Origin of the sequence: Agrococcus sp. BE272 (assembly GCF_031457935.1) — a bacterium.
Lineage (GTDB): Bacteria > Actinomycetota > Actinomycetes > Actinomycetales > Microbacteriaceae > Agrococcus > Agrococcus sediminis.
The window spans coordinates 1-109,603 of record NZ_JAVDXL010000004.1; the positions used below are offsets into that span (position 1 = coordinate 1).

Sequence of the window (109,603 nt, forward strand, 5' to 3'; positions counted from 1 at the left end):
CCATCCTCCGCCCTGTGATGACGCGGGACATCGAGCACGGATGTCCCGCGTCGTCGCGTTCCGCCTCCGTGTAGGTTTGAGCCACGGCAGTCAGACTCGTCACGTTGGAGCTCGCCATGTGCCCAAGCAGTCCTGCGCCGCTGATGCGCCGCGCTGGAGCGGTGCGGTGAGCGGCCGCATCCTCGTCGTCGACGACGACCGCGACATCCGCGACCTCGTCGCGATCAAGCTCGAGTCGGCGGGCCACGAGATCGTGACTCGCGAGGACGGCTCGCAGGCGCTCGAGGCGGCCGTCGAGGGCGGCTGGGACGTCATCGTGCTCGACGTGATGATGCCGGGCATGTCGGGCATCGACGTGCTGCGCGCGCTGCGCGACCGCGGCGACGAGACCCCGGTCATCCTGCTGACCGCCCGCGGCCAGGAGAAGGACATCGAGGCGGGCTTCGCCGCCGGAGCCGACCAGTACGTCACGAAGCCGTTCAGCCCGCGGGCGCTGCTCGCGCGCGTCACCGCCGTCATCGGATGAGCCCGCTGCCCGCCCCAGCGGTGCTGCAGGCGGTGCTGCTCGCCACATCCGCGGTGGTGGTCCTGATGCTGATCGCCCTCATCGCGCAGCGCACGCTGCGCCGACGCCACGACCGGCGCGACGCTCGGCTCGACGCGCGCCTGCGCCCCCTGGTGCTCGAGGCGACCATCGCCGAGGACGACGAGATCGACGCGCTGCTCGACCGCGTGCGGGCCCTCAGCGCCCCGGAGCGCGCGCACGTGGGCCGATCTGCGTCGCTCATGCTGCGCGACGTCACCGGCGAGGCGGCCGATCGCCTGCGGGCCGTGGCCGACGCATCCGGCCTCGTCCCCAGGGTCATCGCGGCCGTCGCCGACCGCGATCCGGTGCGCCGCGCCGACGCCGCGGAGGCGCTCGGGCTGCTCGCGCCGGCCGGGGCGCTCGAGCTGCTGCAGGCGCTCGCCGGCGACCGCTCCCCCGAGGTGCGCACCGTCGCCGTGCGGGCGCTCGGTGCGTTCGACGACCCCGCGGCCGTCGACCGCGTCATCGCCGCGCTCGCGCTCGACAGCGGCATCCCCATCAGCGTCGCCGCCTCCGCCCTCGTGCAGCAGGGCGCCGCCGCGGGCGAGCGCGTGCGCGACGCGCTCGACCACCCCGACGCCGGCGTGCGCCGCGGCGCCGCGCGCGTCGCAGGACTCATCCAGGCGCCGGGCGCCGGCGCGCCGCTCGCTCGGCTCATCGACGACGAGCACGAGGCGGTCGGCGCCGCCGCCATGCGGTCGCTCGAGCGGCTCCCGGTGCGCGAGGCGGTGCCGTCGCTGCTCGCGACAGCGCTCGGGGGCGGCACGGCCGGCGAGGCGGCCGCCCGCACGCTGGCCGCGATGCCGGCGGCGTGGAGCGCGGATGCGCTGGCCGCGATCGGCGCGGAGGGCGAGCCCGGCGTGCGGCGAGCCTCGGGCCTGCCGAGGAGGGCTGCCGCATGACGTGGCTCCACGACGCGCTCGAGGCGGTCTTCGCCGTCCTCGCGTGGCCGTCGGCGATCTACTTCCTGCTGTCGAACACGGCGCTGCTGGTGCTGATCCTGATCGCCGCCCGCCACTTCGCCCGCTACCTGCGCCGCAGCGAGCACCGCGGCGACGACGCGATGGCCGCCTCGCCGCTCAGCCTCGGCGTCAGCGTGATCGTGCCCGCCTACAACGAGGCGGCCGTCATCCGCACGAGCGTGCGCTCGGTGCTCGACCTGCGCTACCCCGACCACGAGGTGATCGTCGTCAACGACGGCAGCGCCGACGACACGATGCGCGTGCTGCTCGAGGAGTTCGACCTCGTCGAGGACGACCGCGACATCCCCGGCCGCGTGCCGGTGCGCGGCACGATCCGCCGCGTCTGGCGCTCCCGCGGCGGCGCGGTGCCGCTCACGGTCGTCGACAAGGAGAACTCCGGCCGCTCCGACTCGGTCAACGTCGGCCTCGACCTCGCCGCGAAGGAGCTCGTGGTGATGGTCGACGCCGACTCGATCCTCGAGCCCGACGCCCTGCTGTCGGTGTCCAAGCCCTTCGCCGACGACCCCGAGCGCGTCGTCGCGACCGGCGGCGTCGTGCGGATCGTCAACAACAGCCGCGTGCAGGGCGGCCGCATCACCGAGATCCGCATGCCGCGGCAGCTCATCGCGCGCATCCAGGTCGTCGAGTACCTGCGCGCGTTCCTGCTCGGCCGCACCGCGTGGTCCGACCTGCAGGCGCTCATCCTCATCTCCGGCGCGTTCGGCATGTTCCGCCGCGACGTGCTCATCGAGGTCGGCGGCCTCGACCCCGACTCGATCGGCGAGGACTTCGAGCTCGTGATGCGCATCCAGCGCTGGATCCACGAGGGGCGCCGCGACGCGCGGGTCGAGTTCGTCGCCGAGCCGGTCAGCTGGACCGAGGCGCCGTCGACCCTCCGCGTGCTCGCCCGCCAGCGCCGCCGCTGGCACCGGGGCCTGTGGGAGGTGCTGTGGGGCTACCGCCGGGCGCTCCTCAATCCCCGATACGGCCGCGTCGGCATGCTCGCGCTCCCCTACTACTGGCTGTTCGAGCTGCTCGCGCCGCTCATCGAGGTGGTCGGCATCGTGCTCGTGGTGCTCGGCCTCGCCGTGGGCGCCGTCGACCCCGGCATGGCGCTGCTGCTGCTGCTCGTCTCCTACGGCTACGGCGCGCTCGTGACGCTCGCCGCGGTGATCGTCGAGGAGGCGAGCTTCCACCGCTACGAGCGCTGGCGCGACCTCGGCGCGACGCTGTGGGCCATCGTCGCCGAGAACCTCGGCTACCGCCAGCTCACGGCGATCTGGCGCCTGCAGGGCTGGTGGGCGGGCATCGCCGGCACGCAGCAGGTGTGGGGCGAGATGACCCGCACGGGCTTCGCCGAGGCGGATGCGTCAGGACAGCGGCAGGCGGACGGTCGCGGCTGAGCCCGTGCCGGGCTCGCTCTCGAAGGCGATCGAGCCGCCGTGCGCGTGCACGATCGAGCGGCAGATCCACAGCCCGAGCCCTGCGCCGGGGACGGCGGATGCGCGGGCGGACGACGCGCGGTAGAAGCGCTCGAAGACGCGGTCGGCCTCGGCCGCCTCGATCCCGGGCCCGTCGTCGACGACCCGCACGACCGCATCCGGCCCGTCGACCTCGACGACGACGTCGACGCTCCCGTCGTCGCGCGTGTACTTGATGCCGTTCGAGATGAGGTTCTCGAGCACCTGGGCGAGCCGGCGCTCGTCGGCCTGCACAGGCGCGGCGGGGCCGTCGGCGAGCCGGAGCACGACGCCGCGGCGGCGAGCGCGGTGCTCGAGCGTGGCGACGGCCTGCTCGGCGACCTGGCGCACGTCGACGTCGTGCGGGTGCAGGTGCAGCTCGCCGCGGCTCATCTCGCCGACGATCAGGAGGTCCTCGACGAGCGCGCGCAGGCGGTCGGTGTTGCGGCGCACGATCTCGAGCCAGGAGCGCAGGTCGGCGGGCAGCTCCTCGTCGAGGGCGAGCTCGAGGTAGCCGGAGATCGAGGTGAGCGGCGTGCGCAGCTCGTGCGAGACGAGGGCGACGAAGTCGTCGCGATCCTCGAGCATGCGCATGTACCGGGTGATGTCGTCGATCGACGCGATCGAGCCGCGGAACTCGCCCTCGACGATCAGCGGCCGCGAGGACATCGTGACCGCGATGAGATCCTCCCCCGGTCGCTCCACCCAGAACGCGAGGTTGTCGAACGACTCGCCTCGCGCGGCACGGACGAACGGGCTCTCGAGCTTGGGGATCGTCTGCCGCGACTCGAGCTCGAGGAAGCTCGCGCCGGCGAGCGCTGCGGGGGCGCTCGTGCTCGCGAGCGCCGGGTGGCCCGCGAGCGTGCCGTTCATCCTCTGGATCTCGCCATGGGGGCCGAGCAGGAGCAGGCCGACGCGCGCGGTCTCGAAGACGGTCTCGAGGAGCGCGCCGTCCGCGACCAGCTGGCGGGCCATCGCGGTCTTGTCGCGCTCGCGCTCGAGGATCGCGAGCTGCTGGTGGTCGATCCTGCCGGTGTAGCTGTCGGCGAAGGACGCGGCGGCGATGAGCGCGAGCGGCACGAGCACCGCGCCGACGGCGTTCGCCGTCAAGGTCGTGCCCGTCGAGCCGCCGATGTGGAGCGCCATCGCGGCGCTCATCGCGGCGCCGCCGAGCGCCACGATGACGACGCCCCGACGGCGCCCGACGAAGCCCAGCCAGAACGCCGGCACGACGGCGAGCATCGCGACGATCCGCGGCACCGCGGAGTCGCCGAGGAGCAGCATGATCGTGAGCAGGTCCAGCGCCGGCACGAGCACCGGCAGCCAGTTCGCGTCGTAGAGCGGGCCCTGCCCGAGCGCCGCCAGCCCGGTCGCCGCCACGACCACGGCGACGGCCGCCCACAGCCATGGCCCGTCCCAGACGCCCGGCGCGACGACCGTCAGCACGATCAGCACGAGCGAGAGCACCGCGACGGACAGGAGCTGACCGCGGAGCGTCTCCGTCAGGGCGGCGATGCCGTGCGGCCGCTCGCCGGTCTCGGGGGTCTCGGTCGCGCTCACCGGCGACGGTTGCCGAAGACGCCGCGCACGATCTCGCGGATGATCGACTGCCCGGTGCGCGACCCGATGAAGTCGGTGACGACGTTGCCGCCGCTGTCACGGGAGCGCGAGCCGGAGCGCGAGCCCGAGCCGTTGCGCCGGGCCTCGCGCTCGAGCCGCTCGGCCTCCTCCTGCGCGGCCCGGCGAGCCTCGGCATCCTGCTCCGCCCGCTGCGCGGCCTCGAGCTTCGCCTGCAGGATCTCGTACGCCGACTCCCGGTCGACGGCGGTGCCGTAGCGCTCGAGCAGCGGCGAGGCCTGCACGGTGCGCTGCATCGCGGCCTCGGGCGTGGGGTCCATCGAGCCCTGCGGCGCGCGCAGGCGCGTCCAGGCGACCGGGGTGGGCGCGCCGCGCTCGTCCATGACGGTCACAATCGCCTCGCCGATGCCGAGGCTGGTGAGCACCTGCTCGAGGTCGTAGCCGCTGCGCGGGTAGGTGCGCACGGTGGCCCGCAGCGCGGTCGCGTCGTCGGGCGTGTGCGCGCGCAGCTGGTGCTGCACGCGCGAGCCGAGCTGCGCGAGCACGTCGGCGGGCACGTCCTTCGGCGTCTGCGTGACGAAGACGATGCCGACGCCCTTCGAGCGGATGAGCCGCACGGTCTGGGTGATGGCGGCCAGGAAGTCCTTGGAGGCGTCCTTGAACAGCAGGTGCGCCTCGTCGAAGAAGAACACGAGCTTCGGCCGGTCGATGTCGCCGACCTCCGGAAGGTCCTCGAACAGGTCGGCGAGCAGCCACATGAGGAACGTCGAGAACAGCGCGGGCTGGCTGGCGACGCCCGGCACCTCGAGCAGGCTGATGACGCCCCGGCCGTCCTCGGCGACGCGCATGAGCTCGCGCGTGTCGATCTCGGGCTCGCCGAAGAAGACGTCGGCGCCCTGCTCGCTGAACGCGGTGATCTCGCGGAGGATGACGCCCGCGGTCTGCGTCGAGATGCCGCCGAGGCGCTTGAGCTCCGCCTTGCCCTCGTCGCCGGTGAGCCACAGCAGCAGCTCGCGCAGGTCCTTGAGGTCGACGAGCGGCAGCCGCTGCTCGTCGGCGTAGGCGAAGACGATGCCGAGGCTCGACTCCTGCGTGTCGTTGAGGCCGAGCACCTTGGCGAGCAGCGTCGGGCCGAACGACAGCACGGTCGCGCGGATCGGCACGCCCACGCCCTCGCCGCCGAGCGCGAAGTACTCCACGGGCGACGCGGCGCCCTGCCATGCCTGCCCGATGCCCGCGGTGCGGGCGAGCAGCTTGTCGCTCGACTCGCCCGGGGTGGCGACGCCGGAGAGGTCGCCCTTGATGTCGGCGGCGAAGACGGGCACGCCGGCGGCCGAGAGCTGCTCGGCGAGCACCTGCAGGGTCTTCGTCTTGCCGGTGCCGGTGGCGCCGGCGATGAGGCCGTGCCGGTTCATCATGGCGAGCGGGATGCGGATGGGCGTCTGCGGGTCGGGGTCGCCGTTGACGAGCGCTCCCATCTCGAGCACGGGGCCCTCGAAGGCGTAGCCCTCGCGCACCGCGGCGACCTCGTCGTCGGAGAGCGGGCCGTCGTGCTCGACGGGCTCCACCGTCTCGCCGACCTCGACAGGCTGCTCGGGATCGGCCGGAGCCGGCGCCGACTCGGGCGCCTCGGCGAACGTCTCCGCGACGGGCGGCGCCTCGTCCGGGGTCGCGTCGTCCGCGGGCAGCGGCGGCGCATCCGACCGCGCGCGCTGCTCGCCGGCCTGCAGCTCGGCGAGCCGCGCCTCAGCCTGCGCCTGCGCCCGCCGCGCCGCCTCGAGTTCCGCCTGCACCTTGGCCAGCTCGTCGCTCATGCGGTCATCCTTGCATGCGTCCCGGCAGGATCACTCGATCGCGGGCACCTGCCGCGGCCGCACCACGAGCCACAGCGACGCGGTCGCGAGGATGCCGCAGATGAGCATGATGACGCCCATCGGGATCGCGTTCTCGATGCGGAACAGGCCGACGATGGGGCTCACGAGCCCCGCGATCGACATGTTGAGCGCGCCCAGCAGCGACGCCGCTGTGCCCGCCTCGCCGCGATGCCCCGCGAGCGCGAGCGTCTGCACGCACGGCATCGACAGCCCGAACGCGAACGCGAAGAGCGCCAGCGGCGGCACGAGCCCGAGGATCCCGAGCCCCGCGAGGTCGAGCACCACGATGAGCGAGGCGCCCACGATGAGCAGCGACGTCGAGACGGCGAGCACCCATTGGGCCCCCCACCGGTTGGCGGCCCGCCCGGCCGACTGCGTGCCGATGAGCACCGCCACCGAGCAGAGCGCGAAGATGAGCCCGAACCCGCTCGGCGAGAAGCCGTACACCTCCTGCAGCAGCAGCGATGAGGTGGCGAGGTAGGCGAACATGCCGCCGAAGATGCTCGCGCCGATGATGGCGACGCCGACGAAGACGCGGTCGGTGAGCACGGAGCGGTAGCGCTGCCGCAGCGTCGAGTGCCCGGGCACGTGTCGCAGGTGCGGCGGCAGCGTCTCGCGCAGGAAGAGCAGCTGCAGCACGATGACGAGCACCGCGTAGGCGGCGAGCACCCAGAACAGGCCGCGCCAGTGCAGGATGCCCAGCAGCCACGACCCGACGACGGGCGCGGCGATCGGCGCGATGCCGATCACGAGCGCCAGCCGCGACAGCGCGGTGGTGAGCTTCTTGCCGCTGAAGAGGTCGCGCACCATCGCCATCGCGACGACGGTGCCTGCGGCCGCGCCGAAGCCCTGCACGATCCGCAGCAGCGACAGCGAGACGATGTCGGGCGCGAGCGCCACGCCGACGCTCGCGAGCACGTGCACGCTCGTGGCGATGAGCAGCGGCGCGCGACGGCCGATGCGGTCGGAGAGCGGGCCGACCACGAGCTGCCCGAAGGCGAAGCCGAGGGTCGTGGCCGACAGCGTCAGCTGCACGGCCGCATCCGTCGTGGCGAACTCGCCCTTCACCTCCGGGAAGGCCGGCAGGTAGAGGTCGATCGTGAAGGGGCCGAGGCCCGCGAGGAGCCCGAGCACGAGCAGCGTGGTGACGCGGCGCCGCCGCGTGAGCGCGTCGCCGGGCGACGTGAGCGTGGCGGCGGTCACGCCCGGGGCAGGGCGAGCGGCACCTCGTCGCGCGGCGCGACGCGCTCGGCGCCGGTCGCGGCGTCGTGCTCGAAGACGATGCGGCCGTCGATCAGCACCGTGCGCGGGCGCGCCATCGGGTCCATCCAGTCGCCGCCCCAGACCACGAGGTCGGCGCGCTTGCCGACCTCGATCGAGCCGATCTCGGCGTCGACGCCGAGCGCCTTCGCCGGGTTGACCGTGATCGCCCGCAGCGCCGTCTCGCGGTCGAGCCCCTCGCGGACGGCGAGGGATGCCTGGTGCACGAGGAAGGAGATGGGGATCACCGGGTGGTCGGTGATGATCGAGAGCTCGACGCCCGCCTTCGCGAGCTTGCCGGGGTTCGCGATGGAGCGCTTGCGCAGCTCCATCTTCGACTTCGTCGTGAAGAGGGGGCCGATGAGCACGGGCACGCCGCGCTCGGCGAGCAGGTCGGCGACGACGTGCGCCTCGGTGCCGTGGTCGATGATGAGGTCGTAGCCGAACTCGGCCTGGAGGCGCAGCGCGGTGACGATGTCGTCGGCGCGGTGCGCGTGCTGGCGCCACGGGATCTCGCGGCGCAGCACCTTGCCGAGCGCCTCCATCGTCAGGTCGACGTCGTGGTGGCGGTCGTTCTCGGGGTCGGCCATCCGGGCCTGGTAGTTCTGGGCGGCGACGAACGCGTCGCGCAGGATCTTGGCCGTGCCCATGCGGGTCGACGGCGTCACCTTCTTCTCGCCGTAGACGCGCTTCGGGTTCTCGCCGAGGGCGCTCTTCAGGCCCGCCGGCTCGCGCAGCACCATGTGGTCGACGATGCGGCCGTGGGTGTGGAGCGTCGTCGCCTGGCCGCCGATCGGGTTGCCCGAGCCGGGGTTGACGTTCACGGTCGTCACGCCGCCGGCGAGCGCGAGGTCGAAGCCCTCGTCGAACGGGTCGATCGCGTCGATCGTGCGCACCCCCGCGGTGTTGGGGTTCGTCATCTCGTTCGTGTCGTTGGCGGTGTGCCCGTCGCCCTCCGGGTTGACGCCCAGGTGCACGTGCGCGTCGACGAGCCCCGGGGTCAGCTGCGCGCCGCCGGCGTCGAGCACCTCGGCGCCCTCCGGCACCGCGACGTCGGCGCCGAGCTCGGCGATCCGGCCGTCCCTCACGAGGATCGTGCCCTCGAACTCCTCGCCCTCGACGGGCACGACCTTGGCGTTGACGATGGCGAGCAGCATGCGGTTCCTCTTCGTATCAGATTGCGTCCGTCCAGCCTACCTCCTTAGCCGGACGAACGACTTGGTCGTCCCCGCTGCCGCCCCGGAGCATCCGCACCTTCCGCCGATTGGTCACGAATTGCTGCCACACGTCGCGAATGATCGCCGAACGTGACCAATCGACGCGGCGGGAGCGGCGGGAGCGAGCATCCGCCCGGGGCCGTCGTGAGGCTGCGCGTCAGCCGAGCGAGCGCGAGCGCCGCTTGTTGTAGACGTCGAAGGCGACGGCCAGCAGCAGCACCATGCCCTTGATGAACTGCTGGTAGTCGGTCGAGACGCCCATGAGCGACATGCCGTTGTTCAGCACGCCCATGATGAGGCCGCCCGTGATCGCGCCGACCACCGTGCCGATGCCGCCCTGCACGGCTGCGCCGCCGATGAACGCCGCCGCGATCGCGTCGAGCTCGAACAGGTTGCCCGCGCCGGGGCCGGCCGAGTTCAGGCGCCCCGTGAACACGATGCCGGCGAGCGCGGCGAGGATGCCCATGTTGACGAACAGCATGAAGTCGATGCGCTTCGAGCGGATGCCCGACAGGTCGGCCGCGTGCCGGTTGCCGCCGACCGCGTAGATGTGGCGTCCGAAGCGGGTGCGCTGCATGACCACCGTGTAGATCACGATGAGGGCGCCCAGCACGATGAGCACGACCGGGGTGCCGCGCGAGCCCTCGGCGATGCCGAGCAGGAACGTGACGAGCACGATGAGCAGCGCGCCGAAGCCCGTGCGGGTCCAGAACCACCAGGCCGGCTCCGCCTCGACGCCGAGCTTCACGCGCTTCGCGCGGCCGCGCAGCTGCGAGCCGACGAAGAGCACGAGCGTCAGGACGCCGAGGCCCACCGTGATCCACTCCGCGGGGCTCGTCGACGCCGGGAAGAGCTCCGGGAAGAGGTAGCCGCCGCCCAGTTGCCGGTACTCGGTCGGGAACGGCGTGATCTGGGTGTTCGAGAGCGTGATCTGCGTCAGGCCGCGGAAGATGAGCATGCCCGCGAGCGTCACGATGAACGCCGGGATGCCGACCACCGCCACCCAGAAGCCCTGCCAGGCCCCGACGACGGCGCCGAGCACGATGCCGACGACGATGCCGAGCCACCACGGCCAGCCCCACTGCACGACCATCACGCCGGTGGCGGCGCCGACGAAGGCCGCGACCGAGCCGACCGAGAGGTCGATGTGGCCGGCGATGATGATCATCACCATGCCGATGGCGAGGATGAGGATGTAGCTGTTCTGGACGATGATGTTCGCCACGTTGCCGGCGGTGAGCAGCCGGCCGCCGGTGAGGCCCTGGAACAGCAGGATGATCACCACCAGCGCGATGAAGATGCCGATCTGCTGCACGCGCGAGAGCAGGAACGAGCCCGCGGTGCGCAGCGGCGACGGGGCGAGGTCGCGGGTGGACGAGTCACGGGGCGAGGACATGGTCCGCCTCCTTCTCCTGGGTCATGCGCTGCATGAGCGCTTCGGGCGTGGCCTCGGCGATCGGGAACTCGCCCGTCACCCTGCCCTCCGAGATCGTGTAGATGCGGTCGCAGATGCCGAGCAGCTCCGGCAGCTCCGACGAGATGACGATGACGGCCTTGCCGTCGGCGACGAGCGTGTTGATGATCGTGTAGATCTCGTACTTCGCGCCGACGTCGATGCCGCGGGTGGGCTCGTCGAGGATGAGCACCTCGGGGTCGGTGAAGAGCCACTTCGACAGCACGACCTTCTGCTGGTTGCCGCCGGAGAGCTTGCCGACGACCGCGTTGACGCTCGGCGTCTTGATGCGCATGCTGCGGCGGTACTCCTCGGCGACGAGGATCTCCCGCTCGCCGTCGACGAGCACGCGCCCGACGAGCTTGTCGAGCGCCGCGGCCGAGATGTTGCGCTTGATGTCCTCGATGAGGTTGAGGCCGTAGCGCTTGCGGTCCTCGGTCGCGTACGCGAGCCCCGCGCTGATGGCCGCGGGCACGGTGCGCACGTCGACGGGCTTGCCGTGGAGGTATGCGGTGCCGGTGATGTGCGAGCCGTAGGAGCGGCCGAAGATGCTCATCGCGAGCTCGGTGCGGCCCGCGCCCATGAGGCCGGCGATGCCGACCACCTCGCCCGCGCGCACCGACAGGTTGGCGCCGTCGATCACGACGCGGCCCGACTCGGTCGGGTGGTGCACGCGCCAGTCCTCGATGCGGAAGACCTCCTCGCCGACGCGCACCTGCCGCTCCGGGTAGCGGGACTCGAGGTCGCGGCCGACCATGCCCTTGATGATGCGGTCCTCGGAGACCTCGTCGGTGACGAGCGTCTCGATCGTGCGGCCGTCGCGGATGACCGTCACCTTGTCGGCGATCGCCTTGATCTCGTTGAGCTTGTGGCTGATGATGATCGACGTGATCCCCTGCCCCTTGAGGTGGCGGATCAGGTCGAGCAGGTGCGCGGAGTCCTCGTCGTTGAGGGCGGCCGTCGGCTCGTCGAGGATGAGCAGCTTGACGTCCTTCGAGAGCGCCTTCGCGATCTCGACGAGCTGCTGCTTGCCGACGCCCACCTCGTTCGCGCGCACGGCGGGGTTGTCGCCGAGCCCGACGCGGGCGAGCAGGCGCTGCGCCTCGGTGTTCGTGGCGTGCCAGTCGATGAGGCCGCCGCGGCCGACGATCTCGTTGCCGAGGAAGATGTTCTCGGCCAGCGACAGGTGCGGGCTGAGCGCCAGCTCCTGGTGGATGATCACGATCCCCTTGTGCTCGGAGTCGGTGATCGAGCGGAACTCGACCGGCTCGGCCTCGAAGACGATCTCGCCGTCGTACGTGCCGTGCGGGTAGACGCCCGAGAGCACCTTCATGAGCGTGGACTTGCCTGCGCCGTTCTCGCCGCAGATGGCGTGCACCTCGCCGCGCTCGACGGTGAGGTTCACGTCGGCGAGCGCCTTCACGCCGGGGAACTCCTTGGTGATGCCGCGCATCTCGAGGATCGCCGTCACGGTCGTCCCTCCTTCCGTTTCTCGCCGCCGGAGCGGCGGTGCGGGGCGGGGGCTCGTGCCCCCGCCCCAGACCGTTCCTAGAGGTCGCCCTCGTCGTAGTAGCCCGACTCGATGAGCACCTCTTCGTAGTTGTCGACCGTCACGATGGTCGACTCGAGGAGGTACGACGGCACGATGAGCTCGCCGTTGTCGTAGGTCTCCGTGTCGTTGACCTCAGGCTCCTCGCCGCTCAGCAGCGCGTCAACCATGGCCACGGCCTGCTCGGCGAGCAGTCGCGTGTCCTTGAAGATCGTCGAGTACTGCTCGCCGGCGATGATCGACTGCACCGAGCCGACCTCCGCGTCCTGGCCGGTGATGACCGGCAGGGCGTCGGTCGAGTAGCCGCCCGACGTGAGCGCCGAGATGATGCCGATCGACAGGCCGTCGTAGGGCGAGAGCACGCCGTCGAGGCGGGTGTCGCCGATGACGGTGAGGATGTTCTCCATGCGCTCCTGCGCAGTCTCGGGCAGCCAGCGGAGGATCGCCGCCTGCTCGAACTCGACCTGGCCGCTGGGCACCTCGAGCACGCCCTCGTCGATGAGCGGCTGCAGCGTGTCCATCGCGCCGTTCCAGAAGAACGTCGCGTTGTTGTCGTCGGGGCTGCCCGCGAAGAGCTCGATGTTGAACGGGCCCGCCTCGTCGGTGCGCTCGCCGCTCTCGTCGAGCACGCCGAGGCCGGTCAAGAGGCTCGTCGCCTGCTGCACGCCCACCTGGTAGTTGTCGAACGTCGTGTAGTAGTCGACGTTCGGGCTGCCGTTGATGAGGCGGTCGTAGGCGATGACGGGGATGCCGGCGTCGCCCGCCTGCGCGAGGACATCGGTCAGGGTCGTGCCGTCGATCGAGGCGATGATCAGGGCCTCGGCGCCCGAGGAGATCATGTTCTCGATCTGCGAGACCTGGGTCGGGATGTCGTCGTTCGCGTACTGCAGGTCGACCGTGTAGCCGAGCTCCTCGAGCTGCGACTGCACGTTCGCGCCGTCGGCGATCCAGCGCTCCGACTGCTGCGTCGGCATGGCGACGCCCACGATCTGGCCCTGGCCGCCGGTGTCGGCGCCGTCGCTCGCGGCGGGCTCTGCCGTGCCGCCACGGCCGCAGCCGGTGGCGAGGAGCGCGATGACTCCCGCTGCAGCGACAGCGCCGAGGATGCGGTGCTTCTTCACTGTGTTTCCTTTCCTGGGGTGCCGCGATGCGGCGGGGGTTGGTGCGGCCGGGAGGGCCGCGGCGAGGGGTCGGGCGTCAGCCCAGCCCCTGTGCGAGTCGGTGGTAGGCGGCGTTCCAGCGCACCTCGCGCTCGAAGCCCTCGGTCGTGGTGGCGTCGTCGATGGCGAGGAACTCGATGCCCGACTGGCGGGCGAGCTCGCGGAAGGCGTCGATGCCGACCTGGGTCGACATGACCGTGTGGTGGGCTGCGCCCGCGGTGAGCCAGGCGGTCGCCGACGTGGCGAGGTCGGGCGCAGGCCGCCAGACGGCGTGCCCGACGGGGAGCTTCGGCATCGGCTCGGGCAGCGCCACGTTCTCGACGGCGTTCGCGGTCATGCGGAAGCGCTCGCGCATGTCGCTGAGCGCCACCACGACCGCGGGGCCCGGGTCGGCCGTGAAGACCAGGCGGACGGGGTCATCCTTGCCGCCGATGCCGAGCGGGTGCACCTCGAGCCGGGGGCGGGAGGTCGTGAGCGACGGGCTCACCTCGAGCATGTGCGCGCCGAGGATGACCTCCTCGCCCTCGACCAGGTGGTACGTGTAGTCCTCCATGAGGCTCGCGCCGCCGGGCAGCCCGGCGCCCATGTGGGCGGCGGCGTGCACGAGGATCGCGGTCTTCCAGTCGCCCTCGGCGCCGAAGCCGTAGCCGTCGGCCATGAGCCGCTGCACCGCGAGGCCCGGCAGCTGCGGCAGCGACCCGAGATCCTCGAAGCTCGTGGTGAAGGCGCCGAAGCCTCCCTCCTCGAGGAAGCCGCGCAGGCCCGCCTCGATGCGCGCGCCGTCGACGAGCGACGCGTGGCGGTCGCCGCCGGGGAGCAGCTCGGGGGCGATGTCGTAGCTCGCGACGTACTCGTCGACGAGCGCGGCGACCGCCGCCTCGTCGGCCGCCGCCACCGCATCCGCCAGCTCGGTCACGCCCCACGTGTTGATCTGGGTGCCGAGGCGGATCTCGGCCTCGGTCTTGTCGCCCTCGGTGACGGCCACGAAGCGCATGTTGTCGCCGAACCGCGCGACCTTGAGCGACCGCAGCGCCGCGGTGCCGAGCGCGGCGCGCGACCACGTGCCGACCTGCGCGCGGACGCGCGGGGCGGATGCGTGACCGACGACGATCGTGCGGGGCACGCCGAGGCGCGCGGCGAGGTAGCCGAACTCGCGGTCGCCGTGCGCGGCCTGGTTGAGGTTCATGAAGTCGAAGTCGATCTCGCTCCACGGCAGGGCGACGTTGTGCTGCGTGTGCAGGTGCAGCATCGGCTTCGCGAGCGCCTCGAGACCCGCGATCCACATCTTGGCGGGGCTGAAGGTGTGCATCCACGCGATCACGCCGACCACGTCGTCGTCGGCGTTGGCCTCGAGCGCGGCGCGGCGGATGGCGTCGGCCGAGGTGAGCACGGGGCGCCACTCGATCGTGACGGGGATGTCTGCCGCCGCCGACAGCAGCGCGGCGACCTCGCGCGACTGCGACGCCACCTGCGCGAGCGTCTCCTCGCCGTAGAGGCCCTGGCTGCCGGTGAGGAACCAGACGACCTTCGACGCGGGATCGGGGATGATGCTCGTCACTGGTGGTCCTCCTGCGTGGCCTGCTGGCCGTAGACGTGCTGGTAGCGGTCGAAGAGCGCATCGATCGCGGCGGGGTCGATGGGGATCGTGGCGCCGCCGGCGCGGGCGATGTGCATGGTGCGCGCGACGTCCTCGCACATGACGGCCGCCTTGACGGCGTCGCGCGCGTCGCGGCCGATGGTGAAGGGGCCGTGGTTCTGCATGAGCACGGCGCGCGAGCGGTGCCCGGCGAGCGTCTCGACGATGCCGCGGCCGATCGAGTCGTCGCCGATGATCGCGAACGGGCCGATCGGGATCTCGCCGCCGAACTCGTCGGCCATCGCGGTGATGTGGCACGGGATCGCCTCGCCGCGCGCCGCCCATGCGGTCGCGTAGGTCGAGTGCGTGTGCACGACGCCGCCCACCTCGGGCATGTGGCGGTAGACGTGCGCGTGGGCGGCGGTGTCGCTCGACGGCGAGCGCTCGGAGCCCTGGGAGCCGGGCACGACGCGGCCGTCGAGGTCGCACAGGATCATCGACTCGGGGGTGAGGTCGTCGTAGGAGACGCCGGAGGGCTTGATGACGAAGAGCTCCTCGCCGGGCACGCGGCCCGAGACGTTGCCGCCCGTCCAGACCACGAGGCCGTAGCGGACGAGCTCGCCGTGGAGCGCCGCGACCTCCTCGCGGACGGCGCGGATCGCGGCGTCGCGGCTCATGCGGGCACCTCGGCGGCCGGCTGCTGGGCACCCGCGAGCGCCTGGCGGCGGATGGCCTTGAGGCGCCGCATGACGTCGCTGCCGCCGCGGCCGAAGAGGTCGTGCAGCTCTCGGTACTCGCGGTAGAGGGCGTCGTACGGCTCGGCGTCGGGACCGGGCACGTACGCGTCGTGCACGACGTTGCCCATCGCCTCACCGGCCGCGACGGTGTCGGGGTAGGCGCCGGCCGCGACCGCGGCGTGGATCGCCGAGCCGAGCGCCGGGCCCTGCTCGCTGCCGATCACCGAGATCGGCATGCCGAGCACGTCGGCGTAGGTCTGCATCAGGTGGCGGTTGCGCAGCAGCCCGCCGGCGGCGAAGAAGCGCTGCACGGGCACGCCGGCCCCCGCGAACGCCTCGACGATCACGCGCGTGCCGAAGGCGGTGGCCTCCACGAGCGCGCGGTAGACCTGCTCGGCGCGGGTCGCGATCGTGGTGCCCACGAGCAGCCCGGAGAGGTTGGCGTCGACGAGCACCGAGCGGTTGCCGTTGTGCCAGTCGAGCGCGATGAGCCCGTGCGCGCCGACCGGCTCGGCCCACGCGAGCTCGGTGAGGTGCTCGTGCACGCTCCGCCCCGCTGCGCGTGCGGCGTCGTGGATCGCGGGCGGCACCTGGTTGGCGACGTACCAGGCGAGGATGTCGCCGACGCCCGACTGGCCCGCCTCGTAGCCCCACTGGCCGGCGACGATGCCGCCGTCGACGACGCCGCACATGCCGGGCACCTCGGTGAGCGTCTCGCTCGACATGACGTGGCACGTGCTCGTGCCCATGATCGCGAGCATGTCGCCGGGTGCCGTCGCCTTCGCGGCGGGCGCGGTGACGTGCGCGTCGACGTTGCCCACCGCGACGGCGATGCCGGCGGGCAGGCCCATGAGCGCGGCGGCGGCGTCGGTGAGCGTGCCCGCGCGCTCGCCGAGCTGCCCGATGTGCGCATCGAGCTTGCGCTCGAAGTCGGCGAAGCCGGGGTTGAGCGCGGCGAGGTAGTCGCGGCTCGGGTAGGCGCCGTCCTGCAGGATGCCCTTGTAGCCCGCGGTGCACGCGTTGCGCACGTAGTCGCCGGTGAGCTGCCAGACGATCCAGTCGGCCGCCTCGACCCAGTGGTCGATGCGGGCGTAGACCTCCGGGTCCTCCTCCAGGATCTGCAGCGCCTTGGCGAACTCCCACTCGCTCGAGATGGCGCCGCCGTAGCGCGCGAGCCACGGCTCCCCGCGCTCCTCGGCGAGGGCGTTGATGCGGTCGGCCTGGGCCTGCGCGGCGTGGTGCTTCCAGAGCTTCGGGTAGGCGTGCGGCCGGCCGGCGAGGCCGTCGACGCGGCACAGCGGCGTGCCGTCGGCCGTGACGGGCATGGGAGTGGATGCGGTGAAGTCGGTGCCGACGCCGATCACGGTCGCGGGGTCGATGCCGGATGCGTGGAGCGCGGCCGGGACGGCGCGGCGCAGCACCTCGAGCCAGTCGTTGGGCTCCTGCAGCGCCCACTCCGGCGGCAGGCGGTCGCCGGTCGCCGGGAGCCGGTCGTCGATGACGGCGTTGGCGTACTCGTGCACCGCGGTGCCGAGCTCGGCGCCGTCGGCGACGCGGACGACGATCGCCCGCCCGCTCAGCGTGCCGAAGTCGATGCCGATGACGTGCTGATCGCCTGCGGCGGCGGCCGCGGGGATGCCCGCCGGGCTGCTCGAGGTCTCGCTCGCTGCGCTCATTCGCTGACTCCGTCGTCGTGGCTTCGGGCTGCGCTCGCGACGGCTGCCACGGTGCAGTGACGCCACTGTATGCGAAACGGTCACAATTCGCTACGTCGTGATCGAATCGTGACCTTTCGGGCACGGGGATGCCGCCGGCGCGACGGCACGCGGCAGCAGCGGCGTGCGGTCAGGCCGCGGGCGCGGCGGTCGAGCCGCGCTCGATGAGCACCGGCGGGATGCGCAGGTGCACGAGGCCGGCGCGGCCGGCGAGGTCGTCGAGCAGCACCCGCATCGCGGCCGTGCCGACCTGCTCGAACTCCTGCCGCACGGTCGTGAGCGCCGTCGGGTAGTGCGCCGCCTCCGGCACGTCGTCGAAGCCGACGATCGACACGTCGCCCGGCACCGAGAGCCCCGCGTCGCGGCACGCGTGCATGAGGCCGAGGGCCATCTGGTCGTTCGCGACGACAACCGCCCGCGCGCCGTCGGCGAGCATCCGCCGCCCGATCGCGTAGCCCGAGTCGGCGCTCCAGTCGCCCACCATGGTGCCCTCGCTCGCGAGCCCCAGCTCGCCCGTGCGCTCCGCGAAGCCGCGGGCGCGCGCGCCGGCGTCGATCGAGCCGTCGGGGCCGCGCAGGTGCCACAGCCGGCGGTGCCCGAGTCCGGCGAGGTGCTCGACCGCGAGCCGCGCCCCGACCCGCTGGTCGATGGCGACGCTGTGCCCGAACGCGAGCCCGGTCGGCTCGAGCGTGACGTACGGCACGCCCACCGACAGCTGCGCGAGCGCCTCGAGCATCGACGTCTCAGCGACGCTCACCACGAGCGCGTCGACGCTCGTCTCGCGCAGGAAGCGCAGGCCCGCCGCGAGGTCGTCGACGCTCGTCGACGCCGCGTTCGTCAGCACGATGCGGTAGCCGGCGTCCCGGGCGGCGGTCTCGATGGCGATCGCCTGCGTCTGCGGGCCGTAGTCGGTGGTCGGGAGCGTCAGCAGGCCGATGGTGCGCGAGCTGCGCCGCACGAGCGCGCGCGCCGCGGCGTTCGGGCGGAAGCCGAGCTCGACGATGGCCGCCTCGACCTTCGCGAGCGTCTCCGGCCGCACGTTCGGGTGGCCGTTGAGGGCTCGCGAGACGGTCTGGTAGCTCACGCCCGCGCGCGCCGCGACGTCGCGGATGTTCGGCCGCCGCACTGCGCCCTCCGCCATCTCGCCTCCGCCCCTCGGGCTGCCCTGTCATCACAGCATCCCACGGCGTGACCGTTTCGCGGGGTCAGTCGAGCAGCTCCTCCAGGCGCGTGAGCGTGTCCTGCCAGCCGTCGCGCAGGTCGTCGACCTCGTCGAGCGCCGCGGTCTGCGTGACGCGGATGTGCGTGCCGTCGCCGGTCTCGGCGAAGTCGACCACCACGAGCTGCTCGAAGCGCTCCCCCTGCTCGGCGCCGCCGAGCCAGTCCCAGCTCTGCACGATCCGCTTGCCCTCGTCGAGCTGCAGGTAGCGGCCCTGCACGCCGAAGCCGCCGGTCGACGTGCGGATGCGGTACCAGCCGCCCTCCTGCGCGTCGACCTCGTAGCGGGTGTCGTCGAACATCGGCCACCACCACTGCTCGAGGCCGGCGGCCGTCGTGAAGAGCTCCCACACCGCATCCGTCGACGCCGTCACGAAGGCGTCGACCTCGACCGTCTCGGCATCGGCGGGGATCTCGGGGGTGTCGGTCATGCGCCCACGGTATCCGCGCGGGATGCGCCCCGCACTATCGTGGACGCGTTCGGCGCCGCCGCTGCGCCACCGACGAGAGGCCCCGCATGACCGCCCTCCCGCCAGCCGACGGCGCCACCCGCTCCGAGCGGCTCGACCGCCTGCCCTTCACCCGCCGGCACGGACGCCTGCTCGGCACCTCCGGCATCGGCTGGGCGCTCGACGCCATGGACGTCGGCCTCGTCTCGTTCGTCATCGCCGCGCTCGCGCAGCAGTGGAGCCTCGACCGCACCGAGACGAGCTGGATCGCGTCGATCGGGTTCGTCGGCATGGCGATCGGCGCGACCGTCGGCGGCCTGCTCGCCGACCGCATCGGCCGCCGCAGCGTCTTCGCGCTCACGCTCCTCGTCTACGGGCTCGCGACCGGCGCCTCGGCGCTCGTCGGCTCGCTCGCGGCGCTGCTGGCGCTGCGCTTCGTGGTGGGGCTCGGGCTCGGCGGCGAGCTGCCCGTCGCGTCGACGCTCGTGAGCGAGTTCGCGCCCCGGCGCATCCGCGGCCGCGTGGTCGTGTGGCTCGAGGCGTTCTGGGCGGTCGGCTGGATCGCGGCCGCCGTGATCGGCACCTTCGTCATCGGCGCCTCCGACGACGGCTGGCGCTGGGGCCTCGCGATCGGCATGGCGCCGGCGCTCTTCTCGGCCGTGGTGCGCTTCGGCATGCCCGAGTCGGTGCGCTACCTCGAGTCGAAGGGCCGCGTCGCGGAGGCCGAGCGCACCGTGCGTCGCTTCGAGGAGGCCGCGGGCGTGCCCGCGCCGGCGTCGCCGGCAGCCGAGCCGGTGGCGGATGCGCCCGCGGGCGCGGTGGCCGAGTCCTCGGTGTCGATCTGGTCGTCGGCGCTCCGCCGCCGCACGATCGCCCTCTGGATCGTCTGGTTCGGCATCAACTTCTCGTACTACGGGGCGTTCATCTGGATCCCGTCGCTGCTCGTCGAGCAGGGCTTCTCGCTCGTGCGCTCCTTCGAGTTCACGCTCATCATCACGGTGGCGCAGCTGCCGGGCTACGCGGCCGCCGCGTTCCTCATCGAGAAGTGGGGCCGCCGCCCGACGCTCACCGTCTTCCTCATCGGCTCGGCGCTCGCCGCCGCCTGGTACGGCACGGCGTCGACCGAGGCGATGATCATCGCGGCGGGCTGCACGCTCTCGTTCTTCAACCTGGGCGCGTGGGGCGCGCTCTACGCGATCGGGCCGGAGCTGTACCCGACGAACGTGCGGGGCACGGGCACGGGCGCGGCCGCCGGCTTCGGGCGCATAGCGTCGATCCTCGCGCCGCTCGCGGTGCCGCTGCTGCTGGGCGCCGGCGGCTCGATGCTGCTGTTCGGCGTCTTCGCCGCGGCGTTCGCGATCGCCGCGGTCGCCGCGTGGACGCTGCCCGAGCAGCGCGGCAAGGCGCTCGAGTAGCCACGGGGCGCCTCCCGCCCCCGTCTGCCCCTCGGTCCGCCACCCGGCCCCGGCACAACGCAAGCCCGCGCGGCGAATGCAGCGGCGGACCCGCCACTCCCGCCCGATCGGCCGCGGAAGCGCGCGCCGCGGCTTGCGTTGTGCCAGCGACCCGGGCGAGCTGAGAGGGGCGGGGCGGGTGCTGCGGCTCAGCCCGAGCGGGCCGACCGCACGGCCGACGCCACCATCGCGTCGAGCGAGTGCCGCATGCGCCAGTCGAGGTCGCGCGCCGCGAGCGCGCCGTCAGCGACGATGCGCGCGGGGTCGCCGGGCCGTCGCGCGGTGACGCGGGGCTCGACGTCGACGCCGGCGGCTCGGCCGATCGCGGCGAGCACCTCGCGCACCGAGGCGCCGTCGCCGCTGCCGAGGTTGTAGACCGGCTCGAGCGGCTCGCCGCGCTCCATGCGCTCGGCGGCGGCGACGTGCGCGAGGGCGACGTCGCCGACGTGCACCCAGTCGCGCACGCACGTGCCGTCGGGCGTCGGGTAGTCGTCGCCGTTGATCTGCGGCGCCTCGCCGCGCGCGAGCGCGTCGAGCACCTTCGGCACGAGGTTGTGCGGGCTCGTGTCGCGGATGCGGTCGGTCGCCGAGCCGATGACGTTGAAGTAGCGCAGGGCCACGGCCTGCATCGTCGAGCCCTCGAGCTCGGCGCGGCGGCGCTCGTCGGCGAGCAGCAGCTCGCCCGCGAGCTTCGTCTCGCCGTACGGCGACTCGGGCGCGGGCGGCGTGACCTCGGTGACGCGGTCGACGTCGGGCGTGCCGTAGACGCCGGCGCTCGAGGAGAAGACGATGCGGTGCACGCCGTGCGCGCGCATCGCCTCGAGCAGCTCGATCGTGCCGCTGACGTTCTGCCGCCAGGTGTGGAGCGGCCGGCGCACCGACTCGCCCGCGTACTTGTAGCCGGCGAGGTGCACGACGCCGTCGACGCCCGCGAGCGCCGCGTCGAGGTCGCCGCGGTCGAGGATCGAGCCGACGACGAGCCGCGCGCCGGCCGGCGCGAAGCCGCGCCGGCCGCTCGAGAGGTCGTCGAGCACCGTCACCTCGCGACCGCTCGCGAGCAGCGCCTCGGCGACGTGGGCGCCGATGTACCCGGCGCCGCCGGTGACGAGCCAGTGCGTCATGCGTCCCTCCTCGCCCCGTCGGAGGGGTGCACGGTGAAGACGATGGGCCGGGCGTGGCCCGCGGCCTCGACGGCGTCCGCCGTGCTCGCGGCGATGCGCGCCGTCTCGGCGCGGTCGACGAGCGCGATCGCGGCGCCGCCGAAGCCGCCGCCGGTGAGCCTCGCGCCGAGAGCGCCGGCGGCGACGGCCGCGTCGACGGCCGCGTCGATCGCGGGCACGGAGTCCTCGAAGTCGTCGCGCTGGGAGGCGTGCCCCTCGGTGAGCACGGGGCCGATCTCGCGCGGCCGCCCGGCGCGCACGAGGTCGGCGACGCGGCGGGCGCGATCGGTGTCGGTGACGATGTGCTTGAGCCGCCGGTGCACGTGCGCGGGCATGCGGCCGGCCCACCGCTCGATGTCGTCGACGGCGATCTCGCGCAGCGTCGGCACGCCGGCGATGCGGGCGGCCTCCTCGCACTCGCGGCGGCGCTCGCCGTAGCCGCCGGTGGCGTGGTCGTGGCGCACGAGGGAGTCGATCACGAGGATCTCGAGCCCGGCCGCCTCGAAGCCGAGCGGCACCTGCTCGGCGGTGCCGTCGCGGAAGTCGAGCAGCACCGCGTGGTCGCGCTGCGCGAGCAGCACGGCCGACTGGTCGAGCGTGCCCGTGGGAGCTCCGACCACCTCGTTCTCGACCAGCTGCCCGAGCCGCACCATCTCGCGGCGGTCGAGGCCGAGGCCCCACAGCTCGTCGAGCGCGACGATCGTCGCCGACTCGAGCGCGGCCGACGACGAGACCCCGACGCCCACCGGCACGGTGCTCGACACGAGCGCCTCGAAGCCGCGGCCCGGCACGCCGAGCTCTCGGCGCAGCACGTGCGCCGCGCCGAGCACGTAGCGGCTCCAGCCGGTCGAGGCGTGCGCGGTCTCGAGCGTCGACTCGATCACGCCCGGCACGACGCCGCGGTCGACGAAGTCGGTCGCGACGCGGATGCGGTCGTCGTCGCGCAGCCGCACGGCCACGCTCGTGCGGCGGTCGATCGCGAACGGCAGCGCGAGCCCGCCGTTGTAGTCGGTGTGCTCGCCGATGAGGTTGACGCGGCCCGGCGCCGACCAGATGCCGTCGGGGCCCGCGGTGCCGCCGAAGACCGCCTGCAGCTCGTCACGCATCCGTCGTCTCCTCCTGCGTGCGCGCGAGCGGCTCCACCGGGTGCTGCTCGTCGGCACGCGCGATCGCGTCGCGCAGCCGAGCCGCGCCGTCCTCCGGGCTGATGTCGCCCACCCACGCGCCCATCGCCGCCTCGCTGCCGGCGAGGAACTTGAGCTTGTCGGCCGCCCGGCGCGGGCTCGTCACGTGCCAGTGCAGCCGCACGTCGTCGCGGTGCTCGTGGACCGGCGCCTGCACCCAGGCGGCGATGTAGGGCAGCGGGGCGTCGTAGAGCGCGTCGAGGCCGCGCGCGATGCGCAGCGTGAGCGTCGCGAGCTCGTCGCGCTCCGCGTCGGTGGTGGCGGCGAGGTCGGGCACGTGGCGGTGCGCCATGAGCTGCACCTCGACCGGCCAGCGTGCCGCGAAGGGCACGAAGGCGGTGAAGCGCTCGCCGGCGATGAGCACGCGCGGCCCCTCGCGCTCGGCGTCGAGCAGCTCGGCGAAGAGGTCGGGCCCGTGCGCGTCGACGGCGGCGCAGATGCGGCGGATGCGCGGGGGCACGAAGGGGTAGGCGTAGACCTGGCCGTGCGGGTGCGGCAGCGTCACCCCGATCTCGACGCCGCGGTTCTCGAACGGGAAGACGTGCTCGACGCCCGGCACGGCGCTGAGCGCGGCGGTGCGCGACGCCCACGCCTCGACGACCGTGCGGGCGCGGAGCGTCGGCTGGGTGCCGAACGAGCCCGCGTGGTCGGGGCTGAAGCTCACGACCTCGCAGCGGCCGACGGCGGGGCGGGTCGCGCCGATCGCGATGTGCGCCCCCCGCTCGCCCGCCGCGGGCGCGGAGGCGCCGGGGAGGTCGGATGCGGTGCCGGGCCCGAACGAGGGCGACCGGTTCTCGAAGACGGCGACGTCGTAGTCGTCGGGGATCTCGCTCGGGTTGCCGGGCGACTGCGGCGCGAGCGGGTCGGCGTCGGCGGGCGGCAGGTGCACGCGTCCCTGCCGGGCGGTGGCGACGGTGATCCAGTCGCCGGCGAGCGCGTCGTACCGCATCGTCGGCGTCACGGGGCGGGGGTCGAGCGCGCGCACGTCGAGCCGGCGCTCGCGGGTCGGCGTGCCGGGGTCGTCGAAGTAGACGATCTCGCGCCCGTCGGCGAGGCGCGCGCTGGTCTGTCGGATGCCGGTCACGCCTCGATCATGCCCGAACGCGTGCGCTCATGCGCGCTCCTGTGCGAAAGTGTTCGCATGGTCGAAGAACGCACACCCCGGCGGGTGCACGGAGAGCGGCCCGAGTCCGGACCGCTCGAGGCCGGACTGCTCGACGTCGAGCGGCGCGAGCGCATCCTCGCCCACCTGGCCGGCGCCGGCACCGCCCGCGTCGCCGACCTCGCCTCGGCGCTCGGCGTCTCGCCCATGACCGTGCGGCGCGACGCCGACCGCCTCGAGGCCGACGGCCGCATCGAGCGCGTGCGCGGCGGCGTGCGGCTGCGCAGGCCGCCGGTGACCGACGAGCCCGCGCCGCTCGCCAAGGCGGCGCTCCACCGCGACGAGAAGCAGCGCATCGCTCAGGCGGCGCTCGCGCTCGTGCGGCCCGGCACCGCGATCGGCATCGGCGGCGGCACGACCGCGCTCGCCCTCGCGCGGCTCGCCGCCGCGGTGCCCGGCGTCACGATCGTCACCAACTCGCTGCCCGTCGCGCTCGCGCTGCCCGACCGCGACGGCGTCGTGCTCACCGGCGGCGAGCGCACCCGCTCCGACGCGCTCGTCGGCCCGGTCGCCAACCGCGCCGCGGCGATGATCGGGCTCGACGCGCTCTTCCTCGGCGCGCACGGCATCGACGCCGAGCGGGGCTGCACCTCCCCCACCCTCGCCGAGGCCGAGACCAACCGCGCCCTCATGGCCGCCGCCCGCACGACGGTCGCGCTCGTCGACGCCTCGAAGTGGGGCGTGCAGGCGCTCGCGTCGTTCGCGGCCCTCGACGAGCTCGACGTGCTCGTCACCGACCGTGCCGTGCCCGAGGCATCCGCCCGCGCCGCCCGCCGCGCGGTCGGCCGCCTGATCGTCGCCTAGAGGCGCCCGAGCGCCTGCTGCAGGTCGGCGATCAGGTCGTCGGCCTCCTCGAGGCCCACCGAGAGCCGCAGGAGGTCGGCCGGCACCTCGAGCTCGGTGCCCCGCACCGACGCGTGCGTCATCTCGGAGGGGTAGCAGACGAGCGACTCGACGCCGCCGAGCGACTCCGCGAGCTGGAACAGCCGCGTGTGCCGCACGAGCTCGAGCGCCGCTTGCGCGCCGCCTGCGAGCTGCAGCGACACCATGCCGCCGAAGCCGCGCATCTGCCGCGCCGCGAGCGCGTGCTGCGGGTGGTCGGGCAGGCCCGGGTAGTGCACGGCCGAGACCGCCGGGTGGCCGACGAGCGACTCGGCGACGGCCTGCGCGTTGGTGCAGTGCCGCTCGACGCGCACCGCGAGCGTCTTGAGCGACCGCGAGGTGAGCCACGCGTCGAAGGGGCTGTTGACCGCGCCGACCGCGAACTGCTGGAAGCCGATGCGCTCGGCCAGCTCGGCGTCGCCTGTGATCGCGGCGCCGCCGACGAGGTCGGAGTGGCCGCCGATGTACTTCGTCGTCGAGTGCACGACGACGTCGGCGCCGAGCCCGAGCGGCTGCTGCAGGTAGGGCGTGGCGAACGTGTTGTCGGCGACGACGAGCGCGCCCGCGTCGTGGCCGAGCTCGGCGAGCGCCGGGAGGTCGGCCACCTTCATGAGTGGGTTCGACGGCGTCTCGACCCACAGCATCCGCGTGCTGGGCCGCATCGCGGCGCGCACCGCGTCGAGGTCGGAGGCGTCGGCGGTCGACAGCTCGATGCCCCAGCGCTCCCAGATCTTCGACACGAGCCGGTGGGTGCCGCCGTAGACGTCGTTGCCCATGAGCACGTGGTCGCCGGGCTGCAGGGCGGCGCGCAGCACCGCGTCCTCGGCGGCGAGGCCGGAGCCGAACGCGAAGGCGTGCGTGCCGCCCTCGAGGCTCGCGAGCTGCAGCTGCAGCGCGTCGCGGCTGGGGTTGCCGCCGCGCGAGTACTCGTAGCCGTCGCGGAACCCGCCCACGCCGTCCTGCACGAACGTCGAGGTCATGAAGATGGGCGGGATGACCGCGCCGGTGCGCGGGTCGAAGTCCTGCCCGTCGTGGATGGCCCGGGTCGAGAACCCGTCGGACGTCGATGCGGTCATCGTCATGCCTCCTTCGCGAGGTGGGTCAGCAGGTCGGTGCGCGTGACGACGCCCACCGGCTTCGCCCGGTCGAGCACGAGCAGCGCGTCGGCCTCCCGCAGGGCCGAGCGCAGCGCATCCACCGACTCCGTGATGCCGATGTGCGGCAGGCGAGGGCCGAGGTGCTGCGCGACGGTGTCGGCGAGCTCGGCGCGGTCGGCGAAGACGGCGTCGAGCAGCGAGCGCTCGTCGACCGAGCCCGCGACCTCGCCGACCACGACGGGCGGCTCGGCGGTGAGCACCGGCAGCTGGCTCACGCCGTACTCGCGCATGATCTCGATCGCGTCGTGCACGGTGTCGGCGGGGTGCGCGTGCACGAGGTCGGGCACGCCGCCCGCCTTGCCGGTGAGCACGTCGCCCACCGTCGTGCCGGCCTCGGGCGCCGCGAAGCCGTAGGAGCGCATCCAGGCATCGGAGTAGACCTTCTGCAGGTAGCCGCGGCCGGAGTCGGGCAGCAGCACGACGACGACGGCGTCGGCGGGCAGCTCGCGGGCGACGCGCAGCGCGGCGACGACCGCCATGCCGCTCGAGCCGCCGACGAGCAGGCCCTCCTCGCGGGCGAGCCTGCGGGTCATCGCGAACGACTCGGCGTCGTTCACCGCGAGCACCCGGTCGACGACGCTCGGGTCGTAGTTGCCGGGCCACATGTCCTCGCCGACGCCCTCGACGAGGTACGGCCGGCCGGTGCCGCCGGAGTAGATCGAGCCCTCCGGGTCGGCCCCGATGACCTCGACGCGGCCCTCGGAGGCCCGCTTGAGGTACCGGGCGGTGCCGGTGATCGTGCCGCCGGTGCCGACGCCCGCGACGAAGTGCGTGATGCGGCCGTCGGTGTCGCGCCAGATCTCGGGCCCGGTCGACGCCTCGTGGGCGGCGGGCGCCGCCGGGTTGAAGAACTGGTTGGGCTGGTAGGCGCCCTCGATCTCGTCGGTCAGGCGGTTCGCGACGCCGTAGTAGGACTCCGGGCTGTCGGGCGCGACGGCGGTGGGCGTCACGACGACCTCGGCGCCGTAGGCGCGCAGCGTCGCGCGCTTGTCCTCGGAGACCTTGTCGGGGCAGACGAAGACGCAGCGGTAGCCCTTCTGCTGCGCGACGAGCGCGAGCCCCACGCCGGTGTTGCCGCTCGTCGGCTCGACGATCGTGCCGCCGGGGCCGATGAGCCCCCGGCGCTCGGCGTCCTCGATCATCGCGAGCGCGATGCGGTCCTTCACCGACCCGCCCGGGTTGAGGAACTCGACCTTCGCGAGCACCGTCGCCGCGACGCCCTCGGTGACCTTCGAGAGCCTCACGAGCGGCGTGTCGCCGATCGTCTCGAGGATCGACTCCGCGTAGCGCATGCTGCCTCCTGCCTGACGCTCGAGCCTACCGTCGAGCGGGCGGGCGCCCGGTGGGCGAGGATGGGTCGGTGGACGCCAGACGGGAGCTCGTGATCGAGCGCGTGCTGCGCTGCGTCGAGCTCGTGCCGCCCGGCCGCGTCGCCTCGTACGGCGCCGTCGCCCGCATCTGCGGCATCGGTCCGCGGCAGGTCGGCTCGATCCTCCGCCACTACAGCGACGGCCTGCCGTGGTGGCGCATCACGAGCCACGCCGGTGACTTCGGCGGCGACCTGCTGCAGCGCGCGCTCCCCCACTGGCGCGAGGAGGGCATCCGCGTGAAGCCGAACGGGCTCGGCTGCCGCTACAGCGACTACGCGGCCGACATGGAGGAGCTCGAGCGGCGGTGGCGCGAGGCGACCGCCGACCTGCCGGGCCTCGACGAGGTCGACGGCGACGCATCCGCCTGACGTCGCCGGCACCGCCGGCGCGGCGCGTCAGACCCGCGAGGCCTGCTGCGCGAAGAGCGTCGCGTAGGTGCCGCCGAGCGCGAGCAGCTCGTCGTGCGCGCCCTGCTCGACGATGCGGCCGGCGTCGATGACGAAGATGACGTCGGCGTGCCGGATGGTCGAGAGCCGGTGCGCGATGGCGAGGGTCGTGCGGCCGCGCGCCGCCTCGTCGAGCGCGCCCTGCACGACGCGCTCCGAGACGGTGTCGAGCGCGCTCGTGGCCTCGTCGAGCACGAGCACCGCCGGGTCCTTCAGCAGCACCCGCGCGATCGCGATGCGCTGCTTCTCGCCGCCCGAGAGCCGGTAGCCGCGCTCTCCCACGATCGTGTCGTAGCCGTCGGGGAACCGGTGGATCGTGTCGTAGATGCTCGCGGCGCGCGTCGCGGCGTCGAGCTCGGCGTCGGTCGCGTCCGGCTTGGCGTAGCGCAGGTTCTCGGCGATGGATGCGTGGAACAGGTACGGCTCCTGGCTCACGATGCCGATGTGGTCGGTGAGGGCCGCCGGGTCGAGCTCGCGCACGTCGGTGCCCGCGAAGCGCACCGCTCCGCCGCTCGCCTCGTGCAGGCGCGGCAGCAGGTAGCCGATCGTCGTCTTGCCCGCGCCCGAGGGGCCGACGAAGGCCGCGAAGGTGCCCGGCTCGAGCCGGAACGAGACGCCGTCGAGCGTCGCCCGCTCGCCCTCGCGCGCATCCGGGTAGTGGAAGCGCACGTCGTCGAACTCCACCTCGCCGAGGCGCGAGCGGTCGAGCGGGCGCGGCGACGTCGGCGGCTCGATCGCCGGCTGCAGGTCGAGGTACTCGAAGATGCGGGCGAAGAGCGCGCCGGAGGTCTGCAGGTCGAGCCCCACGCGCAGCAGGCCCATGAGCGGCATGAGCAGCCGCGCCTGCACGGTCGTGAACGCGACGAGCGTGCCGGCCGTGACGCCGGTGTCGCCGCCGGCGATCAGGTAGCCGGCGAGCACGTAGACGACGGCGGGCAGGATCGAGATGAAGATCGACACGAGCGCGAAGAAGGTCTGGCCGCTCATCGTCAGCCGCACCTGCAGGTCGACCTGGCGCTCGTTCTCGGCGGCGTAGCGGCGCGACTCGTCGGCCTGCCGGCCGAACGCCTTCGCGAGCAGGATGCCCGACACCGACAGCGACTCCTGCGTGATCGCCGTCATCTCGCTCAGCGACTCCTGCGTCTGCGTCGCGATGCGGGCGCGCACCTGGCCGACGCGGCGCTGCAGCAGCACGAGCACGGGCGTGAGCAGCACCGCCATGACCGTCAGCTGCCACGAGAGGATGAGCATCGTCACGAGGCTCGCGATCACCGTGACGGTGTTGCCGACGACCGACGAGACGGTGTTGGAGAGCACGTTCGCGACGCCGCCGACGTCGTTCTGCAGCCGCGACTGGATGACGCCCGTCTTCGTGCGGGTGAAGAACGCGAGCTCCATGCTCTGCAGCCGGTCGAACAGCGAGTCGCGCAGCTGCCCCATGACGCGGTTGCCGACCTTCGACGTGATGAGCGTCTGCCAGATGCCGAGCAGGCTCGACGAGATCCACAGCGCCACCATCGTGCCGACGAGCATCCAGAGCAGCCGCAGGTCGGGGCCGCCCTCGGGCGGGAACAGCGCCTCGTCGAAGACGCGCTGCGTCAGCAGCGGCGGGAACACCGCGATCGTCGCGACGATGAGCACGAGCACGATCGTCAGCACGATCTGCGGCCGGTGGGGGCGGAAGAGGCCCAGGATGCGCTTGCCGAGGTCGGGCACGCGGGGAGCGCTCGCGTTGGCGGCGCGCTGCGCCGACTCGTCGCGCATGCCGACCCCGCCCCGGCGACCGCCGCCCATGCCCATGCTCACGTGGCCACGGTATCCGGTCGCGCCTGCGCGGCAGCGTGCCGCGGGCGCATGACGAAGGGCCGCCCCCTCACGGGAGCGGCCCTTCGCGATGGTGCGGGGAACGCTACTTGAGCGTGACCGTCGCGCCGGCCTCCTCGAGGTCGGCCTTGGCCTTCTCGGCGTCCTCCTTCTTGGCGCCCTCGAGCACGGGGGCGGGAGCGCCGTCGACGAGCGCCTTGGCCTCGCCGAGGCCGAGGGACGTCAGCGAACGGACGACCTTGATGACCTGGATCTTCGCCGAGCCGGCGGACTCGAGGATGACGTCGAAGTCCGTCTTCTCCTCGACCTCCTCCGCAGCAGCAGCGGCAGCGGGGGCTGCAGCGGCGGCGACGGGAGCGGCGGCGGTGACCTCGAAGGTCTCCTCGAACTTCTTCACGAACTCGCTGAGCTCGATGAGGGTGAGCTCCTTGAACTGCTCGAGCAGCTCGTCAGTCGACAGCTTTGCCATCGTCTTCTCCTTGTTTCTGGTACCGACCGCTGCCTACTCGGCCGCGGACTCCTGCTTGACCCGCAGCGCGTCGACCGCGCGAGCGGCCTGGGCGAGCGGGGCGTTGAACATGTATGCAGCGCCGAACAGCGAGGCCTTGAAGGCACCTGCCAGCTTGGCCAGCAGCACCTCCCGCGACTCGAGGTCGGCGAGCTTGTTGACGTCGTCGGCCGTGAGCGGGTTCCCGTCGAAGAAACCGTTCTTGACCACGAGCGCCGGGTTCGCCTTGGCGAAGGCACGCAGCTCCTTCGCGACGGCGACAGGGTCGCCGTGCACGAATGCGATCGCGGACGGGCCGGCAAGCGACTCGTCGAACGCCGTGATGCCGGCGTTGTTGGCTGCGATCTTGGTGAGCGTGTTCTTCACCACGGCGTACGTCGCGTGCTCACTGATCGATCGGCGCAGCGTCTTCAGCTGGCCGACGGTGAGACCGCGGTACTCGGTCAGCAGAACGGCGTTCGAGGTCTCGAAGAGGTTCGAGAGCTCGGCGACCGCAGCTTCCTTGTTCGCCATGGTGCTCCTTGCGTCGTTGCCGGCTTCCCTGGCCCACTCATGCAAAAGAGCTCCGGCGCACGCGCACGGAGCTCTGGGATCTCGACGGATCTTTCAGCACCTGCGCGGGACGACGCTCCTCGAGCGAGCCTTCGGTCGACACGTCCCCTTGCGGGCACACGCCGACGACCAGCGGTCTTTGGTATGCGGCAAGACTACGGCACGACGGATGCGCGGCGCAAGCCGGTCCCGTCGGTCACGACGGCTGCCGGAGCTCCGCGCCCTCGGCGCCCGGGGCATCCGACCCCGCCGCCTGCCGCCACAGCGGCAGGCGCACGGTGAACGCGGTGCGCCCCGGCTCGCTCTCGAGCGCGATGGTGCCGCCGTGCGCGTCGACGAGCGCCTCGACGATCGCGAGCCCGAGCCCCGAGGAGCCCGTCGCGCGCGAGCGCGACGTGTCGCCGCGCGCGAAGCGCTGGAAGACCGTCTGCTGCAGCTCGTCGGGGATGCCGGGGCCCGCGTCGACGATCTCGACCACGGCCTCCTCCCCCTCGGTGCGCAGCGACACGTCCACGGGCGTGCCCTCGGGCGTGTGCACGCGGGCGTTCGCGAGCAGGTTCGCCACGACCTGCTGCAGCCGCAGCGGGTCGCCGGCGACCACCACGGGCTCCTCGGGCAGCTCGAGCGCGATCGGGTGGGAGCGGCCCGCGGCCTGCGCGTCGGCGACCGCCTCGATGACGAGCAGCGACAGGTCGACCTCGCCCCGCTCGAGCTCGCGGCCCTCGTCGAGCCTCGCCAGCAGCAGCAGGTCGTCGACGAGCGCCTGCATGCGCTGCGCGGCCGCCTCGATGCGCTCGAGCGACTCTCGGGTGTCGGGGCGCAGGTCGCCGTCGTGCTTGCGCGTGATCTCGGCGTAGCCGCGCACCGCGGCGAGCGGCGTGCGCAGCTCGTGCGAGGCGTCGGCGACGAACTGGCGCACGCGACGCTCGCTCGCCGAGCGCGCCTCGAACGCCTGCTCGATGTGGTTGAGCATGCGGTTCATGCTCTCCTGCACGCGGCCGACCTCCGAGGCGGGCTCCTCGATGCGCACCCGGTTGGTCAGCTGCGCGGTGCCCGAGGCGAGCGGCAGCTGCGAGATGCGCTCGGTCGTGGCGATGACGGAGGTGAGCGGCCGCAGCGCGCGCCGGATGATCATGTCGCCGAGCAGCAGCACGATCGTGACCGCGGCGAACGCCGCGACCGCGATCACGAAGGCGAGCGCCGCGAGCGTCTGGTTGGTCTCGGACATCGACAGCCCGACGATCACCCGCGCCCCGCCGCCCACGTCGTGCGCGATGACGCGGTAGGAGCCGTAGGTCGGCAGCGACTCGTTGACGATGCCGTCGGAGCCGGTGCCGAGCACGACCCGCTCGTCGGCGGCCGAGAGCGCGAGCTGCTGCCCGATGCTCGTGAGGATGAACGCCTGGCGCAGGTCGCCGCCCTGCTCGATGGCGATGAGCGTGGCGGTCGGCGCCGTGCGCGGGTCGAGCGGCGCCTGCGTGCCGGTCGCGAGCGCGCGCTCGACGTCGGTCGCGGTGCGGCTCGCGATCTCGGTGAGCTGCTCGTCGACGCGCGTCTCGAGCACCACGCGCATGGTCATGACGCTCGCGATCGCCACCGCCGCGGTGAGCAGGGCGAACAGCGCCACGACCACCACGAGCAGCCGTCGGCGCAGCGACCACGACGACGGGTTCTGGATGCGTCGGGTCTGGGGCGTCGCGGCGGCGGGCTGGGTCACGGGTGCAGGAGGCGGGTGCGCTGCGGGCGCCGGCTCACTCAGCCGCGCGCAGCTGGTAGCCGACGCCGCGCACGGTGTGGATCATGGGCGGGCCCAGCGTGTCGATCTTCTTGCGCAGGTAGGAGATGTACAGCTCGACGACGCTCGCGCGACCGCCGAAGTCGTACGACCAGACGCGGTCGAGGATCTGCGCCTTCGAGAGCACGCGGCGCGGGTTGCGCATGAGGTAGCGCAGCAGCTCGAACTCGGTGGCGGTGAGGTCGACCTGCTGGCCGCCGCGGCGCACCTCGTAGGAGTCCTCGTCCATCATGAGGTCGCCGACCCAGAGCACGCTCGACTCCTCGGCGGTCTGGGCGGTGCGGCGGATCAGGCCGCGGAGGCGCGCGACGACCTCCTCGAGCCCGAAGGGCTTCGTGACGTAGTCGTCGCCGCCGGCGGTGAGCCCGGCGACGCGGTCGTCGAGCGAGTCCTTGGCGGTGAGGAAGAGCACCGGCACGTCGAAGCCGGCCGAGCGCAGGCGCTGCAGCACGGTGAGGCCGTCGATGTCGGGGAGCATGATGTCGAGCACCACCGCGTCGGGGCGGAACTCGCGCACCGCCTGGAGCGCCTGCTGGCCGTTGGCGGCGGTCTTCACGTCCCAGCCCTCGTACTTGAGGCCCATGGCGACGAGGTCGGCGAGGCTCTGCTCGTCGTCGACGACGACGACGCGGATGGGCGAGCCATCCGGGCGGGTGAGGCGGGGCTGTGCCCGCAGCTGCTGCTGAGCGGTGTCGGTCATGCCATCCATTCCGCCAGAGTCTCCTGTGGGTCGATCCGACCTTATCCTTTGCGCTTCCTGTGCGCTTGCCCTCACGCGATCACGCCGCGTCGGGCAGCGCTCTCGTGAACACCCCGGTCTCGAGCCAGTGCCGGAGCCTCGCGACGGAGACGCGGGTGTACTCGCCCGACTGCGCGCGGAGGTCCGCGGTCGTGGTGACGAGCTGGCTGTTGGCGAGCAGCAGCTGGCGCGCGGCGACGAGCGCCTCGAAGTCGGCCCGCAGGATGTCCGGCAGCGGCGCCACCTCGGCGTAGCCCTCGAGCATCGCCTCCTCCTGCACCGGCTCGTCGGCGCGCAGGTAGAAGGCCGAGATCGCGAGGTCGAGCACGGGCAGCCCGAGGCCGGCATCGTCGAAGTCGAACACGGCGAGCCGCCCGCGATGCCACTTGAGGTTGCCGCCATGGAGGTCGGCGTGCAGCGGTCGCAGCTCGGCGCCCCGGTGCAGGCGCTCGAACACCTCCTCCGCGCGAGCGCGGGCATCGGCGAGCACGGCGCGGTCGACCGCAGAGAGCCCCGGCGCACGATCCAGCGCGTCCTCATCGCCGAAGAGCGGCCGGTCGAAGCGTGGCAGCTCGCCGCGGGGCGGCAGCGTCCATCCTCCGGCGTGCGCATGGAGCGCCGCCATCGTCCGCCCGAGCGCACGAGCGGCGTCCGCGGTGAGCGCGTCGGCGTCGTCGCCCTCGAGCCAGCTCGCGATCGTGACGAGCACCGGGCGGCCCAGCACCTGCGCATCCGACTCGACGAACCATGCGCCGTCCCGGGTGCGCAGCGGCACCGGCACCACGACGTCGGTCTGCTCGGCGATCGCGCGCACCCACGCCTGCTGCGCGATGGCGTTCGCCGGCGTGCTGCCGGAGTTCGTGCCGACCCGCACGGCGAACCGGCGCCCGCCGGCGTCGTCGACCGCGAAGGTGGTGTTGTAGGCGTGCAGCACCACCTCCATGCGCGCCACGTCGAGCCCGAACGCCTCCGCGGCCCGCAGCGCGATCGGCCGCAGCGCCTCGACCTGCTCGGCCTCGTCGCGCTCGTCGTAGCGGTCTGCCATGGGGTCATCCCACCACGTCGGGAGCCGGGCGCGCGGACGCGGCATGGCGGCGAGCCGGGTGGGCCCCGCGTGGGACGATGGAGCCATGCAGCTCCAGCTCGACATCTTCGGCGACGAGCCGTCGGTGCTGGGGCACACGAGCCGCATCGTCGCCCGCTCGAGCGACCGCATCGCATGGCTGCGCGCCCGCTCGCGCGGCGTCACCGCGACCGACGCGGCGAGGCTCAGCACCTCGGCCGCCGTCGCCGCCGTCGCGCGCGAGAAGCTGGGACTCCGCGGCTTCTCGGGCAACGCCTTCACCGACCACGGCCGCGCCCGCGAGCCGCACATCGCCCGCTGGGTGCACGACCACTTCTCGCTCGTGCCGTCGGATGCGCTCTTCCACTCCGTGCCCCACCGCGACCACCTCGCGACGCCCGACTGCGTGAGCGACGACGGCACGGTGCTCGCCGAGATCAAGACGACCTCGAAGGCGTTCGACCGGGTGCCGAAGCAGTACCTGCGCCAGATCTGGTGGCAGCAGTACGTGCTCGGCGCCGAGCGCACCCTCTTCGTCTGGGAGCAGCACAGCCACTTCGTGCCCGTCGGTCCGCCCAGGCACGTGTGGGTCGAGCGCGACGAGGACGAGATCGCGATGCTCGTCGACCGCGCGGATCGGCTGCTCGAGCTCCTGCGCGGCTGATGCTGCTCGCGATCCACGGCCTCGGCTCCGACGCCGGCGCGATGCGCGCCTACCTCGAGGGAGCCGTGCCCGCGGGCGTGCGCGTGCTCGCGCCCGACCTGCGCGCGCACGGCGCGAGCACGCTGATCGGCGAGCCGGATCGCTTCGCGCTCGAGGCGCTCGCCGCGGAGGTGGCCGACGAGCTCGTGCGCGTCGGCGACGGCTCCCCCGTGACGATCGTCGGCGTCTCGCTCGGCGCGGCGCTCGCGGCGAGCATCGCGCGCTCCGGGCGGTTCCCGCTCGACCGCGTCGCGCTCATCCGCCCCGCCTTCACGACCGAGCCGCTGCCGCCGAACCTCGCGATCTTCCCGCTGCTCGGGCGGCTGCTCGAGGAGCACCGGCCGCAGCGGGCGCTCGACGAGCTGCACCGCTCGGGCGCCTGGCGCGCGATCGCGCACGAGTCGCTCGCGCACGCGCGCGGCCTCGAGGCGCAGCTGACGCAGCCGCTCGCGGCCGAGCGGCGCATCCGCCTGCTCGAGATCCCGCGGAACATCGCCTACCGCCCGGGCGAGCTGCGCATCCCCGCGCCGACGGTCGTGCTCGCGAGCCCCCGCGACCCCGTGCATCCGCTGCACGTCGCCGAGGCGTGGCGCGACGAGCTGGGATGCCGGATGCTCGTCTCGCCCGCGCGGGACGACGGCGAGGCCGCGATGTACGCGTGGTTCCGGCAGCAGCTGGCGAGCTTCCTGGTGGGGATCGCCTAATCCTCGAGGCGCGCGGCCGCGCCCACCGGCACCGCGTCGCCGCGGGACCGCGCGCGCGCCGGCTCCGACGCATCCGCCGCCGCGTGCGGCAGCGTGTGCACGACCGTCACCGCGATCATCCACAGCACCCCGAGCCCCGCCGCGACGAACTCCATGGCCGAGCCGATGTCGGTGTTGCCGCGCGCGAGCGAGATGATGCCGCCGGTCGCGGCGATCACGCCGACCGCGAGCCCGCCCGCCGTCGAGAGCCGGGCGACCCAGCGGTCGCGCGCGGTCGCGAACTGCAGCATCGCGAGGCAGCCCGCGACGAACCCGAGCACCGCCGCGACGATGTGCACCCAGTCGCGCAGCTCGGCCTCGGTGCCGAGCAGCGACGGGCAGCCGGGCGAGCACGGCACGGCAGCGGCGACGAGGAACAGCGTCGCCGCGACCACGAGCGCCGCCGATGGCGCCCACAGCCGCAGCACCGGCAGGCGGGTGCGCACGTCGCGCACCGACACGGCCACGAGCAGGATGCCGGCGATGACGATCACGAACCCGGCCTGGAACTGCGCGGCCGAGCGCATGTGCTCGGCGCCGAGCTCGGAGATGTAGAGGTGGCGCTCGTAGATCGCGCGCGCGTCGCCGATGACGACCGCGCCCGCGACGAGGCTCGCGACGGCGAGGGCGGCGACGGCGACGTCGGCGGTCCGGGGGCGCTGGAGCACACGTGCACTGTAGCCGCGGCGGCCCTGCGGTCACATGTCGTCATCTCGACATCTGGGCGTCACACGCGTGCGCTAGCGTCGAGGCGACGTGGAGGGAAGTGCGATGCGCGCAGTGCTGGTGCGGGAGTTCGGGCCGACGGACCAGGTGGAGATCGGCGACATCGACGCTCCGCTCAAGCTCGGGACCGAGGTGCTCGTCGACGTCCACGCGGCCGGCATGAACCCGATCGACTACAAGACGGTCATCGGCAAGGGCGCCGCGAAGGCCGTCGAGCCGCTGCTGCCGTGGGTGCCGGGCGGCGACGTCGCCGGCATCGTCGCCGAGTCGCCCTACGAGGCGCACGACGTGCAGCCCGGCGACGCCGTGTACGGCATCGTCAACCACTGGCGCACCCGCGGGTCGTACGCCGAGCAGGCGATCGTGCCGAGCCTCGCGCTCGCGCCGAAGCCCGAGTCGCTCACCTTCGAGGAGGCGGCGGCGGTGCCGTGCGCCGCCCTCACCGCGTGGGACGCGGTCGTGCGCGTCGCGAAGGCGCGCGCCGGCCAGCGCATCCTCATCCACGCCGGCGCCGGCGGCGTCGGCCACTTCGCCGTGCAGTTCGCGAAGTACTTCGGCGCCCACGTCGCCACCACCGTCTCGACCCGCAACGTCGACTTCGCCAGGTCGCTCGGCGCCGACGAGGTCATCGACTACACGGCCGAGCGCTTCGAGGACGCGCTGCAGAAGGTCGACGTGGTCGTCGACCTCGTCGGCAACGTAGCCGACGAGACGGGCACGCGCTCGCTCGACGCGCTGAAGCACGGCGGGCTCTACCTCAACGTGCCGACCGGCTCCTGGCCCGACTACGCATCCGCCGCCGCCGAGCGCGGGATGCGCGCGTCGTCGGTGAAGGTCGAGGCCGACGGCTCGAACCTCGGCATCATCGGCCGCCTCATCGACGCCGGCGACGTGCGCGTCGAGGTGCAGCGCGTCTACCCGCTCGACCGCGTGCACGAGGCCTTCGGCGTGCTGCAGGGCGGGCACGTGCGGGGCAAGCTCGTGCTGCGGGTGCGCTGATCCAGCGAAGTTCCCGGCGGCAGTGCAAGATGGTCGGATGAGCGACGCGAAGAAGCCGCTGCTGGAGGTCTCCGGACTCAAGGTGGAGTTCACGACCCAGGACGGCACGGTCACGGCAGTGCACGAGGCGAGCCTCTCGCTCGCCGCGGGCGAGACGCTCGCGATCGTGGGCGAGTCGGGCTCGGGCAAGTCGACCACCGCGATGGCCGTCATCGGCCTGCTGTCGGGCAACGGCCGCGTCACGGCCGGCAGCATCCGGCTCGACGGCGAGGAGCTCGTCGGCGCGAGCGAGAACGCAATGCGCAAGGTGCGCGGCCGCCGCATCGGGCTCGTGCCGCAGGACCCGATGTCGAACCTCAACCCGGTCGCGCGCATCGGCACCCAGGTCGCCGAGACGCTGCTCGCGCACGGGCTCGCCGACCGCCGCACCGTCGACCAGAAGGTCGTCGAGACGCTCGAGGCGGCCGGGCTGCCCGATGCCGCCGAGCGGGCGAAGTCGTACCCGCACGAGTTCTCGGGCGGCATGCGCCAGCGCGCCCTCATCGCGATCGGCCTCGCGTGCCGCCCGCAGCTGCTCATCGCCGACGAGCCCACGAGCGCGCTCGACGTGACCGTGCAGCGCACGATCCTCGATCAGCTGCAGCAGATGACCGAGGAGCTCGGCACCGCCGTGCTCCTCATCACGCACGACCTGGGGCTCGCCGCCGAGCGCGCCCAGCGGGTCGTCGTCATGCACCGCGGCCGCGTCGTCGAGCAGGGTCCGGCGAAGCAGATCCTCGAGGCGCCGCAGCACCCGTACACGCAGTCGCTCGTGAAGGCGGCGCCGTCGGTCGCGATGGCGCGGCTGCGGCCCGAGGACTTCGCGAGCCACGGCGGGGCGGATGCCTCGGAGGCCCCCGACACGATCGTCGAGTTCGAGCACGTCACCAAGGAGTTCCACGTGCGCGGCCGGCGCGAGCCCTTCAAGGCCGTCGACGACGTGTCGCTCTCGGTGCCGCGCGGCAAGACCGTCTCCATCGTGGGCGAGTCCGGCTCCGGCAAGACGACGACGGCGCGGATGCTGCTGAAGGCGTTCGAGCCGACGAGCGGCACGGTGCGCTTCGAGGGCAAGGACGTCTTCGCGCTCTCCCGCGAGGAGCAGAAGGAGTTCCGCCAGCGCGTGCAGCCGGTGTTCCAGGACCCGTACTCGTCGCTCAACCCGATGTTCACGATCGAGCGCATCGTCGAGGAGCCGCTGTCGTTCTACGGCAAGGGGTCGAAGCTCGAGCGCCAGCGCCGCGTGCGCGAGCTGCTCGACCAGGTCGCGCTGCCGTCCGACATGGCGCGCCGCTACCCGTCGGAGCTCTCCGGCGGCCAGCGCCAGCGCGTGGCGATCGCCCGCGCGCTCGCCCTCTCCCCCGACGTGATCGTCTGCGACGAGCCGGTGTCGGCGCTCGACGTGCTCGTGCAGGACCAGATCCTGCGGCTGCTCGGCGACCTGCAGCGCGACCTCGGGCTCAGCTACCTCTTCATCTCGCACGACCTCGCCGTCGTGCGCCTCATCAGCGACTACGTCGCGGTGATGCAGAACGGGAGGCTCGTCGAGGCGGCGACGAGCGAGGAGATCTTCACGAACCCGCGCGACCCGTACACGCGGAGGCTCCTCGCCTCGATCCCCGGCAACGAGCTGCAGATCGCGAGCTGAGCGGCCTCAGCGGGCGCCGGGCAGACCGGGGGCCGGGACGGCCCCCGGAGCTGGGGTCGCGGCAGAGGCCCGAAAGGGCCTCTGCCTCCAGCTCCACCGCTCAGCGCTTGCGGGTGCGGGGGTCCATCGCCTCGCGCAGCGCCTCGCCGAGGAGCGTGAAGCCGAGCGCCGCGATCATGATGCAGATGCCGGGCAGGAACGCGAGCCACGGCGCGATCGCGAGCTCCGCCTGCGCGTAGGTGAGCATGCGGCCCCACTCGGCCGTCTCGGGCCGCCCGCCGCCGAGGCCGAGGAACGACAGCGCCGCCGCGTCGATGACGGCGGTGGCGAGCGTGAGCGTCGCCTGCACGATCACCGGGCCCACCGAGTTCGGCAGCAGGTGCGTCATCGTGATGCGACCGGTGCCGAGGCCCAGGGTGCGGGCGGCGAGCACGTAGTCGGACTCGCGCTGCTGCAGCATCGACGAGCGCAGCAGGCGGGCGAAGATCGGCACCTGCGCGACGCCGATGGCGATCATCACCGCGAGCGGCGTGCGGCCGAGCACCGCGGCGATCGAGACCGCGAGCAGCAGGTGCGGCACCGACAGCAGGATGTCGACCACCCGCATGATGAGGGTGTCGACCCATCCGCCGAACGCGCCCGCCAGGGCGCCCAGCACCATGCCGCCGAGCAGACCGAAGAAGGTGGAGGCGACGCCGATGAGCAGCGACGCCTGCGCGCCCCAGATGAGCTTCGAGAGCACGTCGCCGCCGAAGCGGTCGATGCCGAGCGGGAAGTCGGGCACCTCGCCCGGGCCGGGCAGGTAGGTCGGCAGCCGCAGGCCCGCGCCGGGGGTGGCGAGCTCGGGGTAGGGCGCGAGCACCGGCGCGAGCAGCGCGACGAGCACGAACAGGCTGACGACGACCGCGCCGATCCAGGCGGCGGGGTTGCGGCGCAGCCGCCGCAGCACGTCGCCCCAGAAGCTCCCGGAGCGGCGGGGCTGCCCGGCGTCGCCCTCGGGGACGGGGACGGTCGGGATCGCTTCGGCGGCGCTCACTGGATCCTCACTCTCGGGTCGATGAACGAGTAGGAGATGTCGACGAGCAGGTTGATGAGCGCGTACGACACGGCGATGAAGAGCACGAAGCCCTGCAGCACCGGGAAGTCCCGGGCGAAGATCGCGTCGGCGAGGAAGGCGCCGATGCCGGGGAAGGCGAAGACGGTCTCGGTGAGCACCGCGCCCGAGATGAGCAGGCCGGCCTGCAGGCCGATCGTCGTGACGACGGGGAGCATCGCGTTCCGCAGCACGAAGCGGTTGCGGATCACCTGCTTCGAGACGCCCTTCGCGCGGCCGGTGCGCACGTAGTCGGCGTTCACGACCTCGAGCACGGATGCGCGGGTGATGCGCACGATGATCGCGAGCGGGATCGTGGCGAGCGCGATCGCCGGCAGCAGCAGGTGCACTATCGCGTTGAGCGCCGCGTCGAGCTCGCCGGTGAGGATGCCGTCGAGCACGTAGAAGTTCGTGGCATGCGTCGCATCGACGCCTCTGCTCTGCCTGCCGGTGGAGGGCAGCCAGCCCAGCTGCACGGCGAAGACCCACTTGAGCATGAACGCGAGGAAGAAGACCGGGATCGTGATGCCGATGAGGCTGCCCGTCACCGACAGGTGGTCGAGGAGCCTGCCGTGGTTGCGCGCGGCCCAGTAGCCGAGCGGGATGCCGATGCCGACGGCGAGGATGAGCGCCATCACCGCGAGCTCGACCGTCGCGGGGAAGCGGTTGGCGAACTCCTCGAGCACGGGCCTGCGCGTCTCGATCGAGTTGCCGAAGTCGCCCTGCAGCAGGCGGCCGAGCCAGGTGATGTACTGCTCGGGCAGCGGCCGGTTGAAGCCGTACGCCTCGTTGATGCGCTCGATCGCCTCGGGCGTCGCGCGCTCGCCGAGCAGCGCCGCGGCGGGCCCGCCGGGCAGCGCCCGCACCCAGAAGAACAGCAGCACGGTCAGGCCGAACAGGGTCGGGATCAGCAGCAGCAGGCGTCTGCCGATGGTTCTCAGCACGTGGGTCTCTCCGGGTGGGCGGTCAGGGGTCTGGCGTGCGGCGCGGATGCGCGCCGTGCGTGGCGGATGCCGCGGGCCGAGACCGGCCCGCGGCATCCGGGTGATCGATGCAGGCTACTCGCTCAGCTCGATCATGTTGAACACCTCGTCGTTGACGGGGCTCGCCGGGTAGGAGGTGACCCGCGGGTCGAACGCCAGCGACGGCGCCGGGTGCGCGAGCGGCACGCCGGGCACGAACTGGGCGATCTGCTCGTTGATCTCCTCGTAGGCGGCACCCGCCTCCTCGGGGTCGGGCAGCTGGCGGGCCTCGCTCAGCGCCGAGAACAGCTCCTCGTTCTCGAAGCCCCACTCGTTGGAGTAGCCGTTGAAGAAGACGCCGACGAAGTTGTCGGTGTCGTTGTAGTCACCGGTCCAGCCGAGCAGGTGGATGCCGTGGTCGTCGGTGCCGCGCATGCGGTCGAGGTAGTCGGTCCACTCGTCCGAGACGGGCTCGACGGTGATGCCGACCTCCTGCAGCTGCGAGGAGAGCGTCGTGAAGATGTCCTCCGGGTTCGGCATGTACGGCCGCGAGATGTTGACCGGGTAGTTGAACTGCAGCGTCAGCCCGTCCTCGAAGCCGGCCTCGGCGAGCAGCTCCTGCGCGCGCTCGGGGTCGTACTCGTAGTCGGTCACGCCGTCGTTGTAGCCGTTCACGACATCCGGGATGAACTGCGACGCGACCTCGGTGCCCTCGGGGAGCACCTGCGTCACGAGCGCCTCGCGGTCGATCGCGTGGGCGATCGCCTGGCGCACCCGGATGTCCTGCAGCTCGGGCACCGTCTGGTTGAAGCCGAGGTAGAGGATCGTGAACGGGTCGCGCTGCATCACGTTGAAGCCGGCCTCCTCGAGGGCGGCGGTGTCGGCCGGCGCGACGAGGTCGTAGCCGTCGACGTCGCCCGACTCGAGCGCCTGGCGGCGAGCGGTCGGGTCGTCGATGATGCGGAAGACGATCTCCTGCACCTGGCCCTGCTCGCCCCAGTAGTCGGGGTTGGCCGCGAGCACGACCTCCTCGCCGGGCGACCACGACTCGAACACGAACGGGCCGGTGCCCGTCGGGTGCGCCTCGCCGTACTCGCTGTACTCGGGGGCCTCCTCGGAGCCGCCCACCTCGTCGGCGCCGTACTCCTCCATCGCGGTCGGGCTCTGCATCGCGAACGCCGGGAGCGAGAGGGATGCGATGAAGCCCGAGAAGGGGCGCGTCAGGTTGATCGTCGCGGTCGTCTCGTCGTCGGCGGTGCACGACTCGTAGAGCGCGTCGTCGTCGCCGGCGAAGCCGCCGTAGAGCGAGCCGTAGTAGTACGAGAGGCTCTCGGTCGCGGTGAGGCCGGTCCAGTTGTACCAGCGGTCGAAGTTGGCGCAGACGGCCTCGGCGTCGAACGGGGTGCCGTCGTGGAACATCACGTCGCTCTTCAGTGTGAACGTGTACGACGTGCCGTCCTCGCTCGGCTCCCAGCTCTCGGCGAGCAGCGGGGCGGGGTCGGCGGTGCCCGGCTCGACGCCGACGAGGCCCTCGAAGATCTGGCGGGAGACGCGGAACGTCTCGCCGTCGGACGCGAACGCCGGGTCGAGGCCCGACGGGTCGGACGACGCGGCGAACACGAACGTCGAGTCGACGTCGCTCGGCGCGGCGGTGTCGCCGCCGTCGGTGCCGGAGTCGCGCTCGCTCTGGATGCATCCGGTGAGCACGAGCGTCAGGGCTGCGCCACCTGCGAGGCCTGCGAGCAGGCGTCGCTTCGGGGATGGGATCACGGTGCTGGACCTTTCCTCTTGGGACTGTTCGCACACCGCGCGGCTCGGCCGTGAGCGTGCGTAGGGACAACCTAGCCGCTCATAGGCGCCGCCGATGTCACGGGCGCATCACGATCCGGTTTCGCGCATCCCGGCCGGCGCCCGTCTCGGGCGCCGGATACGACGAGAGCCCCGCCGAAGCGGGGCTCTCGAGGATGCGATCGGTCAGATCGAGGTGACGTCGACCGGGACGCCGGGGCCGAACGTCGTCGAGACGGTGGCCTTCTGGATGTAGCGGCCCTTCGACGACGACGGCTTGAGGCGGACGACCTCGTCGAGCGCTGCCGTGATGTTGTCGGTCAGCTGCTCCTCCGAGAACGAGGCCTTGCCGACGATGAAGTGCACGTTGGCGTGCTTGTCGACGCGGAACTCGATGCGGCCGCCCTTGATGTCGGTCACGGCCTGCGCCACGTTCGGCGTGACGGTGCCCGTCTTCGGGTTCGGCATCAGGCCGCGCGGGCCGAGCACCTTGCCGAGACGGCCGACCTTGCCCATGAGCTCGGGGCTCGCGACGGCGGCGTCGAACTGCGTCCAGCCCGCGGCCACCTTCTCGATGAGCTCGTCGGAGCCGACCTCGTCGGCGCCGGCGGCGATGGCGGCCTCGGCGGCCGGACCCTGCGCGAAGACGATGACGCGAGCGGTCTTGCCGGTGCCGTGAGGAAGAGAAACGGTACCGCGGACCATCTGGTCTGCCTTGCGGGGGTCGACGCCGAGCTTGAGCGCGACCTCGACGGTGGAGTCGGTCTTGCTCGAGCCGGTCTCGCGGGCGAGCGCGACGGCCTCGGCGGGGGTGTACTGCTTGTCAGCCTCGATCTTCGCGGCTGCGGCCCGGTAGGCCTTGGACTTCTGTGCCATGTTCTTCTCCTGTTCCAGAGTTCGCGGTGCGCGCCTGGCCGGCGCTCCCACTGGTGAGCCGAGCGGCTCGGTCGAGGTCAGCCCTCGACGGTGATGCCCATGGAGCGGGCGGTGCCGGCGACGATCTTCTTCGCGCCCTCGATGTCGTTCGCGTTGAGGTCGGGCAGCTTCTGCTGCGCGATCTCCTCGACCTGCGCCATCGTGAGCTTGCCGACCTTCGTCGTGTGCGGGACGCCGGAGCCCTTCTTGACGCCTGCGGCCTTCTTGATGAGCTCTGCGGCCGGCGGGGTCTTGAGCACGAAGTCGAACGAGCGGTCCTCGTAGACGGTGATCTCGACCGGGATGACGTTGCCGCGCTGGTTCTCCGTCGCGGCGTTGTACGCCTTGCAGAACTCCATGATGTTGACGCCGTGCTGGCCGAGCGCCGGACCGACCGGCGGCGCGGGGTTGGCGGCGCCGGCCTGGATCTGCAGCTTGATCAGACCCGTGACCTTCTTCTTGGGTGCCATGTCTCTTCCTTCTTGGTGTGTCGCGGCCGCGCGTCCACCGACGCGCGGGACCGCATCCAGCCCTCTTGAGAGGGACTAGAGCTTGCTGACCTGACCGAAGCCGAGCTCGACCGGAGTCTCGCGCTCGAACAGGCTGACGAGCACGGTGAGCTTGCGGCTCGCCGGCTGGATCTCGCTGATCGTGCCGGGGAAGCCCGCGAACGAGCCCTCGGTGATCGTGATGGTCTCGCCCACCTCGAAGTCGACCTCGACCGCGACCTGGCTGGGCTGCTGCGAGGGCGCCGACTTCTGCTGCTCGGCGAGCTGCTCGTCGGCGATCGGCTTCAGCATCGTGAAGGCCTCGTCGAAGCGCAGCGGGGCGGGGTTGTGGGCGTTGCCGACGAAGCCGGTGACGCCGGGCGTGTGGCGGACGACCGACCAGGTGTCCTCGTCGAGCTCCATGCGCACGAGCACGTAGCCGGGGACGCGCACGCGGTTGACGCGCTTCGCCTGGCCGTTCTTCGTCTCGAGCACGTCCTCCGTGGGGACCTGGATCTCGTAGATGCCGTCGACCTGCATGTTCTCGGCACGCGAGGCGATGTTGGCCTTGACCTTCTTCTCGTAGCCGGCGTACGAGTGGATGACGTACCAGCGGCCGGGCTTCAGGCGCAGCTCGCGCTTGAACTCCTCGTACGGGTCGGCCTCCGGCTCGGCCGGCTTCTCGTCGGCAGGGACGAGGTCGTCGAGCGCCTTGTTCAGCTCGATGTCGAGGTCGTTGACGTCAGACACAGTCCACCTTCTCCTTCACGTCTCGGTCGGGCTCAGCCCGCGAGGCCGAACGGCGGGATGTCACCGAAGATCCACCCGGCCAGGCCGTAGAACACGGTGTCGAAGGCGACCACCAGCAGCATCATCAGCACGACGAACACCAGCACGACGAGCGTGTAGCGGACCAGCTCCTTGCGGGTCGGGGTGACGACCTTGCGGAGCTCGACCAGGACTTCCTTGAGGAAGGTCCACAGGCGCACGAACGGGTTGCGAGACGCACCCTCGCGAGTGCGGGGTGCCTCCTCGATCGCGTTCTCAGCCACGGTGACCCTTCGTTCGTTCGGCCCGGCGAATGCCGAGGCCCATCAGGCGCCCTCGCGGGCGCCTCGAGCAGGGCGGACAGGACTCGAACCTGCAACCTGCGGTTTTGGAGACCGCTGCGCTACCAATTGCGCCACCGCCCTGGGCGGGTGGAGTGCCATGCGCGCCGGCCCCGGCAAGGGCATGCGACATCATGGCGGTCGTCAACCACCAAGGGAACAGCATACGGGGACGGGGCCCGTGCTGTCCACTTCGCCGCCCGGCGCACGCGCGCCGCCGTAGGCTTGGTGCCGTGAACCGCATCGCCGCGCGCATCGCCGCCATCAACGAATCCGCGACCCTGAAGGTCGACGCGAAGGCCAAGGCGCTCAAGGCCGCCGGCCGCGACGTGATCTCCTACGCCGCGGGCGAGCCCGACTTCGCCACGCCCCCGAACATCGTCGAGGCCGCGCAGCGTGCGCTCGCCGACCCGAGGAACTACCGGTACACGCCGGCCCCCGGCCTGCCGGAGCTGCGCGAGGCGATCGCCGCGAAGACCGCGCGCGACTCGGGCCTCGAGGTCGAGGCGAGCCAGACGCTCGTCACGAACGGCGGCAAGCAGTCGGTCTACCAGGCGTTCCAGACGATCCTCGACCCGGGCGACGAGGTGCTCGTGCCGACCCCGTACTGGACGACGTACCCCGAGGCGATCGCCCTCACCGGCGGCGTGCAGGTCGACGTCTTCGCCGGCGCCGACCAGGGCTACCTCGTCACCGTCGACCAGCTCGAGGCCGCCCGCACGGGCCGCACCAAGGCGCTGCTCATGGTGAGCCCCTCGAACCCGACCGGCGCGGTCTACCCGCCCGAGCGCATCCGCGAGATCGCCGAGTGGGCCGACGCCAACGGGCTGTGGGTCATCAGCGACGAGATCTACCAGAACCTCGTCTACGACGGCGAGCGCGCCGTCTCGGTCGTCGAGGCCGTGCCGGCGCTCGCCGACCGCACGATCCTCGTCAACGGGGTCGCGAAGACCTACGCCATGACCGGCTGGCGCGTGGGCTGGATGGTGGGCCCGGCCGACGTCATCAAGGCCGCCGGCAACCTGCAGTCGCACCTGACGAGCAACGTCAACAACGTCGCGCAGCGCGGGGCGCTCGAGGCGCTCACCGGCCCGCAGGACGCGGTCGCCGACATGCTCGCCGCCTTCGACCGCCGCCGCCAGACGATCGTCCGCGAGCTCTCGCGCATCCCCGACGTCTCGGTGCCGACGCCGAAGGGCGCCTTCTACGCGTACGCGGATGTCTCGGGCCTGCTGGGCAGGGAGTGGGGCGGCACGACGCCCACGACGAGCCTCGAGCTCGCCGACCTCATGCTCGAGCAGGCGGATGTCGCCGCGGTGCCGGGCGAGGCGTTCGGGCCCTCGGGCTACCTGCGCTTCTCGTACGCGCTCGGCGACGACGCGCTGCTCGAGGGCGTGCAGCGGCTGCAGCGACTCTTCGGCGCCTGAGCCGGCGCGCTCCGCCGATGGGGGGATGACGGCGCGCCCGAACAGGGCCAGCCTGGAGCCATGCAGCACGCACCAGCGGTCGTCGCGGACGGCCTGACCAAGCGCTACGGCGCGCGCACGGTCGTCGACGACGTCTCGTTCGAGATCGCCGAGGGCGAGACCTTCGCGCTGCTCGGCCCGAACGGCGCGGGCAAGTCGACCACCGACGAGATGCTCGAGGGCTTCCGCGTGCCCACCTCCGGCACCGCCCGCGTGCTCGGTGCCGACCCGCAGCGCGCCGATCGCGACTGGCGCAGCCGCATCGGCGTCGTGCTGCAGTCGACCGGGCAGGCGGGCGCGCTCACGGTGCGCGAGATGCTCACCCACCTCGCGCGCGTGTTCCCGAACGCCCGCGACGTCGACGAGACGATCGAGGCGGTGGGCCTCGCCGAGCACGCGTCGCGGCGCATCGGCAAGCTCTCGGGCGGCCAGCAGCGCCGCGTCGACGTGGCGCTCGGCATCATCGGCCGGCCCGAGGTGCTCTTCCTCGACGAGCCCACCACCGGCTTCGACCCGCAGGCCCGCCGCGCGTTCTGGCAGCTCATCCGCGACGTCGCCGCCGACGGCACCACGATCCTGCTCACGACCCACTACCTCGAGGAGGCCGAGCAGCTCGCGCATCGCGCCGGCATCATCGCCGACGGCCGGCTGCTCGCGCTCGACGAGGTCGACCGCATCGGCGGCGCCGAGTCGCGCACGCCCGTCGTGCGGTGGACGGATGCGTCGGGCCGCCGCGAGGTGCGCACGCGCGAGCCGGCGTCGGTGGTGCGGTCGTTCCCCGGCGAGCCGATCGACCTCGAGGTCATCCGCCCCTCGCTCGAGGACGTCTACCTGAGCCTCATCGGCTCCGTCGAGGCCGAGGAGGCCGCAGCATGACCGCCACCGCGCCCGCCCCGCCGCGCCGGGGCATCCGCCCCGGTCACGTGCTGCGGTGCGCCGCCGACCGCGTGCGCATCGAGCTGCTGCAGTACTTCCGCCGCAGCGACGCGCTGGTCTTCACGTTCCTGTTCCCCGTGCTGCTCTTCGCGATCTTCGCGAGCGCGTTCGGCGCCCTGCCGCCGATGATCGAGCTCGAGGGCCAGCAGGTCACGCAGCCGCAGTACTACCTGCCCGCGATGCTCGCCGCGGGCGTGTTCCTCTCGGGCGTGCAGAACCTCGGCATCGAGATCGCCGTCGAGCGCAACGACGGCACGCTGCAGCGGCTCGCCGCGACGCCGCTGCCGGTGCTGTCGTACTTCCTCGGCAAGCTCGGGCAGCTGCTCGTGACGTCGGTCGCGCAGGCGGGGCTGCTGCTCGCGGTCGCGGTGGGCGTGTTCGGCATCGAGCTGCCCACCGAGCCGGAGCGCTGGCTGACGCTCGCCTGGGTGTTCTTCGCGGCGCTCATCTGCTTCGCGGTGCTCGGCGTCGTGATCGCCCAGATCCCCCGCACCGTCAACAGCGCATCCGCCGTCGTGATCCCGCTCGCGCTGCTGCTGCAGTTCATCTCGGGCATCTACCTCGCCTTCCCGGCGCTGCCGGAGTGGCTGCAGACGATCGCGAACCTGTTCCCGCTCGCGTGGGTCGGGCACGGCATGCGCTACGCGCTGCTGCCCGACATCGGCCGGTACATGGAGGTCGGCGAGGCGTGGAACCTGCCGATGGTCGCCCTCGTGCTCGGCATCTGGGCGGTCGTCGGCACGGTCGTCGCGGCCGTCACCTTCCGCTGGATCCGGCGCAGCTGAGCCCGCGCCGGCCGCCGGGCGCGGCTAGATGTGCTGCGCGTACGACTTGTAGCGCTGCAGCAGGGCCTCCCAGTCGAGGTGGCCCGCGCGGTCGCCCGCGTTGCTCTCGTTCCAGCCGTGGTGCGAGAAGCGCACGTGCGTGCCGCCGTGCGGCAGGTCGGCGAACTCGACCGTGACGGTGGTGTGGTCGCCCTCGTGGAACAGGTGGAACGTGTGCTCGAAGCGCTCGCCCGGGACGGCATCCGTGACCGTGCCCCACTCGCGCTCGCGGCCGTCGCGGTTGCGCTCGACGATGCGGCCGCCGACGTGCGGGTCGACCTCGATGTGGTCGAGGCCGGAGCCGCTCGTGGTCCAGCCCGGGTGCCACCAGTCGGTCATGCCGTGCACGTAGGCGTCCCAGGCTCTGGCCCGGCTCACCGCCACGTCGAGCTCGTGCTCGATCGGTGCCGTGCCGTGCCCTGCCGCGGGCTGCGCGACGTCGTGCTCATCCATGCTGTCCCCCACCGTGTCGACTCTCGACTCTCGCACGTGGCGGGCGGTCGATCAAGCGAGCGGGACGAAGCGCTCCTCGCCGTCGAGCTCCTCGAACAGGGTCAGCGTGAGGTCGGCGGGCGCCTCGAGCCGCGCGTTCAGCGAGCGCCACGGCGTCTCGACGGGCTCTGCGACGACGGTGGCGCCGGCGCCCTCGAGCCGCCGGGTGGCGCCCTGCGCGTCGGCGACCTCGAAGGCGACGCGGATGCGGGGGCTCGGCCGGCCGCCGGCCTCGATGCGGTCGATCATGCGCTTCTGCGCGGGATTGGCGAGTTCGAGCGTGGCCCGGCCCGCGTCGAGGATCGCGACGCGCGCGTCGCCGTCGCCCTCGAAGGCGGCGACCTCGGGCAGGCCGAGCGCGTCGCGGTAGAACGCGAGCGCGGCCTCGAAGTCCTCGGCCTCGACGACGAGGCGCAGCTGCACGGGTGCATCGGTCATGCCGGGTGCAACGCCCGCGCGCGAGCGCCATTCCGCCGTCAGAGCGTCAGCCCCACCATCACGGGCTCGGGCACGAGGTGCACGCCGAACTGGTTCTCGACGCGCGCCTGCACGAAGCGGGCGAGCTCGGCGATCTCCTCGCCGGTGGCGCCGCCGCGGTTCGTGAGCGCGAGCGTGTGCTTCGACGAGATCGCCGCGCGCGATCCGGGAAGCGAGAAGCCGCGCGAGATGCCGGAGTGCTCGATGAGCCAGGCGGCTGAGAGCTTCACGCGCGGCACGGGCCGCTCGAGCGACGGCACGGGCGTGTCGGCGTCGAGCGGCAGCACCGTGGCCTGGGGCTCGGGCGAGACCGACCAGCTCGGCAGCTCCTTCGGCAGCTGCGAGGCGAAGCGGGCCGAGACGATGGGGTTGGTGAAGAACGAGCCCGCGCTCACGGAGTCGGGGTCCTCCGAGAGCACCATGCCCTTCGAGCCGCGGAGCGCCAGCACCGAGTCGCGCACGTCGGTGAGCGGCACGCGCGTGCCGAGCTCGACGCCGAGCGCCGTCGCGAGCTGCTGGTAGGCCACCGGCTGGCTGCGGCCGTCGGGCGAGCGGCGCAGGCGCAGTTCGACCGACAGCACGACGCCCTGCAGGATGCCGCGCTTGATGGCGGAGTCGCGGTAGCCGAGCCGCAGCTCGGAGGCCGGCACCTCGCGCACCTCGAGCGTCTCGGCCTCGAGCAGCTCGATGCCGACGAGCGTCGACGCGATCTCCTGCCCGTAGGCGCCGATGTTCTGGATCGGGGCTGCGCCCGTCGACCCGGGGATGCCGCTCAGCGCCTCGATGCCGGTGAGGCCGTCTGCGACCGCGCGCGCGACGACCTCGTCCCACGGCTCCCCCGCCTCGATGCGCAGCACGACCGAGTCGTCGACGGGCGGCTCCTCGCCGGCCGGGCGGTGCGGCGTCGGTGCCGCGGGCAGCGTGCGGATGCCGCGGGTCGCGACCCGGAGCACGGTGCCCTCGAAGGGCTCGGACGACGCGACCGTGTTGGAGCCGCCGCCGAGCAGCAGCAGCGGCTCGTGGTCGTCGGCGAGCGCCTCGGCGTAGGCCGCCGCGACCTCCTCGCGCGTCGCCGCGTCGATCCAGCGCTGCGCCTCGCCGCCGACCCGCATGGTGGTCGCCTCGGCGAGCGTGCGGCTGCTCATCGGTCCGTCGCCACGACGACCTGCGCCTTGCCGAGCACCGTGCGGCCCTCGGCCGTCACCGTGAGGTCGATGCGCGCCGTGCCCTCGCCGAGCTGGCCGACCGTGGCGACGACGTGCAGCTGCGCGCCCGCCTCCGGGTCGACGACCACCGGCCGGGTGAAGCGCACCTGGTAGTCGAGGATGCGCGCGGGGCCGGCCCAGTCGACCACCGGCTGCACCGCCGCGCCCATCGTCAGCATCCCGTGCGCGAGCACGCCCGGCAGCCCGACGGCGGCGGCGACGTCGTCGCGGTAGTGGATGGGGTTGAAGTCGCCGGAGGCGCCCGCGTAGCGCACGAGCGAGTCGCGGGTGAGGTGCAGGTCGCGCTCGGCGACGACCTGCCCGATCTCGAGCTGCTCCATCGTCACTCCCCCCGCACCACGAGCGTCGACGTGGCCGTGACCACGTGCCGGCCCCGCGCATCCGTGATGACGCTCTCGCTCGTCACCATGTCGTTGCCGCCGAGCGACTTGACGCTCGTGACGGTGAGCTGCGCCGTGAGCTCGTCGCCGGCCACGATCGGCCGCGACGCGGTGAAGCGCTGGTCGCCGTGCACGACGCGCGTGAAGTCGACGCCGGCGCTGTCGTCGTCGAGCAGCTGCCGCAGGGTGAGCTCCTGGATGACGATCGGGAACGTGGGCGGCGCGACGACGTCGGCGTGGCCGGCGGCGCGGGCGGCCTCGACGTCGAGGTGCTCGGGGTGCGCGGCCTGCACGGCGCGCGCGAACTCGCGCACCTTCTCGCGGCCGACCAGGTAGGGGGCCGTGGGCGGGTACTGCCTGCCCTGGATCTCGGGGTTCACTGGCACCCGGCCAGTCTAGGCAGAGCGGCGCTCCTCCCAGAGGGCGGCGACGTGGCTCGCGTCGGTGCCGCAGCAGCCGCCGATCACCGACAGGCCGGGCAGGCGCTCGCGGAGCGCGTCGTGCCCGCGCCGCAGCTCGTCGATGTCGCCGGCGTCGAGGCGGGTCGCGCGGTCGAGCTCGGCGTGGGTGCGGGTCGACGCGTTGCACCGCACGCTCGCGATGCGTCCGAGCCAGGCGCCGCCGTCCCCCAGCCCGCGGAGGACGTGCTGCGGATGCGCGCAGTTGACCATGTAGTGCACGGTGTCGGTCTCGGCGTCGACGAGCTCGATCGCCTCGCGCAGCGGCATGCCGCCGCGGAGCCGGCCGTCCTCCTCCACCGTGAAGCCGATGACCGCCGGCAGCCCGTGGAAGAAGGCCGCGCGGGCGATGCCGATCGCCTCGCCGGGGTCGGAGAGGGTGAAGCCCGTCACCAGGTGCGCGCCGCCCTCGGCGAAGGCGCCGATCTGCGGCTCGTGGTACGTGTGCGCGTCGTCGGGGTCGACGGGCGGGATGTCGGCGTACGCGTCGGCGCGCGGGCCGATCGCGCCGCTAACGAGCACGTCGCGGATGTCGGCGTAGCGCTCGCGCAGCGCCAGCAGGTGGTGCACCGCCAGCACGTTGACGTCGTAGAGCGCGCGCCGGTCGTCGCCGAGCCTCGCGCCCCAGTCGGCGCTCGCCCGCCAGGTGGGCGTCTCGAGCAGGAGCCCAGCCCCGTGGGCCCGTGCCACCGCGGCGTAGCCGTCGTAGTAGTCGTCGAGCACCGCGCGCCCGCGCTCGGTGCGCAGGAGCGGGTAGGCGGCGAACTCCCGGAGCTGCTCGCCGCGGTTGTAGATGAGGTCGGTCTCGAGCCCGCCGTCGGTGACGAACGGATGCGCCGGGCTCGGCCAGGCGAGGCCGGCGCGCACGGGCACGCGGTGGTGGTGGCGCGAGGGCTTCGCGGCGATGGTGGGAGCCATGGACCGGCGCGCGAGCTCGGCCATCGGGGGCCTCCTCGGTCGACAGGTGCGAGCGGGCTCGCCCGCGGGTAGCAGACTACTCGGTCTGGTACGGTCCGTCCATGCCCCGGGACGGCTCCTCCAACCGCCAGCGCATCCTCGACGCCGCCGAGCGGCTCGTGCTGCGCCGCGGCTTCTCCGGCACGGCGCTCGACGAGGTGATCGGCGCGGCCGGCACCAGCAAGGGCGCGTTCTTCCACCACTTCCCGTCGAAGCGGGAGCTCGCGCGCACGCTGCTCGACCGCCACGCCGACCACCTCGTCGCCCTGCTGCTGCGCGCCCACGACCGCGCCGCATCCGTCGACGATCCCGTGGAGCGCGTGGACGCGTTCCTCGGCGAGCTCGAGCGCGCCGCGGCGCGCCCGGGCTCGCTCGCCGCGTCGGCGCTCGCCGAGCACGAGCTGCTGGGCGCCGCGGCGGTCGCGCCCGTGCAGCGCGCCGCCGACGCGTCGCGCGCGGTCGTGCTCGGACTGCTGCGCGCGGCGGCGGCTGCACGCCCGGCGGCGCAGCTCGACGCGGAGGCATGGGCCGACCACGTGTTCGTGACCCTCGAGGGCGCGCAGCTCCTGGCGCGCGCCACCGGCGGCACGGAGCACCTGCGCGAGCAGCTCGGTGTGCTGCGCACCGCCGTCGCCGCGGTGCTCGCGAGCGGGCCGTCGGCGCCCGGGGGCGTCGCGGAGGAGCTCAGCGCGCGAAGAGCGAGCGGGCGAGCGGCGCCGTGAGCGCCGCGACCGTCACCGCCATGAGCGCGCCCGCCACGACGTAGAGCGCGACCACGAGCAGCACCGGGCTCGACTCGTCCACGAACGGCGACGGCGCCGCGGTCCACAGGATGGCCACGAGCCAGGCGCCCATGCTGACTGGCACCCACCGGCCCGCGCCGGGGCGGCGCAGCACGAGCCACTGCGCGACCGGGATGGTCGCGAGCAGCACGACGCCGCCCACGACCAGCAGCACGACCGTCCACGGCCCCTCCGGCAGCCCCACCGTGCTCGGCAGCATGCCGAGCAGCCACGCGAGCGACGCCGCCGCCGCGGTCGCGCCGACCCAGGCGGCCCGTCGCGGCCGGTCGCGCTCCATCGCCGCGTGCTGGCCGGTCGCGAGCGCCGCGCCCTCGACCGCGCCCGCGGCGACGAGCAGCACCAGCCGCTCGGCGTCGCCGAGGCGCAGCGCCTCGGCGAGCACGCCCGCGGCGGCCGCGACCGCGAAGCCGCAGGCCTCGCCGATCGAGACCCAGGCGATCCACCGTCGCACGAAGCGCGAGCGCATGCCCCGAGGCTAGCCAGCGAGCGGCGCCGGGGACAGCGAAGGGGACCGGGCCGATGGCCCGATCCCCTGCCGACTGGCGGTAGCGAGGGCGGGGTTCGAACCCGCGACCTCACGATTATGAGTCGTGCGCTCTCACCAACTGAGCTACCCCGCCAGGACGCCCACCCAAGCACGAAGCATCAAGCGAACGCGAGCCCCGAGCGAGGATTGAACTCGCGACCCCTTCCTTACCATGGAAGTGCTCTACCACTGAGCTATCGGGGCGCTGCCTCGTAGGCAACCGGAAAATCATAGCACCGCGCGCGGGCCCCTCGACACCTGCCGGGGCCGGGCCGGCGCCGGTCAGTCCTCGTGCAGCGTGTCCTTGCTCCAGGCGGCGGTGAGCGTCGGCGCGGCCGGCTCGCCGTGCGCGAGCGCGGCGTCCTGCGAGGCGTTCTCGTCGAGCAGCGCCAGCAGCTCCCGCTCCTCCTCGTCGTCGGTGCGCGGCACCTCGACGCCCGGGAGCGACCACGCCGCGAACGAGGGCCCGGAGCCGGTGAGGCGCAGGCCGCCGAAGCCGAAGGTGCTCGCCCCGCCGTCGCCGAACAGCGGCGCCGGCTCGCCCTCGAGGCTCAGCACGCCCTCCTCGACGACGACGTCGTAGAAGCCGCGCGCAGCGACGCAGAGCACGCTCGACTCGGTGCTCTCGCGCACCCAGACGAGCACCTCCTCGCCCACGTGGACCCAGCGCATCCCCCCGCCCCGCAGCGCCGGCTGGTCGGCGCGCAGCGCGAGCAGCTCGCGGTGCAGGGCGATCGTGCCGGCGTGCTCGTCGAGCGTCGCCCACGGCATCGGCGTGCGGGAGTCCTCGCCGTTGACGCCGGTGAGGCCCAGCTCGTCGCCGGCCCACACCACCGGGATGCCCGGCAGCGACACCGCCATGCCGAGCGCCACGGGCACGGCACCGGGCAGGGCGTTCGTCGCGAAGCGGGGCGTGTCGTGCGTGTCGAGCGCGTTCATGTTGTGCAGCCGCGTGCGCCACGGGATGCCCGCGACGAAGCGCTGGTGCTGCGCGTGCAGGTCGACGCCGGTGTACGACGGGATCACCGAGCGCGCCATGCCGAGGCCCCCGAACGCCGCGGAGCCCGGCACCGACAGCCAGCCCCACACGGGCCGCGTGAAGTTGGCGTAGGTCATCGCGCCGTGCCACGCGTCGCCCTGGAAGTCGTCGGTCGCGTCGTTCGTCGACTCGCCGAGCAGGAGGGTGTCGGGGTTGATGTCGAGCATCGTGCGCCGGATGATCTGGCGCACCTCGGCGTTGAGGTCGTCGCCCTCGTAGCGGCCGGTCATGTTGGCCACATCGATGCGCCACCCGTCGAGCGAGAACGGCGGGCGCAGCCACCGCCCCACCACCGAGTCGGGGCCCTCGATGAAGCGGTCGCGCAGCTCCTGGCTGTTCCAGTTGAGCTTCGGCAGCGAGGCGTGGCCGAGCCACGAGGCGTAGGTGCCGCCCTCGTGGAAGTAGTAGAACTCCCGCTCCGGCGCATCCTCCGACGCCGCGGCGGCGCGGAACCACGCGTGGGTGTCGCCCGTGTGGTTGCTGGTGAGGTCGCCCATCACCTTCAGGCCGCGCGCGTGGGCCGCCTCGACGAGCGAGACGAGCGCCTCGTCGCCGCCGAGCAGCGGGTCGACGACGTCGAAGGTGGATGCGTTGTACCGGTGGTTGGAGTCGCCCGGGAAGACGGGGGTCAGGTACAGCACCGTCGCGCCCAGGTCGACGAGGTGGTCGAGGTGCGCCTCGACGCCCGGCAGGTCGCCGCCGTAGAGCTGCTCGGAGACGCCCGGGCCGGAGCCGACCACCGGGTCGTCCCAGGCCGCCGCGACCGCCCACGCGGGCGTCGGGTGCTCGTCGGCCTGCGCCGAGCGCGCGAACCGGTCGGGGAACACCTGGTAGAGCACCGCATCCGTCGCCCACGCCGGCGGCGGCTCGTGCGCGACGAGCGCGAAGTCGGCGTCGTCGCGCGTCTCGATGCGGTGCACGCCCTCCTGGTTGATCCAGTCGGTCTGCCCCGACTGCCAGTGCACGAGCCAGCGGTAGCGGTGCACGGGGTTCGCGACCCGGATCTCGGCCTCCCACCAGTGGTAGGCGCCTGCGGTGCCGATGTGCACGGCCTTGTTGAAGAACGGCTCGCGGTCGGGGTTCGACCGCACGAGCACCTCGAGCGGCTCGTCGTGGGCGATCGGGATGCGCAGGCGCACCCGCACCGTGTCGCCGAGCGAGGGCGTCAGGGTCGAGACGTGGAGGGCGGAGCCGTCGTGGTGGGGCTGGAGCACCCGACCACGCTAGGGCACGTGTCGAGCTTCCCGAAACCGCGGGGTCTCGGCCCGGAGCCGCGGGGTTCGGGGAAGCTCGACCGGGCTCAGAGGTCGCGCCCCGAGTCGGCGGGCTCCTCGCCCTGGAAGCGGACGATGTTCACGATCGCCGCGGCGAGACCGCCCCACAGGACGACCATGGCCGCGACCATCATCACGAGCGCTCCGGCGGTCATCGGATCACCTCCTCGTCGTGCTCCGGCGCCTCGAGCGGCGTCGTCGCCTTCCACTTCGGGATGGAGAGCAGGATGCCGGCCACGAGCGCGGCGCCCGCGACTCCCCACCCGAACACGCCGAGCATCCACGCCGGGAAGCCGCCGTAGGGCTCGCCGATCGCGGTCACGAGCTCGAGCACGAGCATGACCGCGAGCAGCACCGGCGTGACGAACGTGACGAGCACGACCCACCAGCGGCCGAGGCGCACCGAGCCGTAGCGGCTCATGTGGTCGGCGAACCACGGCACGCGCCGCACCGCCCACGCCACGGCCAGCATGGCGACGAGCGCGACGAGCAGGATGCCGAAGCGGTTGATGAAGTAGTCGGCGATGTCGAGCACGAGGATGCCGCTCGTGGTCGTGAAGAGCAGGATGCTGATGGCCGCCATCGGCACGGTCACGGCGAGCGTCGCGGCGATGCGGCTCATCTCGAGCTTGTCGCGCACGGCCGAGATGACGACCTCGAGGATGCTCACGAGGGACGTGAAGCCGGCGAGCACGAGCGAGACGAAGAAGAGCACGCCGAGCAGCGCCCCGAACGGGGCCTCGGAGATGATCGCCGGGAAGGCGATGAAGGCGAGGCCGATGCCGCCGGCCACCACGTCGGCGACCGCCGCGCCCGATGCCTGTGCGAGGAAGCCGAGCGCCGCGAACACGCCGATGCCGGCGAGCAGCTCGAAGCCGGAGTTGGCGAAGCCGACGACGAAGCCGGAGCCCGTCATGTCGATCTTGCGGCCCACGTACGAGGCGTAGGTGATCATGATGCCGAAGCCGACCGAGAGCGAGAAGAAGATCTGGCCGAAGGCGCTCGCCCAGACGGCCGGATCGAGCAGCGCCGCCCAGTTGGGCTCGAAGAGGGTCTGGAGGCCGTCGATCGCGCCCGGGAGCGTGAGCGCCTGCACGACGAGCGCGCCGAAGGCGATCAGCAGCACCGGGATGAAGATGACCGCGGTCGCGCCGATGCCCTTCTGGACGCCGAGCGCCATGACCGCGATGGCCACCGCCCAGATGATGACCATCGGGATGAGCACGGCCGGCACGAAGTCGAGCGTGACGCCCGTCTCGGCGGCCTGCAGGAAGTCGGCGAAGAAGAAGGTCTCGGGGTCGTCGCCCCACGCCTGCGTGAACGAGAAGCCGACGTACTGCACCGACCAGGCGAGGATCGCCGCGTAGTAGACCGAGATGACGACGCAGATGGCGACCTGCCACCAGCCGATGAACTCGAGCCGCCGCGACAGCCGCGCGAACGACAGCGGCGCCGAGCCGCGCTGCGAGTGGCCGATCGCGTAGTCGAGCAGGAGCAGCGGGATGCCGGCCACGAGCAGCGCCACGAGGTAGGGCAGGATGAACGCTCCGCCGCCGCCCTCGTAGGCCACGTAGGGGAAGCGCCAGATGTTGCCGAGCCCGACGGCGGAGCCGATCGCGGCCATGATGAAGACCGTCTTGTTCGAGAACCGGCCTCGGTCGATCGGCGCACGCGTCTGGGACATGCCCCTACCGTGCCACACCGCGGCGCGCCGCGGCACGCCCTACTTGACGGCGCCCGCGGTGAGGCCGCTGACGATGTACTTCTGCAGCCAGAGGAAGAGCACCATCACGGGGATGGCCGCGAGCACCGCGCCTGCCGCGAAGACCGGGTAGTTGGTGCTCGTCTCCTCGGAGACGTAGCGGAACAGGCCCACCGCGAGCGTCAGCTTGTCGGGGCTCGTGAGGATGACCGACGACAGCACGAAGTCGCTCGTCGTGCCGATGAACGACAGCAGGCCGATGACGGCGAGGATGGGCGCCACGAGTCGCAGGATGATCGTGAAGAAGATGCGGGCGTGGCCGGCCCCGTCGAGCTTCGCCGCCTCGTCGATCGACGCGGGCACGGTGCTGAAGAAGCCGTACATCAGGTAGGTGTTCACGCCGAGGGCGCCGCCCAGGTAGACCATGATCAGGCCGATGAGCGAGTCGAGGCCGATGGCGGGGAACACCTCGCCGATGCCGCGCATGAGCAGGTAGATCGCGACCACCGCGAGCAGCTGCGGGAACATCTGCACGATGATGAGCGCGAGCAGGCCCGGCCGCCTGCCGGTGAAGCGCATCCGGCTGAACGCGTAGGCGGCGAGCGCGCCGAGGAACACGGTGCCGATCGACGTCGCGAGCCCGACGATCATGGTGTTCGCGAACCAGGCGCCGTAGGGCCGGCGCGGATCGCTGAAGAGGTCGACGTAGTTCTGCACCGACAGCTCGCGGAACAGCACGTTCGAGCCGGTGAGCGTGCCGCCGGGGTTGAGGGATGCGCTCAGCACGTAGACGAGCGGGAAGGTCGCGAAGATGACCACCGCGATGCCGACGAGGTGCCGCCAGCCGAGCTCGCGCATCCACTTGCCGAACCGCATGCGGGGCTGCGGGACGGGGGTGCGCTCCTTCGGCGGGGCGACCGGGTTCGAGTCGATGCTCATCAGTTGAGATCCTCCAGCGCCTTGGTGCGACGGAACGCGATCGCGGAGACGGTCGCGACGACGATGAAGATGATGATCGAGAGCGCGGCCGCGAGGCCGTAGTCGCGGGTGCCGCCCTCGAACGCGGTCTTGTAGACGAGGGTGATGAGCAGGTCGGTGTGCCCGACGTTCTCCTCGATGCCCTGCATGCGCGGGCCGCCGCGCGTGAGCATGTAGATGGTGTTGAAGTTGTTGAAGTTGAACGCGAACGACGAGATCAGCAGCGGCGCCGTCGAGACGAGCAGCAGCGGGAACTTGATGCGGCCGAACACCTGCCAGCCCGTCGCGCCGTCGACCGCGGCCGCCTCGGTGAGCTCCTCCGGGATCGACTGCAGCGCGCCGAGGCAGATGAGGAACATGTAGGGGAAGCCGAGCCAGACGTTCACGACGATCATCGAGACCTTCGCGAGCCACGGATCGGTGAGCCACGGGATGTCGGCGGAGCCGAAGATGGCGTTGTTGACGAAGCCGAACTCGGTGTTGAGCAGGCCCAGCCACACGAGCGCGCCGAGGAACGACGGGAACGCGTACGGGAGGATCGACAGCACCCGGTAGACCTGCTTCGACCGCATGCGCGGGTCGTTGAGCGCGATCGCGAGGAAGAGGCCGAGGAAGAACGAGATGCCGACCGACAGGATCGCGAACGCGAACGTCCAGGCCATCACCGACAGCAGCGCACCGCCGTAGCGGGGGTTCTCGAACGGGTAGAGGAAGTTCTCGCCGCCGACGAAGATCTGCCAGCCGGTGCCGAGCTGCTGCCCGTCGGCGGACTCGAAGGCGCCGTTGCCCCGATCCTCGTAGACCGTGCCGGTGAGCGTGTCGGTCATGGTGCCGGCGGCCTCGTCGTAGACGAAGGTCGACTCGAAGACGTAGGCGTTCACCGCGTCGGTGGTGCGCAGGAAGCCGTCGGCGAGGTCGTCGGAGAGCGGCACCTGCAGCGCCGCGATCTCCTGCTGGCGCTGCAGGATGTCCTGCATGGCGAGGCTCGTCCAGCCCTCGACGGCGACGGCGCGCTCACCCTCGAGCGTGACGGCGCCCGGGTCGACGGGCTCGAGCGGCTCCTCCTGGGTGCCGACGAGCACCTCGCCCTCGGGCGAGGTCGCGAGCAGGCCGAGTCCGCCCAGGCCGTCGACGACGGTGACGCGGTAGGCGGGCGAGCCCTCGACGCGCTGCGTGTTCTGCAGCACGATCGATGCGACGGCGTCCTCCTTGGTGGAGTTGTGGCCGTCGCCGTAGTTCGTGAAGGCGATGATCATCGAGTAGACGATCACGAAGATCTGGAAGATGCCGAGGAAGATGAGGCCCGGCGTGAGGTACTTCGCGGGCAGCAGGCCCGGGCTGAGGTAGATCCAGTTGACCAGCAGCGTGACGATGAGCACGATGCCGGCGACCGCGTAGTCGCCCTTGAAGAAGAGCGCCGACATCGCGAACACCGCGACGGCGTCGACGAGCGAGAGCAGCACGATCTTCACGGCGAGCACGCGCATGCTCGGCGGCTGGTGGTGGATGCCCCGCTTCGGGGCCTTCGCGGGCGCCTTCGGGGCGGACGTCGTCGTCACACGGATCTCCTCTGCGCCCCGGATGGGCGCGGCCGATGGGATGGGACGGCGGCCGGCCCCAGCAGGGCCGGCCGCCGCCATGAGGGGATCAGCCCTCCAGGGTGCCCTGGATCTTCTCCGCCATCGCGGTCCACAGCGCGGCGGGGTCGCCGCCCTGCTGCGCGATGATCTGCGCCTCGGTGGTGCCCCAGTCGGCCCACAGCGCGTCCATCTCGGGGATGTTCGGCATCGGGACGCCCTCGGCGCCGACGGCGCCGAACGCTGCGACGTCCTCGTTCGACTGCGCGGCCTCGAAGGCCGACGACAGCGCGGGGGCGCGCTGGCCCGACTCGAAGATGGCCGTCTGGGCCTCCTCGCCGGCGACGTACTCGGTGATGAACTGCGACGCGACGATCGGGTTGTTGGCGTAGGCCGAGACCATGAAGCCCTGCACGCCGACGAACGGCGTGGCGGGCTGGCCGCCGGCCGAGGGGATCTCGCTCACCGCGTACTCGATGCCAGCGTCCTGGAAGGTGCTGAGGTTCCACGGACCGGTGATCGTGTACGGCGAGGCGCCGTTCGCGAACTGCTCCTTGGCGATGTCCTGCGAGATGTTCGGGTTGATGATGCCCTGCGCGCCCCACTCGCCGAGCGCGGTCGCGAACGCGACGTTGCCCTCGTTGCCGAGCTGCAGGTCGTCAGCGTTGTACGAGCCGTCCTCGTTGATGCCGAAGACGGGGCCGCCGAACGACGCCTGCATCGGGTACAGGTGGTACGGGTCGGCGTTGTTCGGGTCGATGCCGACGAGCAGCGGGAACTCCGCCTCGCCGGACTCCACCGCGGCCTGGCCGGTCGCGACGAGGTCGTCCCACGACGCGGGCGCCTCGGGCGCGAGGGCCGTGTTGCGCACGAGCGCAATGTTCTCGATCGAGACGGGCACGCCGTAGACGGAGCCCTCGTAGGTCATGGCCTGGATCGAGACCTCCTCGAAGTCGCCGGCGATCTCGCCGAGCTCGACCGGGGAGATGACGCCGTTCTGGACGAGCTTGCCGATCCAGTCGTGGGCGCCGAGGACCACGTCGGGGCCCTCGCCGGACGGCGCCTGGGTCGTCAGGTCGTCGCGGATGGTGCCGAAGTCCTTGATGACGACCTCGACGGTCGTGCCGGTCTCCTCCTCGAACGTCGAGACGACGCCCTCGAGCGCCGCGGCGCGGTTCTCGTCCATCCAGACGACGAGCTCGCCGCCGCCCTGGGGCGCCGGGCTCTCGCTGCCGCCCTCCGTGGGGGCGGGGGTGCCGCCGCCGGCGCAGGCCGCGAGCGTGAGCGCGAGCGCTCCGACCCCGGCCGCCTTCATGAGGCCGCTGTGCTTCATGGTGCCTTCTTTCGCTTGTGGGGCTCCGTCGCCGACGGCCATCGTCGGCAGGGCCCGGCTCATCGTGGCCGACGTCCCCCGGTCATGCAAGCCGAGAGCGGCGCGCTCGGCGCAATCGTTGGCAAGTCGTGACCTTCGCCGCCCGGGTGAGCCCGAGGGCGCCGTCCCCTAGCCTTGGTGCCATGACCGACGCTCAGACGCAGTCCGCAGCGCTCCAGGCCGCCCCCGGCGGCGAGTGGTGGCGCTCCGCAGTCATCTACCAGATCTACCCGCGCAGCTTCGCCGACGCATCCGGCGACGGTGTCGGCGACCTCGCCGGCATCGCGTCCCGCCTGCCGGCGGTCGCCGAGCTCGGCGTCGACGCCGTGTGGCTCAGCCCCTTCTACCGCTCGCCGCAGCGCGACGCGGGCTACGACGTCGCCGACTACATGGACGTCGACCCGCTGTTCGGCACGCTCGACGACTTCGACCGGATGCTCGAGACGGCCCACGGGCTGGGCCTGCGGGTGATCGTCGACCTCGTCCCCAACCACTCCTCGAACGAGCACCCGTGGTTCCAGGAGGCGCTCCGCTCCGCGCCCGGCAGCGAGGCCCGCTCGCGCTACATCTTCCGCGACGGCAAGGGCGAGCAGGGCGAGCTGCCGCCCAACAACTGGCAGAGCGTCTTCGGCGGCCCCGCCTGGACGCGCGTGCCGGACGGCCAGTGGTACCTGCACCTGTTCGACACCTCGCAGCCCGACTTCGACTGGGACAACCCGGTCGTCGGCGACATGTTCGTCGAGGTGCTGCGCTTCTGGCTCGACCGGGGCGTCGACGGCTTCCGCGTCGACGTCGCGCACGGCAACGCGAAGGCGGAGGGCCTGCCCGACGTCGACGAGGAGCTCATCGCCGCCGGCTCGATGGACTCGCCCTTCTTCGGCCAGGAGCACGTGCACGAGATCTACCGCCGCTGGCGCCTGGTGCTCGAGGAGTACGAGGGCGACCGCGTGCTGTGCGCCGAGGCGTGGGTGAGCCCGCTCGAGAAGATGGCGCGCTTCGTGCGCCCGGACGAGATGCACCAGGCCTTCAACTTCGTCTACCTCGAGACGCCGTGGGACGCGACGCTGCTGCGCCAGGTGATCGACGACTCCATCCGCGCCTTCGGCGAGGTCGGCGCTCCGCCCACCTGGGTGCTCTCGAACCACGACACGATCCGGCACCGCACGCGCCTCGCGCTCGTGCCGCCGCCGCCCCACGGCGCCGGCATCGGCCCGACCTCGAAGTCGAAGGCCGACCCGGTGGTGTCGCTGCGCCGCGGCCGCGCCGCGACGGCGCTCATGCTTGCGCTGCCCGGCGGCGCCTACCTGTACCAGGGCGAGGAGCTCGGGCTGCCCGAGGTCACCGCGATCGAGCCGCACCAGCGGCAGGACCCGACGTTCGCGCGCACGCAGGGCGAGCTGTGGGGCCGCGACGGCTGCCGCGTGCCGATCCCGTGGGAGGCCGATGCGCCCGCGTACGGCTTCAGCGGCACGGGCGAGACGTGGCTTCCCCAGCCGCCGCTGTGGGCGCAGCTCGCGCGCGACGCGCAGGAGGGCGTCGCCGGCTCGACGCTCGAGATGTACCGGCGCGCCCTCGCGCTGCGGCAGGAGCTGCAGCTGGGCTCGGGCGCGCTCGAGTGGCTCGACGTGGGCCCGACGGCGCTCGCGTTCCGGAACGGCCCGGTGACCGTGGTCGCGAACCTCGGGCACGACGCGGTCGACGTGCCGCGCGGCGAGATCCTGCTGTCGTCGTCGCCGCTCGACTCGGCCTCGCTCTCGGCCGACGACGTCGTGTGGGTCCGCACCGGCTGACCCTCCGTCGACGACGAAGGGCCCCGCCGCTCGGCGGGCCCCTTCGTGCGTGCGGGCGCGTCAGTACGCGCGGTACTCGAGGTTCATCTCGCGCGTCTGCAGCCACAGCACCGGGTCGTACGAGACGTAGTCGCTGTTCTTCAGCTCGAGGTGCAGGTGCGGGCCCGTCGAGCGGCCGGAGTTGCCGACCTGGCCGATGACGGTCGTGATGTCGACGACCTGGCCGACCTCGACCTGGATCGAGCCGGGCAGCATGTGCGCGTACCAGGACTGCACGAACTGGCCGTCGATGTTGTGGTCGATGAAGACGGCGTAGCCGCCGCCGCCAGGGTTGTTGCCCTGCCACACGGCCGACACGACGCCGTTCGCGATCGGGCGGATGTCGGTCCCGAGGCCCGGCGTGAAGTCGGCGCCGCCGTGGAAGCCGCCGGGCCGGTAGCCGAAGCCGCTCGACATCGGCACCTGGTCCATGCCCGGGAACGGCGTCTGTACGAAGCCGGTGTTCAGCATCCCCCACACCTGCGGGAACGCGGGGTCGCCGCCGTAGGACGGGCCGGGCGACTCGCCGTCGGCGACCGCCTGGTATGCGGCGAGCTCGCCCTCGGACATGCGGGCGGCGGCGATCTGGTCGTTGACGACCACGTCGTCGCGGGCGAAGAACGTGGTGCCCTCGGTGGCGACGCCGGCGAGGGTCTGCTCGCCCTCGTGGATCTCGGCGACCTCGGGGTCGAGCCCGGTGGGCGACTGCACGGCCTGCGCGGGCAGCGACGTGACGACCACGAGCGAGCCGATGAACAGCAGCGCGCCGCCGGCGGTGATCTTCTGCGCGATGCCGCGCAGGCTCGAGGTGCGGCGCGGCGGCGGCGCGATCGAGACGGTCTGCCGCACGACGCGGGGCGCGAGCGCGCGCGGCTGGCGCACCCCCGGCACCTGGTCGCCGCCGTTGCCGAGCGACGGCGCGTCGACCGTGATGAGCGGCTCGGTGAAGGTCGGCTCGGCGATCTGCACGGGCAGCTCGTGGGCGATGCGCGTGGCCGCCTCGCGCATGGCGCGACGCGTCGTGTAGAGCGGGGCGGAGCCCTCGACGACCATGACGCGCTCGGCGGCGCGCGCCTCGCTCGCCGTAAGCGCGATCGACTCGGCCGCGCGCTGCTGCTCGCGCAGCTGGCGTCGCGTGAGCCCCTGCTCGGCGGGTCGCCTGACGTCCTCAGCAGACGAGCGGAGTGCTCGTCGGGTGGGGTTGGTCACGCGGGGGCCGTCCTAGAGGTCGTGGTCACAGGGTTCGCGAAGCGCTGGATCCAGCGGAATGGCAGCCCTGCCGCCACCGATCGTGGCATGAACCGGACGTCAGGTGCAAAGGCACGCTGGGGATGCTCTCGTCGCACGCTCCGACCACCAAATGTAACGGATCGGTAACGGCGAGACAAGGGTGTGTCCGATCGTCAGATCTCGTCGGGACGCATGTCGGCGAGCAGCACGGCCAGCTCGTCGGCGACCCGGGCGTGCCCCGCCAGCAGGAACGCGGTGCTCGCCGGCGCCCCCTGCCATCCGCGCACGACGCCGCCGGCCTCCTCGACGAGCAGAGCGCCGGCCGCCATGTCCCACGGCTGCAGCCCGACCTCGTAGTAGGCGTTCAGCCTGCCGCTGGCCACCCAGGCGAGGTCGAGCGAGGCCGAGCCTCCCCGCCGGATGTCGCGCACCGAGCCGATCAGGCGCTGCACCACAGCGGCCTGCCGCTGCCGGCGGCCCGCGTCGTACCCGAACCCCGTGGCGACGAGCGCGACCTCGGCGGGCACCGCATCCGCCACCCGGATCTCGCGGCCGTCGCGGCGGGCGCCGCCTCCGCGGAGCGCCTCGTAGCGCTCGCCCGTGGCGGCGTTGACGACGGCGGCGGACACGGCGCGCCAGGTGGTCGGGTCGGGCTCGCCCTCGACGAGCGCGATCGAGACCGCGTAGGCGGGGATGTCGTAGAAGTAGTTGACGGTGCCGTCGATCGGGTCGATGACCCACGTGAAGCCCGACGTGCCCGCGACGCTCGTACCCTCCTCGCCGAGGATGCCGTCGTCGGGGCGCGCGGCGCGGATGCGGTCGACCACGAGCCGCTCGACCTCGCGGTCGGCCTCGGTGACGATGTCGACGAGGCTCGACTTGCTCGCGGCCACCGCGACGCCCTCGGCCCGGCGCGTGCGCGCGAGCTCGGCCGCCTCGACGGCGAGCCCGACGTTCAGTTCGTGGAGCTCGCGCATGCCTCGAACCTACCGCGCGCGACGGAGGTCGCGCGGAGGTCGCAGGCGCTCCTGTGGGCCATGTATCCTTGACGACGGCCTGCACGGCCTCGGCGAGTTACCCAAGCGGCCAAAGGGATCTGACTGTAAATCAGCTGTCATCGACTTCGGGGGTTCGAATCCCTCACTCGCCACATCCGGAAGCCCCGCCCTCGAGGCGGGGCTTCGTCGTTCCCGCCGGCCTCGCCCGCGCGGCGCCGCTCAGCGAGGGATGGGGCGGAGCGGCGGGGACGCCTAGGATCGGGGCATGGCAGATTCCTCGTTCGATGTAGTCAGCAAGGTCGACAAGATGGAGGCCGACAACGCCGTCAACCAGGCGCGCAAGGAGGTCGAGCAGCGCTACGACTTCAAGGGCGTCGGGGCGGATGTCGCGTGGAGCGGCGAGAAGCTGCTGCTGAAGGCCTCGAGCGAGGAGCGCGTCAAGGCGGTGCTCGACGTCGTGCAGTCGAAGTTCATCAAGCGCGGCATCGACCTGAAGATGCTCGACCAGGGCGACCCCTACCCCTCGGGCAAGGAGTTCCGCATCGAGATCGGCCTGAAGGACGGCATCTCGAGCGAGGACGCCAAGAAGGTCACGAAGCTCGTGCGCGAGCAGGGCCCCAAGACCGTCAAGACGCAGATCCAGGGCGACGAGGTGCGCGTCACCTCGAAGAGCCGCGACGACCTGCAGGCGACGATCCAGCTGCTCAAGGGCGCCGACCTCGACATCGACCTGCAGTTCGTCAACTTCCGCTGACGCCGGGCTGAGCGAACCAGGTGGACCCGACCGTCGCCCAGGTCCTCGGCGCGCTCTTCATCGCACTCGACATCGCGCTGCGCCTGCTCGCCCTCGTCGTCGTGCCCTACGAGCGGCGGCCCGCCTCGGCGATCGCGTGGCTGCTCATCATCATGATCCAGCCCATCCTCGGCTGGATCCTGTTCGGCCTGCTCGGCAACAACCGCCTCTCGCGGGGGCGGCGCGAGAAGATGGCCGCCATCCAGGAGCTCATCGGCGAGAGCACCCTCGACATCGACGACGCGCCCGCGCCCCGCGACCGGCCGGAGTGGCTCGGCGGCATCCTGCAGCTCAACCGCTCGCTGTCGTCGATGCCGCACCTGGGCCCGGCCGAGGCCATCGTGTGGGGCGAGTTCGACGCGCAGCTCGAGGCGATGGCACGGCGCATCGACGAGGCCGAGTCGTTCGTGCACGTCGAGTTCTACCTGCTCGTCGCCTCCGAGCGCACCGAGGTGTTCTTCGCCGCGCTCGAGCGCGCGACCGCGCGCGGCGTCACCGTGCGGGTGCTCGTCGACCACCTCACGAGCCGCCGCTACCCGCGCCGCAAGCAGACCATCGCGAGGCTCGAGGCGATGGGCGCCGAGTGGCGCGACATGCTGCCGCTGCGCCCCCTCCGCCGGCAGTGGCAGCGGCCCGACCTGCGCAACCACCGCAAGCTCGTCGTCATCGACGGCGCCGTCGGCTTCACGGGCTCGCTCAACCTCGTCGACCCCTCCTACCTGCTGCGCAAGAACCTCCGCCGCGGCCTGCAGTGGCGCGACACCTGGCTCGAGTTCTCGGGGCCGCCCGTGCGCGCCCTCGACGTGCTGTTCTGGTCGGACTGGTGGGCCGAGACGAACGAGCTCGCCGAGCTCGCGACCAGCGCGACGACGCCCGACGGCGACCTCAACGCATCCGTCGTGCCCTCCGGCCCCGGCTTCGAGGGCGAGATCAACCTGCGCATCTTCGTCGAGCTCGTGCACGCGGCGCAGGAGCGCATCACGATCGTGAGCCCCTACTTCGTGCCCGACGAGACGATGCGCTACGCGATCACGTCGGCGGCGATGCGCGGCGTCGACGTCGAGCTCTTCGCGAGCGAGATCGGCGACCAGTTCTGGACGTACCACGCCCAGCGCTCCTACTACGAGGAGCTGCTGCGGGCGGGCGTGCGCATCACCCTCTTCGCGAAGCCGACGGTGCTGCACTCGAAGTTCATGACCTTCGACGACCAGGTCTCGGTGATCGGCTCGTCGAACATCGACATGCGGTCGTTCGGCCTGAACTTCGAGGTCTCGATGCTCGTCGAGGGCCACGGGATGGTGGCGCAGCTCGAGGGCATCGCCGAGGCGTACCGCCAGCAGTCGACCGAGCTCACGCTCGAGGCGTGGATGGCCCGGCACCGGGTGGCGCAGATGTTCGACAGCATCGCGCGCCTGAGCTCGGCGCTGCAGTAGCCGCTCAGCCGAGCAGCATCGCGAGCGCCACGCCCAGCGCGAAGGCGATCACGACGGCGCGCAGCAGCCACGACGGCACCCGCCGCGACAGCCACCCGCCGGCGATGCCGCCGAGCAGCGAGCCGCCGAGCATCACGACCACGACGCCCCAGTCGACGAGCGGCGAGAAGGCGAGGATGAGCGCGCCCGTGCCGTTGATGACGCCCGCGACGACGTTCTTCAGCGCGTTGTGGTGCTGCAGCGAGTCGTGGATCAGGAGGCCGAGCATCGCGAGCATCATCACGCCGATGCCGGCGCCGAAGTAGGAGCCGTAGACGCCGATGAGCACGAACGCGGCCTTCGCCGCCCAGCCGCCCGTCGCATCCACGTCGTAGGCGTCGTCGGCCGAGCGCCCGAGCCGGGCGGCGATGAGCGGCTGCACGGCGAACAGCGCGGCCGCCGCGAGCACGAGCCAGGGCACGATCGCGGTGAACGCGTCGGAGGGCGTGAGCAGCAGCAGCACCGCGCCGACCGCGCCGCCGACCGCCGCGAACGGCGCGTTCACGAGGAACCGCCGGCGCTGCCGGCGCAGCTCCTGCCGGTAGCTCCACGCGCCGCCGAGCGTGCCGAGCAGCAGCCCGATCGACGACGTCATGTTCGCCGCGAGCGGGCTCATGCCTGCCGCGAGCATCGCCGGGAAGGTGATGAGCGTGCCGCCGCCGGCCGCCGCGTTGATCGCGCCCGCGCCGACGGCGGCGAGCGCGATCAGCAGCAGCCCGGCGGGCTCCAAGTCAGCGCTCGTCGCGCGAGACGGCGATCATCTCGTCGCGCGGCACCACCTTGACGCGGGCGCGGCCGTGCGGGGCGCCGAGCGCCATCTCGTGCTCGTCGAGGCGGATCCAGCCGGCGATGTCGGTCCAGGCGACGCCGCGCTCGGCGAGCAGCCGCGGCACGGCATCCGCGTCGTACGGCTCGGGGGTCCACCACGAGTGCTCGTCGGAGAGCAGCTGCTCGATGGTCTCCTTCGCGTCGGACTTCGTGTGGCCGATGAGGCCCACCGGTCCGCGCTTGATCCAGCCCGTCGCGTACATGCCGGGCACGGGGCGCGAGCCGTCCTGCACGCGGCCGGCGATGTTCGGGATGACGCCGCGGCGCTCGTCGAAGGGCACCTCCGGCAGCGGCGACGAGAAGTAGCCGACCGCGCGGTAGACGGCCTGCACGGGGATCTCCCGGAACTCGCCGGTGCCCTCGAGCCCGTGCTCCGTCGGGCGCGTGCGCTCGACGCGCAGCGCCTCGACCCTGCCGTCGCCGAGCACCGCATCCGGCCGCGACCAGAAGTGCAGGTGCAGGCGGCGGGAGGCGTGGCCGACCTCGCGCTGGCGCCACTGGTCGAGCACGCGCGAGATGACGAGGATCTGCTTGTTCTGCTTCTGCTGCTCCTCGTCGGGGTCGACGCCGAAGTCCTCGTCGTGGAGGATCATGTCGACGTCGCGCAGCTCGCCGAGCTCGCGCAGCTCGAGCGGCGTGAACTTCACGCCGAGCGGCCCGCGGCGGCCGAAGACGTGCACGTCGGTGACCGGGGATGCCTCGAGGCCGGCGACGACGTTGGCGGGCACCTCGGTGGGGAGCAGGTCCTCCGGGTGCTTCACCAGCATGCGGGCGACGTCGAGCGCGACGTTGCCGTTGCCGATGACGGCGATCTCCTTCGCCTCGAGCGGCCACTCGCGGGGCACGTCGGGGTGGCCGTCGTACCAGGAGACGAAGTCGGCGGCGCCGTAGGAGCCGGGCAGGTCGATGCCGGGGATCTCGAGCGGGGCGTCCTTCGTGGCGCCGGTCGCGAAGATCACGCCGTGGAACAGCCGCTCGAGGTCGGCCACGTGGATGTCCTCGCCGAAGCGCACGTTGCCGAACAGGCGCACGACGCCCGACTCGAGCACCTCGCGGAGCGCGGCGATGATGCCCTTGATGCGGGGGTGGTCGGGCGCGACGCCGTAGCGGACGAGCCCGTAGGGCGCGGGCAGGTGCTCGAACAGGTCGATGAGCACGTCGCCTCCGGCCTCGGCGACCGACTTCTTCAGGATGTCGGCGGCGTAGATGCCGGCGGGGCCGGCGCCGACCACGGCGATGCGGAGCGGAGCGCTCACGGTCCTCCTCGGGATGCGGGGCGGCCGCGCCGCCCGGTCTGGTGCGAAGTCAGCGGGTGCGCGAGACGACGTGCTCGGCGAAGGCCTCGAGCGCGCGCCGCACGGTGCCCGAGGGCAGCGACGCGAGCGCGTGCAGCGCCTCGCGCTGCCAGCGCTCCGCCTCGGCGACGGTGTCGTCGACCACCGGGTGCTGGGCGAGCTCGGCGACGGCGGCGGCGAGGTCGGCGTCGTCGGCCGGCTCGCGCAGGCGCGCGAGCAGGGACGCGGATGCGTCGTCGTCGCGTCGGGCGAGCAGCAGCACCGGGAGGGTGGCCACGCCCGCGCGCACGTCGTTGCCCTGGTCCTTGCCCGTCTCGGGGTCGGCGGAGAGGTCGATCACGTCGTCGACGAGCTGGAAGGCGACGCCGATGCGCTCGCCGAACTCGCGCAGCGCCGCGCGGTGGGCGGGGTCGGCGCCGCTGACGACGACGCCGAGCTCGGCCGCGGCCGCGATGAGCGAGCCGGTCTTGTCGGAGAGCACCTGCAGGTAGTGGTCGACCGGGTCGGCGTCGCCGGGGCCGAGCGTCTCGTGCAGCTGGCCGAGGCACAGCCGCTCGAAGGTGCGCGCCTGCAGCTCGGCGACCTCCGAGCCGAGAGGCGCGGCGATCTGGCCGGCGCGCGCGAACAGCAGGTCGCCGGCGAGGATGGCGACGCTGTTGCCCCACACCGTGTGCGCCGAGGGCACGCCGCGGCGGGTGTCGGCCTCGTCCATCACGTCGTCGTGGTACAGGCTCGCGAGGTGCGTGATCTCGACGAGCTCGGCCGCCGACAGCACGCGGTCGTCGATGCCGGAGCCGAGGTGGGCGGCGAGCAGCAGCAGCAGCGGCCGGGCGCGCTTGCCGCCGGCCTCGAGCAGGTAGCGGGTGGCCGCGTCGGCGACCGGGTCGGCGACGCGCACGTGCCGGTCGAGCCGCCCCTCGAGCTCGTCGAGGCCCCGCTCGACCGCGTCGACGACGCGGCAGTCGGCGGGCGACGCGAACCGCGGCCCCCTGAGCCCGAAGGCCTCGGCGATGGTCGGCATCAGGAGCCCTGCTCCTCCGGCTGCGCGTGGCGCGCGAGGCGCATGGCAGCGGTCTGCTCGCTCGGCTTGCGGCCGCGGTGCAGCGCGACGACGCCGAGCGTGAGGTTGCGGTGCGCGACGCGGATGAAGCCGGCGGTGCGGATCCACTGCGAGAGCGCCTGCTGGTCGGGCCACGAGGCGATCGACTCGACGAGGTAGCGGTAGGCCTCGGGGTTGCTGCTGGCGGCCTTGGCGAGGCCCGGCAGCACCGTGCGCAGGTAGAGCTCATAGCTCTTGCGCACGACGTTCACGGGCGGCTGCGAGAACTCGCAGACGACCAGCCGGCCGCCGGGCTTCAGCACCCGGTGGAACTCGCTGAGCGCGGCGCGCGGCTGCTGCACGTTGCGCAGCCCGAACGAGATGGTGACGGCGTCGAAGGTGTCGCCGTCGAACGGCAGCTCCTCGGCCGAGCCCTGCACGAACTCGATGTCGGGGTGGCGCCTGCGGCCCTCCTCGAGCATGCCGTGGCTGATGTCGAGGGCGGTGACGAGCGCGCCCGCCTTCGCCATCGGCGCCGACGAGGCGCCGGTGCCGGCGGCGACATCGAGGATGCGCTCGCCCGGCTTCGGGGCGACGGCGCGCTGCATGTGGATGCGCCACAAGCGGTCGTTGCCGCCCGACAGCAGCGAGTTCAGCAGGTCGTAGCGCTTCGCCGTCGCGTCGAACATGCCCGCGACCTGGTCCGGGTCCTTCTGCATGTCTGCTCGGCTCACGTGCTCCATCCTAGGCGTCCCCGCCTGCCCGCTCCCCTGCCGCCGCCCAGGCTCCGCGGGCATAGGCTGGCTGGCATGCCAGGCCTGCGGGTGCGCACCGAGCGCGCGGAGCTCGGGCGCCTGCTGGAGCACGCCGACCCGCGCGCGCCGCTCGCGATCCGGCGCGGCGCCGACGGCATCGTCGGCCGCGGCGAGGCGCTCCGGCTCGAGTTCTCGGGCCCGTCCCGGCTGTCGGACGCGGCGGATGCGTGGCGTCGGGTCGCCGAGGACGCGGTCGTCGACGACGCGGTCGGCGTGCCCGGCACGGGGCTCGTCGCCTTCGGCGCCTTCGCGTTCGACGACGACTCGGCGGCCACGAGCGTGCTCATCGTGCCGCAGGTCGTGGTGGGGCGCCGCGGCGACGACGAGTGGATCACCTGGATCGGCGACGAGGGCCGCCTGCACCCGACGGCGGTCGACGAGGTGCGCGTCGAGCTGGCCGACGGCGCGATCGACGCCGAGCGCTACCGGGCCGTCGTGGCCGAGGCGACCGAGCGCATCCGCTCGGGCGAGGCCGAGAAGCTCGTGGTCGCGCGCGACCGCGTGGGGCAGCTGCCGCCCGACGGCGACGTGCGCTCGGTCGCGGTCGGGCTCGTGCAGCGCTACCCCGATGCCGTCACGTACGCGGTCGACGGGCTCGTCGGCGCGAGCCCGGAGACGCTCGTGGCGGCGCACCGCGGGCACTTCTTCTCGCGGGTGCTCGCGGGCACCGCGGCTCGCGGGGCGACGCCGGCGCGCGATGCGGAGATCGCCGAGGCGCTCGCGTCGGGCGACAAGGACCTGCGCGAGCACCGGTTCGCGGCCGACTCGGCGATGGCGGTGCTGCGCGAGCTCGCGCCCGACGCGCGGGCGTCGGAGCCGTTCCCGCTGCGGCTGCCGAACCTCTGGCACCTCGCGACCGACATCACCGGCACGCTCGGCGAGGGGCGCTCGACGCTCGACGTGCTCGCGCTGCTGCACCCGACCGCGGCGGTCGCCGGCACGCCGCGCGCGGCGTCGCTGCGCATCATCCGCGAGCTCGAGGGCGTCGACCGCGGCCGCTACGCGGGCCCGGTCGGCTGGGTCGACGGCGACGGCGGCGGCGAATGGGTGATCGCGCTGCGCGGCGCCGAGATCGCGCCCGACGGCGCGATCCGCGCGTTCGCGGGCGCCGGCATCGTCGCGGGCTCCGATCCCGCGGCCGAGCTCGCCGAGACCGCTGTGAAGCTGCGGCCGATCACCGACGCGCTCGCCGACCCGCTGCCGTAGCCGGAGGCGGCGCCCTACTCGGTCGCCGCCTTCGCCTGCTTCTTGTCCTTCTTGGCCTGCTTCTCCTTGGCCTTGCCCTTCGCCTTCGCCTCGGCCTTCGCCTCCTCGGTCGGCGGCGTACCGCCGAGGGCGATCAGCTTCTCGCGCTCGACCGCGACGTCGAAGTCGGCCTCGGGCCACTGCGGGTCGATGCCCTCGAGCGCCTCGACGAGCAGCTCCTGCACCGCGAGCCGCGCGTACCACTTGCGGTCGGCGGGCACCACGTTCCACGGCGCCGCGGCGCGCGCGGTGCGGTTGATGGCGATCTGGTACGCCTCCATGTAGTCGGGGAAGCGGGTGCGCTCCTCGACGTCGTTGGGGTTGTACTTCCAGTGCTTGTCGGGGCGGTCGAGACGCTCGAGCAGGCGGGCGCCCTGCTCCTCGAACGAGACGTGCAGCATCACCTTGACCACCGCGATGCCGCGCTCCACGAGCCCCCGCTCGAACTCGACGATCTTCCCGTAGCGCTCCTGGATCACGTCGGGCGCCGAGAAGCCGCGCACGCGGTGGATCAGCACGTCCTCGTAGTGGGAGCGGTCGAAGACGGCGATCTGGCCGGCCGTCGGCAGCGCCGGCTCGAAGCGCCACAGGAAGTCGTGGCGCTTCTCGGCGTCGGTGGGCGCCTTGAAGGCGGTGATCTTGACGCCCTGCGGGTCGACCTGGCCGAGCACGTGGCGCATGATGCCGCCCTTGCCGGCGGTGTCCATCCCCTGCACGACGAGCAGCACCGAGCGCTCGTCGCCCGCCTTGCTCGCGGCGAACAGCCGCTCCTGGAGCTGCGAGAGGTGGTCGGCCCCGGCCGCGAGCGCGGCCTGCCCCGCGAGCTTGTCGCCGTCGAAGCCGGGCGTGGATGCGGGATCCACGTCGTCGAGGCGGACGGAGCGGGTGATGCGGAGCGCGTCGGTGATCGCTGTCATGGGCCAGAGACTAGCCCCCGCTGTCAGCGAGTCTGCGGTGAGCCCTCAGCGCGCGGCCGGACGCCGGGCGCGACGGCGCGGCCGAGCCTGCCGCCCGGCGGGGCGTCGAGCTTGCTCGACATGAGCTTGCTCGCCCAGGCGAGCCGCGGATCGGGGTCGATCAGCAGCGTCTTGACCGCGAGCGTCGACGGCAGCGCCAGCAGCGCGCCGATGGGGCCGAGCGCGAACGCCCACACGAGCAGCGACAGGAACGAGGTCGCGGGCGTGACGCCCACCGCATCCCCGGCGACCTTCGGCTGCACGAGCGACTGCATCACGAAGTTGATGACGCTGAAGAGGATCGCGGTCGCGAGGGCGTTGATGGGGCCGTTGGCGAGCAGCGCCATGAGCGTGGGCGGGATCACGCCGAGCACGAAGCCGACGTTGGGGATGTAGTTGGTCACGAAGGCGAACACGGCCCAGACGAGCGCGAGCGGCACCCCCAGCAGCATGAGCGCGATGAGGTCGAGCGCCGAGACGATGAGGCCGAACAGCGTCGTCACGACCCAGTAGCGCTGCACCCCGGCGGCGAAGCGGTCGATGCCGCGCACCATGCCCGGGTTCGTCACCGCGATGCGCTGCATGCGCTCGGGCAGCTGCACGGAGTCCCAGGCGAGGAAGAAGACCACGACGAAGAGCGTCGCGACGAAGGCGAGCGCGCTGCCCGCGTCGGAGGCGAGCGCGCCGACGGCGCCGGCGATCGCGCTCGGGCTGAAGGCGCTCTGCAGCTGCTCGAGCGCCTCGTCCTGCGAGACGCCGAGGGTCTCGAGCCAGGCGAGCACGTCGCGGTACATCGCGTTGAAGCGGGCCGAGTAGCCGGGGAGCTCGGTCACGAGCGACTGCACCGACCAGTAGATCGACCACAGGAGCGCGAGCAGGAACGCGTAGACCGTCAGCAGCGACGCGAGGGCCGCGACCATCCGGGGCGCGCCGATGCGCAGCAGCCACTGCTGCAGCGGCATCACGGCGATGACGAGGTTGAAGCCGAGGAAGACGGGGGCGAGGAACGATGCGACCTGGCTGAGCAGGATGAGCACCGCGAACACGGCGATGACGGACAGCAGCACGATGAGGGTGCGCGGCAGCATCCACCGGCGCTCGACCGCCTCGGTCACCTGCGGCACCGGCGGCAGCTCGCGCCTGCGCTGCCAGGGCCAGCGCATCAGCGGTGCTCCGTCCGCTCCGCGGCCGACGGCGACGGGGCCGCGCGTCCCGTGAAGCCGTCCATGCCCTCGTTGACGCCCAGCGCATCCGCCACCAGGTCGGCGAGGGCGGTCGGCAGCGCCTTGATGACGGGCACGAGCCGCACGAGCGGCGGCAGCGCGAGCAGCGGACGGCGCGACTCGATGGCGGCGAGGATCTGCGTGGCGACGCGCGCCTGCGACAGGATCGGCAGCAGCGCCGGCACCTTGGTCGTGACGCCGTCGAACATGCCCGTGTCGATGTAGAACGGCGCGACGGTGAGGGTCGTGATGGGCGAGCGCTCCTTGCGGAGCTCGGCCCGCAGCGACTCCATGAAGCCGACGGCGGCGAACTTCGAGGCGGCGTAGTCGGTCTGGCCGGCGACGCCGATGAAGCCCGCGGCGCTCGCCACGGTGACGATGCGGCCGCGGCCGCGGTCGCGCATGGCCGGCAGCAGCGCCCGGGTGACGAGGATGGGCGCGATCGCGTTCACGCGCATCGTGCGGTCGATCTGCGCCGGCGTCAGCTCGGCGAGGGGGCGGCCAGAGACCACGCCGGCGTTGTTGACGAGCACGTCGACGGGGCCGAGCATGAGCGTCTCGGCAGCAGCGAGCTCGATCGCGTCGGCGTCGGCGAGGTCGACGACGACCGCGCTGCCGCGCCCGCCCGCCTCGTCGGCCTCGGCGGCCACGACGCGTGCGGCGGCGCCGTCGCGATCCCAGATGACGACGTGCGCGCCGCGGCGGGCGGCGCCGAGCGCGACGAGCCGCCCGATGCCGCTCGCGCCGCCGGTGACGACGATCGTCGAGCCTGCGTCGATCCGCAGGTCAGAGCTGCTGCTGCCCATCCGTGTCCCCTTCCAGCACTGCCTCGATGATGCCCGGTCGGGACTGCGAGAGGGCTCGGCGGAGGCCGGCGCGATCGGTGACGCGCTCGAAGGGCCAGCCGTAGGCGGCGGCGAGGTGCTCGAGGTCGACGTCGTGCGGGGTGCGCTGCACGCGCGCGAAGTCGTCGAGGTGGGCGCTCCCGGCGACCTCGAGCAGGTCGAAGAGCGAGCCGCCCCGGTCGTTGCCGACGACGATCTGCAGCCGTGGCCGCTCCTCCCCCGGCGGCACGAGCAGCCCGCCGGCGTCGTGCAGCAGCGCGAGGTCGCCGATGAGCAGGCGCGTGAGTCCGGCGCCGCCGGAGCGCTCGTGCGCGATGGCGATGCCGGATGCGGTGCTCACGGTGCCGTCGATGCCGGCGAGGCCGCGGTTGGCTCGGGCGGTGACCGCCTTGGGACCGGCGTGCGCGTCGAGCTCGCGGATGAGTCGCGAGGCGGCGACCACGAGCCGGTCGTGCGGCCAGGTGCGCTCCCACACCTGCGTGACGAGGTCGCGGCGCGAGATGGGGCGGCGGCCCTCGGCGAGCTCCGCCTTCGCGTAGTCGGCGCGCGAGAGCGCCGAGTCGGGGGCGGCCTCGGCGTCGCGCTCGGCGGCGAGCGCGCGGCCGGCGCGCACCCAGCGGTCGATCCAGTCGGCGTCGGCGCCCGGCTCGGCCTCCTCGACCTCGATGCGGCCGCTGAGCACGGTGCTCGCGCCGGTGCCGCGCACGTTGTCCTGCCCGGCGCGCCCGATCGCGACGACCTCGACGTCGGGGCGGCGGATGAGCCCGGTCACGGCCCGCGACAGCGTCGGGTGGCCGACGACCACGACGCGGCGCACCTCGTCGGCGAGCTGCGGGATGACGTCGCGCCCGTGCTGCACGAGCAGCGGCCCGAAGCGCGCGCCCGAGGTGGGCTCGGCGATGAGCGGCGCCGCGATCGCCTCGGCGAGGTCGACGGCCGCGGGCCCGGCGTCGGCGCCCGCGATCACCACCGTGCGCTCGGCCGGCCGCAGCACGGCGGTCGGCATGGGCGGGCGCTCGACCCGCTCGACGGGCAGCGGCCGCGCCGGCTCGCCGCCCGAGAGCGGCTCGCGGAAGGCGATGTTCAGGTGCACGGGGCCGGGCTCGGTGTGCGCGTCGTCGCGCCAGCCGAGCGCGGCCCGCGCGGCGGCGACCGCGTCGCCCTCGGGGTCGACGAGCGCATCCGCCGAGATGTCGAGCAGCACGCGCGCCGCGTCGCCGAAGATGCCCGGCTGGTGCGCCGTCTGGTTGGCGCGGATGCCCTGCAGCTCGGCGGGACGGTCGGCGGTGATCGCGATGAGCGGCACGTCGCTGTGGTGCGCCTCGAGCATCGCGGGGTGCAGGTTGGCGACGGCGGTGCCGCTCGTGACGACGATCGCGGCGGGCCGGCCGGTCTCGCGCGCGAGACCGAGTGCCAGGAACGCGGCCGTGCGCTCGTCGACGCGCACGTGCAGCGCGAGCTCGCCCTCGCGCGCCATGCGCGCGGCGGCGAGGGCGATGGCCTGCGAGCGGGAGCCCGGGCAGACGACGATGTCGGCGACCCCGGCGGCGGCGAGCGCGGCGACCAGCCGGTCGGCGTAGGCGGCGGCCGGCAGGGCCGCCTCAGGCACGTGCGGCGTCGCCGTCGTCGGGCGCGCGGCGCCCGGTGCCGTCGGCGTCGCCGTCGGCCTCGTCCTCGGGGCCGACGACCGGCGGGTGGGGCTTCGGCCGCGGCTCGGGGTCGGGCGCGCGCTCGGGGGCAGGCGGAGGCCCGAAGTCCTCGGACTCGAGCGCGGCGAGCTGCGCCTCGATCTCGGCGATGCGGCGGTCGGCCTCCTCGTCGGTCACGTCGGGCGAGCGGGAGAACGAGGGGTCGTCGTCGGGCGCCATCGGGCGGGCGTCGGCGCGCGGGCCCTTGCCCCACGCGAGCCACGCGATCGGTCCGAAGACGGGGACCACGACGATGAGCACGACCCACAGCACGCGGTTGAGGCGGCGGACGCGGCGATCGTCGGTGACCGTCAGGTCGACGAGCGCGTAGACCGTGACCACGAGGGCCAGGATCCCGCCGATGATGAGCCACCTCATGACCCCAGCGTACGTCCCCTGCCTATGGGGCGCTCATAGACTTGGTGCATGGCCCCCTCGATGCGCTACCTGCTCGTGCGCGCTGCGCTCTTCCTCGTGCCGTTCGCGGTGCTGATGGTCGCGCAGGTGCCGTGGTGGCTCTCGCTCATCGTCTCGCTCGCCTTCGCCTTCGCCGCCTCGATCGTGTTCTTCCCGAAACTGCGCGACGAGGCCGCGGCCGACCTGCAGCGGATGCGCGAGGGCCGCAGGCGCGATGGCGCGGGCCCCGACGACGCGGACGTCGAGGACGAGGCGCTCGATCGGCCGACCGCGGCGCCCGACGCGGACGACGCCCAGGCGACGGCGGACGAGCCGGTCGCCGACGCGCGCGACCCGCGCGACGACCCCGAGGCATCCGGCCCCCGCTGAACCCGGCGCGCGACGCTCAGCCGCAGGGCTGCCACTCGGGCGGCACCTCGGCCTCCGGCGTCGCGGTGGCGCCGACACGCGTCTGGCGCACCGTGCAGGCGAAGTCGATGCCGCCGCCGTCGCGGGCTGTGGCGCGCACCCCCACCCAGAGATCGGCCGGCGCGGCGGAGCCCTCGGCGAGCGCACGCAGGGGCACGTCGAGCTCGAGCGCGCCGTCGTCGGCGATCTGCAGCTGCGCGGTGTCGCCGAGGCCGAGCAGCGCCCCCGCTGGCGCCGGGCAGCTGGACGCCGCCTGGCATGCGACGCCGTGCGCGAGGGCGAGCCGCCGGGCCTCGTCGATGAGACCCTCCGACGCCCGCCAGGCGGGCAGCCCGGTCTCTGCGGGCGTCGCCGGGTCGCCGTCGACGCGGATCGTCGACGGCTCGATGCTGACGAGGCCCTCGTCGATCGGCTCCGTGCGGTAGAGGCCCGGGTACAGCAGCGTGCCGCCGACGCCGCCGATCTCGACGCCCAGCAGGCGCGGCAGCACGCCGACACCGCGCTCCTGCTCGAGCACGACGCGCTCCGCGAGGCTCGTCGTCAGCCGCCACCCGTCCGGGTCGCGCACCGCGGCGAGCCGCCGCTCGATGCGGCCCGGGCCGCCGGAGAGCTCGACGAGCACGGCTGCGGCGTCGCCGTCGAGCTCGACGGCCGCGACGTCGAACCGCCGGGTGCGGTCGGCGGCGGCGAGCGCCGCGTCGGTCAGCAGCGGTGCGTCGCCCTCGACCGGCACGAGCGCGGTCGCGTCGTCGGCGCGGCCGTCGGCGATCGCCCCGATGTAGTCGAGCGCCAGCTCGGTGAGCGCCGCGGTGTCGGCAGCCTCGGCCTGGCGCTGCACGGCCTGCACGATCGCGGCGGTCGAGCCGCCCGTGACGAGCAGCGCGGCGAGGATGACGCCGGCGATGAGCCTCCGGCGGCCAGCGCCGTTGCCCGTGCGGTCGACGTCGGGCGCCGGCTGCGGCTCGGCGGCGGATGCCTGGGATGCGTCGACACGGTCGCGCCCTTCGTCGACCGCGCCGGCCGGCGGCTCCGGCGGCATCTCGAACTCCGGCATCCTCGACGGCACGGGTCCATCATGGCGCGCCGCGCTCATCCGGTGAACGTCGGCAGCGTGCCCTCCCACTCGACGAGCTCGACGGATCCCTCCGGGAAGGCGATGGCCGTCAGGCGCGGGTCGTCCGGGTCGGTCGCCGCCGCGTCGACGCGGCCCGCAGCGAGGTCGAGCGCGAGCTGCACGATGAGCGGCTGCAGCGCCTCCTCCTCCGCGAGGCGGTCGAGGGCGGTGTAGGCAGCGCAGACGTCGCTGAACGGCAGCCCCTCGGCCTCCTCGATCGCGACGTGCTCCATCGCCGCGTCGAGCTCGTCGAAGCCGTCGATCGTCGCGAGCGCCGCGCGGACATGCTCCGCATCGATCGACGCGCCCATCGCTGGGACCACCGTGAGGCGCGGATCTGCGCCGCCGCGCACGTCGACGGTCGCGATGGACTCGGGGTGCGCCGCGACCAGCGGCCGGCGCGCGTCGATGAGCGCCGCCCTGATCCGATCGGCGGCGGCAGCAGATGCAGGCAGCATCGCGAGCTCCGAGCCGAGCGCGCTCCGGTCGAGGCACAGCTGCAGGTCGGGCTCGGGCAACGGCTGCGCGGGCGAGGTCGACGACGTCGGAGCCGCCGGGGTCGTCTGGGTGCCGGCGGTCGACGCGGCGCACCCCGCGAGCGCCACCGAGACCGCGACGGCCCCGACGAGCAGGCTCAGGCCCGCAGCTGCTGCACGAGCGGAGCGATCGGGGCGCATGCCCTCACCGTACGGCTGCACGGGCCGGGGGGGTCACGATCCGGTCACGACTGCGGCGAGACGGCGCAGCAGTCGCGTCAGGCGCTGACGAAGCCCGCCGGGCCGGCCCAGATCGCGATCGCGAGGCCGACGCCGTAGAGCAGCGCCGTCATGCCGGTGAGGCCGAGCGCCGTGATGAGGTCGCGCGGCGAGCGGGCCATGATCACGATCACCATCGCCGGGCCCGCGAGCAGCAGCACCGCGAAGACCGCGAAGCCGTAGGCGAGCGCGTAGGAGAAGATCCACAGGATGACGAACGGCACGAGCATGAGCGCCACGTAGAGCGCCTTCGACGCGCGTCGGCCGATGAGGGTGGCGAGGCTGCGCTTGCCCGCCGCGCGGTCGGTCTCGATGTCGCGCAGGTTGTTGCACAGCATGAGCGCGGCCGAGATGGCGCCGATCGCGGCGCCGAGCGCGAGGGAGTCCTCGGTGACGCGGCCGATGATCGCGTAGGTCGTGCCGGCGACGGCGACCGGCCCGAAGAACAGGAACGCCATGAGCTCGCCGAGCGCGTAGTAGCCGTAGGGGCGCTTGCCGCCCGTGTAGCCCCACGCGGCGAGGATGCAGACGACGCCGACGGCGAGCAGCAGCCAGCGGCCGCTCACGAGCACGACGACGAGTCCGGCGATGGCACCGGCGGCGAGGAAGCCGATCGCGACGCTCCGCACGGCGACCGGGCTGGCCTTGCCCGCGCCGACGAGGCGTCCGGGCCCGACGCGCACCGCATCCGTGCCCCGCACCCCATCGGAGTAGTCGTTGGCGAAGTTCACGCCGATCTGCATGCAGAGCGCGAGCGCGAGGCACGCGAGCGCGATGCCGAGGTGGAAGCCCTCGGCGTTGAACGCGGCCGCGCTGCCGAGCGCCACCGGCGCGATCGCCATGCCGAGCGTGCGGGGCCGGGCGGCGGCGATCCAGTCGCGCCAGGTGGCGGGCGAGGGCGCGGTGCCCTCGTGCTGGGCGCGGCGAGCGGGGTTGCCGGAGCGGGGAGAGGCCATCGCCTCGATCGTAGCCGGGCGGCCGCAGGCGGCCCGTCGCTCGACCGGTTCAGCGCTGCACCGGCCGGATAGTCCGGTCGGCCCGGCACGGAGCCGGTTGACGGACGGCGCGCGCGGCGGCGTCAGCCGAAGATGCCGCGGCGGCGGCGCTCCTGGGTGCGGCTCGCGACGAGCCGAGCCAGGCGCTTGCGGTCGGGCTTGCCGGATGCGGTGGTCGGCATCACCGACACCGTCACCAGGTGGTTGGGCCGGGCGGGCTTGCCGAGCGCGTTCCCCACGGCGGCGCGGATCTCGGCGAGCGAAGGCTTGAGCGTCGTGACGACCGCGGGCACCTCGCCCCACTCGGGGTGCGGCGCGGCGACGACCACCGCGTCGGGCGCGAACGTCTGCACCACGTGCTCGACCGCCGCGAGCGAGATCTTGATGCCGCCCGAGTTGATGACGTCGTCGATGCGCCCCGACACCTGCAGCGTGCCGCCGACGAGGCTGCCGGCATCGCCCGTCTTGTACCAGCGGGTGCCGGAGCTGTCGGTGACGAACCGCTTCTCGGTGAGCGCCGCGTCCTCGTAGCCGTCGGCGAGCTGCGGCCCGGCGATCTCGATCTGGTCGGTGAGGCGGATCTTCACGTCGCGCAGCGGCCGACCGTCCCACACGCAGCCGCCGACCGTCTCGGTCGCGCCGTACGTGCGCGTGATGCGCCAGCCGAGCCGCGCCGCGCGCTCGATGAGGCCGAACGGCGCGCGCTGGCCGCCGAGCAGGATGCGATCGAGGCGCGCGATGGGCCCGATGAAGGAGCGGTCGAGCATCGCCGCGTCGACGAGCCGCGCGAGCTGCGTCGGCACGAGCGACGTGAACTTGCGCTCGTGCTCGAGGCTCTGCACCGCCTCGACGAAGGCCTCGGCGGTGAACGACCCCTCGGTGCGCACGAGCGGCGCGCCGGAGGCGGCGTTCCGCCAGATCACGTTGCGACCGGCGATGTACTGCTCGGGCAGTGCGAGCACCCACTGGCCGGGGCCGCCGAGCCGCTCGTTGGCCGCGTCGGTCGAGGCGGCGATGGCCTCGTCGGAGATGATGACGCGCTTGGGCACGCCGCTGGAGCCGCTCGTCTCGACGACGATCGCCATGCTCGCACCTCCTCGGTCGTCCGTGCCTTCGCTGCTCAGTACTGCCAGGGGAACGGGGACCAGTCGGGCTCCCGCTTCTCGAGGAACGCGTCGCGCCCCTCGACCGCCTCGTCGGTGCCGTACGCGAGGCGGGTCGCCTCGCCGGCGAAGATCTGCTGGCCCACGAGCCCGTCGTCGACGGCGTTGAAGGCGAACTTCAGCATCCGGATGGCCGTGGGGCTCTTCGTCAGGATCTCGCGGGCCCAGTCGAGCGCCGTCGCCTCGAGCTCCTCGTGCGGCACGGCCGCGTTGATCGCGCCCGCCTCGAGCGCCCGCTGCGCCGAGTACTCCCGGGCGAGGAAGAACACCTCGCGCGCGAACTTCTGCCCCGTCTGGCGCGCCATGTAGGCAGAGCCGTAGCCGGCGTCGAACGACCCGACGTCGGCATCCGTCTGCTTGAACCGGCCGTGCTCGGCGCTCGCGATCGTCAGGTCGCAGACCACGTGCAGCGAGTGGCCGCCGCCGGCCGCCCAGCCGGGCACGACCGCGATGACCACCTTCGGCATGAAGCGGATGAGCCGCTGCACCTCGAGGATGTGGAGGCGGCCGGAGCGCGCGGGGTCGATGGTGCCCGCGGTCTCGCCCTCGGCGTACTTGTAGCCGTCGCGGCCGCGGATGCGCTGGTCGCCGCCGGAGCAGAAGGCCCAGCCGCCGTCCTTCGGGCTCGGCCCGTTGCCGGTCAGCAGCACCACGCCGATGCGGCTGTCCTGCCGCGCGGCGTCGAGGGCGCGGTAGAGCTCGTCGACGGTGCGCGGCCGGAAGGCGTTGCGCACCTCGGGCCGGTCGAAGGCGATGCGCGCGATGCGCCCGTCGCGCGAGCGGTGCACCGTGATGTCGTCGAACCCGGGCTCCGCGTCGGCCCATTCGGCGGGGTCGAACAGGGGCGAGATGGTCACCGCTCCACCCTAGCCACCGGAGCCTGGCCGGGGGCGGGGCGCGGTGCCGATCGGCGGGCAGGCACCCCGCCCGGCTCACCGCTCGCAGGGCACGATCGGCAGGTCGAGCCGCTCGGGCTCCGGGCAGAGCCACTGGGCGGCGCCCGTGAGGCGGTCGGGCAGGGCGCGGATGCGCACCTCCGTCCAGCGGTCGCCGATCGCGATCGGCGCGCCGATGTCGACGCCGCCCGTCAGCGGGTTCACCGAGCGCAGGTGGGGCTCCTCGAGCTGCTGCACCCTCGCCGCGGCGTCGACGCCGCAGCTCGCCTCGGCCTGGCAGTCGTGCACGATGCCGAGCGCCAGGTCGGCGGCGACGACCGCGACCATCATGTCGAGCTCGAGCCCGCTCCAGATCTCCGTCACGGAGGCCGGGTCGCCGTCGACGACGAAGGCGTTGCCGACCGATCGGAAGAGCCCGGTGTCGACGCCGTCCTGCATGTAGGCGCCCGGGTAGAGCAGCATCCGCCGATTCGCCTCGAGCTCGACGGATCCGACGGAGACCTGCGCCAGCTGGTGCTCCTGGTACACCTGGGGGATCTCGGTGAGCGACGTCGTGATGCGCCAGGTGCCGTCGACCTCCTCGGCGCGCAGCAGCCGCTGCAGCTCGAGCCCACCGACGGTGTACTCGACGACCACCGTGCCGGTCGCGCCGTCCAGGTGCCCGACCGCTGCGGAGTAGTCGCGGATCGGCCGCGCAGCCGCGAGCACCTCGTCGGGCGCGAGCTGGCCGCGCAGCGTCGGTGGCACGAGCGCCGAGGCGTCCGAGGCGCGGCCCTCCGCGATCGCGGTGAGGTACTCCATCGCCGTCGCCTGCAGCGCGGCCGTGCGCGCGGCGGCGGCCGAGCCGGCGGCCCCGTGGACGCCGGCCTGGATCACCGCCCCGAGCAGCAGGCCCGCGACGCCCACCGCGACGAGCACCCGCGCGAGCCAGGCTCGCGGGCGGGCCCCGACCACCGGTGCCATCGTGAGCGCGGCCGCCGGCCCTTCGAGCTCGCCGGGCCCGGGGAACCCGTCGTCGGCGACGGTCCGCTCGGTCGCGACCGGCGGTGGCATCACGAACTGCGGCATGTCTGTCGACATGGCCGAATCATCCCGCCGCGGGACGCCTCTGACCAGGGTCCTCTTGGTGAGGAATCGACGCGTTCAGGCACCCGCTCCCGCCCTACGGGACGCACGCCTCCCAGGCCTCGACCTGCCCCGTCTCGAGGCTCGGCATGCCGCACTCCCAGTCCCCCGGATCCGCGCCGTCCGCGAAGTCGCCGCGCATGCGCACCTCGTGCCACTCGAGCTCGCCGCCTGCGTCGGTCGAGCGCGCGAGGTAGACCGACGCCTGCGTCGCATCCGCCCCCTCGAAGTACGGCTGCACCTGATGGGTCGGCACGAGCTCGCCGGGCGGGATGCCGCAGCCCTCGCGCAGCTGGCACGCGAGCCCGAACGCCATCGCGACCGGCTCGAGCCGCTCGGCGACGCCGGGCGCGACCTGCACCATCGGCGAGATCTCGACCGCCGTGCGCGCGTCGCCGTCGACGCTGAACGTGACCGACTGCGTGCTCACGAAGCCGTCGTCGTGGGCGTCGGTCATGTAGAGGGCCGGGTAGAGCAGCAGCGCGCCCGACGACGCCGGCACGCCCGCGAGCGACACGCTCGACGTGCCGGGGCCGTAGGCGTAGTTCTGCACGCGCTCCGCGAGCGAGGTCGTCACCCGCCAGCCGCCCGCCTCCCGCACCGCCTCGAGCGTGCGCGAGACGTCGGTGCGGCCGAGCACGAAGCCGACCTCGATGCGCGCCTCGTCGCCCTCGATCTGCGCGAAGCCCGCCTGCGGCTCGGTGATCCGGCCCGCTGCTGCGAGGACGGGGCCGGTGAGCAGATCGGTCGCCCCCGCGAGGCCGGGAGGCGGCACGAGCCGCGTCGCCTCCTCGGCGCGGCCGTCGGCGATCGCCGTGAGGTAGGCCATCGCCGCCTCCGTCAGCCGCGCCCGGTCGCCGTCGCCCGCCGCGCGCTCCATCCCCTGCACCGCCGAGACGAGCCCGGCCCCGAGCAGCACGCCGACGAGCGTCGCGGCGAGCAGGAGCCGCCACGGGCGCCGGACCGGCTGCGGATCCGGCCGGCCCCAGGGCTCCTCGTCCTCGTCGCTCGGCGACGCCGGCTCGCGCGAGCGCTCCGGATGCGTGGCGTGCGGCGCGGCGGACGGCTCGCCGGCCGCGCCGGTCGCGTGGGCCGCATCGGTCGCCGCGTCGCGCGCCGGAGCATCCGCCTCCGGCGGCATCGCGAAGTCGGGCATCTCCGTCGGCACGCCCTCATCCTGGCGCGGCCGCGCCCGGCGCGGGGGCGCCGTGCCCGGATCGTTATCCGTCTGCCCGGATCAGACCGGGGCGGAGAGCGCCGAGAGGAAGCCCCAGCCGAACCAGCTCGCCGCAGCGAACAGCACGAGCAGGCCGAGGCCCAGCGCGGCGCCGAACACCCCCGTGCGGCGGCCGTCCGGCTTCGTCGCCGCGATGCATCCGACCACCACGCCGCTGAGGCCGAGCACCACGGCGGCGACGAGCACCGCCACGACGAGCGGCAGCTCGCCCGGGCGCGGCGCGAAGAGGTAGCTCATCTGCTGCGCGAGCGAGACGCCGTAGAGCACGACGGCGATCGCCAGGAGCCAGAGCGACAGCGCGCCGCGGCGGGCGCTGCGGCGGTCGCGGTCGCGCGGCGCGGGCTCGCGCTCGGGCGCGTCGGTCTCGTGCAGCAGGTCCTCGAGCATGCGGCGATGCTACGCGGCGCGGCGGACGCGCGCCGTCAGCCGCGCGGGCGAGCCGCCGAGCGCGGGGCGAGGGCGCGCGCCGGCGCCGTCAGGGCCCGCACGGCCGGGGCTCCTCGCCCGCGAGCGCGCAGCGCATCCCCTCGAACGTCGACAGGTCGGGGCTCATGCGGCCCACCACCTCGAGCGCCGTGCCGACGTCGCCGGAGGCGATCGGCACGCGCACGGCGACCTCGCCCGCCTGCCCCGACCAGGGCACGACGATCGGGTCGGGCAGCGTCGACGCGTCGAAGCCGGCGGGCAGATTGCACGAGCGGTCGGCGCTGCACTCCGCCGCGAAGCCGCTGCCGGTCGCGGCGAGCTGCGAGAGCGCGGCCGCGGTGAGCGTGGGCTCGAGGTCGATCGCCGACTGCGTGCGCGGGTCGCCGTCGACGTCGACGGTGCTGCCGGGCATCGTCACGAGCGCCGTCTCGATCGGGGCGATCGTGTGCCTGCCGGGCAGGAGCAGCAGGCTGCGGGTCGCGGGCACGACACCGATCGCGTCGACCTGCACCGGCACCGACAGCGCCGACGAGATCGGCACCGGCTCGCCGAGCGTGCGCTGCATGCGCCAGGCGCCGTCGGCGAAGACCGCCTCGATGCGGCTCAGGATCGTGCGGTCGGCGACCGCGTACGAGACGTCGACGCGCGCCGTGCCGTCGCCCAGCACGACCTCGGTGATGCGCGGGCTGCGCAGCCGGCCGTCCGCCGCGATCGAGCTCGGCTGCGCCGACGCGCGCTGCGCCGAGCCGAGCAGCGCGGCGTCGGCGGTGTCGTCGTCGCCAGCCGCGATCGCGCCGAGGTACCCGAGCACCGCGTCGCGCACCGCCTGCTCCGAGCGCGGCCCGCTCTGCGCGGCGAGCGCCTGCACGCCCAGCGTCGCGCCGACGCCGACCAGCAGGGCCACGAGCGCGACCGCGATGTGCGAGCGCCGCACGCCGCCCTCGCGAGGCGGCTCCGCCTCGTCGGGCATGTGGAACTGCGGCGCCGACGCCATGGCCCCAAGGATGCCACCGCATCCGCGCCCGGCTACTGCAGGAGTCCCAGTGCGAAGCCGATCACCAGGAAGATCACGGGGTTCGAGATGACGAGCAGCCCGCCGGTGATCGCCGCCATCGTGATGTTGGCCGTGCCGCGCTTCGCCGCGGCGGTGATGGCGAAGGCGATCGAGAGCAGCGTGACGATGCCCCACACCGGCAGCAGCCAGATGACGAGGCCGTCGAGCTCGACGAACGCGATGCCGACCGAGACGAGGAACATCGCGCCGCACACGAGCGCCGCCACGAGCGCGAGGACACCCCACACCGGATTGCGGCGGCGCGCACCGGTCGCACGCGTCTCGGTCACCCAGGGCAGCTCGCTCACCCGCACAGTCTGGCAGGCGTGCGAGCATGGGCGCGTGGACCTCGCCTACGAGCGGCTCGCCGACCGCATGCACGTCGTCTCGCTGCCGCTCGTGACGCGCTTCCGCGGCGTCGACGTGCGCGAGGTCGCGCTCTTCTCGGGCGCTGCGGGTTGGGGCGAGTGGAGCCCCTTCCTCGAGTACGGGCCCGAGGAGGCCGCGCGGTGGCTGCGCGCGGCGCTCGAGGACGCCGACCTGGAGCGCCCGGCCGCCGTGCGCGACCGCGTGCCGGTGAACGCGACGCTGCCCGCCGTCGCGCCCGACGCGGTCGCCGCGGTGCTCGCCCGCTACGACGGCTGCCGCACCGTGAAGGTGAAGGTGGCGGAGGCCGGCCAGGTGCTCGCCGACGACGTCGCGCGGGTGGCCGAGGTGCGCGCGCTGCTGCCGGATGCGCGGATCCGGGTCGACGCGAACGGCGGGTGGGGCGTCGACGAGGCCGAGACCGCGGTGCGCGCCCTCGAGCGCTTCGACCTCGAGTACGTCGAGCAGCCGTGCGCCACGGTGCCCGAGCTCGCCGAGCTCCGGGCCAGGCTGCACCGGCTCGCGATCCCGATCGCCGCCGACGAGTCGGTGCGGAAAGCGGAGGATCCGCTGCTCGTCGCGCGCGCCGGCGCGGCCGACGTGGTGGTCGTGAAGGCGCAGCCGCTCGGCGGCATCCGCGCCGCGCTCGCGATCGTCGCCGAGGCGGGGCTGCCGGCGGTCGTCTCGAGCGCGCTCGACTCGTCGGTGGGGCTGTCGATGGGGGCCGCGCTCGCAGCAACGCTGCCCGAGCTGCCCTTCGACTGCGGCCTCGGCACGGGCGCGCTCCTCGCCGCCGACGTCGCCGAGCCGCTCGTGCCGGTCGGCGGCTCGATCCCGGCCGGCCGCGTCGCCCCCGACCCGGCGCTGCTCGCCGCGCACGCGGCGTCGCCCGAGCGCACCGCCCACTGGCGCGCGCGCCTCGCGGCCGCGCTCCCCCACCTCTGAGGCGGCTGCCCCCTACAGCCCGCTGTACGCGTGCAGGCCCTTGAAGAAGAGGTTGACGACCGTGAAGTTGAAGAGCACGGCGGCGAAACCCACCAGCTGCAGCCAGGCCGAGCGGGAGCCCCGCCAGCCGCGCGTGGCGCGGGCGTGGATGTAGCCGGCGTAGATCACCCAGATCACGAACGTCCACACCTCCTTGGTGTCCCAGCCCCAGTAGCGGCCCCAGGCGTGCTCCGCCCAGATGGCGCCGGCGATGAGGGTGAACGTCCAGAAGATGAAGCCGATCACGCCGACGCGGTACGCGAGGTCCTCGAGGGCGACCGTCGACGGCAGCGACCGCAGGAACCCGTTGTCGCGGCGCTCCTTGATGAGCTGCAGGATGCTGAGGCCCGACCCGAGCGCGAAGAGGCCGGTGGCGAGCGTGGCGACGAAGACGTGGATGACGAGCCAGTACGACTGCAGCGCCGGCGGCAGCGGCGTGGGCGCGACGTAGAAGTTGACGGTCGCGACGCCGAGGAACACGGTCGCGAGCCCCGAGATGAAGACGCCGAGGAAGTTGAGGTCGCGCCACGCGCGCGAGAGCACGAAGACGCCGACGATCACGGCGACGCCGGTGAGCGCGAACTCGTACATGTTCGCCCACGGCACGCGGCCCGCGGAGAGCCCGCGCAGCACCGCGCCGCCGACGTGCAGCGCCCACGCGATGACGATGAGCGTGAACCCGATGCGGGCGCCGCGGCCCGGCAGCGGGGCGGATGCGACTAGCTCGGCGGGCGGGACGGGCGCCCCCGCCCCGACGAGCTCGCGCTCGGCCGCGGGTGCCGGCTTCGCGGCGGAGCGGCGCGCGACGTCGACCGCGTAGGCGACGAACGACAGCGTGTACACCGCCATCGCCGAGTAGACGAGCAGCAGCGAGTAGGAGTCGAGGTCTGCTGAGGTCACGGTTCGATCGTACTCTCGCGCTCGGTGCGGCCGTCTGCGGCGGCGGGCTCGACGATGCGTCGCCCGAGGTCGTCGACGGCCCGCTCGAGCGTGGGGTCCTCGCCGCGCGCGAGGCCCGCGAGCTCGAGCCCGGCGGGCGTCGCCTTCACCCACATGCGGCGGCGCGGGATGAGCAGCGACGCGAGCAGCGAGACGAACAGCACGACGGTGATCCAGAAGACGGGCGTCTGCGTGTGGTCGACGTGCACGTCGATGACGCCGTACCGCCGCACGTCCTCGAACGTGATGGTGCCGAGCCCGCCGGGGATGTCGAGCGTCTGCCCCGGCACCATGGTGAGCGCGTCGACGCCGGTGTCGCCGCCGGCGATCTGCGTCATCTCGTCGGTCTCGAGCGCGTAGACCGAGCGCGGGATGCCCGAGTCGAGCCCGAGGTCGCCGGTGAACGCCTGCAGCGACAGCACGGGGTTCGCGAGGTCGGGGTAGGCCGAGGCGAGCGCGCCCGTCTCCTGCACGACGGCGGTCGGGTAGAAGAAGCCGCGCAGGCCGAGCTGCTCCTCGAGGCCGTCGGGCAGCTTGATGACGCCGAGGCTCGTCATGAGGTCGTCCTGCGCGAGGAACGGCGTGTACTCGTCGTAGACGACCTGCCCCTCGCTGTCGCGCACCGAGATGCGCGGGGCGTAGCCGTTCGAGATGAGGTAGAGGTCGGCGCCGGCGACGGTGAGCGGCTCGTTCACCTTGATCTGCGCCTCGCGCGCCTCGCCGCCCTCGGTCACCGACACGTGCGCCGTGAAGTCGAGCGGCGCGCCGACGGCGTTGGGGTTCTCGTTCTCGTAGACGACGTCGAGGTCGTCGAGCTGCACCGCGAACGGCGCGAGCCCGGCCTCGTCGAACCACTGCCCGGCGGTGAACGAGTCGTAGCTCGAGAGCGTGTTGGCGAAGCCGCGCCCCTCGATCACGAGCCGCTGCCCGTTGTAGCCGAAGCCCGAGCCGATGCCGATGACGACGAGCAGCGCGAGCATCGAGATGTGGAAGAGCAGGTTGCCGGTCTCGCGCAGGTAGCCGCGCTCGGCCGAGACGGAGTCGCCGTAGCGGGTCGTGCGGTAGCCGAGCCGGCGCAGCACGCGGTCGGCGCGGTCGAGGTCGGATGCGTCGCCGGGCACGGTCTGGAAGCCCACGAGCCGCGAGAGCCGGGCGGGGGTGCGCGGCGGCAGCGCCCGCATGGCGCGCCAGTGGTGCACCAGGCGCGGGATGACGCAGCCGACGAGCGAGGTGAACAGCAGCAGGTAGATGGCCGAGAACCACGGGCTCGAGTAGACGTCGTGCAGCGAGAGCGCGTCGTAGAGCCAGACGAGCTCGGGGTTGTCGGCGCGCACCTGGATGACGCCGTTGGGGTCGGAGGAGCGCTGCGGCACGAGGCTGCCGGGGATGGCGGCGACCGCGAGCAGGAGCAGCAGCACGATCGCGGTGCGCATGGACGTGAGCTGCCGCCAGAGGAAGCGCCCCCAGCCGCGCGCGTCGAGCTTCGGGTCGCCGGGCTGCCGCGCCGCCTCGGCGGGCGCGTCGATGTGGTCGCCCGGCCGCAGCGGGTCGGAGCCGGACTCAGATGATCGTGACAACGGAGGCGATCCATCCCTGGAGCGATTGCATGATGGCGTTCCACGCACCGGTGACCATGAGCACGCCGATCGCGATGAGCATCGCGCCGCCCAGGATGTTGATGAGGCGGATGTGGCGGCGGAGCCACGCGACCGCGCCGCCCGCCCACCCGAGGCCGAGCGCGATGAGCAGGAACGGGATGCCGAGCCCGAGCGCGTAGGCGAGGCCGAGCACCGCGCCCTGCCAGGCGGAGCCGGTCGTGACGGTGAGCGCGCTGATGGCGGCGAGCGTGGGGCCGGAGCACGGGGTCCAGCCGAGGGCGAAGACGATGCCGACGAGCGGCGCCGCCCACAGGCCGCCGGCGCGCACCTGCTGCGGCTTCCAGACGCGCTGGAGGAACGAGAACTGACCGACGAAGACGAGCCCGAGCACGATGAGCACGCCGCCGAGGATGCGCACGAGCAGGTCGCTGTGCTGCAGCAGGAAGGCGCTCACGGCGCCGACGATGGCGTTGCCGAGCACGAACACGAGCGTGAAGCCGGCGATGAAGAGCGAGACGCCGGCGACGAGCCTGCCGCGGCCGCCGTCGCGGCCCACGAGCGACCCGACGAGGCCGAGGTAGCCGGGCACGAGAGGCAGGATGCACGGGCTCGCGAACGAGACGAGCCCGGCGAGCAGGGCGATCGGGATCGAGACGAGCAGCTGGCCGCTCAGCACGGCACCCGCCGGGTCGGTCAGCAGCGCCGGGTCGACGGCGGCGGCGAGCGTGCCCAGGGCGGCGGTGGCGGTCACCGCTCGAGCTCCTCCTGCAGCAGCGTCGAGAGGATGCTCGTGTCGGTCACGGCGCCCGAGACGCGCGCGGCGACCCGGCCCTCGGCGTCGAGCACGAGCGTGGACGGCACCGCGTTCGGGGCGACGATGCCGGTGAAGGCGAGCTGCGCGGCGGCGGTCTCGTCGTCGAGCACCGACGGGTACTCGATGCCGAACTGCTCCTCGAACGCGGTCGCCTGCGCGGCGCCGTCGCGCGTGTTGATGCCGATGAAGTCGACGCGGTCGCCGAACTCGGCGTGCAGCTCGGCGAGCACCGGCGCCTCGACGCGGCACGGCGGGCACGCGGCGTACCAGAAGTTCACGAGCGCGACCCCGTCGAGCTCGGAGGAGTCGAACTGCCCGCCGTCCGCGAGCGCGCCGGCGAAGTCGCCCGGCGTCTGCCGCTGGTCGGGCGCGACCTCGGTCACGATGCCGTCGCCCGCGATGTAGCCGGCGTCGCCGACCTGCCCCGCCACGCCGTCGGCGCTCGAGCAGCCGACCAGCACGAGCGCCGACGCGACAGCGACCGCGGCCGCGACCTGGCGCATCCGCCCCATCACACCGCTCCCGCGTCGATCGCGTCGACCTCGGCGGCCGGCTCGGCGTAGTCGATCTCGGTGAAGCGGCCGTCGACGCGGGCGAAGCTCGTGATCGAGGAGAGCTGGCAGCGGCGCGTGCGCGGGTCGTGCCAGAGCCGCTTGCCGGCGAGCTCGAGGTGCGCCATCCAGATCGGCGACTGGTGGCTGACCATGACGATGTCGCCGTCGTCCTCCGACTCGTCGAGCTCGTCCCAGGCGTCCTCCATCGCGGCGACGACGCGCTGCGCGATCGCCCGGTAGGGCTCGCCCCACGAGGGACGGAAGGGGTTGCGCAGCAGCGGCCACGCCGACGGGTGCCGCAGCGCGCCGCTCGCCTCGAACGTCTTGCCCTCGAAGTCGTTCGTCGGCTCGATGATGCGGTGCTCGGTGCGGGTCTCGAGCCCGAAGGCGGCCGCCCACGGCTCGGCCGACTGCTGCGCGCGCTCGAGCGGGCTCGCGGCCAGCCGCACCACGCTGCGCGCGGCCGGGCCGGTGGCGAGGTGGTCGACCGCGAGCTGCGCCATGCGCTGCCCGCGCTCCGAGAGCAGGTAGCCCGGCATGCGGCCGTAGAGCACGCGCTCCGGGTTGTGCACCTCGCCGTGGCGCACGAGATGGAGGCGGCGGGCGGGCATGGGTGCCATCGTACCGACGCTTCCTATGGGCGCCGGGCCTGGGAGGATCGTCCCGTGCCCCTCCTCGTCCCGCTCGCGATCGCGCTCGTCGTCGCCGCGGGCGCGGGCCTGCTGTGGACGTGGGCGCGCTACGTCGCGCACCGGGCGCACGGCACGCCCGTGGCGCTCGCGGTGCTCGTGCTCGCGGTCGCGGGCGTCGCCCTGCTCGTGCTCTCGGAGGCGCCGGATGCGTCGGTGCCGGCCGCCGCCGGCTGGGTCGCGCTGGGCGCCGCGGCCGTCGTGCTCGTGGCCGGCTGGGCGCTCGTCGCGACCGTCGGCGGGGAGCTCCGGCGCGGCGGCCCGGCGCGGCGTCGGTAGGATCGGCCCGTGACTCGGACTCTCATCAAGGACCTCGCATCGCTCCCCGACGGCCCCGTGCAGGTGCAGGGCTGGGTCGAGAAGGTGCGCGACCAGAAGCGCGTGCAGTTCGTGATCCTGCGCGACGAGTCGGGCTCGGCGCAGCTCGTGAACCCGGTGAACGACGAGACGGCCGAGACCGCCGCGACCATCTCGGGCCTCATGCACGGCTCGTTCGTCACGGTGACGGGCGACCTGAAGGCCGACGAGCGCGTGAAGCTCGGCGGGCTGGAGGTGAAGGTCGGCTCCCTCACGGTCGAGTCGGTCGCCAAGGACTCCCCGATCGCCGAGGACTCGTCGATCGACAAGCGCCTCGACTGGCGCTTCCTCGACCTGCGCCGCCCCGAGGCGCAGCTCATCTTCCGCGTGCAGACGACCATCGAGCACGCGATGCGCCAGCACTGGATCGACGAGGGCTTCATCGAGCTGCACACGCCGAAGCTCATGGCGACGGCCTCCGAGTCGCGCGCCGAGCTCTTCGAGGTGCCGTACTTCGAGACCACCGCGTACCTCGCGCAGTCCCCGCAGCTCTTCAAGCAGATGGCGCAGGCGGCCGGCTTCGGCAAGATCTTCGAGATCGGCCCGGCCTTCCGCGCCGACCCCTCCTTCACGAGCCGCCACGCGACCGAGTTCACGTCGATCGACTCCGAGATCTCGTGGATCGACACGCACGAGGACGTCATGCAGCTGCACGAGACGCTGCTGGCGAAGGCGCTCGCCGCCGTCGTCGAGCGCCACGGCGCCGAGATCCAGGAGCACTTCGGCATCGAGGTGCAGGTGCCCGCCCTGCCGTTCCCGCGCATCCCCCACGCCGAGGTGAAGGCGATCGTCGAGGCCCGCGGCCACACGATCGAGCGCCAAGACGGCGACCTCGACCCGGAGGCCGAGCGGCAGATCTCGGCGCACGTCAAGGAGACGACCGGCCACGACTTCGTCTTCGTGACCGAGTACCCGTCGAGCGTGCGGCCGTTCTACCACCTGCGCCCCGAGGGCGATGGCTCCGTCACGAACTCGTACGACCTCATCTACAACGGCGTCGAGATCTCGACGGGCGCGCAGCGCGAGCACCGCGTCGACGTGCTCGAGGCGCAGATCGTCGAGAAGGGCATGAACCCGGCGGAGCTCGAGGAGTACCTCGACTTCTTCCGCTACGGCGTGCCCCCGCACGGCGGCTTCGGCATGGGCCTCGCGCGCGTCGTCATGCTGCTGCTGGGCCTCGGCTCGATCCGCGAGACCACCTACCTGTTCCGCGGGCCGACGCGCCTCACGCCGTAAGGCGGGCCCGGATGCGGTCGGCCAGCTTCACGGGGTCGACGCGCCAGGAGGAGTGCGGGCGCCCGTCGATGAGCACGACGGGGATGTCCTCGCTCCAGCGCTCCTCGAGCGCGGGATCGTCGAGGATCGACACCTCGTGCATCGTCGCGTCGGGGAAGCCGGCGACGACGCGCTCGACGACGGGCCTCGCCTCGTCGCACAGGTGGCAGCCGGGCTTGGCGATGAAGGTGATCTCGACCATGCGCCCAGCCTAGGTCGCGCCGGCGCGGTCCGCCGCGGCCCGGACATGCAGAAGCCGGGAGCCTGCTGATGCAGGTCCCGGCTCTGGATGCAACCGGCTTACTTGCGGTTGCGACGCTGGTGGCGCGTCTTGCGAAGCAGCTTGCGGTGCTTCTTCTTCGCCATGCGCTTGCGGCGCTTCTTCACCACAGAACCCATAGAGGTTCCTCACTTCCGATCGGGATTGCTCGCTGACGCTGCACGACCTCGAGGTCCGCGCAGGGAAAACGCTCTCGACATCGTACCCGAACGCGGCGAGCCGCCGCATGTCGGCCCCTCGGGGTCAGTCGAGGCGGGAGTCGTCCTGCTCGCGGGCGGCGTGGCCGTCCTCGCCGAGCGCGGCGCGACCCTCCTCCTCCTCGCGCTTGCGCAGCTTGCCCTTCGCGTCGTCGAGGCGCTGCGACGCGCGCGACTGCATCTCGTGCAGTCGGTCCTGCACCTCGTGGATGCGGTCGCGGGCCTCCTGCACGCGGTCCTGCAGGTCGTGCATGCCCTCGGCCGCCCTCCGGCCGAGCGATGCGCCGACCGGGGCAGGGTGCTCGACGCGGTCGCTCATGCGCGCGAGCGCCTGCTCGGTCGCGACGCGCGCCTGCTCGGCCGCGAGCCGGGCCTGGTCGGCAGCCGCGCGCAGCGGCGCCGGCACCTGCACGCCCGCCCAGGCGGCGAAGGCGGCGGCGCCGAGCGACGCCTCCTCCTGCTCGCCCTCGGCGAAGATGAACGGCATCAGCCAGTCGTCGATCTCGTCGAACGGCGCCAGCACGATCGCGTAGTGGCGGTGCTGGCCGTCCTCGCGCACCGTGACGAGGCCCGCATCGCGCAGGGTGCGGAGGTGCTTCGACACCGTGGGCTGCGGCACGCCGAGCGCGTCGACGATCTGGCTCACGCTCGCCTCGCCCGTCGCCGCGCGGCGCTCGAGCAGCACGCCCAGGATGTCGCGTCGCGTGCTGTCCGCGATGACGGAGAAGATGTCGGCCATGCGCACAGCATGCCAGCGCGGCGCCAGGCGCGACAAACCACCCTCGCACGTGGTTCGCGCCCGACGGGGCTACGCTTGCCCCGTCCTGCGCCGCCCTGCGGCGCTTCGATCCCGCGGAAGGCGCAGCAGGTGGCGGAGCAGCGGACGCCGGGGATGACGGCGCTCCCGAGTCGATGGCGCGACGGCCTCGAGCAGTTCGCCGGGGCGTACCCGGCGCGGTTCGCGATCATGGTGTTCGCGAGCATGAACCTGCTCTTCGCGGTGCTGCTCGCGACGCCGTGGGCCACCGCCTCCGGCGAGCCGACGCCGTTCGTGGATGCGTTCTTCCAGGCCGTGAGCGTCGTGTGCGTGACGGGGCTGACGGTCGTCGACATGGCCACCCACTGGAGCCCCTTCGGCAACGCGGTCGTGATGGTCGGCGTGCAGGTGGGCGGCATCGGCGTGCTGACGCTCGCGTCGATCCTCGGCCTCACCGTGGCCCGCAAGCTCGGCCTGCGCCAGCGGCTCATGGCCGCGAGCGACTCCAACCCCTCCCGCGTGCGCAAGGGCGTGGTGAAGGAGAGCCAGGCCATCCGGCTCGGCGAGGTCGGCGGGCTGCTGCGCACCGTCGCGCTCTCGGTGGCCGTGTTCGAGGCGGCGCTCATCGTGCTGCTGCTGCCGCGCATCCTGCTCGAGGGCAAGCCGTTCCTCACCGCCCTCTACGAGGCGACCTACTGGTCGTTCATGTCGTTCACGAACTCGGGCTTCGTGCCCACCGTCGAGGGGCTCGAGCCGTACGCGACCGATCCGTGGTTCCTCGGCGTGATGATGGTCGGCGTCTTCATCGGCTCGCTCGGCTTCCCCGTCTACTTCGTGCTGCTGCGCCACCTGGGCGCGCCCCGCCAGTGGTCGCTCCACGTGAAGCTCACGATCTCCGTCTCGCTCATGCTCTTCTTCGCGGGCGGCCTGGCCTACCTCGTGCTCGAGTGGGGCAACGCCGACTCCTGGGGCACGGCCGACTTCGGCCAGCAGGTGCTCCACGCCTTCTTCCTCTCGACGATGGCGCGCTCGGGCGGCTTCGCCCTCGAGGACCTCGGGCTGCTCCACAACTCGAGCCTGCTCGTGACCGACATGCTCATGTTCGTCGGCGGCGGCTCGGCCTCGACCGCGGGCGGCATCAAGGTGACGACGCTCGCGATCCTGTTCCTCGCCGCGATCGCCGAGGCGCGCGGCCGCAAGTCGATGGAGGCGTTCGGCCGGCGCATCCCCTCCGACGTGCTCCGCCTGGCCGTCTCGGTCACCCTGTGGAGCGCCACGATCGTCGCGGGCGTCACGATCGTGCTGCTCGAGATCACCGGTGCGCCGCTGTCGTTCGTGCTGTTCGACGTGATCAGTGCGTTCGCCACAGTGGGGCTCTCCACGGGCTTCACGCAGCCCGGCCTCGAGGACCCGGCCAAGGTCATCCTGGCCCTGACCATGTTCGTCGGGCGCATTGGTAGTGTGACGCTCGCCGCGGCGCTGGCGGCGAGCCAGACCACGCAGCTGTTCACTCGCCCCGAGGAGAGGCCGATCGTTGGTTGACAGGATCCCGCACGACGCCCCGGTGCTCGTCATCGGGCTCGGCCGCTTCGGCGCCGCCACCGCAGGGCAGCTCGCGCGCCTCGACCGCGAGGTGCTCGCGATCGACGACGACATCAACCTCGTGCAGAAGTGGTCGGAGCGGCTCACGCACACGGTGCAGGCCGACGCCCGCTCGATCGACGCGCTCAAGCAGGTCGGCGCGGGCGACTTCTCGATCGCGGTGTGCGCGGTGGGCTCCTCGATCGAGGCGTCGGTGCTCATCGTCGCCAACCTCGTCGACCTCGGCGTGCCGCAGATCTGGGCGAAGGCGATCAGCCAGTCGCACGGCAAGATCCTCAGCCGCATCGGCGCCAACCACGTCATCTACCCCGAGGCCGAGGCCGGCGAGCGCGTCGCGCACCTCGTGTCGGGCCGGATGCTCGACTACATCCAGTTCGACGACCAGTTCGCGATCGTGAAGATGTACCCGCCGAAGCACATCCGCGGCGTCACGCTCGCCGAGTCGCGCATCCGCTCGAAGTACCACCTGACCGTGGTGGGCGTGAAGAGCCCGGGCGGCGAGTTCACCTACGCCACTCCCGAGACGATCGTCTCGAACCACGACCTCATCATCGTGTCGGGCAACCAGAACGACATCGAGCGGTTCGCGGGCCTGAGTGCCTGAGCGGGCCGAGCGCGCGGCCGTGCCCGACGACGCCCGGCGCTGCCCCTGCGGCTCGGGGCTCACCTTCGGCGAGTGCTGCGGGCCCGTGCTGCGCGGCGAGCGCGAGGCCGCCACCGCCGAGGCGCTGATGCGCTCCCGGTTCACGGCGTTCGCCGTCGGCGACGTCGACTGGCTGCTCGCCTCGTGGCACTCCTCGACGCGCCCGCGCTCCCTCGAGCTCGACCCGGGCATCCGCTGGCTGCGCCTCGACGTGCTCGGCACGTCGGACGGAGGCCCGTTCGACCGCGAGGGCACGGTGACGTTCGAGTCGCACTGGACGGCCGAGGGCGCGCGCGGCTCGATGCGCGAGCTCAGCCGCTTCCGCCGCGACCGCGGCTGGCAGTACGTCGACGGCGACCAGGTCTAGCGCGTGGCACGGACGGCCGACGCCGCCATCGAGGAGCTCGAGCGCTCCGGGCAGGTGGTCGTGCGCGCGGTCGTCGGCGGCATCGCCGCGGCCGTCGTCGGGGCGCTCGTCTTCGCCGCGATCGGCGCGCTGCTCATCGCGGGGTGGGTGAGCGAGCCCAGCTGGGCGGCGGTGCCCGCGGCGCTCCTCGGCGCTGTCGCGCTCGGCTTCTTCGGCCTGCTCGGGGTGCCCGTGCTCGTGGCTCGCTGGGCGACGGCGTCGCGCGCGGTCGTGCTCACCGCCGACGGCGCGATGCTCGGCGGCGGCTCGCGGGTGCAGTGGGCGCACGTGCGCTCCGCGCGCCTCGAGACGCTGCTCGGCCAGCGCTTCGCGGTGCTGCTGCCGCGCGAGGAGCACGTCGCCGACCAGCTGCGGGCGCTGCCGCTGCCCGCGCGGCTCGGGGCGCTGCTCAACGGCAGGCTGCTGCGGGAGCCTGCCCCGGTCGCGCTCCCGGCGCAGCTCGAGCTGTCGCCCGCCGAGCTGCTGCGCGTCGTGCAGCGCGCGCGACGCCTCGGCGGCCACCTGCGCTGACGCGCGTCAGCCGGCGGCGAGCTCCTGCGCGCGCGCGAGCGCCGCGGCGGTGGCGCGGTCGAAGACCTCGCCGAGGCGGGCCTCCTGCAGCACGGCGACGGCGCGCTCGGTCGTGCCCTTCGGGCTCGTCACGCGGCGGCGCAGCTCGGCCGGCTCGGCGCCGTCGGCGGCGAGCAGCTCGCTCGCGCCGCGGAAGGTGCCCTGCACCATCGTCGCCGCCTGCTCGGGGGTGAAGCCCATGCGCTCTGCCGCGCCGGTGAGCTCCTCGATGAGCAGGAAGACGTAGGCCGGGCCCGAGCCCGAGATGGTCGAGAGCGCGTCGATCTGCGACTCGTCGAGCACGATCACCTCGCCGACCGCCTCGAACATGCGCGCCACGAGCGCCACGTCGTCCGCAGAGGCGCGCGCGCCGCCGGCGACGCCCGTGACGCCGAGCCCGACGTGCGACGGCGTGTTCGGCATCGCCCGCACCACGGGGACGGATGCGGGCAGCGCGGCCTCGATGGACGCCGTCGTCGTGCCCGCCGCGATCGAGACGACCACCGCATCCGGCTCCAGGTGGGGCGCGATGTCGCGAGCGAGCTCGACGATGCCCGCGGGCTTCACGCCGAGCACGACGAGCTTCGCGCCGGCGACCGCTCGCGCGTTGCCGTCGGGCTCGTCGGCGAGCGCGATCGACTCCACGCCGTCGAGCCGGAGGCGCGCGGCCTTCTCGGCCGTGCGGTTGGTGACGACGATGCGCTCCGCGCCGTGGCGGGCGAGGCCGGTGAGGATCGCGCCGCCCATGGAGCCGACGCCGAGCATGGCGATGGGAGGGAGGAGGTCGGTCATGCGGCCCAGGCTAGTCGGGGCGAGCCCCGACCCTCCCGCGCGTAGACTCGCCGCCGTGAGCGCATCCCACGGTACGAAGGCGGTCGTCGCGGCGTTCCTCGCGAACACCGGCATCGCCATCACCAAGTTCATCGCCTGGTTCTTCTCGGGCTCCGCATCGATGCTGGCCGAGGCCATCCACTCGGTCGCCGACGCCGGCAACCAGCTGCTGCTGCTGCTGGGCGGCCGGCTGGCGAAGAAGCGGGCGAGCGAGGAGCATCCGTTCGGCTACGGCCGCGAGCGCTACGTCTGGGCGTTCATCGTGGCGCTCGTGCTGTTCTCGGTGGGCGGCCTGTTCTCGATCTACGAGGGCATCTCGAAGATCCGCGAGCCGCACGAGATCGAGGTGCCGTGGCTGCCGCTGACGGTGCTCGGCATCGCGATCGTGCTCGAGTCGTTCTCGATCCGCGTGGCCATCAAGGAGGCCAACGCGGTGCGCGGCAAGGCGAGCTGGTGGAGCTTCATCCGCAAGGCGAAGAGCCCGGAGCTGCCCGTCATCCTGCTCGAGGACCTCGCGGCGCTGCTCGGCCTCGTCTTCGCGTTCGCCGCGGTGGGCCTGTCGGTGCTGACCGGCAACCCGCTCTTCGACGCGATCGGCACGCTCATGATCGGCGCGCTGCTGATCGCGGTCGCGATCGTGCTCGCGATCGAGATGAAGTCGCTGCTGATCGGCGAGGGCGCGACGCGCGAGGACCACGCGAAGATCCAGCGCATCCTGAACGCCTCCCCCGGGGTCGAGTCGCTCATCCACATGAAGACGCTCTACCTGGGCCCCGACGAGCTCATGATCGCCGCGAAGGTGGCGTTCCCGCCGCAGTCCGACATCGAGCACGTGGCGGGCACCATCAACGACCTCGAGTCGATGCTGCGCACCGAGGTGCCGCACGCGCGGGTGATCTACATCGAGCCCGACCTCGTCGTCCACCGGCCCGACATCGCCCCGTCGACCGACCACATCGTCATCCAGTCGGGCAACTGACCGCTCCGGCGGCAAGTGTGTAGGCTGTCTGCATGGAGTTCCTGCACTCGCTGCTCGTCGCCCTGCACCTGATCGGCGCTTCGCTGCTGGTCGGCACCTTCTTCCTGCAGATGCGGGCGAAGACCGGCTTCAACTTCACGATGATGCTCATCGGCGCCTCGCTGCAGCTCGTCTCTGGCGTCGCCCTCTACGGCCTCGCGATGGCGGGCGACGGCGACGTGAACCACATGAAGCTCGGCATCAAGGGCCTCATCGCGGTCGTCGTGTTCGTCGCGGCGCTGCTGGGCTTCCTGCGCGGCCGTGCGATCCGCGCGGAGAAGGCGGGCCTCGCGGCCGGCGGCGCCCGGCCGGTGGCCGACGTCTCGCTGCCCGAGCCGCGCGTGAAGACCTTCTTCCACATCGCCGGCGGGCTTGCGCTCGTCAACCTGCTGATCGCGGTGTTCTGGGGCTGAGCGCCCCGGCGGCTGCCCGCGCCCCGTTCGTCGACCGGCTCTCTGCGCGGCCGGCCGGATAGTCCGGTCGGCGCCGCACGGAGCCGGTCGAGCGACGGCGCCCGGCGGGCATACCAGCGCTCAGCGGCGCTCGGCGAAGAAGGCGCGCAGCTGCGCCTCGGCCTCGTCGGCGAGCACGCCCGAGACCACCTCGACGCGGTGCGGCAGCCGCCGCTCCCGCAGCACGTCGACGACGCTGCCGGCGGCGCCGGCCTTCTCGTCCCACGCGCCGAACACGACGCGTGCGACGCGGCTCGCGAGGATCGCGCCCGCGCACATGACGCACGGCTCGAGCGTCACGACGAGCGCGCATCCGTCGAGCCTCCACGAGCCGAGCGCCGTCGCGGCCTCGCGCAGCGCCACCACCTCGGCGTGCGCGGTCGGGTCGTGGCGCGCCTCGCGCTCGTTGCAGCCGGTGCCGACGACGGTGCCGGATGCGTCGACGACGACGGCGCCGACCGGCACGTCGGCGGTGCGCTCGGCCGCGGCCGCCTGCTCGAGCGCGAGCCGCATGAGCGCCTCGTCGCGCGCCGATGGCCGCATGCTCCGCCCTCCCGGGTCGGGCGCCCCGCTGCGCGCCCACTACCCTGAACCCTATGCGAGTCCACGTCGCCGACCACCCGCTCGTCACCCACAAGCTGACCGTGCTGCGGGATGCGCGCACCCCCTCCCCCACCTTCCGCTCGCTCGTCGGCGAGCTGATGACGCTGCTCGCCTACGAGGCCACGCGCAACGTGCGGGTGACGCCCAAGGAGATCCAGACGCCGGTGACGACGACGACCGGCGTCGAGATCGCCGAGCCGCGGCCGCTCGTCGTGCCGATCCTGCGCGCCGGGCTCGGGATGCTCGACGGCATGACGGCGCTCGTGCCGACCGCCGAGGTGGGGTTCCTCGGCATGGCCCGCAACGAGGAGACCCTCGAGCCGTACACGTACGCCGAGCGGCTGCCCGACGACCTCTCGGACCGGCAGTGCTTCGTGCTCGACCCGATGCTCGCGACCGGCGGCTCGCTGTCGGCGGCGATGCAGTTCCTCTTCGACCGCGGCGCCGTCGACGTGACCGCCATCTGCCTGCTCGGCACGCCGGAGGGCCTCGAGCGCGTCGAGCGCGACATGGACGGCCACGACGTGACGATCGTGCTGGGGGCCCTCGACGAGCGCCTCAACGAGCAGGGCTTCATCGTGCCCGGGCTCGGCGACGCGGGCGACCGCCTGTACGGCACCGTCGGTCACTGAGCGCCGGCGGCCGCTGAGCGGCGGCGGTCGGCGAGCACCGGCGGCCCCGGCCGTCACACTTCGTCACAATCGCGCGCTGTTTGACATCGCGCGAGCGAACCCGGGATACTGGCGGGCATGACGACCACCTTCCGCCCCTTGTCCGTCCTCGCGACGAACGGGACGAACGGCATGATGATGCCGATGGTCGACATGCGTCGAATGTGTGCTTGAGCGAAGCTCGCACCGTCCGACCGCTCCATGAGGAGTCGCTGACGCCTACGCCGTCGCACCCTCGGGCCTGAGCAGCCCACGAGAGCGGTCCCCTCCGAACCAGCACCGGTTCGCACACGACCGATCGACTCCTCGAGTCGGCGGCCTGCATCGCCGTACCCGCATCGTCGGGCGGCGCGGCCGCCGACCGCACGCCGGAAGGCCCCTCCCATGACCATCACCGCATTCCCCGCCACCGCCCGCACTCGCCGCCCGTCGCTGCAGCAGCCCCGCTTCAGCGGCACCGCCGCCCTCGCCCCCGAGCGGGCCTTCGTCCCCGCGCCCGCCCCGCGCATCCGCCCCGCCGCTCCCGCCGCTCCCGCCGCGGCGCCCGCCGCACCCGTGCGCGCCGTGCCCGACGGCACCGAGGCCCGCGGCTTCGTGCTCTACGTCGGCCTCGGCGAGGACGCCGCCGCCGCCGACCACATCGAGCTCGCCCGCCTCGTCGGCGAGCTGCGCGCCCTCACCTCGCGCCTCGCGCCGAGCGCCGAGACGCACGCCGCCGTGGCGCTCGCACCCGCCGGCGCGGGCGGCCGCGACGTCGAGGTCGTGCGCCGCGCGCTCGGCGACCCGGCGGTGCAGCAGCCCGCCGTCGAGGCGGAGGGCGACCCGGGCATCGTCATCGACCTGACGCGCAAGCGCGTCGCGATCGGCGACGACATCGCGCCGCTCACCTACCGCGAGTTCGAGCTGCTGCAGCACATCGTGCTGCGCGAGGGCTCGACGGTCGGCCGCTGCGACATCATCGACGCGCTGTGGGACGCCGACGCCGACGACCGACCCAACGAGCGCACGATCGACGTGCACGTGCGCCGCCTGCGCGCGAAGCTCGGCGGCTACGCCGAGATCATCCGCACCGTGCGCGGCGCCGGCTACCGGTTCGACCGCCACGCCGACGTGACGGTGCTCGCCTCGGGACCGAGCCCCGACCGCTTCTGAGGCGGCCCCGGGCGACGAGGCACAGGGATTTCTCAGGGATATCTGGGCGCGCTCGTTACCGATCCGTTATACGTTCGTCGCACGTTGATCGTTGTGCTGTGGCGATCAGCGGAAGCGGAGGCTCAAGCCTCACTTGGTGCAAGGGACTGGGGCCGGTCGGGAGAACCCGACCGGCCCTGCATCGTCTCCGGGCGGCGGCCCGCCCGCCGGCCTCGGCGCATCCGGCCCGTCAGCCGCCGTGCTCGGCGCGATAGCGCACCATGAGCCGGTCGAGCAGCTCCCCGAGCTCGCGCTCGAGCTCGTCGTCGAGCGCTCGGAACGAGAGCGTGGCGCGGCCGGTGCGACGCGCCTGCAGCGCCGGCGACGCGAGCGCGAGGTCGTCCGGGTAGCGATCCATGATGATCAGGTAGACGCCGACGTCGGCCCTGTTGCGCTTCAGCGCCGCGAAGTAGTCGTGGCCGGTCGCGCCCGGCCACACCCACGCGGGCACGCCGTAGATGGCGCCGTCGACGAGCTCGGGGCGGTAGCGCTCGAGCAGCGCGGTCAGCCGCGCCGCCACCGCGTCGAGGTCGGCCATCGCGCTGCTCCCTGCCTCAGCGCCCGCCGGCCAGGTGCTCGGCGAGGAAGGCGGATGCGGTGCGCCGGAAGGTGCCGGAGGTCGGCGCGTTGATGTGGTTGCGCCCGGGGATCGCCTCGAACCGGCCGTCGCGCAGCAGCGGCAGCAGCTCGGCGGTGTCGTCCGCGCGGTCGTCCTTCTCGCCGGTCATCAGCAGCGTCGGCACCGTCGGCGGCGCCTGGGCGGGGTCGAAGAGCGTCGCCGAGACCTCGCCCGCGAGCGTGACGAGCGTCGCCGGGTCGTGCTCGGGGAAGACGCTCGCGAGCTCGACGATGAACGATTCCATGCGACCCGGCTCGGCCTGCTCCTCGAGGGCGCGATGCGCGAGGTCGACGTCGAAGCGCTCGAAGGGGTCGCCGGCCGGGAGCCCGCCGAGCACGAGGGCGCGGAAGGCGTGCGGCCGGGTGCCCGCGTGCCGCCACAGCAGCCGCGCGCCCATCGAGTAGCCGATCGCGCCCGGCGCCTCGGGCAGCGCGAGCTGCTCGAGCACCGCGTCGACGTCGTCGACGAAGCGCGGCACGTCGTAGCCGGTCGACGGGCGGTCGCTCTCGCCGTGGCCGCGGAGGTCCATGGCGATCCCGCGGAGCCCCGCCTGGGCGAGCGCGTCGCCCCAGCCGGTGTCGATCCAGTTGCGCTGCGCGTTCGACGAGAACCCGTGGATGAGCAGCACGGGGGCGCCGCCCGGGTCGCCGAGCTCGTGGAGCGCGATGCGCACGCCGTCGGGGGCCATCGCGAAGACCGTCATATCCTGAGGCTAGTCCGAGCGAGAGGGAGCCCAGGTGCCGCGTTCCGTCCTGTTCATCAAGCACATCGAGTACGAGACGGGCGGCCACGCGACCACGCTGCTGTCGCACCTGCCGACACGCGAGGCGGTCTTCCCCACCGCCCTGCCGCCCCTCGACGAGATCGCGGGCATCGTCATCACCGGCGGGCAGATGAGCGCCGCCGACGTCGACGCGTTCCCCTCGCTGCAGCTGACGGCCGACCTGGCGCTCCGAGCGATCGACGCCGAGGTCCCCGTGCTCGGCCTGTGCCTCGGGCACCAGATCCTCGGGCGCGCGCTCGGCGCCGAGCACCGCGAGGGCGCGGTCGACGAGGTGGGCATCGTCGACATCGACGTGCTCGAGCCCGAGCCCTGGCTGGGCGCCCACGTCGGCCGGCTCGGCGCGATGCGCTGGAACAGCGACGTGGTGTCGCTGCCTCCAGGAGCGACGCTCCTCGCCCGCAGCGCGACCGTCGAGAACGAGGCGTTCCGCTACGGCTCGGCCGTCGGCATGCAGTTCCACCTCGAGGCCGACGACCGGGTCATGCGCCTGTGGGACTCCGTGGCCTCGCCGACGCTCTCGCAGCTGCGGAGCCCGGATGCGGTGGCCGGGTGGCGCCGCCACCTCGCGACCGACCCGACGCTGCTCGGCGTCGTCGAGCGCGGCTTCGGCGCGTTCGCCGCGGCGTGCGCGGCGAGGATGGACGCGGAGGCGCCGGCGCTCGTCGCCTAGGGACGGAGCGGCGCCGCGGTCACCTCTTCCCGCGCGCGGCGTCCCCTGCTAGGCATGGCGCGTGACCACCCGGACGCGGGCCGCGCCGACGCCGCCGCCCGAGCTCGCCGCCCCCATCCGGCGCGGGCGCATCGCGCTCTCCCTCGCAGGTGGGCTGTGGGCGCTGCTGCTGCTGCCGCTGACCGCGGCCGACTGGGGCGCCCCGTGGGTCTCGGCGCTCAGCCGCCTCGAGCCGTGGCGGGCGCTGCGGGGTGCCGTGGACGACCCCTACGTCGTCTTCGGCGCGCTCACGGGCGTGTCGTTCCTCGCGATCGGCGCGGCGCTGCTACCCGATCTTCGGCGCGCCCGCTGGGGCGGAACAGCCTTCGCCGTCACCATCCTGCTCGGCGCGATCGTCACCCCGATCAGCTATCTCAGCACCCCTCCCACGGCGCCGCTCCACGTGCTCTGGGGCGCGGAGGGGCCGCTGCTGGTCGTCATCGGCCTGGCCGGCGTGCTCGCCGCGGTGAGCGCGCGGGGCTGGCGACGGTGGGCCAGGGCGCTGCTGGCGGTCACGCTCGTGGTGCTCGTGGCGGGTGTGCTCGCCACCGGCTACTACCCGCACGGCCCGCTCATCGCCCTCTCGCTCGAGACGGCCGCGCTGCTCGCCGGCGCGCCGCGCGGGCGGCCGGCTGCCGCGGTCAGACCACGACGCTGAGGCGCCCGACCGGCTCGTCGGCGCTCTTCTGGATCAGGCCGAGCGGCTCCGCGAGCAACTCGAGGGTGCCCGCCGGGATCGCTCCCGCGCGCTCGAGCAGCGCGAGCGCCACCGGGGCACCGGGGCGGCGCGCGCCGTCGGCCGACTTCACGACCGCCGTGGTGCCGTCGGGGGCCACGATCGCCTGCGTGCCCTCCGCGCCGAACTTCGTCGCGCATCCGGTCGCCGCGATCACGACCGCGTCGGGGCGGCCCGCGCCGTCGATGAGGGTCGGATGCGCGCGCATCGCGTCGCCGACCGCGCGGTGGCCGCCGGTGCCGTCGGGCGCGAGGCGGCGGAACGCCCGCGCGAGGCCGACGGGGGTCGTCGGGAAGACGAGCGCGCCGCAGCCGTCGTGCGCGAAGCCGCTGATCGGCTCGCCCGTCACCTCGGCGAGGCTCGACCGGAGCACGGCCTCGATGGGGTGGTCGTCGGCCCAGTACTCCTCGGGCGCACCCATGGCGCGGGCCGAGGCTGCCATCGCGATGTGCTTGCCGACGCACATGTGGGCGAAGCGCCGCTGCGTGCCATCGGGCGCCTTCATCGGCGGGCAGCGGAGCGCCTCCTCGTCGACGCCGTGCGCGGCCGCCATCGCCTGCGCGGTCGTCACGTGCTCGTCGTCGGCCCAGTGGCTCGCGCTCGCGAGCGCCGCGTGGGCGGGCTCGAGCTCGATCAGGCCGGCGTCGAGGAGCGCGGCCGCGAAGAGCGGCTTGAGCGCGCTGCGGGCGAGGAACGGGCGGTCGACGGGACCGTGGGCCTCGAGGACGCGGCCGTCGGGGTCGACGAGCACGGCGACCCCGCGGTGCTCTGATTCGACGAAGCCGTCGCGCTCGATGACGGCGAGGAGCTCGGTGGCAGGCATGGATTCACGCTACCCGCGCCGGGCGGCCTCGACGCCCAGCAGCAGGCGCTTGGCCTCGGCCCCGCCCGCGTACTGGCCGAGCGAGCCGTCGCTGCGCACCACTCGGTGGCAGGGAATCGCGATCGGCAGCGGGTTGCGCCGGCAGGCCGTGCCGACCGCGCGCACCGCCCGCGGCGAGCCGACGGCCGCCGCGACCTCGGCGTACGAGCGGGTCTCCCCGTAGGGGATCTCGCGCAGCCGCTCGACGACCTCGCGGCCGAAGCCGCGCGCGAGCGAGAGGTCGAGCGGGCCGTCGAAGGCCCGCGCGCGGCCGGCGATGAGCCGCTCGAGCCGGCGAGCCGCGTCGTCGAGCCTGGCGGGGGCCTCGAGCACGCGCGGGCTGAGCTCGGCCGCGAGCCGGTCGAGGGTCTGCTCGGGATGGGCGCCGTCGAAGGTGACCGACACGAGCCCCGCGGGCGTCGCGGCGACGAGCAGCGTGCCGAGCGCCGTGTCGAGCGAGCGGTAGGCGACGTCGAGGAGCCCCGCCGCCGCCGCGCGCTCGGCGAGCCGCGCGCGCAGCGCGTCGAGCGGGGGCGCGGGGAGCGCGCCGGGCAGGTCAGCCATGGTCGCCGCCCATCAGTGCGCGCAGGCGCCGCACGCCGTCGGACGAGGCGCGCCGCACCGCATCCGTCGACGACTCGAGCACGGCCGCCACCTCGGCGAACGGCAGCCCGCCGAGGTGGTGCAGCACGACCGCCTCGCGCTGCCGGGTGGGCAGCAGCGAGAGCGCGCGGGCCAGGTCGAGGTCGCGGCCCTCGGGCGGCGCGGGCCGCTCGGGCACCTCGCCGACGACGAGCCGCGCGCGCCGGCGCAGCACGTCGATGGCCTTGCGGTGCGCGATGGTCACGAGCCAGCCCTCGATGCTCGTGTCGTGCCGCAGCCGGGGGTAGGCCTCGAGCGCCGCGAGGAACGTGTCGCTCCAGGCGTCGTCGGCGTCGGGCTCGTCGAGCAGCGCCCGGCACACCCGCCACACCCGCGCGCCGTGCGCGGCGACGATCGTCTCGAACGGCGCACGGGTCACGCGACCGAATCTAGCCCGGCGCCCGCGAGCCCGTCGCCGCGCTCGAGGTCGAGCAGGAACCGCTTGCGCTCGACCCCGCCGGCGTAGCCGGTGAGCGCCCCGCTCGAGCCGACGACCCGGTGGCACGGCACGACGATCGAGCAGGGGTTGCGGCCGTTCGCGAGGCCGACCGCGCGCACGGCGGTGGGCTGCCCGATGCGCTCGGCGATCCAGCCGTACGTGCGGGTCTCGCCGTACGGGATCTCGCGCAGCGCCTGCCAGACGCGCTGCTGGAACGGCGTGCCGACCGGCGCGAGCGGCAGGTCGAAGGCGGTGCGCTCCCCCGCCCAGTACTCGGCGAGCTGCTGCGCCGCGTCGGCGAAGGCCGCGTCATCGCGGTCGCCGAAGGCCGTCTCGTCGGGCACCGGCCGGTGGTCGGGCATGAAGATGCCGGTGAGCCCCT

General features: G+C 73.1%; 112 protein-coding genes, 4 tRNA genes and 1 pseudogene (1 of these 117 cut by a window edge). 33 read left to right on the forward strand and 84 right to left on the reverse strand.

The features are described from left to right. The first annotated feature begins 118 nt into the window (after positions 1 to 118). Genes J2X49_RS11830 through J2X49_RS11840 form a run of 3 tightly spaced genes read left to right on the forward strand, consistent with a single transcriptional unit; the run spans position 119 to position 2,951 of the window. Positions 119 to 526: a response regulator gene (locus tag J2X49_RS11830; protein ID WP_310126561.1), complete on the forward strand. Its 408-nt coding sequence runs from the start codon at positions 119 to 121 to the stop codon at positions 524 to 526. Next, positions 523 to 1,488 carry a HEAT repeat domain-containing protein gene (locus tag J2X49_RS11835; protein ID WP_310126564.1) on the forward strand — a complete coding sequence of 322 codons (966 nt, stop codon included), beginning with the start codon at positions 523 to 525 and terminating at the stop codon, positions 1,486 to 1,488. Before J2X49_RS11830 ends, J2X49_RS11835 begins: the two co-directional genes overlap by 4 nt. Then, positions 1,485 to 2,951 carry a glycosyltransferase gene (locus J2X49_RS11840; RefSeq protein WP_146358176.1) on the forward strand — a complete coding sequence of 489 codons (1,467 nt, stop codon included), beginning with the start codon at positions 1,485 to 1,487 and terminating at the stop codon, positions 2,949 to 2,951. The genes J2X49_RS11835 and J2X49_RS11840 overlap by 4 nt, the downstream gene beginning before the upstream one ends. On the opposite strand, the gene J2X49_RS11845 is transcribed toward J2X49_RS11840, so the two are convergent. From J2X49_RS11845 to J2X49_RS11900, 12 genes are all read right to left on the reverse strand, one after another. Next, positions 2,919 to 4,568: a HAMP domain-containing sensor histidine kinase gene (locus J2X49_RS11845; protein WP_310126570.1), complete on the reverse strand. Its 1,650-nt coding sequence runs from the start codon at positions 4,566 to 4,568 to the stop codon at positions 2,919 to 2,921. The two genes, J2X49_RS11840 and J2X49_RS11845, sit on opposite strands and share 33 nt — an antisense overlap. Next, positions 4,565 to 6,400: a helicase HerA-like domain-containing protein gene (locus J2X49_RS11850; RefSeq protein WP_310126573.1), complete on the reverse strand. Its 1,836-nt coding sequence runs from the start codon at positions 6,398 to 6,400 to the stop codon at positions 4,565 to 4,567. Before J2X49_RS11850 ends, J2X49_RS11845 begins: the two co-directional genes overlap by 4 nt. A gap of 30 nt (positions 6,401 to 6,430) precedes the next feature. Next, entirely contained in the window at positions 6,431 to 7,663 is a 1,233-nt protein-coding gene (locus J2X49_RS11855; protein ID WP_146358170.1) for a multidrug effflux MFS transporter, read from the reverse strand. After that, the gene (locus J2X49_RS11860; RefSeq protein WP_310126580.1) at positions 7,660 to 8,877 is read right to left on the reverse strand and encodes an amidohydrolase; all 1,218 of its coding nucleotides are present in this window, start codon (positions 8,875 to 8,877) and stop codon (positions 7,660 to 7,662) included. The genes J2X49_RS11855 and J2X49_RS11860 overlap by 4 nt, the downstream gene beginning before the upstream one ends. Positions 8,878 to 9,094: 217 nt before the next feature. Continuing rightward, positions 9,095 to 10,333 (reverse strand): multiple monosaccharide ABC transporter permease, encoded by a 1,239-nt coding sequence (gene mmsB / locus J2X49_RS11865; RefSeq protein ID WP_146358166.1) that lies wholly within the window; start codon positions 10,331 to 10,333, stop codon positions 9,095 to 9,097. Further along, positions 10,317 to 11,843: a multiple monosaccharide ABC transporter ATP-binding protein gene (gene mmsA / locus J2X49_RS11870; RefSeq protein WP_310126839.1), complete on the reverse strand. Its 1,527-nt coding sequence runs from the start codon at positions 11,841 to 11,843 to the stop codon at positions 10,317 to 10,319. The genes mmsB and mmsA overlap by 17 nt, the downstream gene beginning before the upstream one ends. Positions 11,844 to 11,938: 95 nt before the next feature. Continuing rightward, the gene (chvE, locus tag J2X49_RS11875; protein WP_128188350.1) at positions 11,939 to 13,060 is read right to left on the reverse strand and encodes a multiple monosaccharide ABC transporter substrate-binding protein; all 1,122 of its coding nucleotides are present in this window, start codon (positions 13,058 to 13,060) and stop codon (positions 11,939 to 11,941) included. A 76-nt stretch (positions 13,061 to 13,136) separates the two neighbouring features. Further along, entirely contained in the window at positions 13,137 to 14,657 is a 1,521-nt protein-coding gene (araA, locus tag J2X49_RS11880) for an L-arabinose isomerase (RefSeq protein ID WP_310126585.1), read from the reverse strand. Further along, complete coding sequence (locus J2X49_RS11885; RefSeq protein WP_310126587.1) at positions 14,654 to 15,352, reverse strand: L-ribulose-5-phosphate 4-epimerase; 699 nt, start codon at positions 15,350 to 15,352, stop codon at positions 14,654 to 14,656. The genes araA and J2X49_RS11885 overlap by 4 nt, the downstream gene beginning before the upstream one ends. Then, positions 15,349 to 17,088, reverse strand: coding sequence for a ribulokinase (araB, locus tag J2X49_RS11890; protein WP_128188352.1), 1,740 nt, complete (start codon positions 17,086 to 17,088; stop codon positions 15,349 to 15,351). The genes J2X49_RS11885 and araB overlap by 4 nt, the downstream gene beginning before the upstream one ends. A gap of 169 nt (positions 17,089 to 17,257) precedes the next feature. Beyond that, positions 17,258 to 18,268, reverse strand: a complete 1,011-nt coding sequence (locus J2X49_RS11895) for a substrate-binding domain-containing protein (protein ID WP_310126590.1) — start codon at positions 18,266 to 18,268, stop codon at positions 17,258 to 17,260. A 64-nt stretch (positions 18,269 to 18,332) separates the two neighbouring features. Next, positions 18,333 to 18,776 carry an SRPBCC family protein gene (locus tag J2X49_RS11900; protein WP_310126592.1) on the reverse strand — a complete coding sequence of 148 codons (444 nt, stop codon included), beginning with the start codon at positions 18,774 to 18,776 and terminating at the stop codon, positions 18,333 to 18,335. Between the two features lie 86 nt (positions 18,777 to 18,862). Here J2X49_RS11900 and J2X49_RS11905 point away from each other — a divergent pair, with 86 nt between their 5' ends. Beyond that, positions 18,863 to 20,209, forward strand: a complete 1,347-nt coding sequence (locus J2X49_RS11905) for an MFS transporter (protein ID WP_310126595.1) — start codon at positions 18,863 to 18,865, stop codon at positions 20,207 to 20,209. Positions 20,210 to 20,397: 188 nt separating this feature from the next. On the opposite strand, the gene galE is transcribed toward J2X49_RS11905, so the two are convergent. Genes galE through galT form a run of 3 tightly spaced genes read right to left on the reverse strand, consistent with a single transcriptional unit; the run spans position 20,398 to position 23,676 of the window. Next, positions 20,398 to 21,369: a UDP-glucose 4-epimerase GalE gene (galE, locus tag J2X49_RS11910; RefSeq protein ID WP_310126597.1), complete on the reverse strand. Its 972-nt coding sequence runs from the start codon at positions 21,367 to 21,369 to the stop codon at positions 20,398 to 20,400. Beyond that, complete coding sequence (gene galK / locus J2X49_RS11915) at positions 21,366 to 22,514, reverse strand: galactokinase (protein WP_310126600.1); 1,149 nt, start codon at positions 22,512 to 22,514, stop codon at positions 21,366 to 21,368. Before galK ends, galE begins: the two co-directional genes overlap by 4 nt. Beyond that, positions 22,507 to 23,676, reverse strand: coding sequence for a galactose-1-phosphate uridylyltransferase (gene galT / locus J2X49_RS11920; RefSeq protein WP_310126603.1), 1,170 nt, complete (start codon positions 23,674 to 23,676; stop codon positions 22,507 to 22,509). The genes galK and galT overlap by 8 nt, the downstream gene beginning before the upstream one ends. A gap of 57 nt (positions 23,677 to 23,733) precedes the next feature. Between galT and J2X49_RS11925 the strand changes: the two genes are divergently transcribed. Further along, entirely contained in the window at positions 23,734 to 24,558 is an 825-nt protein-coding gene (locus J2X49_RS11925; RefSeq protein WP_310126607.1) for a DeoR/GlpR family DNA-binding transcription regulator, read from the forward strand. Here the strand turns inward: J2X49_RS11925 and J2X49_RS11930 are convergent. Together J2X49_RS11930 and J2X49_RS11935 are read right to left on the reverse strand one after the other, a co-directional pair. Beyond that, positions 24,555 to 25,712, reverse strand: coding sequence for a cystathionine gamma-synthase (locus tag J2X49_RS11930; protein WP_310126610.1), 1,158 nt, complete (start codon positions 25,710 to 25,712; stop codon positions 24,555 to 24,557). The genes J2X49_RS11925 and J2X49_RS11930 overlap by 4 nt on opposite strands. A 2-nt stretch (positions 25,713 to 25,714) precedes the next feature. Next, complete coding sequence (locus tag J2X49_RS11935) at positions 25,715 to 27,085, reverse strand: cystathionine beta-synthase (protein ID WP_310126613.1); 1,371 nt, start codon at positions 27,083 to 27,085, stop codon at positions 25,715 to 25,717. 68 nt (positions 27,086 to 27,153) lie between these two features. Here J2X49_RS11935 and J2X49_RS11940 point away from each other — a divergent pair, with 68 nt between their 5' ends. Further along, positions 27,154 to 27,531, forward strand: coding sequence for an MGMT family protein (locus J2X49_RS11940; protein WP_310126616.1), 378 nt, complete (start codon positions 27,154 to 27,156; stop codon positions 27,529 to 27,531). A 27-nt stretch (positions 27,532 to 27,558) separates the two neighbouring features. Here J2X49_RS11940 and J2X49_RS11945 read toward each other — a convergent pair whose 3' ends face one another. The 6 genes from J2X49_RS11945 to J2X49_RS11970 form a co-directional block, all read right to left on the reverse strand. After that, entirely contained in the window at positions 27,559 to 29,409 is a 1,851-nt protein-coding gene (locus J2X49_RS11945) for an ABC transporter ATP-binding protein (protein ID WP_240671237.1), read from the reverse strand. Positions 29,410 to 29,518: 109 nt separating this feature from the next. Next, positions 29,519 to 29,902, reverse strand: coding sequence for a 50S ribosomal protein L7/L12 (gene rplL / locus J2X49_RS11950; RefSeq protein WP_128188363.1), 384 nt, complete (start codon positions 29,900 to 29,902; stop codon positions 29,519 to 29,521). A gap of 33 nt (positions 29,903 to 29,935) precedes the next feature. Further along, entirely contained in the window at positions 29,936 to 30,454 is a 519-nt protein-coding gene (gene rplJ, locus J2X49_RS11955) for a 50S ribosomal protein L10 (protein ID WP_128188364.1), read from the reverse strand. Between the two features lie 235 nt (positions 30,455 to 30,689). Continuing rightward, a complete protein-coding gene (locus J2X49_RS11960) occupies positions 30,690 to 32,210 on the reverse strand; it encodes a HAMP domain-containing sensor histidine kinase (RefSeq protein ID WP_310126623.1) in 1,521 nt (506 codons plus the stop codon). 34 nt (positions 32,211 to 32,244) lie between these two features. Then, positions 32,245 to 32,988 carry a response regulator transcription factor gene (locus J2X49_RS11965; RefSeq protein WP_164877027.1) on the reverse strand — a complete coding sequence of 248 codons (744 nt, stop codon included), beginning with the start codon at positions 32,986 to 32,988 and terminating at the stop codon, positions 32,245 to 32,247. Positions 32,989 to 33,067: 79 nt separating this feature from the next. Then, the gene (locus tag J2X49_RS11970; RefSeq protein WP_310126625.1) at positions 33,068 to 34,072 is read right to left on the reverse strand and encodes a phosphotransferase; all 1,005 of its coding nucleotides are present in this window, start codon (positions 34,070 to 34,072) and stop codon (positions 33,068 to 33,070) included. 85 nt (positions 34,073 to 34,157) lie between these two features. Here J2X49_RS11970 and J2X49_RS11975 point away from each other — a divergent pair, with 85 nt between their 5' ends. After that, a complete protein-coding gene (locus J2X49_RS11975; protein WP_310126627.1) occupies positions 34,158 to 34,754 on the forward strand; it encodes a YqaJ viral recombinase family protein in 597 nt (198 codons plus the stop codon). After that, complete coding sequence (locus tag J2X49_RS11980; protein WP_310126629.1) at positions 34,754 to 35,497, forward strand: alpha/beta hydrolase; 744 nt, start codon at positions 34,754 to 34,756, stop codon at positions 35,495 to 35,497. Before J2X49_RS11975 ends, J2X49_RS11980 begins: the two co-directional genes overlap by 1 nt. On the opposite strand, the gene J2X49_RS11985 is transcribed toward J2X49_RS11980, so the two are convergent. Then, positions 35,494 to 36,204, reverse strand: a complete 711-nt coding sequence (locus J2X49_RS11985; RefSeq protein WP_310126630.1) for a DUF998 domain-containing protein — start codon at positions 36,202 to 36,204, stop codon at positions 35,494 to 35,496. The genes J2X49_RS11980 and J2X49_RS11985 overlap by 4 nt on opposite strands. 103 nt (positions 36,205 to 36,307) lie before the next feature. On the opposite strand from J2X49_RS11985, the gene J2X49_RS11990 reads away from it, so the two are divergent. Together J2X49_RS11990 and J2X49_RS11995 are read left to right on the forward strand one after the other, a co-directional pair. Continuing rightward, a complete protein-coding gene (locus J2X49_RS11990; protein WP_310126631.1) occupies positions 36,308 to 37,261 on the forward strand; it encodes an NADP-dependent oxidoreductase in 954 nt (317 codons plus the stop codon). Positions 37,262 to 37,298: 37 nt separating this feature from the next. Continuing rightward, positions 37,299 to 38,945, forward strand: coding sequence for an ABC transporter ATP-binding protein (locus J2X49_RS11995; protein WP_310126633.1), 1,647 nt, complete (start codon positions 37,299 to 37,301; stop codon positions 38,943 to 38,945). 100 nt (positions 38,946 to 39,045) lie between these two features. On the opposite strand, the gene J2X49_RS12000 is transcribed toward J2X49_RS11995, so the two are convergent. The 8 genes and pseudogenes from J2X49_RS12000 to J2X49_RS12035 form a co-directional block, all read right to left on the reverse strand. Continuing rightward, entirely contained in the window at positions 39,046 to 39,963 is a 918-nt protein-coding gene (locus tag J2X49_RS12000) for an ABC transporter permease (protein ID WP_246993406.1), read from the reverse strand. 14 nt (positions 39,964 to 39,977) lie between these two features. Continuing rightward, positions 39,978 to 40,982: an ABC transporter permease gene (locus J2X49_RS12005; protein ID WP_128188374.1), complete on the reverse strand. Its 1,005-nt coding sequence runs from the start codon at positions 40,980 to 40,982 to the stop codon at positions 39,978 to 39,980. 114 nt (positions 40,983 to 41,096) lie between these two features. Further along, positions 41,097 to 42,770 (reverse strand): ABC transporter substrate-binding protein, encoded by a 1,674-nt coding sequence (locus tag J2X49_RS12010; RefSeq protein WP_146358130.1) that lies wholly within the window; start codon positions 42,768 to 42,770, stop codon positions 41,097 to 41,099. 204 nt (positions 42,771 to 42,974) lie between these two features. Then, positions 42,975 to 43,664, reverse strand: coding sequence for a 50S ribosomal protein L1 (gene rplA / locus J2X49_RS12015; protein ID WP_246992260.1), 690 nt, complete (start codon positions 43,662 to 43,664; stop codon positions 42,975 to 42,977). A gap of 77 nt (positions 43,665 to 43,741) precedes the next feature. Continuing rightward, the gene (gene rplK / locus J2X49_RS12020) at positions 43,742 to 44,173 is read right to left on the reverse strand and encodes a 50S ribosomal protein L11 (protein WP_128188377.1); all 432 of its coding nucleotides are present in this window, start codon (positions 44,171 to 44,173) and stop codon (positions 43,742 to 43,744) included. A 75-nt stretch (positions 44,174 to 44,248) separates the two neighbouring features. Then, positions 44,249 to 44,854 (reverse strand): annotated as a pseudogene (gene nusG, locus J2X49_RS12025) (transcription termination/antitermination protein NusG); the annotation flags it as partial. A 119-nt stretch (positions 44,855 to 44,973) separates the two neighbouring features. After that, on the reverse strand, positions 44,974 to 45,243 hold the full coding sequence (secE, locus tag J2X49_RS12030) for a preprotein translocase subunit SecE (RefSeq protein WP_128188379.1): 270 nt from the start codon (positions 45,241 to 45,243) through the stop codon (positions 44,974 to 44,976). Between the two features lie 68 nt (positions 45,244 to 45,311). Then, a tRNA-Trp gene (locus J2X49_RS12035) sits at positions 45,312 to 45,384 on the reverse strand. A 149-nt stretch (positions 45,385 to 45,533) separates the two neighbouring features. Here J2X49_RS12035 and J2X49_RS12040 point away from each other — a divergent pair. The 3 genes from J2X49_RS12040 to J2X49_RS12050 are packed head-to-tail and all read left to right on the forward strand — an operon-like array spanning position 45,534 to position 48,487. Beyond that, positions 45,534 to 46,727, forward strand: a complete 1,194-nt coding sequence (locus J2X49_RS12040) for a pyridoxal phosphate-dependent aminotransferase (protein WP_310126638.1) — start codon at positions 45,534 to 45,536, stop codon at positions 46,725 to 46,727. 60 nt (positions 46,728 to 46,787) lie between these two features. Continuing rightward, positions 46,788 to 47,642, forward strand: a complete 855-nt coding sequence (locus tag J2X49_RS12045; protein WP_310126641.1) for an ABC transporter ATP-binding protein — start codon at positions 46,788 to 46,790, stop codon at positions 47,640 to 47,642. After that, positions 47,639 to 48,487, forward strand: a complete 849-nt coding sequence (locus J2X49_RS12050) for an ABC transporter permease (RefSeq protein ID WP_310126644.1) — start codon at positions 47,639 to 47,641, stop codon at positions 48,485 to 48,487. Before J2X49_RS12045 ends, J2X49_RS12050 begins: the two co-directional genes overlap by 4 nt. 24 nt (positions 48,488 to 48,511) lie before the next feature. On the opposite strand, the gene J2X49_RS12055 is transcribed toward J2X49_RS12050, so the two are convergent. The 6 genes from J2X49_RS12055 to J2X49_RS12080 are packed head-to-tail and all read right to left on the reverse strand — an operon-like array spanning position 48,512 to position 52,501. Next, positions 48,512 to 48,979: an SRPBCC domain-containing protein gene (locus tag J2X49_RS12055; RefSeq protein WP_246992268.1), complete on the reverse strand. Its 468-nt coding sequence runs from the start codon at positions 48,977 to 48,979 to the stop codon at positions 48,512 to 48,514. A 51-nt stretch (positions 48,980 to 49,030) separates the two neighbouring features. Then, a complete protein-coding gene (locus tag J2X49_RS12060) occupies positions 49,031 to 49,456 on the reverse strand; it encodes a VOC family protein (RefSeq protein WP_310126653.1) in 426 nt (141 codons plus the stop codon). Between the two features lie 38 nt (positions 49,457 to 49,494). After that, a complete protein-coding gene (locus tag J2X49_RS12065; RefSeq protein WP_310126656.1) occupies positions 49,495 to 50,640 on the reverse strand; it encodes a UDP-N-acetylmuramate dehydrogenase in 1,146 nt (381 codons plus the stop codon). Further along, positions 50,637 to 51,041: a MaoC/PaaZ C-terminal domain-containing protein gene (locus tag J2X49_RS12070; protein WP_128188386.1), complete on the reverse strand. Its 405-nt coding sequence runs from the start codon at positions 51,039 to 51,041 to the stop codon at positions 50,637 to 50,639. The genes J2X49_RS12065 and J2X49_RS12070 overlap by 4 nt, the downstream gene beginning before the upstream one ends. Positions 51,042 to 51,043: 2 nt before the next feature. After that, positions 51,044 to 51,487: a MaoC family dehydratase N-terminal domain-containing protein gene (locus tag J2X49_RS12075; RefSeq protein ID WP_128188387.1), complete on the reverse strand. Its 444-nt coding sequence runs from the start codon at positions 51,485 to 51,487 to the stop codon at positions 51,044 to 51,046. A 9-nt stretch (positions 51,488 to 51,496) separates the two neighbouring features. After that, positions 51,497 to 52,501: a homocysteine S-methyltransferase family protein gene (locus J2X49_RS12080; RefSeq protein WP_310126661.1), complete on the reverse strand. Its 1,005-nt coding sequence runs from the start codon at positions 52,499 to 52,501 to the stop codon at positions 51,497 to 51,499. Between the two features lie 77 nt (positions 52,502 to 52,578). Between J2X49_RS12080 and J2X49_RS12085 the strand changes: the two genes are divergently transcribed. Continuing rightward, positions 52,579 to 53,238 carry a helix-turn-helix domain-containing protein gene (locus tag J2X49_RS12085; RefSeq protein WP_310126663.1) on the forward strand — a complete coding sequence of 220 codons (660 nt, stop codon included), beginning with the start codon at positions 52,579 to 52,581 and terminating at the stop codon, positions 53,236 to 53,238. Here the strand turns inward: J2X49_RS12085 and J2X49_RS12090 are convergent. The 9 genes from J2X49_RS12090 to J2X49_RS12130 all read right to left on the reverse strand — a co-directional run bounded on the left by J2X49_RS12090 (position 53,201) and on the right by J2X49_RS12130 (position 61,748). Beyond that, positions 53,201 to 53,785: a hypothetical protein gene (locus tag J2X49_RS12090; protein ID WP_128188389.1), complete on the reverse strand. Its 585-nt coding sequence runs from the start codon at positions 53,783 to 53,785 to the stop codon at positions 53,201 to 53,203. The genes J2X49_RS12085 and J2X49_RS12090 overlap by 38 nt on opposite strands. Before the next feature lie 80 nt (positions 53,786 to 53,865). Next, positions 53,866 to 53,939 (reverse strand) — tRNA-Met (locus J2X49_RS12095). A 38-nt stretch (positions 53,940 to 53,977) separates the two neighbouring features. Next, positions 53,978 to 54,049: transfer RNA gene (locus J2X49_RS12100), tRNA-Thr, on the reverse strand. Positions 54,050 to 54,127: 78 nt separating this feature from the next. Continuing rightward, positions 54,128 to 56,098 carry a glycoside hydrolase family 13 protein gene (locus J2X49_RS12105; RefSeq protein ID WP_310126665.1) on the reverse strand — a complete coding sequence of 657 codons (1,971 nt, stop codon included), beginning with the start codon at positions 56,096 to 56,098 and terminating at the stop codon, positions 54,128 to 54,130. Positions 56,099 to 56,184: 86 nt separating this feature from the next. Beyond that, positions 56,185 to 56,313 carry a methionine/alanine import family NSS transporter small subunit gene (locus tag J2X49_RS12110; RefSeq protein ID WP_246992281.1) on the reverse strand — a complete coding sequence of 43 codons (129 nt, stop codon included), beginning with the start codon at positions 56,311 to 56,313 and terminating at the stop codon, positions 56,185 to 56,187. Continuing rightward, positions 56,310 to 57,842, reverse strand: coding sequence for a sodium-dependent transporter (locus J2X49_RS12115; protein ID WP_246992283.1), 1,533 nt, complete (start codon positions 57,840 to 57,842; stop codon positions 56,310 to 56,312). The genes J2X49_RS12110 and J2X49_RS12115 overlap by 4 nt, the downstream gene beginning before the upstream one ends. A gap of 39 nt (positions 57,843 to 57,881) precedes the next feature. Then, positions 57,882 to 58,799: a sugar ABC transporter permease gene (locus tag J2X49_RS12120; protein WP_396131353.1), complete on the reverse strand. Its 918-nt coding sequence runs from the start codon at positions 58,797 to 58,799 to the stop codon at positions 57,882 to 57,884. Next, positions 58,799 to 60,397 (reverse strand): ABC transporter permease subunit, encoded by a 1,599-nt coding sequence (locus J2X49_RS12125; protein WP_310126675.1) that lies wholly within the window; start codon positions 60,395 to 60,397, stop codon positions 58,799 to 58,801. Before J2X49_RS12125 ends, J2X49_RS12120 begins: the two co-directional genes overlap by 1 nt. Positions 60,398 to 60,485: 88 nt before the next feature. Next, complete coding sequence (locus tag J2X49_RS12130; RefSeq protein ID WP_310126678.1) at positions 60,486 to 61,748, reverse strand: maltose ABC transporter substrate-binding protein; 1,263 nt, start codon at positions 61,746 to 61,748, stop codon at positions 60,486 to 60,488. Between the two features lie 182 nt (positions 61,749 to 61,930). On the opposite strand from J2X49_RS12130, the gene J2X49_RS12135 reads away from it, so the two are divergent. After that, positions 61,931 to 63,577, forward strand: coding sequence for a glycoside hydrolase family 13 protein (locus J2X49_RS12135; protein WP_310126680.1), 1,647 nt, complete (start codon positions 61,931 to 61,933; stop codon positions 63,575 to 63,577). A gap of 60 nt (positions 63,578 to 63,637) precedes the next feature. Here the strand turns inward: J2X49_RS12135 and J2X49_RS12140 are convergent, their stop codons facing one another. Next, the gene (locus tag J2X49_RS12140) at positions 63,638 to 64,825 is read right to left on the reverse strand and encodes a M23 family metallopeptidase (RefSeq protein ID WP_310126683.1); all 1,188 of its coding nucleotides are present in this window, start codon (positions 64,823 to 64,825) and stop codon (positions 63,638 to 63,640) included. Between the two features lie 194 nt (positions 64,826 to 65,019). Then, the gene (locus tag J2X49_RS12145; RefSeq protein ID WP_310126686.1) at positions 65,020 to 65,823 is read right to left on the reverse strand and encodes an inositol monophosphatase family protein; all 804 of its coding nucleotides are present in this window, start codon (positions 65,821 to 65,823) and stop codon (positions 65,020 to 65,022) included. A gap of 91 nt (positions 65,824 to 65,914) precedes the next feature. On the opposite strand from J2X49_RS12145, the gene J2X49_RS12150 reads away from it, so the two are divergent. The 3 genes from J2X49_RS12150 (at position 65,915) to J2X49_RS12160 (ending at position 68,070) form a co-directional block, all read left to right on the forward strand. Further along, positions 65,915 to 65,996 (forward strand) — tRNA-Tyr (locus J2X49_RS12150). Positions 65,997 to 66,109: 113 nt separating this feature from the next. Beyond that, positions 66,110 to 66,598, forward strand: a complete 489-nt coding sequence (locus tag J2X49_RS12155; protein ID WP_128188398.1) for a YajQ family cyclic di-GMP-binding protein — start codon at positions 66,110 to 66,112, stop codon at positions 66,596 to 66,598. Between the two features lie 20 nt (positions 66,599 to 66,618). Then, on the forward strand, positions 66,619 to 68,070 hold the full coding sequence (locus J2X49_RS12160; protein ID WP_246992289.1) for a phospholipase D-like domain-containing protein: 1,452 nt from the start codon (positions 66,619 to 66,621) through the stop codon (positions 68,068 to 68,070). 4 nt (positions 68,071 to 68,074) lie between these two features. Here J2X49_RS12160 and J2X49_RS12165 read toward each other — a convergent pair whose 3' ends face one another. The 4 genes from J2X49_RS12165 to J2X49_RS12180 are packed head-to-tail and all read right to left on the reverse strand — an operon-like array spanning position 68,075 to position 72,014. Then, positions 68,075 to 68,839 carry a sulfite exporter TauE/SafE family protein gene (locus J2X49_RS12165; RefSeq protein ID WP_246992292.1) on the reverse strand — a complete coding sequence of 255 codons (765 nt, stop codon included), beginning with the start codon at positions 68,837 to 68,839 and terminating at the stop codon, positions 68,075 to 68,077. 1 nt (position 68,840) lies between these two features. Continuing rightward, positions 68,841 to 70,193 carry an FAD-dependent oxidoreductase gene (locus J2X49_RS12170; RefSeq protein WP_310126694.1) on the reverse strand — a complete coding sequence of 451 codons (1,353 nt, stop codon included), beginning with the start codon at positions 70,191 to 70,193 and terminating at the stop codon, positions 68,841 to 68,843. Between the two features lie 49 nt (positions 70,194 to 70,242). Beyond that, entirely contained in the window at positions 70,243 to 71,253 is a 1,011-nt protein-coding gene (locus tag J2X49_RS12175) for a polyprenyl synthetase family protein (RefSeq protein WP_310126697.1), read from the reverse strand. After that, positions 71,253 to 72,014, reverse strand: a complete 762-nt coding sequence (locus J2X49_RS12180) for a class I SAM-dependent methyltransferase (RefSeq protein ID WP_396131358.1) — start codon at positions 72,012 to 72,014, stop codon at positions 71,253 to 71,255. Before J2X49_RS12180 ends, J2X49_RS12175 begins: the two co-directional genes overlap by 1 nt. Before the next feature lie 66 nt (positions 72,015 to 72,080). On the opposite strand from J2X49_RS12180, the gene J2X49_RS12185 reads away from it, so the two are divergent. After that, complete coding sequence (locus tag J2X49_RS12185) at positions 72,081 to 73,292, forward strand: isochorismate synthase (RefSeq protein ID WP_310126702.1); 1,212 nt, start codon at positions 72,081 to 72,083, stop codon at positions 73,290 to 73,292. Between the two features lie 14 nt (positions 73,293 to 73,306). Here J2X49_RS12185 and J2X49_RS12190 read toward each other — a convergent pair whose 3' ends face one another. Genes J2X49_RS12190 through J2X49_RS12210 form a run of 5 tightly spaced genes read right to left on the reverse strand, consistent with a single transcriptional unit; the run spans position 73,307 to position 78,421 of the window. Continuing rightward, a complete protein-coding gene (locus J2X49_RS12190) occupies positions 73,307 to 74,248 on the reverse strand; it encodes a PPK2 family polyphosphate kinase (protein WP_310126704.1) in 942 nt (313 codons plus the stop codon). Positions 74,249 to 74,271: 23 nt separating this feature from the next. Beyond that, the gene (locus J2X49_RS12195) at positions 74,272 to 75,450 is read right to left on the reverse strand and encodes an AI-2E family transporter (protein ID WP_310126706.1); all 1,179 of its coding nucleotides are present in this window, start codon (positions 75,448 to 75,450) and stop codon (positions 74,272 to 74,274) included. Then, positions 75,450 to 76,316 (reverse strand): SDR family oxidoreductase, encoded by an 867-nt coding sequence (locus tag J2X49_RS12200; protein WP_310126709.1) that lies wholly within the window; start codon positions 76,314 to 76,316, stop codon positions 75,450 to 75,452. Before J2X49_RS12200 ends, J2X49_RS12195 begins: the two co-directional genes overlap by 1 nt. Then, on the reverse strand, positions 76,297 to 77,964 hold the full coding sequence (menD, locus tag J2X49_RS12205) for a 2-succinyl-5-enolpyruvyl-6-hydroxy-3-cyclohexene-1-carboxylic-acid synthase (protein ID WP_310126712.1): 1,668 nt from the start codon (positions 77,962 to 77,964) through the stop codon (positions 76,297 to 76,299). The genes J2X49_RS12200 and menD overlap by 20 nt, the downstream gene beginning before the upstream one ends. Then, complete coding sequence (locus J2X49_RS12210; protein ID WP_128188407.1) at positions 77,957 to 78,421, reverse strand: PLDc N-terminal domain-containing protein; 465 nt, start codon at positions 78,419 to 78,421, stop codon at positions 77,957 to 77,959. Before J2X49_RS12210 ends, menD begins: the two co-directional genes overlap by 8 nt. A 48-nt stretch (positions 78,422 to 78,469) precedes the next feature. Between J2X49_RS12210 and J2X49_RS12215 the strand changes: the two genes are divergently transcribed. Beyond that, positions 78,470 to 78,829: a DUF4229 domain-containing protein gene (locus J2X49_RS12215; RefSeq protein WP_310126717.1), complete on the forward strand. Its 360-nt coding sequence runs from the start codon at positions 78,470 to 78,472 to the stop codon at positions 78,827 to 78,829. A 16-nt stretch (positions 78,830 to 78,845) separates the two neighbouring features. On the opposite strand, the gene J2X49_RS12220 is transcribed toward J2X49_RS12215, so the two are convergent. The 10 genes from J2X49_RS12220 to J2X49_RS12265 all read right to left on the reverse strand — a co-directional run bounded on the left by J2X49_RS12220 (position 78,846) and on the right by J2X49_RS12265 (position 87,941). Next, on the reverse strand, positions 78,846 to 79,934 hold the full coding sequence (locus J2X49_RS12220) for a hypothetical protein (protein WP_310126720.1): 1,089 nt from the start codon (positions 79,932 to 79,934) through the stop codon (positions 78,846 to 78,848). Between the two features lie 23 nt (positions 79,935 to 79,957). After that, complete coding sequence (locus tag J2X49_RS12225; protein ID WP_310126724.1) at positions 79,958 to 80,659, reverse strand: hypothetical protein; 702 nt, start codon at positions 80,657 to 80,659, stop codon at positions 79,958 to 79,960. A 77-nt stretch (positions 80,660 to 80,736) separates the two neighbouring features. Further along, the gene (locus J2X49_RS12230; RefSeq protein ID WP_310126727.1) at positions 80,737 to 81,693 is read right to left on the reverse strand and encodes a 1,4-dihydroxy-2-naphthoate polyprenyltransferase; all 957 of its coding nucleotides are present in this window, start codon (positions 81,691 to 81,693) and stop codon (positions 80,737 to 80,739) included. A 122-nt stretch (positions 81,694 to 81,815) separates the two neighbouring features. Continuing rightward, positions 81,816 to 82,817, reverse strand: a complete 1,002-nt coding sequence (locus tag J2X49_RS12235) for an AMP-binding protein (protein ID WP_128189215.1) — start codon at positions 82,815 to 82,817, stop codon at positions 81,816 to 81,818. Between the two features lie 35 nt (positions 82,818 to 82,852). Continuing rightward, positions 82,853 to 83,752: a 1,4-dihydroxy-2-naphthoyl-CoA synthase gene (locus J2X49_RS12240; RefSeq protein ID WP_310126733.1), complete on the reverse strand. Its 900-nt coding sequence runs from the start codon at positions 83,750 to 83,752 to the stop codon at positions 82,853 to 82,855. A 75-nt stretch (positions 83,753 to 83,827) separates the two neighbouring features. Beyond that, positions 83,828 to 84,871 carry a hypothetical protein gene (locus J2X49_RS12245; RefSeq protein WP_310126736.1) on the reverse strand — a complete coding sequence of 348 codons (1,044 nt, stop codon included), beginning with the start codon at positions 84,869 to 84,871 and terminating at the stop codon, positions 83,828 to 83,830. An 82-nt stretch (positions 84,872 to 84,953) separates the two neighbouring features. Further along, complete coding sequence (locus tag J2X49_RS12250; RefSeq protein WP_310126739.1) at positions 84,954 to 86,084, reverse strand: hypothetical protein; 1,131 nt, start codon at positions 86,082 to 86,084, stop codon at positions 84,954 to 84,956. A 69-nt stretch (positions 86,085 to 86,153) separates the two neighbouring features. Next, positions 86,154 to 86,540: a hypothetical protein gene (locus tag J2X49_RS12255; RefSeq protein ID WP_128189211.1), complete on the reverse strand. Its 387-nt coding sequence runs from the start codon at positions 86,538 to 86,540 to the stop codon at positions 86,154 to 86,156. A gap of 88 nt (positions 86,541 to 86,628) precedes the next feature. After that, entirely contained in the window at positions 86,629 to 87,573 is a 945-nt protein-coding gene (locus J2X49_RS12260) for a hypothetical protein (protein ID WP_310126742.1), read from the reverse strand. 32 nt (positions 87,574 to 87,605) lie between these two features. Further along, positions 87,606 to 87,941 (reverse strand): hypothetical protein, encoded by a 336-nt coding sequence (locus J2X49_RS12265; protein WP_246992324.1) that lies wholly within the window; start codon positions 87,939 to 87,941, stop codon positions 87,606 to 87,608. A 34-nt stretch (positions 87,942 to 87,975) separates the two neighbouring features. Between J2X49_RS12265 and J2X49_RS12270 the strand changes: the two genes are divergently transcribed. Further along, on the forward strand, positions 87,976 to 88,944 hold the full coding sequence (locus J2X49_RS12270; RefSeq protein ID WP_310126746.1) for an o-succinylbenzoate synthase: 969 nt from the start codon (positions 87,976 to 87,978) through the stop codon (positions 88,942 to 88,944). A 12-nt stretch (positions 88,945 to 88,956) separates the two neighbouring features. Here J2X49_RS12270 and ccsB read toward each other — a convergent pair whose 3' ends face one another. From ccsB to J2X49_RS12295, 5 genes are read right to left on the reverse strand one after another with little or no spacing between them, the layout of a single operon-like run. Then, a complete protein-coding gene (gene ccsB, locus J2X49_RS12275) occupies positions 88,957 to 89,832 on the reverse strand; it encodes a c-type cytochrome biogenesis protein CcsB (RefSeq protein ID WP_310126848.1) in 876 nt (291 codons plus the stop codon). Between the two features lie 47 nt (positions 89,833 to 89,879). After that, the gene (locus tag J2X49_RS12280) at positions 89,880 to 91,499 is read right to left on the reverse strand and encodes a cytochrome c biogenesis protein ResB (protein ID WP_310126749.1); all 1,620 of its coding nucleotides are present in this window, start codon (positions 91,497 to 91,499) and stop codon (positions 89,880 to 89,882) included. Further along, positions 91,483 to 92,271 (reverse strand): cytochrome c biogenesis CcdA family protein, encoded by a 789-nt coding sequence (locus J2X49_RS12285; RefSeq protein WP_396131365.1) that lies wholly within the window; start codon positions 92,269 to 92,271, stop codon positions 91,483 to 91,485. Before J2X49_RS12285 ends, J2X49_RS12280 begins: the two co-directional genes overlap by 17 nt. After that, positions 92,268 to 92,837, reverse strand: coding sequence for a TlpA disulfide reductase family protein (locus J2X49_RS12290; RefSeq protein ID WP_310126752.1), 570 nt, complete (start codon positions 92,835 to 92,837; stop codon positions 92,268 to 92,270). The genes J2X49_RS12285 and J2X49_RS12290 overlap by 4 nt, the downstream gene beginning before the upstream one ends. Positions 92,838 to 92,845: 8 nt before the next feature. After that, positions 92,846 to 93,499, reverse strand: a complete 654-nt coding sequence (locus J2X49_RS12295; RefSeq protein ID WP_310126755.1) for a histidine phosphatase family protein — start codon at positions 93,497 to 93,499, stop codon at positions 92,846 to 92,848. A gap of 54 nt (positions 93,500 to 93,553) precedes the next feature. Here J2X49_RS12295 and J2X49_RS12300 point away from each other — a divergent pair, with 54 nt between their 5' ends. Both J2X49_RS12300 and aspS read left to right on the forward strand, forming a co-directional pair. Continuing rightward, on the forward strand, positions 93,554 to 93,856 hold the full coding sequence (locus J2X49_RS12300) for a hypothetical protein (protein ID WP_310126757.1): 303 nt from the start codon (positions 93,554 to 93,556) through the stop codon (positions 93,854 to 93,856). Between the two features lie 9 nt (positions 93,857 to 93,865). Beyond that, a complete protein-coding gene (gene aspS, locus J2X49_RS12305; RefSeq protein ID WP_310126760.1) occupies positions 93,866 to 95,170 on the forward strand; it encodes an aspartate--tRNA(Asn) ligase in 1,305 nt (434 codons plus the stop codon). Here aspS and J2X49_RS12310 read toward each other — a convergent pair. The 3 genes from J2X49_RS12310 to J2X49_RS12950 all read right to left on the reverse strand — a co-directional run bounded on the left by J2X49_RS12310 (position 95,160) and on the right by J2X49_RS12950 (position 96,425). Beyond that, entirely contained in the window at positions 95,160 to 95,411 is a 252-nt protein-coding gene (locus J2X49_RS12310) for a glutaredoxin family protein (protein ID WP_310126763.1), read from the reverse strand. The genes aspS and J2X49_RS12310 overlap by 11 nt on opposite strands. 98 nt (positions 95,412 to 95,509) lie before the next feature. Further along, entirely contained in the window at positions 95,510 to 95,608 is a 99-nt protein-coding gene (locus tag J2X49_RS12315) for a 30S ribosomal protein bS22 (protein WP_021011861.1), read from the reverse strand. Between the two features lie 124 nt (positions 95,609 to 95,732). Further along, positions 95,733 to 96,425: an ArsR/SmtB family transcription factor gene (locus J2X49_RS12950; protein ID WP_396131369.1), complete on the reverse strand. Its 693-nt coding sequence runs from the start codon at positions 96,423 to 96,425 to the stop codon at positions 95,733 to 95,735. 153 nt (positions 96,426 to 96,578) lie between these two features. Between J2X49_RS12950 and J2X49_RS12325 the strand changes: the two genes are divergently transcribed. The 4 genes from J2X49_RS12325 to J2X49_RS12340 are packed head-to-tail and all read left to right on the forward strand — an operon-like array spanning position 96,579 to position 99,625. Next, entirely contained in the window at positions 96,579 to 97,985 is a 1,407-nt protein-coding gene (locus J2X49_RS12325) for a TrkH family potassium uptake protein (RefSeq protein ID WP_396131378.1), read from the forward strand. Next, positions 97,978 to 98,649, forward strand: coding sequence for a TrkA family potassium uptake protein (locus J2X49_RS12330; protein ID WP_128189196.1), 672 nt, complete (start codon positions 97,978 to 97,980; stop codon positions 98,647 to 98,649). The genes J2X49_RS12325 and J2X49_RS12330 overlap by 8 nt, the downstream gene beginning before the upstream one ends. Further along, positions 98,642 to 99,055 (forward strand): YchJ family metal-binding protein, encoded by a 414-nt coding sequence (locus tag J2X49_RS12335; protein ID WP_310126785.1) that lies wholly within the window; start codon positions 98,642 to 98,644, stop codon positions 99,053 to 99,055. Before J2X49_RS12330 ends, J2X49_RS12335 begins: the two co-directional genes overlap by 8 nt. 3 nt (positions 99,056 to 99,058) lie before the next feature. Next, positions 99,059 to 99,625 (forward strand): hypothetical protein, encoded by a 567-nt coding sequence (locus J2X49_RS12340; protein ID WP_310126790.1) that lies wholly within the window; start codon positions 99,059 to 99,061, stop codon positions 99,623 to 99,625. A gap of 6 nt (positions 99,626 to 99,631) precedes the next feature. Here the strand turns inward: J2X49_RS12340 and proC are convergent, their stop codons facing one another. Beyond that, complete coding sequence (proC, locus tag J2X49_RS12345) at positions 99,632 to 100,456, reverse strand: pyrroline-5-carboxylate reductase (protein ID WP_310126793.1); 825 nt, start codon at positions 100,454 to 100,456, stop codon at positions 99,632 to 99,634. Between the two features lie 55 nt (positions 100,457 to 100,511). On the opposite strand from proC, the gene J2X49_RS12350 reads away from it, so the two are divergent. Both J2X49_RS12350 and J2X49_RS12355 read left to right on the forward strand, forming a co-directional pair. Further along, positions 100,512 to 101,474, forward strand: coding sequence for a cation diffusion facilitator family transporter (locus J2X49_RS12350; RefSeq protein ID WP_246992346.1), 963 nt, complete (start codon positions 100,512 to 100,514; stop codon positions 101,472 to 101,474). Positions 101,475 to 101,506: 32 nt separating this feature from the next. Next, complete coding sequence (locus J2X49_RS12355; protein WP_128189192.1) at positions 101,507 to 101,926, forward strand: hypothetical protein; 420 nt, start codon at positions 101,507 to 101,509, stop codon at positions 101,924 to 101,926. Positions 101,927 to 102,046: 120 nt separating this feature from the next. Here J2X49_RS12355 and tadA read toward each other — a convergent pair whose 3' ends face one another. Next, the gene (gene tadA, locus J2X49_RS12360) at positions 102,047 to 102,508 is read right to left on the reverse strand and encodes a tRNA adenosine(34) deaminase TadA (RefSeq protein ID WP_310126800.1); all 462 of its coding nucleotides are present in this window, start codon (positions 102,506 to 102,508) and stop codon (positions 102,047 to 102,049) included. Positions 102,509 to 102,561: 53 nt separating this feature from the next. Here tadA and upp point away from each other — a divergent pair, with 53 nt between their 5' ends. Then, a complete protein-coding gene (gene upp / locus J2X49_RS12365; protein WP_146355255.1) occupies positions 102,562 to 103,200 on the forward strand; it encodes a uracil phosphoribosyltransferase in 639 nt (212 codons plus the stop codon). A gap of 423 nt (positions 103,201 to 103,623) precedes the next feature. Further along, complete coding sequence (locus J2X49_RS12370; RefSeq protein WP_310126804.1) at positions 103,624 to 104,391, forward strand: winged helix-turn-helix domain-containing protein; 768 nt, start codon at positions 103,624 to 103,626, stop codon at positions 104,389 to 104,391. 229 nt (positions 104,392 to 104,620) lie between these two features. Here the strand turns inward: J2X49_RS12370 and J2X49_RS12375 are convergent, their stop codons facing one another. Both J2X49_RS12375 and J2X49_RS12380 read right to left on the reverse strand, forming a co-directional pair. Then, a complete protein-coding gene (locus tag J2X49_RS12375) occupies positions 104,621 to 104,968 on the reverse strand; it encodes a hypothetical protein (RefSeq protein WP_310126807.1) in 348 nt (115 codons plus the stop codon). 16 nt (positions 104,969 to 104,984) lie between these two features. Further along, positions 104,985 to 105,752 carry an alpha/beta fold hydrolase gene (locus J2X49_RS12380; RefSeq protein ID WP_128189188.1) on the reverse strand — a complete coding sequence of 256 codons (768 nt, stop codon included), beginning with the start codon at positions 105,750 to 105,752 and terminating at the stop codon, positions 104,985 to 104,987. A 34-nt stretch (positions 105,753 to 105,786) separates the two neighbouring features. Here J2X49_RS12380 and J2X49_RS12385 point away from each other — a divergent pair, with 34 nt between their 5' ends. Both J2X49_RS12385 and J2X49_RS12390 read left to right on the forward strand, forming a co-directional pair. Continuing rightward, the gene (locus J2X49_RS12385) at positions 105,787 to 106,503 is read left to right on the forward strand and encodes a type 1 glutamine amidotransferase (protein WP_310126809.1); all 717 of its coding nucleotides are present in this window, start codon (positions 105,787 to 105,789) and stop codon (positions 106,501 to 106,503) included. A 61-nt stretch (positions 106,504 to 106,564) separates the two neighbouring features. After that, entirely contained in the window at positions 106,565 to 107,200 is a 636-nt protein-coding gene (locus J2X49_RS12390) for a hypothetical protein (RefSeq protein ID WP_310126811.1), read from the forward strand. Here the strand turns inward: J2X49_RS12390 and J2X49_RS12395 are convergent. The 4 genes in view from J2X49_RS12395 to J2X49_RS12410 are tightly spaced (at most 9 nt apart) and all read right to left on the reverse strand, a layout consistent with a single transcriptional unit that may run on beyond the window. Beyond that, a complete protein-coding gene (locus tag J2X49_RS12395; RefSeq protein ID WP_310126813.1) occupies positions 107,184 to 108,101 on the reverse strand; it encodes an asparaginase in 918 nt (305 codons plus the stop codon). The genes J2X49_RS12390 and J2X49_RS12395 overlap by 17 nt on opposite strands. Before the next feature lie 9 nt (positions 108,102 to 108,110). Next, the gene (locus J2X49_RS12400) at positions 108,111 to 108,704 is read right to left on the reverse strand and encodes a methylated-DNA--[protein]-cysteine S-methyltransferase (RefSeq protein WP_310126816.1); all 594 of its coding nucleotides are present in this window, start codon (positions 108,702 to 108,704) and stop codon (positions 108,111 to 108,113) included. Then, positions 108,697 to 109,161 (reverse strand): sigma-70 family RNA polymerase sigma factor, encoded by a 465-nt coding sequence (locus J2X49_RS12405; RefSeq protein WP_310126818.1) that lies wholly within the window; start codon positions 109,159 to 109,161, stop codon positions 108,697 to 108,699. Before J2X49_RS12405 ends, J2X49_RS12400 begins: the two co-directional genes overlap by 8 nt. Beyond that, a protein-coding gene (locus tag J2X49_RS12410; protein WP_146355239.1) for a methylated-DNA--[protein]-cysteine S-methyltransferase crosses the window boundary here: on the reverse strand, positions 109,158 to 109,603 show its 3' portion. The gene runs 58 nt beyond the window's last position; only the last 446 of its 504 coding nucleotides appear in the window; the start codon falls outside the window, past its right edge; its stop codon occupies positions 109,158 to 109,160. The genes J2X49_RS12405 and J2X49_RS12410 overlap by 4 nt, the downstream gene beginning before the upstream one ends.

Excerpts from the sequence above, each read along its gene's own strand:
- J2X49_RS11835 (WP_310126564.1), top strand. The coding sequence starts at position 523 with ATGAGCCCGCTGCCCGCCCCAGCGGTGCTGCAGGCGGTGCTGCTCGCC.
- J2X49_RS11840 (WP_146358176.1), top strand. The coding sequence starts at position 1,485 with ATGACGTGGCTCCACGACGCGCTCGAGGCGGTCTTCGCCGTCCTCGCG.
- J2X49_RS11850 (WP_310126573.1), bottom strand. The coding sequence starts at position 6,400 with ATGAGCGACGAGCTGGCCAAGGTGCAGGCGGAACTCGAGGCGGCGCGG.
- J2X49_RS11860 (WP_310126580.1), bottom strand. The coding sequence starts at position 8,877 with ATGCTGCTCGCCATCGTCAACGCCAAGGTCGTGCCCGTCGAGGGCGAG.
- mmsB (WP_146358166.1), bottom strand. The coding sequence starts at position 10,333 with ATGTCCTCGCCCCGTGACTCGTCCACCCGCGACCTCGCCCCGTCGCCG.
- mmsA (WP_310126839.1), bottom strand. The coding sequence starts at position 11,843 with ATGCGCGGCATCACCAAGGAGTTCCCCGGCGTGAAGGCGCTCGCCGAC.
- J2X49_RS11885 (WP_310126587.1), bottom strand. The coding sequence starts at position 15,352 with ATGAGCCGCGACGCCGCGATCCGCGCCGTCCGCGAGGAGGTCGCGGCG.
- araB (WP_128188352.1), bottom strand. The coding sequence starts at position 17,088 with ATGAGCGCAGCGAGCGAGACCTCGAGCAGCCCGGCGGGCATCCCCGCG.
- J2X49_RS11895 (WP_310126590.1), bottom strand. The coding sequence starts at position 18,268 with ATGGCGGAGGGCGCAGTGCGGCGGCCGAACATCCGCGACGTCGCGGCG.
- J2X49_RS11900 (WP_310126592.1), bottom strand. The coding sequence starts at position 18,776 with ATGACCGACACCCCCGAGATCCCCGCCGATGCCGAGACGGTCGAGGTC.
- J2X49_RS11905 (WP_310126595.1), top strand. The coding sequence starts at position 18,863 with ATGACCGCCCTCCCGCCAGCCGACGGCGCCACCCGCTCCGAGCGGCTC.
- galE (WP_310126597.1), bottom strand. The coding sequence starts at position 21,369 with ATGACGCACTGGCTCGTCACCGGCGGCGCCGGGTACATCGGCGCCCAC.
- galK (WP_310126600.1), bottom strand. The coding sequence starts at position 22,514 with ATGCGTGACGAGCTGCAGGCGGTCTTCGGCGGCACCGCGGGCCCCGAC.
- J2X49_RS11925 (WP_310126607.1), top strand. The coding sequence starts at position 23,734 with ATGGTCGAAGAACGCACACCCCGGCGGGTGCACGGAGAGCGGCCCGAG.
- J2X49_RS11930 (WP_310126610.1), bottom strand. The coding sequence starts at position 25,712 with ATGACCGCATCGACGTCCGACGGGTTCTCGACCCGGGCCATCCACGAC.
- J2X49_RS11935 (WP_310126613.1), bottom strand. The coding sequence starts at position 27,085 with ATGCGCTACGCGGAGTCGATCCTCGAGACGATCGGCGACACGCCGCTC.
- J2X49_RS11945 (WP_240671237.1), bottom strand. The coding sequence starts at position 29,409 with ATGGGCATGGGCGGCGGTCGCCGGGGCGGGGTCGGCATGCGCGACGAG.
- rplL (WP_128188363.1), bottom strand. The coding sequence starts at position 29,902 with ATGGCAAAGCTGTCGACTGACGAGCTGCTCGAGCAGTTCAAGGAGCTC.
- rplJ (WP_128188364.1), bottom strand. The coding sequence starts at position 30,454 with ATGGCGAACAAGGAAGCTGCGGTCGCCGAGCTCTCGAACCTCTTCGAG.
- J2X49_RS11965 (WP_164877027.1), bottom strand. The coding sequence starts at position 32,988 with ATGACCGACACCGCTCAGCAGCAGCTGCGGGCACAGCCCCGCCTCACC.
- J2X49_RS11970 (WP_310126625.1), bottom strand. The coding sequence starts at position 34,072 with ATGGCAGACCGCTACGACGAGCGCGACGAGGCCGAGCAGGTCGAGGCG.
- J2X49_RS11975 (WP_310126627.1), top strand. The coding sequence starts at position 34,158 with ATGCAGCTCCAGCTCGACATCTTCGGCGACGAGCCGTCGGTGCTGGGG.
- J2X49_RS11980 (WP_310126629.1), top strand. The coding sequence starts at position 34,754 with ATGCTGCTCGCGATCCACGGCCTCGGCTCCGACGCCGGCGCGATGCGC.
- J2X49_RS11990 (WP_310126631.1), top strand. The coding sequence starts at position 36,308 with ATGCGCGCAGTGCTGGTGCGGGAGTTCGGGCCGACGGACCAGGTGGAG.
- J2X49_RS11995 (WP_310126633.1), top strand. The coding sequence starts at position 37,299 with ATGAGCGACGCGAAGAAGCCGCTGCTGGAGGTCTCCGGACTCAAGGTG.
- rplA (WP_246992260.1), bottom strand. The coding sequence starts at position 43,664 with ATGGCACAGAAGTCCAAGGCCTACCGGGCCGCAGCCGCGAAGATCGAG.
- rplK (WP_128188377.1), bottom strand. The coding sequence starts at position 44,173 with ATGGCACCCAAGAAGAAGGTCACGGGTCTGATCAAGCTGCAGATCCAG.
- J2X49_RS12045 (WP_310126641.1), top strand. The coding sequence starts at position 46,788 with ATGCAGCACGCACCAGCGGTCGTCGCGGACGGCCTGACCAAGCGCTAC.
- J2X49_RS12050 (WP_310126644.1), top strand. The coding sequence starts at position 47,639 with ATGACCGCCACCGCGCCCGCCCCGCCGCGCCGGGGCATCCGCCCCGGT.
- J2X49_RS12055 (WP_246992268.1), bottom strand. The coding sequence starts at position 48,979 with ATGGATGAGCACGACGTCGCGCAGCCCGCGGCAGGGCACGGCACGGCA.
- J2X49_RS12060 (WP_310126653.1), bottom strand. The coding sequence starts at position 49,456 with ATGACCGATGCACCCGTGCAGCTGCGCCTCGTCGTCGAGGCCGAGGAC.
- J2X49_RS12065 (WP_310126656.1), bottom strand. The coding sequence starts at position 50,640 with ATGAGCAGCCGCACGCTCGCCGAGGCGACCACCATGCGGGTCGGCGGC.
- J2X49_RS12070 (WP_128188386.1), bottom strand. The coding sequence starts at position 51,041 with ATGGAGCAGCTCGAGATCGGGCAGGTCGTCGCCGAGCGCGACCTGCAC.
- J2X49_RS12080 (WP_310126661.1), bottom strand. The coding sequence starts at position 52,501 with ATGGCCGAGCTCGCGCGCCGGTCCATGGCTCCCACCATCGCCGCGAAG.
- J2X49_RS12085 (WP_310126663.1), top strand. The coding sequence starts at position 52,579 with ATGCCCCGGGACGGCTCCTCCAACCGCCAGCGCATCCTCGACGCCGCC.
- J2X49_RS12090 (WP_128188389.1), bottom strand. The coding sequence starts at position 53,785 with ATGCGCTCGCGCTTCGTGCGACGGTGGATCGCCTGGGTCTCGATCGGC.
- J2X49_RS12110 (WP_246992281.1), bottom strand. The coding sequence starts at position 56,313 with ATGACCGCCGGAGCGCTCGTGATGATGGTCGCGGCCATGGTCGTCCTG.
- J2X49_RS12115 (WP_246992283.1), bottom strand. The coding sequence starts at position 57,842 with ATGTCCCAGACGCGTGCGCCGATCGACCGAGGCCGGTTCTCGAACAAG.
- J2X49_RS12120 (WP_396131353.1), bottom strand. The coding sequence starts at position 58,799 with ATGAGCATCGACTCGAACCCGGTCGCCCCGCCGAAGGAGCGCACCCCC.
- J2X49_RS12130 (WP_310126678.1), bottom strand. The coding sequence starts at position 61,748 with ATGAAGCACAGCGGCCTCATGAAGGCGGCCGGGGTCGGAGCGCTCGCG.
- J2X49_RS12135 (WP_310126680.1), top strand. The coding sequence starts at position 61,931 with ATGACCGACGCTCAGACGCAGTCCGCAGCGCTCCAGGCCGCCCCCGGC.
- J2X49_RS12145 (WP_310126686.1), bottom strand. The coding sequence starts at position 65,823 with ATGCGCGAGCTCCACGAACTGAACGTCGGGCTCGCCGTCGAGGCGGCC.
- J2X49_RS12155 (WP_128188398.1), top strand. The coding sequence starts at position 66,110 with ATGGCAGATTCCTCGTTCGATGTAGTCAGCAAGGTCGACAAGATGGAG.
- J2X49_RS12175 (WP_310126697.1), bottom strand. The coding sequence starts at position 71,253 with ATGCCGACCATCGCCGAGGCCTTCGGGCTCAGGGGGCCGCGGTTCGCG.
- J2X49_RS12180 (WP_396131358.1), bottom strand. The coding sequence starts at position 72,014 with ATGGAGCACGTGAGCCGAGCAGACATGCAGAAGGACCCGGACCAGGTC.
- J2X49_RS12185 (WP_310126702.1), top strand. The coding sequence starts at position 72,081 with ATGCCAGGCCTGCGGGTGCGCACCGAGCGCGCGGAGCTCGGGCGCCTG.
- J2X49_RS12190 (WP_310126704.1), bottom strand. The coding sequence starts at position 74,248 with ATGACAGCGATCACCGACGCGCTCCGCATCACCCGCTCCGTCCGCCTC.
- J2X49_RS12195 (WP_310126706.1), bottom strand. The coding sequence starts at position 75,450 with ATGCGCTGGCCCTGGCAGCGCAGGCGCGAGCTGCCGCCGGTGCCGCAG.
- J2X49_RS12200 (WP_310126709.1), bottom strand. The coding sequence starts at position 76,316 with ATGGGCAGCAGCAGCTCTGACCTGCGGATCGACGCAGGCTCGACGATC.
- J2X49_RS12210 (WP_128188407.1), bottom strand. The coding sequence starts at position 78,421 with ATGAGGTGGCTCATCATCGGCGGGATCCTGGCCCTCGTGGTCACGGTC.
- J2X49_RS12215 (WP_310126717.1), top strand. The coding sequence starts at position 78,470 with ATGGCCCCCTCGATGCGCTACCTGCTCGTGCGCGCTGCGCTCTTCCTC.
- J2X49_RS12225 (WP_310126724.1), bottom strand. The coding sequence starts at position 80,659 with ATGCGCCCCGATCGCTCCGCTCGTGCAGCAGCTGCGGGCCTGAGCCTG.
- J2X49_RS12230 (WP_310126727.1), bottom strand. The coding sequence starts at position 81,693 with ATGGCCTCTCCCCGCTCCGGCAACCCCGCTCGCCGCGCCCAGCACGAG.
- J2X49_RS12235 (WP_128189215.1), bottom strand. The coding sequence starts at position 82,817 with ATGGCGATCGTCGTCGAGACGAGCGGCTCCAGCGGCGTGCCCAAGCGC.
- J2X49_RS12245 (WP_310126736.1), bottom strand. The coding sequence starts at position 84,871 with ATGTCGACAGACATGCCGCAGTTCGTGATGCCACCGCCGGTCGCGACC.
- J2X49_RS12255 (WP_128189211.1), bottom strand. The coding sequence starts at position 86,540 with ATGCTCGAGGACCTGCTGCACGAGACCGACGCGCCCGAGCGCGAGCCC.
- J2X49_RS12260 (WP_310126742.1), bottom strand. The coding sequence starts at position 87,573 with ATGGCGTCGGCGCCGCAGTTCCACATGCCCGACGAGGCGGAGCCGCCT.
- ccsB (WP_310126848.1), bottom strand. The coding sequence starts at position 89,832 with ATGGCGGTGTACACGCTGTCGTTCGTCGCCTACGCGGTCGACGTCGCG.
- J2X49_RS12290 (WP_310126752.1), bottom strand. The coding sequence starts at position 92,837 with ATGCGCCAGGTCGCGGCCGCGGTCGCTGTCGCGTCGGCGCTCGTGCTG.
- J2X49_RS12295 (WP_310126755.1), bottom strand. The coding sequence starts at position 93,499 with ATGCCCGCCCGCCGCCTCCATCTCGTGCGCCACGGCGAGGTGCACAAC.
- J2X49_RS12310 (WP_310126763.1), bottom strand. The coding sequence starts at position 95,411 with ATGGTCGAGATCACCTTCATCGCCAAGCCCGGCTGCCACCTGTGCGAC.
- J2X49_RS12315 (WP_021011861.1), bottom strand. The coding sequence starts at position 95,608 with ATGGGTTCTGTGGTGAAGAAGCGCCGCAAGCGCATGGCGAAGAAGAAG.
- J2X49_RS12950 (WP_396131369.1), bottom strand. The coding sequence starts at position 96,425 with ATGGCCGACATCTTCTCCGTCATCGCGGACAGCACGCGACGCGACATC.
- J2X49_RS12325 (WP_396131378.1), top strand. The coding sequence starts at position 96,579 with ATGACGGCGCTCCCGAGTCGATGGCGCGACGGCCTCGAGCAGTTCGCC.
- proC (WP_310126793.1), bottom strand. The coding sequence starts at position 100,456 with ATGACCGACCTCCTCCCTCCCATCGCCATGCTCGGCGTCGGCTCCATG.
- J2X49_RS12355 (WP_128189192.1), top strand. The coding sequence starts at position 101,507 with ATGGAGTTCCTGCACTCGCTGCTCGTCGCCCTGCACCTGATCGGCGCT.
- tadA (WP_310126800.1), bottom strand. The coding sequence starts at position 102,508 with ATGCGGCCATCGGCGCGCGACGAGGCGCTCATGCGGCTCGCGCTCGAG.
- upp (WP_146355255.1), top strand. The coding sequence starts at position 102,562 with ATGCGAGTCCACGTCGCCGACCACCCGCTCGTCACCCACAAGCTGACC.
- J2X49_RS12370 (WP_310126804.1), top strand. The coding sequence starts at position 103,624 with ATGACCATCACCGCATTCCCCGCCACCGCCCGCACTCGCCGCCCGTCG.
- J2X49_RS12375 (WP_310126807.1), bottom strand. The coding sequence starts at position 104,968 with ATGGCCGACCTCGACGCGGTGGCGGCGCGGCTGACCGCGCTGCTCGAG.
- J2X49_RS12380 (WP_128189188.1), bottom strand. The coding sequence starts at position 105,752 with ATGACGGTCTTCGCGATGGCCCCCGACGGCGTGCGCATCGCGCTCCAC.
- J2X49_RS12395 (WP_310126813.1), bottom strand. The coding sequence starts at position 108,101 with ATGCCTGCCACCGAGCTCCTCGCCGTCATCGAGCGCGACGGCTTCGTC.
- J2X49_RS12400 (WP_310126816.1), bottom strand. The coding sequence starts at position 108,704 with ATGGCTGACCTGCCCGGCGCGCTCCCCGCGCCCCCGCTCGACGCGCTG.